The organism is Streptomyces sp. NPDC050388, from assembly GCF_040655635.1.
Taxonomy (GTDB): domain Bacteria; phylum Actinomycetota; class Actinomycetes; order Streptomycetales; family Streptomycetaceae; genus Streptomyces.
Window position 1 is genome coordinate 1 of sequence record NZ_JBFAKH010000035.1, and the last position, 83710, is coordinate 83710.

Consider the following 83710-nt stretch of genomic DNA (forward strand, 5'->3'; position numbering starts at 1 on the left):
AGGCCCGGAGACAACAGGCGAAGGCTTGAAAGACACGACACCAGACTCCCACCAACGAGCCCGCCACACCCACCGAACTAACGAAAAGATCAGTAGACGCCGTTTCTGATGGCTGGCCGCTCTCGTTGGTCAGAGCATGGCAAGCCTTGTCGAGCGTCTGGTGCCGGAAGATTTGTGGGTGCTGTTTCGGCGGGTGGTGCCGCCGACTGAGGTGGCCCGTCCGCAGGGCGGAGGCAAGCGGCGAGCGGACGACCGTGAGGTGCTGGCCGCGATCATGTTTGTCGCGACATCGGGTTGCACCTGGCGGCAGCTGCCGTCGGCGTTCGGCCCGTGCTGGCAGACGGTCTACCGGCGCTTCGCGCAGTGGAGCCGTGCGCGGGTGTGGGCCCGGCTCCACCGTGTCGTGCTCGACGAACTCGGCGCTCGTGGTGAGCTGGACTGGTCCCGTTGCGCAATCGACTCGGTCAGCGTTCGGGCCGCAAAAGGGGGGCCTCTGACGGGACCGAATCCGACCGACCGCGGCAAGCTCGGTTCGAAAATCCACTTGGTAACTGACCGGAACGGTCTGCCGCTTTCGCTCGGCATCTCCGACGCCAACCTCCACGACAGCCAGGGTCTTCAGCCCCTGATCCGCGGGATCCCACCGATCCGGTCCCGCCGCGGACCACGCCGTAGGCGGCCTGCCAAGCTTCACGGCGACAAGGGGTACGACTACGACCACCTGCGGCGATGGCTCCGAGCACGTGGCGTCACGCCCCGCATTGCCCGCAAAGGAATCGAATCCTCGCAACGGCTGGGGCGGCATCGCTGGGTTGTGGAGCGGACGGTGTCCTGGCTGGCCGGGTGCCGCCGCCTGCACCGCCGCTACGAACGCAAGCCCGACCATTTCCTCGCCTTCGTCGGTATCGCCGCCACTCTCATCTGTCACCGCCGTCTCGCCACAGCCTGATCGGCGACGGCACCGATAGCCTCGTCCGCGTGATCGATGAAGCAACCCAGTGGCGTCGGTTCGCTGCGCTGCTGCCACCCGCTGACGCCGCGGGATTTATGGACTGCTGGGCCATCGGGAAACAGGAAGCGGGACTCGACCAGCTCGTCGCCGGCCTTCTGCAGCATCAGGTGCCGATCAGCGAAACAGTGCGGGCTGAGATCGCCGTGGCGGCCGAGGTCTGGGGCGTGCGGACAGCGCTTGCTCCCGGCCTCGGCCGATGCCTCGGCGACCATCAGGGGGACCGCACGCTGAGGTTGATCGAGCATGCCGACACTGTCCCGTTGCCCGGATCCTCTGTCGCCACCGACACGGCACTGGCTGATCTCCTGGTTGTCCCGTGGATTGCCTGTACGCGTTGCGGCCGAGTGCTCGCGCGTGCGCACGACCAGGAGCCGTGGGGTGACTTGTCCTACCTGGCAAGGCACTATGTGCTGTTCGTTCCCGGGCACAGCACGTCGACGGCGCTGTTCGCTCCCGACTCAGCCTGGGATGCTCTGGCCGAGTTGCGTATGTCCTGCCTCCAGGCATAAACACCCGTCTGGACAGCCATACGACCATCAGAAATGGCGTCTTACCCGTGCTGTCGGTCCGAGACCGGTGGGTGGCCGCGGTGGTGGTCGTCGGCTGCGCGGCGGCCGGTGCCGCGCAGCGGACCGCGCGCGACCGGGCCGCCGTGCGGGGGCCGTGGGCCGGGTTCTGGGATCTGGTGCCGACGCTGTGCTTCGGCGCGGGCGCGGGCCTGGTGGTGGGACTGCCGGTGTACGCCGCAGCGGTCAGGGCGCGGCGGCGGGCCCGGATTCCGGGGCCCGCCGTACGAGGAGATCCCGACCGCTCCTACCTGCATCTCCCGCACCACGGCACGCAAGCCGGTCCGTATCGGCTCAGTTGGCCCGGGACAGGGCCAGCGCTGCCAGAGCCTCAGGAGCACCCGACTGGCCCCGGATGCCGGGGAAGGCGTTGATGTCCACGATCAGTGGGGCGCCGTGGCCGCGGTCGATGATGTCCACGCCGTAGACGTCGAGGGAGAACACCTCTCCGACGCGGTGCACCAGGGCCGACCATCCGGGCGGCAGGTCGTCGAGGCGGAGCGCTCGTGTGGGGCCGCGTCCCTCGGGGGAGAGTTCGGAGCGGCGCAGGCCGGCGAAGAGCCGGTCGCCGATCGCCCAAAGCTTGTAGTCCCAGCCGTCGTTGGGGGCGAAATCCTGGACCACGACCGGCTCGTCCGGATGGGCGGCGGCCAAGTCCCGCAGGTGCGACGGGCTGTCGACGCGGGCCACCACATCGTGCCGCCGGCTGTGGCGGCTCTTGACCACCGCGGGTCCGGACAGCGCCGGCCCGGACGCCAGCCGGGCGAGGGTGGTGAAGGTATGCGTGGCGGCGAAAGGGAGGTCAGCACTCAGGGCCAGTGCGGCCATGGACGTACGGTCCTGGCACAGCGCGGTCGCAGTGGCCGAGTTGATCACGCAGGCGCGACGTTGCTCCAGAACCCGGGCGAGTGCGAGGGCATGTGGCGTACGTGCCTTCAGCAGGTAGACGTCAGCGAGCGGTTCGGAAACGGGCAGCGGCGTACGCGGATCCAGCACATCCACGTGGTGGTCGGGCGCGAGCAGGGCCGTAGTGAGGCTCAGTAGCGGGTGGCTGGGCTCAGACGTGATCAGGCCGATTCTCATGCCGTCTTGCCTGCCGTCAGGGGGCCCGGAACGGCGCCGAGCGGCGGCTGCGCAGCCGCGGTCGCCCCGCCCGCGCCGGCCGCCAGGGCGAGGACGGCCCTTGCCAGGCGTACCGGCGCGTCGGGGACCTGACGGAAGCTGGGAAAGTCGTTCACGTCGACGACCACAGGGCCATTCGGTCCCAGGACCACGTCCACACCGTACAGATCGAGGCCGTAGACCACGCCGACCTGACCAGCAATCGCGGCGATCTCAGCCGACAGCGGAACGCGGCGCTCCCGTACAGCGTGGTCCGGGTGGAGCGGGGAACGGCGCTCGGTGGCGTACAACTCGTCGCCGATGCTGTACACCTTGATGTCAACGCCAGAGTTGGGCACGTACGGTTGGGCAATGAGCATGCCCTCCCCCGCCAGGTCGGGGAGCATCTCGGCGAGCCGGCGCGGGGAGGACACCAGGTGCACGGCTCGGCCCGAGCTGCCGTCAGCGGGCTTGACCACGATCGGATACTCCGACTCGGGTATCCCCACTAGCAGTTCGGGCAGCGCGGCCGCGTAGGTCGTAGGCAGGGGCAGCCCGAGGCGGAGGCCGATGGCGGCGGCCAGCGCCTTGTCCCTTACGCCTCGTATCGCCCGGGCGTTGTTGATCGTCGTCAGGCCGGCCGAGGCCGCCGCTTCGAGAAGGGTGAGGCCCGGGCCGCCGGAGACCGTCTTGAGTACCCATGCGTCATGGATGCTCGTCTGTACGGCCTCTGTCAGGCGCAACAGGGAGCCACCGGGGCGCAACACGTCCACTTGGTGTCCCCAGGAGGCGAGTTGGCGGATCACTTCGACGGGCATACCGTCGTGGCGATACTGCTCCTCCACCAGAAAACAGAGTTTCATCGTTCTTCCCCGTCGCCGCCGGGCGCCCGTCTTACCGCCTGTCGTCCGGCATTCCGTAATGTCTTGTGGCGTTACAGGATGTCATGACCGGGCGGTCAGGAAGTCGTCTGCTGTCACGGGGCCGGCGGGCCGCGCCGCGGCCGCTCGGCCGCTCGTGCCGGGGACAGGGCGCGGGCAGCACGCCGGCTCCGAGCCCCGGCCCACCCGCATCCGCCATCGCACCTCCTGGAGACGTCGAGCGGACCAGTTCAAACGCGTGTGCAGCCACTGCCCGCTACGTGGGCGCTGCGCCACGTCCAGGACCAGACGCGACATCAACGAGCTTGTCGTGGCTGATCCTGGTGGAGCGATGGTTCGCCGAGCTGACGCAGAAGAAGCTCAGGCGCGGTGTCCGCCGCTGCGTCCAGGCCCCCGAACTGCGACATGCGCGGCCGGCTCACCGACTTCAACGGGCACCCCAGACCCTTCGCCTGGACGAAGACCGCATACTCCTGTCCTGCACCGGTAGTCCGTCGTTAGGTTCCACCGGCTGCCCAGCAGCGGCAGCAGGTGGATGGCCAGCAGCGAGTCCAGGTGCACCACCGACGCCGGCCCCAGGTCCCGCTGTCCGGCCTTCCACCGGGCGGCGTACTCCTCGAACCGCATCGCCCCGTACCTGGCGATGCGCTCCGCCTTCGCCTGGCCCCGCGGCGCCGCTTTCTTCGCGTTGTAGACCTCTGTCAAACGCGCAATCGTCTTGTCCCGGGTCGCGAACCCGGACTCCTTCACCTGCTTCCCGGCTGCCGACCGATACCGGATCCTGTACGGGTGAGGGCACTTCGACCACCGAGACCGCGGATGCTCGCACTTTTTGAAGAACGACCCCGTCCCACGAACCAGGGCCGTGGAACGCACGGTTGCTGACTCCTCCGGGACCGATGCTGACATTTTGCTGACCGTCGACAGTCCGGAACGCCGTTGACCTGCGGAAATGCGTGCAGGGTCCGCTATGTTCTGGAACTGGATCGGCCGCACCCAGGAGGAGATCGAACAGGCCCGCCGGGACTGGATGACCGGCACCCGCTTCGGCGAGGTGAAGGGCTACGACGGCGCCCCGCTGCCCGCCCCCGAACTCCCGCCGGTGCCGCTGAAACCGCGGGGAAGGGTGCGTTGACCTGCGGGAATGCCTGAGTCCTGGTGGCTGGTGGGCGGGAGGCGGCCGGGCGCTGCCTCCCGCCTTCCAGCCGCTCGCGGGAGAACGGCTGAGCGGAGTGCGGACCGGAACGGGAGGTCATGTCCCTTGGAGTGGTGTAACGGCGTCGGGTTGATCTTCGTTGAGGTAGATCCTGTCCATGCTGCCTTCGGGAAGGCAGCGGCGGGGGAAGGCGATCCATTCGTCGTGCATCTCGACGAGGACGGCGGTGGCGATGACCACGGCCTGGGAGACGATCTGGTGGTGCATCCTCGCCTTGCAGTACGTCGCGTCGAGATGGATGCAGGGGAAGCGGATCTGGTCCAGGGGCCGGGTGCGGAACACGCTCAGCTCGGCGTCCAGGGCGCCGCAGATCCGGGAGACCTCAAACTTGGAGATCCCGGTGTCGCTGCCCAGGGCCTTGACCAGGTCATCGACCGACCGCGTGGACACGCCGTGGGCGTATGCCTCCAGGATGACGGCGTAGAGAGCCTGGTCGATGCGGCGCCGGCGCTCCAGCAGGCTGGGGAAAAAGCTGCCGGTGCGGACCTTGGGGATCGCCGGGTCCAGGTCGCCGGCCTGCGTGGTGAGCACCTTTCCCCGTGCTCGTTGCGCATCGTCGTGCGGGTCTCGGTGTGCTCGCCGGGTTCCGCGCCGATGTGCGCGGTGGCCTCGGCCTCGATGAGTTCCTGCGGGATCCGCTGGGCCAGGATCCTGATCAACTCGATTCGGTCCGCCGTACGCAGTGACTCCATCAGGCGGAGCAAGTCATGCTGGGACAAGGCCATCGTGTCACCTCTCGTTTCAACGAGCTTCTCTACTCGGAGAGTTGTGCGATGGCTGCCCCGTGACCAGGGGCTATGAAGAGATCGCTGTTACACCACTCGGCGGGACACCGTCTCAACTGTCCAGCGGCGGAGCGGGTTTTGCAGGCCCACTCGTCCCACTCCAGACCGACGTCCCGAGCACCCAGCACCGTCAGAGCGTGACTCCAGCCGCCCGGACCCGCGAAGAGGCCGGCCTGAAGTCGTCCTGCGTCGGCGCATCCGTGTCCCCGCGACATGCCCATGGCGAGCACCCATCGGTCATGCCGTGCTCCAGCCCGTACGCGTTGGTCAGCCTGCCTTGTAGGGCGGCGCGTTCGGCGGCGGTGACGTGGCCGGCCGGTGCCTCACTGTTGTTTTCTCCGCGACGGCGGCACCGTCGTTCCGTCTGCCGCCTCGGGTCGGTGCCCGCCCTCCGCCGCGAGCGGGCACGGGGAGATTTCCGCAGCGGATCCGAAGCGGCGAGGTGCCGTGTCCATCTGGGATTTCATGAGGCGCCGATGGCCAAGTAACCAAGTCTTAAAGGGAGTTGAGGGGAAATTCTTCGGTGTCGGTACGGGTGGTGCAGGACCGTTGCCCCACGGGTGCGCCCTATGCATAATGAGATTCCGCGTCCATAAAATTAGACGCTGTATCGGCGAGGGGTCCTGGTGAAGCAGACTCAACCGACCGAAAATCCCAACTGTCCTGTGGTGGATTACGTCTACAGTCCGCCGCCCACGCCGGTCGGGTGGCTGTTCGACCGGCTCGACCAGTATCAGGACATGTCCCGGCCCGCGGTGTGGACCGAGGAGGGTAAGGGCTACTGGATCTTCACTGATCACGACGCACTGCTCGAAGGCCTGCAACAGGCCGACCTGTGGTCCAGTGCGGTCGTCGATCCGACCCAGCAGGACCCGGACTACATGTGGATCCCGATCATGCTGGACCCGCCGCTCCACGCGAAGTGGCGCAGGCTGCTCGGGGCCTGGTTCACGCCGGCCCGCACGAAGTCCCTGAAGGAGGAACAGCAGCGTCTGGCCGCCCAGTTGATCGAGCGGCTGCGGGACAAGGGCGAGTGCGACTACGTCCGCGACTTCGCTCAGGTACTGCCGTCGATCGTCTTCCTCCAGATCATGGGAATGCCCCTGGAGAAGCTCGACGAATTCATGGTCTGGGAACACCAGATCCTGCACGGCAATACCGAGAGCGACCCGGACCGGTCCCTCCAGGCCGCGGCGCTGCACAAGGTGATGCAGTACTTCGGCGAACTCCTCGCCGAACGTCGGGCGAACCCTGATCCGGACGCGCAGGACATCGTCAGCGCCGCGATCACGTGGGAGATCGACGGTGCCCCGATCCCCGATACGGACCTGATCAACTGTCTGTTGCAGTTGTTCATGGCGGGCCTGGACACGGTGGCGGGCGAGGCCTCGTACTTCATGTACCACCTGGCGAAGCACCCCGAGGACCGTCGCCGCATCGCTTCCGAGCCCGAGTTGATCCCGCACGCGGTCGAGGAGTTGCTGCGGGTCTACCCGATCGTGCAGACCGCGCGCAAGGCCACCCGGGACGCCGACTTCCACGGCTGCCCGGTCAAGGCCGGACAGGTGGCGCACTTCCCCCTCTCGCTGGCGAGCAGGGACGAGAAGGCGCACCCCCGTGCGCGGACGGTCGACCTGGACCGGAAGGAGACCCGACACCTCGCCTTCGGGGCCGGCCCGCACCGTTGTCCCGGATCGCATCTGGGGCGCCAGGAGTTGGCCGTGATGATGGCGGAGTGGCACCGGCAGATCCCCGACTACGAACTGGTCGAGGAGCCGACCGAGCACGGGCTCGTCCTGGGCCTCAACTCGCTGCCGCTGCGGTGGAACGTGGACTAGTCCCGTACTTCGCGGGTCGTTGATTCGCATGACGTGACCGGTCCGGGGGTGTCCTGGGCCGGTCGTGTGGCGTTGGGTGGGGTGTGTCGATGACTTCCCGGTCTCCGCGGCCTCGGTCTCAGCGTCAGCGCCTTGATGTGGTGATGACGTCCGTGGTGGAGAAGCGTCTGGGCGCGCTGCCTGTCGCTGCCGAGTTTCTGCGACGGCTGGATGTCGCCGGGATCGTCGACGAGGTGTGTCCGGTAGGCGCGAGCGCGCATCTGACCCATGGGCAGGTGATCGAGGCGCTGGTGGTCAACCGGCTGACCTCGCCCGCGCTGCTGGTGCGGGTCGGTGACTGGGCCCGTACCTGGGTGGTGGAGGAGGTGTGCGGCATCGAGCCGGCCCTGCTCAACGACGACCGTCTGGCCCGGGCCCTGGATGCGATCGCGCCGGAGCTGGACAGAATCGCGGGGACGGTCGGTGCCCGGGCGATCGCCGAGTTCGGGGTCGACGTGTCGAGGCTGCACTGGGACATGACCAGCGTGTCTGTCCATGGGGCCTTCCCTGCCGAGGACCAGGACGAGCAGTACCCGGTCGTCAGTTACGGGCGCCCCAAGGACCGGCGGGTGGACCTGAAGCAGGTCCAGGCCGGACTCGCGGTGTCCGCCGACGGCGGCATTCCTGTCCACGCTCGTGTCTTCGACGGGGGTGCGGCCGAGGTCAGCCAGGTCGTCGGCGCGATGAAGGACCCGCAAGGCATGGCTGGTGCACGGGAGTTCTTGCTGGTCGCCGATCCCAAGCTGGTGTCCTGTACGAATGTCGCCGCCCTGCTCGCGGCCGGGGTGGATTTCATCTCCCTGCGAGCAATTCGTCGCATTCCGTGACACCGGCGGCCCCTCTTTGGCCGATCGGCCCACACGTCGACCGACCTAGGAGGGGCCGCTCCACTGTGCCCGCGTGACGCGTTGCGCTGCCGCGCGGCACGGACTTCCCCGCGACGCTTCCGCCCTTCCTTGGAGCCGGCCCTCCTGCGGCGCGTTCCGCGGCGCCTCCCGCGACCCACCCCGCGCGTGTGGTCGGCCGTGCGACCAAGGTGTCCGGCATCCGCTCCGAAGACCGTGCGTGCCGCCGGGTCACAGCACCTTGACACGGCCGCTGTGACGATGGTCATACTGAGACGGCTTGCTTCAAAAGGCCCTGTGGTGGCCCGGCCTGCGTCGACGGCGGACGAGCGACGATCCGTCGTGCGCACGCACGGAACGGTTCGGTCCGAACCGCGCGCAGCGGGACGGAGGTTCACCGACCGCCCCGGGCACGGCGTGGAGCATGCGCGTGGTCGGGACACGCCGATCGGCGCGTCCCGAAGCTCTCGGAAGGAGTCTTCATGAAGGCACTGGTGGTCGAAGCGTTCGGCGCCCCGTTCACGCTCGCGGACGTCGATCTCGCCGACCCGATCGGCCGCGAGGTGTTGGTGGAGGTGAAGGCGTCCGGCCTGTGCCACAGCGACCTCGCGGCAGCGCAGCACGACCTCGGCCTCCCGGTCCCCTCCGTCCTCGGGCACGAGGTCGCGGGAGTGGTGGTGGGGCTGGGCCCGGACGTGACGGAGTTCGCCGTCGGGGACCACGTGGTCGGCTGCCTCGTCCAGTACTGCGCCCGCTGCGACCGCTGCCTGTCCGGCCGCATCAACCAGTGCCGTCACCCCGAGGCCACGCTGCGCGGCGCCGATCAGCCGCCGCGGCTCAGCCTGAACGGCAAGCCGCTGTTCCAGGGCATGGGCCTGGGCGGGTTCGCCGAACAGTGCCTGGTCCACGAGAGCCAGTTGGTGCGGCTGCCCGACCTGATGCCGTTCCCCCAGGCCGCGCTCATGGGGTGCGGTGTCGCCACCGGCGCCGGCGCGGTCGTCAACACGGCGCGGGTGCAGGCGGGCGAGACCGTGGTCGTCATGGGCTGCGGCGGGGTGGGGCTCAACGCGATCAGCGGGGCCGTCACGGCGGGTGCCACGACGATCGTCGCCGTGGACGTCGCCGACGAGAAGTTGGAGACCGCACGCCGCTTCGGGGCCACCCACACCGTGAACTCGAGAACGACCGACCCCGTCGAGGCCGTACGGGAGATCACCGGTGACGGTGCCGACGCCGTCTTCGACTTCGTCGGGATGCCGCAAGTCACCAAGCAGGGATGGGAGATGGCGACGAAGGGGGGCGGCCTGTACCTGATCGGCTCGATCGACCCCGAGACGTCGCTGACCTTCACCAGCATCGACGCGGTCGTCTCGCAGAAGCGGGTGCAGGGGGTCTACATGGGATCGACCGTCCCCAAGCGCGACCTCCCGATGTACGCGGAGCTCTACCTGGCCGGCCGGTTCAACCTCGACGACCTGGTCTCGAAGGAGATCTCCCTGGACCAGGTGAACGAGGGTTACCAGGCCCTGCGTGACCCGAACATGACCCGGGTCGTCATCACGTCGTTCTGAGCGAGCCGACGCCCGCCCGCGATGCCCGCCCGTGTCGCGCGAGGGCACCACGGACCCGCACCCTCTTCCCCCCGGACAGGATGGGCACTGGAACATGAGCGAGCAGAACAGCGGAACCGTCACCGCCGAGCACGTCGACAAGAAGGAGCTGGAGCGCGTCCTCGCCCTCCAGCGCGAGGCGTTCCTCGCGGAGGGCACCCCGAGCGCCGAGGTGCGCCGTGACCGCATCGACCGGCTGATGCTGGCTGTCCTGGAGGCCGCCGACCCCCTCGCCGAGGCGCTCCAGGAGGACTACGGCAGGCGGCCCACCGCGCTGTCGAAGATGTTCGACGTGCTGTCCTGGCTGGAGGACGTCAAGGTCAACCGGGAGTGCCTCGAGGAGTGGATGAAGCCCGTCGTCCTCGACGGCCCCCCGCCCGCCTTCATCGAGCAGAAGCCGAAGGGCGTCGTGGGTGTCATCGGCGCCTGGAACTTCCCGGTCAGCCTGACCGTCCACCCCGCCTTCGCCGCCCTGGCCGCGGGGAACCGGGTGATCATGAAGTTCCCGGAGAACCACCCCCGCACCGGCAGGGTCCTCGCGCAGGCTGTGGCGAAGTACTTCGCCGAGGACGAGGTGGCCGTCGTCCTCGGCGACCTCGAGACGGCCAGGGACTTCTCGAGTCTGCCGCTCGACCACATCGTCCTGACCGGATCTCCCGCGGTCGGGAAGGCGGTCGCGGGTGCCGCGTCCGCGAACCTGGTCCCCGTGACCCTGGAACTCGGCGGCAAGAACCCGGTCGTGCTCGGACGGGACGCCGACCTCGACCGGGCGGCCGAACGCCTTGCGCTCGCACGGGTGATGAACAGCGGTCAGGTCTGCTCCTGCCCCGAGTACGTCTTCGTGCCCCGCGCGCACCTCGACACGTTCCGGACCAAGCTCGAGGCCGAGTTCCGGCTGCTCTTCCCCACCTTCCTGGAGAACCCCGCGGCGGTCGCCATCATCAACGACCGCAACTACGAGCGGATCACCGCGCTCATCGACGACGCGACCGCCAGAGGAGCGACCAAACTCCAGGTCGTCGCGCCCGACGAGGCGGCGCACCTGCCCTCGCCGGGCAAGCGGCTCATCCCTCCGACGATCCTGACCGACGTCCCGGCGGACGCGAAGATCAACGACGAGGAGGTCTTCGGTCCCGTCATCTCCCTCTTCCCCTACGACGACATCTCCGAGGCGATCCGCTACATCCAGGTCCGCCCGGCGGCGCTGTGCGCCTACTACTACGGGGAGGACGGCGCGGACTTCAGGGCGTTCGTGCAGGGCACCACGTCGGGAGGCGTGACCCGCAACGACTGCTTCGCGCACCAGACCGTCCCCGGTGCACCGTTCGGCGGTGTCGGTCACTCCGGCTACGGCGCCTACCACGGCAAGGCCGGCTTCGACGAGTTCACCCACCGCCGCACCGTCGCCGCACCCGAGGGAGACCGTCCGTTCGCCGCGGGCTCCACGGGAGAGGCCGTCCTCCACCCGGACGTCGAGGCCGGTCTGGACCAGTTCGTCGCGAGCGAGGTCGCGGCGCTCCGGAGCCGCCTCGGGCGCTGACCCGCGCCCCGGACCGCTTTCCGGACCGCCACTCCGCCGGACACCCCACCGCCCTTACCGTGGTGGGGTGTCCGGCGGAGTCCTGTGCGGTGCCGCACACCGCGACGCCTCTCTTTGCGACACACCGGTGCAAGCGGACCTGTCAGCCGATGTCCGCTCGGACCGGTCGCGGGCGCACTGCTCCCGCCTGTGGCACAGACTGGTCGAACTCAGCGGCCCACGTGCGCGCTTTTTCTCGCCGGCTCAAAGTGGGGAGGGAAAGGCGGAGTGACCGCGATCGCCGCACAGGAAACAGGTACGCCGTGAATGACTTCCCCGTCGAGGAGATTCCGTCTCTTCTGCTGCATACCGTCCCCGAGTCCGCGGAGTTCCTTGCGGAGAAGTACCGGATGCCCGCGGAAGCGGCCGTTCTGACCCAGGACGCCGTCCTGGACCTGTACGCGATACTGGCCGACTGCCTCACGACCCCCGTACTGGTGCCGCAGTTGGAGAGTCCGCACCCTGACACGGGACTTCTCGGGCGTTGCTGGGACTTTGTGGAGCGGATCGTGGGTCACTCCTCGCAGTACGTCAGCGGCGCCGTGTACTTCGAGGTCCTCGAACAGCTCTTGAATGCAGACGGCCTCGTGGAAGCCGCCTGGCCGTACATGAAGGACCGGACTCGGGCGCGCACCGTGAAGATGCTGAACTTCTACGGGGTCTTCGTGCCCGGCATCAACCGAGGACAGCGTGCGCAGTGAGCGTCTTCGGCGTGGCCACCGCCGCGGTGACAGCGGCGAAGGCGCGGCGCGCAGATCACCTCTGCCGTGGAGTGAGGTGTGCGAAGTCTCGACTCGTCGGTTCAGGGGCCTTGTCGGTGAGCCGAGCCGACCGGCCGTGCTCCCGTGGCGGGGCCCGGTCCGCGTGCCGGACCGGCACGCGGACCGGCACGCGGAGGCGAGGCTCGGCACGCAGCACCGCGGACCTCGGGTCAGGCGTCGGCCACGTCGAGCCGGCCACCGAAATACGCCGCCCGGATCCGGTCGTCCTGCGCGAGGGTGGCCACGTCGCCCTCCAGCGCGACGTGGCCGGTCTCCAGCGCGATGGCGCGGTCGGACACGGCCAGGCCCATCGCGACGTTCTGCTCGATCAGCACGACGGTCGTGCCTTCGGCGGAGATCTCCTCGACGATCTCCGCCACGCGGTCGACGAGCTTGGGGGCCAGTCCGAGCGAGGGCTCGTCCATCAGCAGCAGGCGCGGCCGGGCCATGAGCGCGCGGCCGATCGCCAACATCTGCTGCTGGCCGCCCGACAGGTAACCGGCCTTGTCCGCACGGCGGTCGGCGATCTCGGGGAACCGCGCGAAGACCGCGGCGAGTTCCGCGGCGACCGCCGCTCTGCCGCGACGGGTCCACGCCCCGGCGCGGAGATTGTCCTCCACGCTCAGCTCCGCGAAGACGCGCCGCCCCTCCATCGTCTGGGCCATGCCCATGCGCACCCGCTGTGCGGGTCCGGCCCGGGTGATGTCCACGCCGTCGAGAAGGACGGAGCCGGACACCACCCGTCCGCCGTGGCTGCCCAACATGCCGGTGATCGCCCGCATTACCGTCGTCTTGCCGGCCCCGTTGGCACCCAGCAGGGCGAGGGTGGAACCCGCGGCCACCCGGGCCGACAGTCCCCGCACGGCGGGGCTGCGCCGACCGTAGGCGACCGTGAGGTCGTCGATGCGCAGCTCCGCCGGTCCCTTCGGCACCGCACCCGTGCGCACCGTCAGTCTCCCGCCGGGTAGGGGTAGTCCAGGACGTCCTGCGTGACCTTCTGGTGGCACGCGGTCTCCTCGGTGCCGTCCTTCCCGGACTTCGACGGCACCAGCACGCAGTACTGCGTGTGCTGGCCACGGTCGGCCGCGGCGCCCCACGGGCGGGGGTAGTAGGTGGCCAGGTCCAGGGAGGACAGCGACGCCTGGGCCCGCATGATGCCCGCTCGGGACAGGTCGTCCTGCTCGGCCGCCTCGGTCAGCACGGCCTCGACCGCCGCCAGTTGGTTGTAGCCCCAGAGGAAGCCGACCGACGGCCGGGCGTCCGGGGCGTACTTCTTCTGGTCCGCGAGGAGCTGCCGCATCCCCGCGTCGTCCGCACCCCAGGGGAGTCCCTCGGTGATGATCACCATGTGCTCGGTGGTGTAGTCGTACAGCGGACCGTCGTTGAGGAACGGCCCCCAGGAACCGGCGTTGGCGATCCAGGTCGGCTCGAAATCCTGCTCGATGGCCGCGGTCAGCACGTCCGGGGCCTCGGGGATCTGCGCGGTGCTCATCATCACCATGTCGCAGTCGGCCTTCTTGAGTTGCTGGACCTGCGTGGTCGGCTTCACGCCGGACTGGACCGCCAGGGAGGGGCCCGTTCGCATGCCCATCTTCTTCCCGGCGTACTCCACGACCGCGGTGGCGGTCTCGAACCGGGGGCCCTCGGTGGCGAGGGAGCAGAGCTTTCGCCCCTTGCCGTCGCCCCGGGTGAGGTACTCGGCGCCGTTGAGGAACTGGCTCTGGGCGGGCATGGCGATGGACAGGGCGTGGCTCTGGTGGAAGAACTTGCCGTCCGCCGACGCGCTGAACACCAGGATGTCGTCCTTGCGGGCCTGGGGCAGCACCGCGTCGGTGGACAGCGTGCCCGTCACCAGGGCGTAGGCCGCGACCTCACGCTTCGTGGCCTCGTAGGCCTGCGCGGTCTTGGAGGGGTCGTAGGCGGTGTCGCGGGTGATCAGTTCTACGGGGTACTTCCCGGCGATGCCGCCGCGCGCGTTGAGGGCGTCCACGTAGGCCTTGGCGCCGGCCCCGATGGGGGCGAAGGACGAGGCGGCCGGGCCGGACGTCACGTTGAGCACGCCCAGGGTGAGCGTGTGTCCGTCGAAACCGGGCGCCGCGGCGGCCGTGTCGTCCGAACCCTTCGACTCGCCACGACCGCAGCCGGCGGTGGCGAGCAGCGCGCCCACGGCGAGCGCCGCGAGTGCGGTTCTGGTGCGGGAGGGCATCACTTGACTTCTCCTTCGTCGTGGACCGTGCGGTCGGCCGCGGTCCCTTTCCATCGGTCGATGACCCGGGCGGCGCCGCCCAACAGGCCTTGCGGCTCCACTAGGAGCACCACCAGGATCAGCGCGCCGAAGATCAGGAGGTTGAACGAGCCCGCGGTGAAGAATCCGCTGTCCTCCGCAGTGCTTTTGATCAACCAGCCGAGCGCGGGACTGTCCGCGAACTCGGAGACGAGGAACTCCAGGCCGGGCAGGGCCAGGGCGCCGACGACCGCACCCGCGAGCCGGGTCACGCCCCCGACGATGACCACCGCCATGAGCAGCGTGACCATCGTGAAGCCGAAGTCCTCCGGGGCGATGTACTCCCGCAGGCCGGCCAGCATCGCCCCGCTGAGTCCGCCGAAGGCGCCGGCGAGCGCGAAGACGCCGATCTTCTCCCGTCGCACGTCGATCCCGATCGCCTCGGCGGCCCGCTCGTTGTCGCGCAGCGCCACCCAGGTCCGGCCGGGGGCGCGGCGCAGGAGGAAGGCGCTGAGGGCGAGGCAGGCGGCGGTCACCGCCCAGGTGGCCCAGAAGAGGCCCTGTTCCGCGGAGAAGGAGCCGAGGTCCTCGAAGTTCACGGGCCCGACGGACACCTCGACCGAGGAGGTCGCCCTGCCCGCGGAGCCGCCCGTCAGGGAGGTGAGCTGGCGGGCGAGGTAGTCGCCGATGAGGACGACGCCGAACGAGACGATCGCCAGCTCCAGGCCCCCGAGCCGGACCGCCAACCAGCCGGTCACCGCACCCGCCGCCGCCGCTGCCGCCCCGGCCGCGACGGCGACGACCACGAAGCCGGGGTCGAAGCGGTCGGCGAGGGCGACGGCGAGGTAGGCCCCGAGACCCATGAAGAACGGCTGCGCGATCCAGACCGTGCCCGCCCGACCGACCAGCAGGACCACGCCCGCACCGGCGAGCGCGATCACCGCACAGTAGGAGAGCAGGAAGAGGATGTGGTCCTGGACCAGGAAGGGGGTCGCCAGATAGACGCAGGCGAGCCCCGCGAGGAGCAGCTGCCCGGCGGATCGCGGGACTTCGCGTGGGGGCCGATCCCGTGGCGGGACCGGCTCGGTGAGGAGGTGTTCTTGCATCACGCCCGCTCTCTCAGAAACGACGCACGGCCCGGGTTCCGAAGAAGCCCTGGGGCCGTACGACGAGCATCACGACGAGGATCAGGTAGGGGAGGACGCCGGGGAATCCCGCGCCGAGCGGCTCCAGCACCGACGACTGGAGCAGGATCGCGAACTGCTGTGCCACGCCCAGGAACAGTCCGCCCAGCAGCGCGCCCATGGGGGAGTCGATGCCGCCCAGCACCATGGCCGGCAGCGCGGCGAACGCCGCGATGCCCAAGGTGCTGTTGACGCCGGACGCACCGGCGGCGAGCAGGATGCCCGCGACGGCCCCGAGTGCGCCCCCGAGGCTCCAGGCGAAGACGGTGACCGTCCGGGTGCTGATGCCCTGGGCCACCGCGGCCTCCTCGTCGCTGACCGCGGCACGCATCGCCAGCCCGATCGGGCTGAACCGGATGAGGGCGAAGACCGCGACGAGGAGCACGGCGCCGGTCACGGCGGTCCACACGTCCGACAGCGCGAGCACGGACCCACCGACCTTGACGACGCGCAGTCCCCAGGGATCGCCCAGGTCGCGGGCCTCGTCGCCCCACAGGCCCGCGACCAGTGCCTGGACCAGGAACAGCAGGCCGACCGTCGCCATCACGGCCGGGAAGTGCGCCTTCTTGCTGAAACGTCGCAGCAGCGTCATGCCGGTCAGCATCGACAGCAGGGCCCCGAGGAGCAGGGAGGCGAGGGCCGCCACCAGGAAGGGCAGCCCCCACACCACGCCGACCTGATAGGTGGTGAAGGCGCCGATCAGGACGAATGCGCCCTGGGCGAAGTTGAGGATCCCGGTCGCGGAGTAGACCACCACGACGCCGACCGCCAACAACGCGTAACCGGCACCCAGCGCGAGGCCGGAGACCAGCGCCTGGAAGATCTCTGCCTGGGTCATTCCGCACTCCTCCGGCCGAGATAGGCATCGATGACACGGGGGTCCTGGCGGATCTCCGCCGGGGTCCCCGTCGCGACCTCACGGCCGAAGTTGAGGACGAGCACGCGGTCCGCGAGGGTCAGCACCAGCGGCATGTCGTGCTCGATGAGCAGGATCGCCAGCTCGGGACGCTCCTCGCGGAGGGCTTTCAGGTGCTCGGCGAACTCGGCGGACTCCTCGGGGTTGAGCCCGGCCACCGGCTCGTCGAGCAACAGCACCGCGGGTTCCATGGCGACCGCCCGCGCGAGTTCCACGACCTTGCCCACCCCGTGGGGGAGGGTCTCCACCGGCCGGTCGGCGACCCCCGACAGGCCGTACCGCTCGATCAGTCCGGCGACGACCGCGCGGTTGTCCGCCTCCTCGCGGCGGGCGCGCAGCGGCCTCAGCGTGGTGGCCAGGGAGCCGGTGCGCATGGCGTGCCGGCGTCCCAGGAGGAGGTTGTCCCGGACCGTCAGGGATTCGAACAGCGCCAGGTGCTGGAACGTGCGCGCGACCCCTGCCCGGACGACGGCCGACGGGCGCAGACCGGTGACGTCCGTGCCCGCGACGACCACCGAACCCGTCCGCGGCCTGGCGACACCCGTGACGCAGTTGAAGAGTGTCGTCTTGCCGGCGCCGTTCGGGCCGACCGTGGCGAGGAGTTCGCCGCGGTGCAGGGTGAAGTCGATGTCGCTGAGCACCTGGTGCGCGCCGTACCGCTGTCCCACGCCGCGCACCTCGAGCACGGGGTCGGGCCGGTCGGGGACGGCGGGCACGGTCTCGGGCACCGTCGCCGCCGGTGGAGAGGGAGCCACATGTATCTCCTCGTCGCACGGGTGGGGCACCGGCCCCGCGGGCGCCACCGTCGACGTCCGGGGGGCCGGATCCCACCGTTATGAAACATGTGGTCTCACAATATGTACGACGGGGCGCGGACGTGCAAGAGTTTTGAGATGGGCGACTTTGAAAGGGTCGCATCGCCCCGGCGGCCCGCGCTCCGGGTCCGGGGTGGCGTCGAGGGCTAGCGGAAAAGTCCGTCGCGCGACAGGGGGCAATCCGGCCGACCGCTGTTAGGGTGTGCCGCCGTCGCCCTTATTGCGACTTGCGAGTTCAAAACTCGCGCCCATCCATCGGCACAGGGAGATCACCCATGGCTCAGGACATGGTCGACGGGACGAGGGACGACAGCTCCTCCCCCGGGACGCAATCGCCGCCGACCGAGCGAGGAACGACCGCCCGCAAGCGGCGGGTGCTCGTCTCGAGCTTCCTCGGCGGACTGATCGAGTGGTACGACTTCAACCTCTACGGTATGGCCTCGGCGATCGTCTTCGCCGCGCTGTTCTTCCCGGAAGGGGACTCCTCCGTCGCCCTGATGGGGGCCTTCGCCACCTTCGCGGTGGGCTACGTCGCCCGCCCCCTGGGAGGTGTGATCGCCGGCCACCTGGGCGACCGGATCGGGCGCAAGCGCGTCCTGGTCGTGACCCTCATGGTGATGGGGCTCGCCACCACGGTCATCGGGCTGCTCCCCACGTACGCCAGCATCGGTGTGTGGGCGCCCGTCCTGCTGGTCCTCGTCCGGCTGGTCCAGGGCGTGTCGGTCGGCGGCGAGTGGGGCGGCGCGCTGCTGATGACGGTCGAGCACGCGCCCGCGCACCGCAGGGGACTGTGGAGCGCCGCGTCCCAGCTGGGACCGGCCGGCGGCGTGATCATGGCGACGCTGGTCTTCCGGCTGGTTTCCGACTTGCCCCAGGAGCAGTTTCTGGGCTGGGGGTGGCGACTGCCGTTCCTGTTCAGCCTCGTCCTCGTGGCGATCGCGGTCTGGATCCGCTCCGGCACCGACGAGACCCCGGTGTTCGAGAAGGCCGAGCCCGTGGTCCGGGAGGGACGCATCCCGCTGATGCAGGTGCTCACGCGTGACCGCCGCCCGCTGATCCTGGTCGTGATGCTGACCCTGAGCATCTCGCTGACCGGCACCGTCGTGCTCGTGTACACCCTGTCGTACGCGATCGGCTCGGGCTACAGCAGCAGCACGGCACTGTCCGCGCTCCTCATCGCCTCCCTGGTCAACCCCGTGACCACCCTGATAGGTGCGGCCGCGTCGGACCGCTTCGGGCGCAGACCGGTCTACGTCACCGGCATGGTCCTGATGCTCGCGACGTCCTTCGTGCTCTTCCCGCTGGTCGACTCGGGCTCCTCGACGCTGCTGCTGGTCGCCTTCATCCTCGGGTACGGCTTCCTGGGTCTCGCCGTCGGCGCGCACGGCGTGATGATCTCCGAGCTCTTCCCCTCCAACGCCCGCTACACCGGCGTCTCGCTGGGCTACCAGTTCACCTCCTCCGTCGCCGGACTGGGTCCGCTGATCGCGAGCGGGCTGATGGCGTGGGGCGGCGGGAACCCCGTCTACATCACCGTGTTCCTGGCCGTCATCTACGTGGTGAGCGGTGCCGTGGCGATCTTCGCGGTGCCGGAGACCAACCGGTCGGACATCGCCCGCTACAGCGAGTAGCGCCACGTGCCGCCGCACGGGCGGCGCGACCGCGAGCCTTGCCGATGAGGGACGGATCACCCGGTCGGACGGCCGCGGAAGACCGGCCTGACCCCGCACAAGGGGTCAGGCCGGTCTTCCGGCGTCGTCCGACCGGATGCCGGTTGCCGGACGGGAGCCGGAGGGTGGCGGGCGGTCAGGCGCCGAGCAGCCGATGGACCGCGGCCGTGTCGTGGTAGAAGATGTCCAACTTCCTGATCGAGCCCTCCGCCACCGTGTAGAGCTCGACGATGCGCGTACGGAGGGTCTCACCGGTGTCGCGCGCCACCAGGACGACCTCGACCCGGGCCATGACGAGATCGCCGGCGTCGCTCAGTCGGATGTCCTCGATGTCCAGCCGCACCACGGAGTTGACCGCGCGCAGCATGTCCAGGAGCCCGGCGGGCCCGTGGTAAGAGCCCCCGTAGGGAAGGGACGCCGGTTCCACGGCCACGAAGTCGTCGGCCACCAGGGACAGCGCCTGCCGCATCGTCTCCCGCGAGGCCAGCAGGCCCAGGAACGTCGAGAGGGTGGCCACGTTCTGCGAGGGCTCGGCCCGCCACCCTCCCACGGCGGGGGGAGCGGCGTCCGGCCGGGCGCCGGTGGGCGTGTCGGCGCCGGCCGGACGCTCGGGGACCGCGGGCCCGTGGCGGTGCGGGTCGTCGGCGCCGGAGTGGGTGTCGGTGTCGGTCCAAGGCGTACCGGTCATGGTTCTTCCCTCGTCGTCGTGTTCCTGCTGCCTGGTGCGAGGGGTTTTCCCCCACCCCTCGCCGATGTCTGCCGAGTTGCCCGGGGAGGGTACGCGCGGCCCGCGCCCGCCGGACGGCTGACGGCCGTGTCCTGCCGTCGGCCGGATGCCGTGAAGGCCCGCCGCATGCCGAGGCCGCCGACACCCCCCGAGGGCGTCGGCGGCGGTTCGGAGGAGGACCGCGGGGCCGCTCCCTGGTGGGGCGGTGCGGCGGTCCTCGGCCAGGGCCGTGACGGCAGTGCACGTGCTTCGCGCCGGCGTCCGGACGGCGGGCCGGAGGCCGGCGCGGTCCTCGGCCGGGTCCGGTCCGTCCGGATCCGGGGTCAGTGGTACATGGCGTCGATCGTCGACGCGTACTTCACCAGCACCGCACGGCGCTTGAGCTTGTTGGACGCGGTGATCTCGTGGCCGCCCACCTCCCACGGGCTCATGATCAGCGTCCAGGCCTTGATCTGCTCGACGGCGGAGAGGTCCTTGTTGGCGGCGTCCACCTGCTGCTGCACGGCCGCGCGGAAACCGTCGTCCCGGCCCAGCGCCTCGTCGTCGAGCGCGGCCGTCTCGGGGTGCGCGCGGCGGTAGCCGGCCACCCCCTCCGGGGACGCCACGAGCAGCGCGGACACGTACGCCCGGGAGTCGCCGGTGGCGACCGCCGTGCCGATGAGTGAGCCGGCCAGGACCACGCGGCTCTCGATGCGGACGGGCGAGATGTTCTTGCCGTTCGTGTTGATGATGAGGTCCTTCTTGCGGTCCACCATCCTGAGCTGGCCGAGTTCGTTGAGCACGCCGATGTCGCCGGTGTGCAGCCACCCGTCGGCGTCGATCGCCTCCCGCGTCGCCTCGGGCTTGTTGCGGTAGCCGCGCATCAGCCGTGGGCCGCGCAGGAGGATCTCGCCGTCCTCGGCGATCCTGAGCTCCATGCCCGTGGCGACGGGGCCGGCGTAGCCGATGCGGTACTCGTCGGAGAGCCTGCCGGGGGTGGCCAGGGCGCAGCACTCCGTCGAGCCGTAACCCTCGCGCACCGGCAGGCCCAGGCCGAGGAAGTACCGCAGCAGGTCGACGTCCACGTACGCGCCGCCGACGACCGCGTACTCCACGCCGTCCAGGCCGACGACCGCGAGCAGGTCCGCGCGTTCCGCGGCGAGCTCCTCCCACTCACGGCGGAGCTCGGCGGGCGCGGCACGGCCCGCCTGTTCGGCATCGGTCAACTGCTCGCCGAGAGCGCCGGCCCGCCGCAGACGCGTGCGACGCTCCTGGTCCGGCTGGTCGCCTATGTACGCCTCGATCAGACTGCGGAAGCGTTCGAGGGAACGCGGCACCAGGAAGATCATCGCGGGCCGGACGCGCAGGTACATGTTGTTGAGCTGTCTGATGTCCGGGCAGAAGGTCACGCAGTGCCCCTGGGTGACCGCCAGGTAGTAGGAGATGATCCGCTCGCCGATGTGGGCCATCGGCATCCCGGACAGCAGGCGTCGGCCGGCGGCCAGGGGGGCCGCCTCGTGGTACGTGTCCACGGTGTGCAGGATCGCGGAGTGCTGGAGCTCGACGCCCTTGGGCAGGTCGGTGGTGCCCGAGGTGTAGATGACGGTGGCGACGTCGTCGGGCGAGACCGCCCGCCAGGTGCGGGCGAAGTCGAAGCCCTCCGGCGCGGGCCGGAGCAGGAGTTCGCCGTAGGTGTGCGTCTGCGCGCCGTCCAGGGCCTCCACCTGTGCGTGGTCGAGGACGATCACATGGTCGACCGTCAGGCCGTGGTCCCTGATCGCTTCCCGGAGCCCCGCCTCGAGCGAGGGCTCGGTGACCACGACGCGGGAGCCCGAGTCGCCGATGTTGTAGGCGAGGTCGACCGGGGGGAGCGTCGAGTAGACCGAGGTCGTGGCCGCCCCGAGGTGGAGCGCGGCCAGGTCCATGAGCTGGTGCTCCGGGCGGTTGGTCAGGAGCAGGGCGAGCGTGTCGCCGCGTCCCATCCCCAGACCCGCGAGTGCTCCGGCCAGGATCTCCACCAGCTCGGCCGCCTCCAGCCAGCTGAGACGCAGCGAGTCGTCCTCGGTGCGCAGGGCCACCGCGTGCGGGTAGGCCTCCACCGTCAGCTGGAAGGCCTCGGGGAGCGTGGCCATGTCGAGGGTGCGGCGGAAGGGCCGCTGCTCCGGGTATCCCAGGGCCTGCAAGGACTCGTTCACGACGTGCCTCTCGTTCATCGGGGGTTCTCGCCACGGGACGCTGCCGTTCGATAATAGACGGGCAGTCTCAATAAGGGAACGGGTGTGGCGGGGGAGGAGCGGAGCGCGGGCGGGGGCTCACGGGTCACCGTGCCGTGCACGACTTCGGGCCGCACCCGCCGGTCGGCGGATGCGGCCCGAAGTTCGGTCCGAGGGTGTGCGGCGACCCTCCGGGGACGCGAGCAGCTCCTCCGGAGAGCCGGCGCGCCTCCTCGCGTGCGGTCGCGGGCGCGCGCGGCGCCGGGGCGGCCGCTCAGCGCGGAGCGGCGAGCGCCTGCACCTCGTCGACGGCCTCGCCGACGCCCGCCCGGCGGGCCAGCAGCTTGCGGGCCAGCACGGTGGCCCTGGGCCAGTTGACCGCGGCCACCCCGACCAGCGCGCCCGCGTCGTCGGCGTACAGGGCGGCCACCCGGCGTCGGGGACCGTCCGGGCCTTCCAGGACCTTGCAGTCGGCGGACGCGGCGGGACGCCCCACGACCTGCACCTTGTGGTCGTACTGGTCGCTCCACACGTAGGGGAGGGCGTCCTGACGCCCCGGCCGGTCCGGATGGACGATGTTGTGGGCGATGACGGCGGCCTGGTCGACGGCGTTGGTCCAGTGCTCGGTCCGACGGGCGTCGGGGTTCTCCGGGCCGCGCCACCGGGCGACGTCGCCGACGGCGTGGACGCCGTCGGCACCCACCGCGCGCCCGTGTTCGTCGCACGCCACCCCGTCGGCGACGTGCAGACCGGAGCCCGCGAGCCACTCGACGTTCGGTACCGCGCCGATGCCGACGACGACGGTGGCCGCCCGCAGGGCGGTGCCGTCCGCCAGGGTCACACGCAGGTCCCCGTGCCGTCCCCGCACGTCCTCGACGCCGACCCCGAAGCGGGTGACGACCCCGTGACGCACGTGGATGTCGGTCAGCAGGCCGGCGATCTCCGGTCCGACGGAACGGGCCAGCGGCATCGGGTCCGGGTCCACCACGGTGACCGGGAGCCCGAGCAGGACGGCGGTCGCGGCGGCCTCCATGCCGATGAACCCGCCGCCCACGATCACCACCGGTCCACCCGCCGAGAGGTCCCGCCGCAGGGCGACCGAGTCGGCGAGCTCACGGATCACGTGCAGGCCCGACTCGACGTGCCAGGGGGAGGGCCGGGCCCGGCACCCCGTGGCGATGACGCAGTGGTCGAAGGCGAGGCTCTGCCCGCCGTCGAGCAGCACCCGTCTGCCGTGGACGTCCAGGCCCCGGGCCGAGGTACCCGGCCACAGCTCGATCCGCGCATCGTTCGCCTCGCTCTCGGTGAGCAGCGAGAGCCGCTCGGCGTCCCACTCGCCGGAGAGGAACTGCTTGGACAGCGGGGGCCGGTCGTAGGGCAGCTGCGACTCGGCCCCCAACAGGACGATCCTGCCCCGGAAGCCCTGCTCGCGCAGGCCGAGCGCCGTGCGCACGCCTCCGACGCCGGTGCCGACGACGACCGCGGTGCCGTCCGTGTTCGGCTCGATGGTTGAGGTCATGGCGGGGCCTACGGCTCCTGGTGGTCGACGACGATCGCGCGGGCCGGGCAGGCGTGCGCGGCGGAGCGCACGGCCGCCGCGTGCGGGGCGGGGTCCACGTCCAGCAGGACGACGATCCCGTCGTCGTCCTGGTCGAAGACCTCGGACGCCTCGAGGACGCACTGGCCCGCGCCGATGCACTTGGGGTAGTCGATCTCGATCTTCATCTCGCTCACCTTTCGTCTCCCCACGTCACGGGCAGGGAGTGGACGCCGTAGACGACCATGTCGCCTCGGTAGTCGATCTCGTCGAGGGGCACCGCCAGCCGCAGGTCGGCGAAGCGCTTCAGGATCGCCGGGTAGGCGGTCTGGAGCTCGATGCGGGCGATGGGCTGCCCCAGGCACTGGTGGATTCCGTAGCCGAAGGCGACGTGGTGGTTCTGCTCCCGGTGGATGTCCATCCGGTCGGGGTCGGCGAACTGCCGGGGGTCGCGGTTGGCGGCGTCGCCGGAGGCGATGACCCCCTCGCCGGCCCGGATCAGCGCGCCGTTGACCTCGACGTCCTCGACGGCCACCCGACGGCGCCCGATGTGGGTCACCGTGAGGAGCCGGAGCAGTTCCTCGCACGCCGCGGCGACCGCCTTGTCGTCGCCCTCGCGCATGATCGCCGCGTACTGCGGGTTCTGCAGCAGGAACAGCACGCCCAGCGCGATCTGGTTCGCGGTGGTCTCGTGCCCCGCGACCAGCAGGAGGATGCCGAGGGAGGCGACCTCCCGCTCGGTCATCTCGCCCGTTTTGACCCGGCGTTCGACGACCCGACCGAGCAGGTCGTCGCTCGGCTCGGCCGTCTTCTGCGCCACGAGCGCGGTGAGGTAGTCGGTGAGTTCCTCGACCGCGCGACCGGCCCTGGCCGGGTCGCCCTTGACGTCGAGCAGGGCGTTGCTGTGTTCCTGGAAGAACGTGTGCGCTTCCTGGGGGACCCCCAGCAGTTCGCAGATGACCGTCGAGGTCAGCGGCAGGGCGAAGTCCGTCACCAGGTCGGCGGTGCCGCCCGCGGCCTCCATCGCGTCCAGCAGCTCCTCGGTGATCCGCCGGACCGTCGGGCGCAGCGCCTCGGTCCGGCGCACGGAGAACTCACCGGTGATCATCCTGCGGTGCCGGGCGTGCTCCGGGTCGTCCATGGCGATGAACGTCGGGTTCGCCTTGTGCTGCTGCTTCATCCCCGCGGAGGTGACCGGGTAGCCGTCCCGACCCGGGTCCGAGCTGAACCGCGGGTCGGACAGGATCGCCCGCACGTCGTCGTAACGGGTCACCAGCCAGGGGAGGCTGCCGTCCCAGGTACGCACCCGCGCGACGGGCTCCTCCTCCCTGAGCCGACCGATCTCCGCCGGAGGGGAGAAAGGGCATCCCCGGGCCATGGGGTAGGCCGGCGCGCTGCTCATGTCACTGCTCATCGTGTCCACCTCGTCGTGTCGAACCTGCAAGTCGGGGAGCTTCTCGCCTCAGTCGTCGAGGAGCGGGAACTCGTACGGCGGCGTCTGGACGTACCCGCCGTCCAGGTGCAGCACGGAGCCGGTGATGTAGGACGAGGCGTCCGAGCAGAGCCACAGGTGCGCGTTGGCCACCTCGTCCGGCTCACCGATGCGGTGGAGGTTGCTCATGATCCGCCGGTACGCGTCGACGTCGCGCCGGCGCGCCCGCAGGCCCTCCTGGAGCATCGGTGTGTCGATCGCCCCCGGCGCCACGCAGTTGACCCGGATGCCGTACTTCCCGTAGTCCAGCGCCGCGCTCTGGGTCAGCGACCACACCCCGGCCTTGGCCGCGTTGTAGACGGGCGAGTTCCGGTTCGGGCGGAAGCCCACGATGGAGGCCACGTTGACGATCGAGCCCCCGCTGCCCTGCGCCAGCAGCTGTCTGATCTGGTACTTGTTGCAGTGGAACGTGCCCTTGAGGTCGACCGCCATGATGCGGTCGTACGTGGCCTCGTCGAACTCGGCCACCGGCTCGTTGTCGTTGGCGACGGCGGCGTTGTTGACCGCGCAGTCGATCCGCCCGTACGTCGCGACCGTGGCCGAGACCATGGACTCCACCTGCTCCGCGCGGGAGATGTCGCAGGCGATGAAGGTGGCCCGTCCGCCCTCCGCCTCGATCTCCTCCACGACGCGACGGCCGGCCTGCTCGTTGAGGTCGACGACGGCCACCTCGGCGCCCGCTCGGGCGAAGAGCTTGGCGGTCGTCTCACCCATGCCCTGGGCCCCGCCGGTGACGATCGCTACTTTGCCCGATAGGGCCTGCTCGGTCATGTGCCGCGTCCTTCTGTGTCGAGGTGAGTGGTCGGAGGTCGGTGGGGGACCGGTCGCCGGAGGACCGGTCGGTGGGCAACGGGACGATGGGGAAAGGCCGGTGGAGCGGTCGGCGGGCAGGGGTTCACCCGGTGGCCGCGCCCTCGCCCACCTCGTCCACGAGGAAGACGCGCTTTTTGTCCCGGTCCATGAAGGTCAGTTCGTCCGCCCGTACCCGTGCCGCGTGGCCGGGGTCGCGGAACACCTCCATCGCGCGATCGAAACAGGCCCGGTCCGCGTACCACATGTCGGTGATGACGTCGAAGTCCAACAGGTCCTGTCCGGGAGCGGAGTTGACCCCGCCCGAGGCCGTCGCGTGGTCGACGTAGTTGCGGCGGTAGTCCATGAGGTGCGGTCCCACCAGGGACAGGATCAGCGGGGCGTGGACCTGCTCGTAGTGCGTGCGGAACTCCTCGACCGAGAGGCCCGGCTTCCGGGAGAGAACGGCGACGAGCTTGATCAAGGGATCCTCCCGAGGGCGTCGTCCGGCCCCGTGGCCGGACGACGGACTCGTGCGTGTGGGTGGGCAGGGGGGCGGTCGGTCGGCGGGGGTGCGCGTGGCCGGGACGGCCGCCCGTGGGTCAGAAACGTCCGCCGTCGACGGAGATGATCTGGCCGCTGACGAAAGCGGCCGCGTCCGAGGCGAGGAAGGTGGCCACACCCACCAGGTCCTCGGGTCGGCCCCAGCGTCCCAGCGAGGTGCGCTCGAGCGCGCTGGAGAGCGCCGCGTTGCGCGGGATCGTCTCGGGCGTGACGTACTGGTCGTCGATGATCAGCCCGGGGGCGATCCCGTTGGCGCGGATGTTCCAGGTGCCCCACTCCCTGGCCATGTACTTGGTGAGCATGATCAGGGCGCCCTTGGCCACGCCGTAGGCGTCGACGCCGGGCGAGGGCACGATCCCCGTCGGGGACACGATGTTGACGAAGGAGCCACCGCCGGCCGCGGCCATCTTCGGAACCAGATGCCGGCCCATGCGCACCACGCCGAGGATCACGGGGTCGAAGAAGTGCAGCCACGCCTCGTCAGGGGTGCTCAGGAGGTCGCCCTGCTGCGGGCTGCCGCTGGGCACCGCCGAGTTCACGACGGTGTCCACGCGTCCGAAGGCGGACCAGACGTCCTCGACGAGGGCGGACGTGCCGGCCGCGTCGGTCAGGTCGCCCGCGGCGTACCTGACCTCGTTGCCGGTGGCCTCCTGGATGCGACGGGCCGTGGCCTTCAGCCGTTCGACGTTGCGTCCGCCGATGACGACCCGGGCCCCGGCGGCGGACAGCGAGGAGGCGAACTGCGAACCCAGGTTGCCCGAGCCCCCGGTGACGAAGACGACCTTGCCCTCGGGGAGGAGGGGGGAGGAGGTGCTGCTCATGCTGGCCTTCCGTCGGTCAGGTCCGGTGCGGACGTGCGGCAATGGGGGCGGACCCCGTCACTTGCCCTCGGCGTGCTCCGTCACGGCCTTGGTGTCCTGGTAGAAGACCTCGACGCGCTCGATCTTCCCGTCGACGACGTACCAGAGCTCGATGACCCGCATCGGCAGCACCTTGCCGGTGCGGCGGTTCTTCATGTTGAGGTCGGCGTCCGCCAGGACGACGTCGCCGGCGTCGCGGTACTTGACGTGGAAGGTGTTCACCGTGGACTCGAACAGGTCGGTGATCTGACCGATCATGCGGTCGAAGCCGTCGGCACCCCGCCACTCTCCGCCGTACGGAAGGCCCTCGGCCTCCACGGCCACGAAGTCGTCGGCGAGCAGCTCGAAGGCGGCCGCTTTGTCCCCCTTGAAGAAGTACAGGTCGGAAAATTCCGCCACGGTACGAACATTGTCGGTCGCAGACAGGTTCTGAATGTTGTCGTTCAGGGCCATGATGTCTCCCGATGCTCGAGGTGAGGTGACCGAGCGACGCTCGGGGCGTCGCGCTCGGCTGCCGTCCGGAGGGATTGTGCGACTAAGCGTCTCAGATTAGATGGGGCAGGTCAATCGTCCTGCGAAGGTGGAATACGGAGCTCGAATGCGGAGCTCGAACGCGGAGCCGGAGCCGGTGTGGGCGCCGGCGGCCGGACCGGGTGCCGCGGTCGCACGGCGACCGCCCCCGGCCGGCGGCCCGGGGGCCGCGGTGCCGACCGGGGGCGGGGCGTGTCCGCTCAGGTCGTCCCCGACCGCGACGCGCCGCGCAGGAAGAACATCGGGACGGTGAGCAGGATCGTCCCCAGGCACATCAGCGCGGAGACCCGGAAGACGGCCATGAGGGCGTCGGGGTCGGTGTAGCTCGCCGCGCCGCTGCCCAGTACGTAGGTGGTCGTCACGGCCGCGACCACCGAGCTGGCCAACGCCGTGCCGACCGCGCGCAGCAGGGTGTTGAGTCCGTTCGCGGACGCCGTTTCGCTCTCCGGGACGGCCCGCATGATGAGGGTGGGCATGGCGGCGTAGGCGAGCGAGGCGCCGACCGCCACGGCCACCGAGCCGGCGACCACCTGCCCCAGACCGCTGCTGAACGCGGACCTGGCGAGGTAGGTCGCGCCCATGAGGAGGGCGCCCGCCAGGAGCGTCGCCCGTGGACCGGAGCGTCGGACGACCGCGGCCGTCACCGGTGCCATGAGGCCGAAGGTGACGGCGTTGGGCGCCAGCCACAGCCCCGCCTGGCGCAGGTCCAGGCCGAGGCCGACCCCGTCGTGCTCGGGCGCCTGCAGGAGCTGCGAGGTCACGAGGAGATCGGTGTACATCGCGAACCCCATGAGCAGGGCGGAGAGGTTCACCAGGAGCACCTCGGGACGCACGGCGAGACGCAGGTCGACCACCGGCCGACGGGCGCGCAACTGCTGGGGCGCCCAAGCGACCAGGGCCAGGACCGCGCAGAGCACCGAGACGAGCGTCGGCCGCGACGTCCACCCCCAGGCTCCCCCCTTCGACAGGGCGAGCAGGAGGGCGCTGAGCGCGAGGGACAGCAGGAGCGCCCCCGGAAGGTCGAACCTCCCGGGCGCCCGCACCGGGGACTCCTCGACCACCAGGGCGATGGCCAGTAGCACCACCGCGCCGAGCCCGCCGGTGATCCAGAACAACGCGTGCCAGTCCAGATGGGCCGCGACCAGCCCGGACAGGGGCATCCCGACTCCGGCCCCCACCGCCAGCGTCGCGCTCATCAGCGCGACCCCCAACGGGACGTGGCGCGGGGGGAGCATGTCGCGCATGAGCGCGATGCCCACCGGGACGAGCGCCATGCCGGTGCCCTGCAACGCCCGCGCGACGAGCATGGGCGCGAGGGAGTCGGTCAGGGCCCCGACGAGGGAGCCCACGACCATCGCGACCAGCGAGACCAGCACCATGCGCTTCTTGCCGTACATGTCGGCGAGACGCGAGATCGTCGGTGTGGCCAGGGCGCCGGCCAGCAGGGTGGCGGTGAGGAGCCACGAGGCGCCGGCCGGGCCCGTGTCGAGCAGCCGCGGCAGGTCGGGCAGCAGCGGCAGCACGATCGACTGGTTGAGGGCCACCGCGGTCCCGGCGAGGGACAGGACGACCAGCATCAGCACGACGCGCGAGTCTGTCGTGGGCGTCATGTGGTGGTGGTTCTCCTGCGTCGAAGTCCCCCGCCGGGAGGCACGGACCGGAGGGCGGGTCAGGTGTTCGTCCATACGGGCGGGCGCTTCTCGACGAAGGCCCGTGCGCCCTCGGCCGCGTCGGCCGACGACCGCACGCGGTCCACGTCCTCGCGCTGGCGGTCGAACATCTCGGCCGCGGACCAGTCCTGGGCCGAGGTGACCAGGTGCTTGGCCGCCCGCACCGCCATGGGCGCGTTCCCGGCGATGACGCGTGCCATCTCCACCGCCCGCTCCCGGGCGGTGCCGGGCGCGACGACCCGGTTGACCAGGCCGAGCGCGTGGGCGCGCGCCGCGTCCACCGGCTCGCCGGTCAGGACCATCTCCAGGGCGACCGCGGGAGGCACCACCCGCGGCAGGCGCAGGACGCCGCCCGCGGCGGCCACCAGTCCGCGCTTGACCTCGGGAAGGCCGAACCAGGACTCCTCGGAGGCGACGATGAGATCGCAGGCGAGGGCGATCTCCATGCCGCCCCCGAGCGCCTTGCCCTCGACCGCGGCGATCAGCGGCTTCTCGGTGGCCCGCTCACAGATCCCGAAGGCTCCCCGGCCCTCCACGAGGGGGCGTTCCCCCGTGGCGCTGAAGGCCTTGAGGTCCATCCCGGCGCTGAAGACGGGCCCCGACCCGGTGAGCACGGCCGCCAGGACGTCCTCACGGGCGTCGACCTCGTCGAGGGCCGCGGCGATCTGCCGCGCGGTGGCCAGATCGATGGCGTTGCGGACGTCCGGCCGGTCGAGGGTGACGACCGCGACGCCCCGGTCCACCTCGAAGGTGACGGTGCGGCTCATCGCGGCGCCATCCGGATGGCACCGTCCAGACGGATGGTCTCGCCGTTGAGCATCCCGTTGTCGATGATGGACAGGGCGAGCTTCGCGTACTCGTCGGGGTCGCCGAGGCGGCTGGGGTGGGGCACGGTGGCCGCGAGCGAGCCCCGGACCTCCTCGGGCAGACGCGCCAGCAGCGGGGTGTCGAAGGTGCCCGGCGCGATGGTGCACACACGGATGTTCTTCGAGGCCAGGTCCCGCGCGGCCACGATGGTCATGCCCACGATGCCGGCCTTGGAGGAGGCGTAGGGGATCTGTCCGATCTGGCCCTCGAAGGCCGCGACCGAGGCGGTCAGCACGACCACCCCGCGGTCGCCGTCCAGCGGCTCGTTGCGCGCCATCCGGGCCGCGGCCAGGCGGAGCACGTTGAAGGAACCGACGAGGTTGATCTGCACGATCTCGGAGTAGGTCTCCAGCGAGCCCGGACTGCCGTCCCTGTTGACCAGGCGCACCGGACCGCCGCGACCGGCGCAGTGCACGACGGCGCGCAGCGGGGCCGCCGCCTCGGCCGCGTCGAGCACCTTCTCCAGGGCGTCGGCGTCGCGCACGTCGGCCGGCACGAACCGCACGCGCTCTCCGAGTTCGTCGGCGACCTCCTTGCCCCGCGACGCCTCCAGGTCCGCGATGACGACCGTCGCGGCGCCCGCGTCGAGCAGGCGGCGCACGGTGGCCAGCCCCAGCCCGGACGCGCCGCCCGTGACGACGGCGGAGCTTCCTGTGATGTTCATCAGTGGTGTCTTCTTCCTGTCAGAGGCGTTCGATGAGGGTGGCGTTGGCCATGCCGCCGGCTTCGCACATGGTGACCAGGCCGTAGCGGCCGCCGGTGGCTTCGAGGCCGTGCAGCGCCGTGGTGAGCAGGCGTCCGCCCGAACCGCCCAGCGGGTGCCCCAGGGCGATGGCACCGCCGCGCGGGTTGAGGCGTGCGGGGTCGGCGTCGAAGTGCTGGGCCCACGCCAGTGGTACGGGGGCGAAGGCCTCGTTGACCTCGTAGTGGTCGATCCGGTCGATCGTCAGGCCCGTGCGCGCGAGCAGCTTCTCGGTGGCCGGGATCGGCCCCGTCAGCATCGTGATCGGGTCGTCCCCGGCCAGCGCGAAGGCGTGGAACCGCGCCCGCGGGCGGAGTCCCAGCTCCCGCGCCTTCGTCTCGGACATGATGAGCAGCGCGGACGCCCCGTCGGCCAGCTGGGAGGAGTTGCCCGGGGTGACCTTCCACTCCCCGATCTCGGGGAAGCGCGCGCTCATCTCGGGAGTCTCGAAGGACGGCTTGAGGCCGGCCAGGCCGTCGACGGTCGTCTGCGGACGGACCGTCTCGTCGGCGCTCACGACCGTGCCGTCGGCGAGGGTCACCGGCACGATCTCGCCGCTGAGGTCCGTGGCCGTGGCGTTGGCGTGGGAACGGGCCGAGAAGACGTCCAGGTCGTGCCTGCTGAAGCCCCGGCGGGCGGCGATGAGTTCCGCCGAGACGCCCTGCGGCACGAGCCCGGGTGCGTAGCGCTCGGCGACGGACGGGCCCCAGGGGTCCTGTCCGATCCGGGCGGTGAGCATCGGGATGCGGCTCATCGACTCCACGCCCGAGGCGATGACGATGTCGTGCGCCCCGGCGATCACGGCCTGGGCGGCGAAGTCGGCGGCCTGCTGGCTGGACCCGCAGGCCCGGTGCACCGTCACGGACGGCACGCTCTCCGGCAGCCCCGCCGCCAGCCAGGCCCAGCGGCCGACGGGCCCGGACTGCTCTCCCACCTGGCTCACGCAGCCCGTGATGACGTCGTCCACGATCGCCGGGTCGATGCCGTTGCGGTCGATGAGCTGACGCAGGACCTGGCCCAGCAACTCGACCGGGTGCAGTGAGGACAGGGCGCCGCCGGGCCTCCCGTCGCGGGGAGCCTTCCCCTTCGCGACGGGCGAGCGGATCGCGTCGACGATCACGGCGGTGTTGGTCATGTCTGACTCCCCAAGAAGCTGTTCGGCTCGGTGGATGTGCTTCGGGTCCGGTGCGCGTACGTCCCGTCGGGTGCGGGGCGGGGTGCGTTTCCACGGCCGGGTGCCGCCGCCCCGCGGTGGCCCGGGCCGTCCGGGCGGACGGTGTCGCCGCGGCGACGGTGGGGCGGGGTGCGGCCGGCATCCGCACCCCGTGCGAGGCGGGGTGCGGATGCCGGCCGCGGGGTGGGAGCGGCCGGTCCGACGTGCTCGTGGCGGCGTGGCGCTCGGGGTGTGTGCCCGGACGCGCCTTGCGCGATCACGTGTTCATGGCGGTGTTCGAGGGCATGACCCGGGACGTGCGTCGCACTCGACTCCCGCTGCCGTGCGGTCGGTTCGCGTCTGCCCTCGAGCCATAGTTTTGAACTATAGTGTCTCATAAGAGGTGCGGCAAGGTCCGTCCCGCGGAAGGGTGTGGACCGGGTCCGCCCGGTCTCGACGGAAGGAATGACGTGAGCGTTGACGCGAACCCCGGGGACGCCCCGGCGGCCATGAACGTCTCCGAGCCCCCGCGGCCCGAGGCGTCCGACGAGGACTGGATGGACTGGGCGAACCGGATGCCGAGCGTGGTCGCGCTCGGATTGGAGTGCTCGGCCATGGATGAGGAGCGGGCGGAGTTCGTCCTCGACTCGCGCTTCTTCCCGCTCAACGCCAACGGCGCGGTGAACGGGGGGTTGCTCGCCAGTGCCGCGGACCAGGTCATGGGCGTCATGGCCGTGCGGGGGGCGCGTTCGCACGCGTACGCGTTCACCATCAGCATGGCGACGCAGTTCCATCGTTCGGCGATGCCGCCGGTCCTCGTGCGCGCGGAGTTCGTGCCGGGGGGTAGGCGCGTGGCCTTCGTCAACGTCGAGATGGAGGGCGCGGACGGCGTGCGCTGCGCGTCGACCCAGGGGGCCCTGAGGATGAGCGCGGGCTGAGTCCGTGACGAGGCAGGGGGTGCCCCGGCTCGCCGGCGGGGATGTGTGCCGCCCGGTCGCGGCCTGTGGTGGGTCGATGCTCCTCCTTGACGCCCTTTCCGGGTTGTGAGTCAATGCATCTCATAATGTCTGGTCGGGAGCGTCCGCCACCCGGCGCGTGACCGCCGGTCACGGCCGTACGGAGGTCGGGTTCGTGCCCGGCGGAGAGGTTCGGGTCGGTGGTGCCCCGAGGGTCGCCGACCGCCGCCCCCGCCTCCTGTGTCGCGTCGGCCCGAGGTGTCGCCGACCGGGCGGGCGCACCTCCCCTCCTCCGCGGTGCTGCCGCGTGCCGGTGCGGCGCGCGGACCGGCCGGAATCGCTGCGGCCGGCCGACGCCGACGCGTCGGTCGACCCGGGACGAAGGGAACGGACCACATGGCCACGGAAGGCAGCGCGATGGACCCCGTGTCGATCGAGACGGAGTTCCTCTTCGACTACCTCGTCGAGCTCAAGTCCCACAGTCGTCCGTCCTACGCCTTCGGGGAGACCCCCTACGGGCAGCGCATCGTGGGTGGGGTGGAGGGGGGTTGGGTCGAAGGCCCCCGCCTCAAGGCCACCATCCTGGAGGGCATGGACTACGGGATCCTGCGGACGGACGGCTACGTCGCCCCCGACGTGCGGCTGGTGCTGCGGACGGACGACGGCGAGCTGATCCTCATGACCTACACCGCAGGCCGTCTGGGGCCCTGGCCCAAGGTCATGGAGGCCAGGGGCGGTGCGGGCGTCGATCCGAGCGAGATCGACTGGATCCTGACCTACTCCTTCGAGGCGGCTTCGAAGAAGTACGACTGGCTCAACCGCACGCTTGCCGTGGGACGCGGGGCGATCACCGAGGCGGGCTTCCGTTACCGGGTGGACGCCCTTCGATGACCTGCCGGGCCCCGTCCGACGCGGGGCCCGGCTCGGGATGGGGGCGGGCGCGTGCGGGTGCCCGCCCCCTCGGTGTGCGGCGACGGTCCTGTTCCGCCCCGGAGCGGAGCAGGACCGTCGGATGCCCGGCACGCCGAGTATTGTGAGATCTTAAATATCAGAAAAATGGATCGCGGCCCGAGCGGAGATCGGGTGCGCCCCTGCCGGACCGGGAAGGGGTGCCCTGGTGCCACGGAGGCGTCGAGTGTGATGCGGACGGAGCGTGACTGCGGGATGAGCAAGGTTGATCTACGGAACGACGACGGGCGCTGGACCCTGACGTTGACCGACCCGGATCGGCGCAACTGCCTGGACGAGGCGATGATCCAGGAGCTCGGCGACGCCGTGTCGACCGTGGCCGCCGACGCGGGGGCGAGGACCCTCGTCGTGACCGGTGAGGGAACGGCGTTCTGTGCGGGCGCGGATCTGCCCGCCCTGTTCGGGGAGGCCTCGGAGCGCTCGGTCGCCGACCTGCGCCGCCACCTGCACACCGTCTACGACAGCTTCCTGAGGCTGCGGGCGCTCGAGATCCCGACCATCGCGGCGGTGCAGGGGGCCGCCGTCGGTGCCGGGCTGAACCTCGCCATGGCGTGCGACGTCCGCATCGCCGGTCCGCGCGCGTCGTTCGCGGCGACGTTCTCGAAGATCGGCCTGCACCCGGGCGGCGGCTGCACGTGGTTCCTGGTCGACGCCCTCGGCCCGCAGAAGGCGCTCGCGCTGCTGCTCGACGGCGGCGCCCTGCGCGGCGAGGAGGCGGTCGGCCAGGGGCTCGCCCTTCGGGTCGCCGACGACCCGTTGGCCGCCGCCCACGAGACGGCCGCGCGCTGGGCGGCGATCGACCCGGCGCTCGCACGCGACATCAAGTCGGCGGTCGGCGTGGCGCGGACCGGTGACTTCGGCGCGACCCTCGAGTTCGAGTCGTGGGCGCAGGCGTCCTCGGCGACCGGGCCGGCGATCCAGGAGGTCGTCGCGAGCTTCCGCAAGCAGTGAATCGGGACAGGGGGCTGCCGACGGGCAGCCCCCTGGGCCGGCCGCCGCCCCGGCGACCGCGCTCGCTCCGACAGCGACGCCCCGGGTCCGCCCGCGGGCACGAGGGTGCTCTCCCGCACCCCGTTTCATGTGGAACACGCATCCTGGCGGCGCTCGATCCTCACGAGGCGCCGCTCATCTGTCTGGAGGGCTGACATGCGCGTAGTGGTCGATCAGAGCTTGTGTTCCGGGCACGCGCAGTGTGCCGTCGCCGCGCCCGATCTGTTCCGGCTGGACGAGGACGGCTACGTGCTGCCCTTCGACGGTGAGGTTCCCTCGGGCCGGGAATCGAGCGCGCGGGCCGGGGCGAGGGCGTGCCCGGAGCGTGCGCTGACGGTCCTCGCGGCGGATCCGGGAGCCGCGGCGGGTTAGTCGCCTCCGGCGCGGTGGTGCGCGGCCCGCGGGGACCGATCGAGGTCGGTTTCGGCGGTGCCGCGCTTCTGTGCTGCCGCGGCGGACGGCTTTCCGGTCGCGCGTCGATCGTTCCCCTGTGCCTGTGCCTGTGCCTGTGCCTGTGCCTGTGCCTGGGCTGACGGCCGTGGCGATGGCGCTCCGGTCGCGGGCCGCGGCGCTCCCGGACGGGGCGTCATCGCGGAGGCGGGTCCGGCATCTCGTGCGCGGTACGACCGCGGCTCGGGCCCGGTCGGTGGGGAGGGTCGCTCCGCCCCGGAGGCGGTTCCCGCGGTTCCCACGGGCGCCGCGAGGGGCAAGGCCGGCGTGAGTCTCCTCGTGCGCGTCACGCCAGCCCGGTGACCTGCGATTTCAGTCTGCGGTACGCGGCGTCGACCTCCTCGGGGTGAGTGCGTAGTCATCGAGATCCACATGACGGGTGCGGGCCCAGTACTCGGCGTTCGTCCAGGGGAGGTTCGTGACGATCCGGCCCTTGTCGTTCCGGTAGTAGCTGGTCATGCCCGGGTGGCTCCACACCGCGCCCTCGAGGGCCTGGTCCAGCTCGGCCATGAAACGCTCGAAGGGCTCCGTGCGGACCTCGGCGCTGCCGATCCCGTTCTCGCTCATGTGGGTCAGCAGCTCGATCACGTAGCGGACCTGCATCTCGACCGTCATCACCAGGCTTCCGCCGTGCCCGGCGTTGGTGTTCGGACCGAAGAGCATGAAGAAGTTGGGGAAGTCGGGCACCGTCATGCCCAGGAACGCGCGGGCGTCGTCGGCCCCCCAGGCGTCGCGCAGCGTGGTGCCACCGCGCCCGCGCAGTTCCATCGGGCCGAGCATGTTGATGGCGTCGAACCCGGTGGCCAGGATGATCGCGTCGGCCTCGACGCGATGCCCCGATGTCGTGGTCACACCGGCCCGGTCCACCTCCACGACGCTCTCCGCGATGAGGTCGACGTTGTCGCTGGTCAGCGATTCGAACCAGCCGTGGTCGAGCAGCGGACGCTTGCCGTACGGGGGGTAGCTGGGGGTGCTGGCCTCGATCAGGTCGGGGCGGTCGGCCAACTGGCGCGCGATGTACCCGGTGAGGAAGCGGCGGTGCCGTTCGTTGGCGGCGTTGACCGAACGCTCGGGGTGCTCCCACGCGGGGTCGACGCGCAGGATGGGGTACATCCGGTCGCCGAAGTTCCACACCTGGCGGAGCCGGTACCAGCCCAGGTACCAGGGCACGTGCTCCATCAGGAACTTCTTCTGTTCGCTGACGTCGGCGCCCGCGTTGGGGTTGGGCAGGATCCACTGGGGCGAGCGCTGGAAGACGGAGACGTGGGCAGCCGTGTCGCGGATGGCCGGCACGAGCTGCATGGCCGAGGCCCCGCTGCCCACGACCGCCACGCGCATGCCGGTCAGGTCGAGGTCGGGGTCCCACTCCGCGGTGTGCACCACGGGCCCGGTGAAGGAGTCCAGCCCCGGCAGCTTCGGGCGCGAGGGCCGGTTGAACTGTCCGACGGCGCTGATGACGACCCCGAAGTCGGCCTCCTGGGGCGTGCCGTCCGAGCGGCGCAGGGTGACGTGCCAGTGCTGGGCTTCCTCGTCCCAGGTGGCGGACTCCAGTTCGGTGCCGTACCGGACCTTGTCCCGTATGCCGTGCTGCTCGGCGACGTCGACGAGGTAGCGGTGCACCTCGCCCTGGCCGGCGAAGTACCGCGGCCAGTCGGAGCGCTGGGCGAAGGCGAAGGAGTACAGGTGGACCGGGGTGTCCACGCCGCACCCGGGGTAGGTGTTCTCGTGCCAGGTCCCGCCGACCGCCTCGTTCTTGTCGATGATGGTGAAGGGGAGTCCGGCCTGCTCGAGCCGGATGGCGGCGGCCAGGCCGGAGAAGCCCGTGCCGACGATCAGCGTGTGGGGGGCGTCGCGGCGGGAGCGCTCCGGGAGGGGCGCGGGCTGCCGATCGGCCGTGCCGAGCTCTTCGGCGAGCAGGCCGGCGGTGTCCGCGGGCACGGCGTCCCCGACCACGACACCGAGGATCTCGGCGAGCTTCTCGGGCGCCGGGGCGGGTGCGTGGGGCAGGTTCCCGCGCAGGTGGTCGAGGATCACCCGGTGGGCGACCGCGCGCAGCTTCTCCTGGGACTCCTCCGGCAGTCCGGCGTCGTCGTGATCACCCGGACCTCGCATGGGGCCGGGTGCGAACTGGTCTTGCAGGTATGACCAGTTGCCCGTGATGTGGGTGAGGACGGCAAGGATCGTGGGGAGGTTGGCGTCCTTCAGTGCCCAGGCGAGTCTTTCCCCGAAAGCGGCGCTGTCGACGTCGTCGGTTCCGATGTCGGATGTCAAAAGTGTCACACTTTGTCCTTTGTCGGTGGGGAGTGCGCCCCGTGGTGGCCCGCTGAGCCGCCACTGGCCACGCGGCTGTTGAGATAATAGACTGTCGGTCTCAATAAGGCACCAAGGTGTCGATACGAGAGGTCTCAGAATGGATGAATCCAAGCTCGTGTGCCTGCGGCTGAGTCGACCGTCCGAGGGCGTCCTGCAGATCACCCTCGACCGCCCCGACCTGATGAACCGGGTCGACGAGGACTTCCACCGCGAGATGGTCGAGGTCCTCGGCGCGGTCGCCGACGACCGTTCGGTCCGGGCGATCGTGCTGGCCGCGACGGGCAAGGTCTTCTCGGCGGGCGGCGACTTCGACTTCATGCGCCTCGCACACGCGGACGTCGACGTGCGACAGCGGACCGTGGACGACGGACGGCGTCTCGCGGACGCGTTCATGACGATCCCGCAGCCGGTCGTCGCCGCGGTGCACGGAGCGGCGATCGGGGTGGGCGCGACGATCGTCCTGCTCTGCGACGCGGTCGTCGCGGCACGCGCCGCGAAGATCGCCGACACGCACGTGGCGGTGGGCCTCGTGGCCGGCGACGGAGGCTGTGTCGCCTGGCCCCACTCGGCCGGAATGCTGCGCGCCCGCCGCTACCTCCTCACCGGAGACCCCCTCGACGCGGCCACGGCCCACACGTTCGGGCTGGTCACGGACCTCGTGGACACCCCGGAGGAGACGCTCACGGTCGCGCTGGACATCGCCGGGCGGATGGCCGCCCGCGCACCGCTCGCCGTTCAGGGAACCAAGAGGGCCCTGAACCGGCTCACGGCGCAACGAGCCGGAGAGGTGCTCGACCTCTCGTTCGCACTGGAGCAGCAGACCCTCGCGTCCGAGGACCTGCTGGAAGGGATCACTGCCTTCCAGGAGCGTCGGCCGCCGGAGTTCCGCGGGCGCTGAGCACCGCGGGAGCGCGCGCACCACTCCGCGGACAGGTCCGCGGCCGACCAGCCAGTCAGGGAGACAGAATGACCCATCGAAGGATCTCGACCCGCTTCACCGAACTCTTCGGGGTGACACACCCCCTGGTGCAAGGGGGGATGCAGTGGGTCGGGCGTGCCGAACTCGTGGCGGCGGTGGCGAACGCCGGCGCCCTCGGGTTCATCACCGCGCTCACCCAGCCGACCCCCGGTGACCTCGCCCGGGAGATCGAGCGCTGCCGGACCATGACCGATCGACCGTTCGGCGTCAACCTCACGATCCTGCCGTCGATCAACCCGCCGCCGTACGCCGAGTACTGCCGCGCCATCATCGACTCGGGCGTCACCATCGTGGAGACCGCGGGCAACCTGCCGACCGAGTTCGTCGAGATGCTCAAGCCCGCGGGCGTCCGCATCCTCCACAAGTGCACCAGCATCCGGCACGCGCTCAAGGCCCAGTCCGTGGGCGTCGACGCGCTGAGCATCGACGGGTTCGAATGCGCCGGCCACCCGGGGGAGGACGACATCCCCGGACTGGTCCTGCTCCCGCGTGCGGCGAGCACCCTGTCCATCCCGTTCATCGCCTCCGGGGGAATCGCCGACGCGCGGGGCCTGGTGGCCGCGCTCGCCCTGGGTGCGGACGGGGTCAACATGGGCACCCGCTTCATGTGCACGGTGGAGTCGCCGATCGCCACGCCCGTCAAGGAGGCGATCGTGGCGGCCACCGAGCGGGACACCGAGCTCATCTTCCGCCCGCTGCGCAACACCGCCCGGGTGGCGAGCAACAGCGTCAGCCGCGAGGTCGTGCGCAGGCTCGCGGAGGACCCCCGCTTCGAGACCGTGCGCGAACTCGTGGCCGGGGCCCGGGGGCGGCGGGTCTACGAGGAGGGGGACCCCGAACTCGGCATCTGGACGGCGGGAATGGTCCAGGGGCTGATCGACGACATCCCCACCGTCTCCGCGCTCGTCGACCGGGTGGTCGAGGAGGCGTGCGGACTCATCGAGAACCGGCTGACGACGATGTCCTCCCGGGTCGAGGAGGTGGCGGCGTGAACGACGCGGTCATCGTGAGCGCGGTCCGCACCCCCGTCGGCACGGCGTTCAAGGGGACGCTGCGGGAGACCGGCGCCGACGAACTCGCCCGGCAGGTGCTCCTCGCGTGCGTCGAGCGCTCCGGCGTCGAGCCCGGAGCCGTCGACGACGTGATCCTCGCCGAGTCGCTCGCCGGAGGCGGGGTCCTCGCCCGCCACGCCGCGGTGGCGGCGGGCATGCTCGACGTCCCCGGCCAGGCGGTGAACCGGCACTGCGCGGGCAGCCTCACCGCGTTGGGGAACGCGGCCGGAGCCGTGCGCGGCGGCGCCGCGCACGCCGTCGTCGCCGGCGGGACGGAGTCCGCCTCGACGGCGCCCGCCCTGGAGTGGCGGGAGCCCGGCTCGGAGCGGACCCGCACCGGGATGGGCCCCACCTTCCCCCACTACGACGGCGCGACGGACGACGTCACGCTGACCGTAGGCTGGAGCGCCGCCCGGGAGGCGGGCCTGTCCCGGCGGGAACTGGACGCGTGGGCGCTGCGCTCGCACCGCAGGGCGGTCGCCGCGATCGACGAGGGCCTCTTCGCCGACGAGCTGGTGCCGCTGTCCGTCACGCTCGGCGGCGAGCAGGTCACCTTCGACCAGGACGAGCATCCCCGACGCGGCACGTCGATGGAGAAGCTCTCCGCGCTGTCGCCGGTGCACCCCGAGATCGAGGGTTTCTCCATCACGGCGGGCAACGCGAGCGGCATCAACGACGCGGCGGCCGCGCTCATGGTCGTGAGCGAGGCGTACGCCCGCGAGCACGGACTCGACCCGCTGGCCCGGATCCGCGGCTGGGGCGCCGTGGGCGTCGAGCCGCACCGCACCGGCATGGCCGCCGCCGCGGTGATCACCAAGCTCCTGGCACGCTCCTCGCTGTCCGCCGGGGACATCGCGCTCTGGGAGATCAACGAGGCATTCGCCTCGGTGCCGCTCGCCGCCGCGCGCGTGCACGGCATCGACGAGGAGAAGATCAACATCCACGGCTCGGGGTGCAGCCTCGGCCATCCGATCGCCGCCTCGGGGGCGCGCATGGTGACGACGCTCGTGCACGCCCTGCGGCGCCGGGGCGGCGGCCTCGGCATGGCGGCCATGTGCGCCGGCGGCGGCATGGGCGGGGCGGTGGTCGTGGAGGTGTAGGCGGCCGGGTGCGCGGGGGTTCCCGCGGCGGGTGCCGGGGCCGGACCCGCGGTGCCGCCCGACCCGGCGGGTCCGGCGGGGCCCTGCCGGTCGCACGGTGGTGCGGATCGGCGACGGAACACGGATCGGAGCGGTGTCATCGTGTGACGCCGGTTCCAACGCCGCGATCGAGACCGGCTGGCGCGGGCCCCGGCGAGGGGGAATGTGTCGAGGAAGGTGGAGAAGCCATGTCCGAGTTCACGACCGCAGTTCGCCACCTCATCTATCCGGAATGCCCGCGCCAGCGCGGCGGCCGGTCGTGTTTCTCGGACTTCCTCACGGACCAGGTCCTGTCGGCGTCCGCCGCCGCGGAGGTTCCGAGAAACATCCAGCAGGTCGAAAGAGAGGTGTGCGACGTGACGAGCACGGAGCCCCAGAAGATCAGTGTCGTCCTCTTCCTCAAGCGCAAGCAGGGGACGACGAAGGAGGAGTTCGCCGCCCATTACAACGAGGTCCACGCCAAGATGGCGCAGGGCTGCTTCGGCCACCTCTACGACAGCTACACGAGGAACCTGGTCCGTTCCTCCGGGGAGCACGCCAGCACCTCCGACGCGAACGCGTCCGTCGGCGACGACCCGTACGACGCCATCACCGTGATCACGTTCCGGGACCGTCAGGCGCTCGCCGAGATGCAGCGTCTGGTCCAGGAGCCGGACCAGCTCGCGGCGTTCCTCGACGACGAGGACGAGTTCCTCGACCGTTCGTCGAAGATGGCGTTCATGTGCGACCAGTACGTCTCGGAGCCGGTGAGCGGCTGAACCTCCGACCGCCGGCCCCGGCAGAACCGTTCCTTCCGGTCCTGCCGGGGCCGATGCGGTCCGTGCGTGCGCGCACGGGTCGTGGTGGTGGACGAGGGCAGGACTTGCCCGGGGCGCCCTGAACCCTCCGGCGCGTGGCTGCCCTCGAAGCGTGCCGGCTCTTGCCGGCTCAGCCGACCGTGCCCTGCTCGGCAGGCCGCGGGTCCGTGCGCGACAGGAAGGCGTGCAGGGCGTCGAAGAAGACGGTGGGCTGTTCGAGCATCGGGTAGTGGCCGCATCGCTCCAGCGGAATCAGCGTCGCATCGGTGAGGCGCTCGTTGAGCCACCGTGCGCCCTTCAAGGAGAAGATCTTGTCGTCGGCTCCGATGAGTTGCAGCACCGGCTGCCGCACGTGCGGGATCTGGGCCACCAGATCGGTCTCCATCAGCGCCACGCAGACCGCGGCGCCGGCCCACGACGGCATGCGCAGGGAGAGCGTGGTGAGCCATTCGAGCAGATGCGGGTCGGGCGGGGAGGCGAACGCGTTGGCGATCCCCGCCCGTCGCGAGGTCATGCGGTCGTTCAGCTCGCCCTCGAGCAGGGTGGGCAACAGGGTCGAGGCCGGCAGTCCGAAGGGGAACTCCTCGCTGCGCGTCGTGCGCACCGCGTTGGAGCACACGAGGACCAGTTGGCTCACCCGCTCGGGCGCGGTCGCGGCGAGCTGGAAGCCGACCTGACCGCTGAAGGACCAGCCGACGATCGTGGCCGAGTCGATCCCGAGCGCGTCCAGCACGGCCACGACGTCCTTCGCCAGCCTCGGGACCTCGTACCCGTGCAGCGGCCGGTCCGAGAGGCCGTGACCGCGCGGGTCCACGCACACCGCGCGGTAACCGGATTCGGTCAGCCGTCGGACGACGCCGTCCCACGTCTCGTGCGCCATGCCGAAACCGGGCAGCAGTACGACGGGCTCGCCCTCGCCCAGGTCCTGGACGTGGAGCCGGACCCCGGGCTCCACCTCGATGTGGCCGATGTGCATCAGTGCCGCTCCTGCCTGGTCGTGTGCTCTGCCGTCGCGTTCCTGCCGTGGGCGCGTGGGACGCCCTTCTCCTGCTCCGGTGTGCCGCGGTGCTCGTCGTCGGTCACCGCTACCTCCCCATTTCGTCGGGGCCGAGACCGGCCTTCTTCGGGTGCGGGAGCGGATGGTGCAGCGCCGGGGCGTCCCACCCGGCCGCCTCCCGGACCTCCTCGACGGCCTTGCGGTAGGCGGCGACCAGGGCGTCCTCGCGGTCGTAGCTGAAGGTGTCGACGAAGGCGATCTGGGAGTCGACGTCGGGCGGCGTCTCCAGCAGCCGGGCGACCGTCTCGCGGATCTGCTCCTCGGCCGACATCACCTCCCGGTAGCCCAGGAGGGTCTTGGCCTTGGTGGTGTCGAAGAGCGTCTGCGGCGAGTAGTCGCGCAGCGGGATCAGGCTCGCCTGGACGGGGCCGGCCAGCTCCGCGGGCAGGGAGGCGATCTCGATCGTGCCCCCGGCGGCCCGGGCCACGACGTCCACCCATTGGCGCCACGAGTACTGGGTGTCGTCGGCGGCGTTGAACGCCTCGCCGTCGGCGGCCTCGGGCCGGTCGACGCAGCGCAGCAGCACCTCCGCCGCGTTGCGCGCTCCGCAGCGGCCCAGGATGCCCAGTCCGCCGTCGGGCAGGATCATGAACGGCCTGCGGTCGTTCATCCGCTTGAGGACCATCCACTCGTGGGGGTTCTGGTTGCGCGGGCCGTGGATGGCGGGATAGCGGATCACGGTGCCCCTGAAGTCGCCGTCGCGGGCGCGGCCGAGCACCTCGCGCTCGGCGGCGAGCACCTTGCCGGCGAAGGAGGACGCCTCGCCCTCCGCGTCCGCCAGGGGGCCGTCCTCACGGGTCGGGAGCACCGCGCCGGGGGGACGCTGGTCGGTCCAGCCCAGGACGTTCTTGTAGGACGGGACCCCGCCGACGGCCACGAACTGCTCGCAGCGCTTGGCGAACCACTCGGCCAAGGTCTTGACCCGCCCGTACATGCACGCCACGACGTCGAACTGCTCGTGGGCGAGCGCCTCCTCGATCGTCTCGCGGAAGTGCGGGTCGCCGTGGATGTGGCGGACCTCGGGAAGCTCCGGGGGCTCGTGGACCCCCCGGTGGAAGAGCGTGACGTCGTGCCCTCGGTCCAGCAGGCCCTGTACGACGTGCGGACCGGTGGGCCCGGTTCCTCCGACGACGAGCACCTTCATGGTGTCTGCCTCTCGTGAAGCACCCCGTGGGGTGACCTTGGTCTGTTGCTTCCGGGGCTGTGCCGGGATGCTCGTCGGCAGGTCCGTGAAGCGGGCGTGGCAGCGCGGCGGGGGGTGGGTCTCGCGGGCACCTGTCTCGGGGTCGGCAGGGCCTCGGGCCGCGTCGTCCCGGGCGCCCCGAGGACGTCGTCCACGGCGTCGCTCTCGCTCCTCGACGGGTCGTGCGACGGCGCGCAGGACTCGAAATAATAGACGCGCAATCTCATTAGGGCAATGGTGTGCGACGCTCGTCGACGCGGTGGGGGCGGGTGGGGCTCGGCGGTGGGGGTGGTCGGCCGAGGGGGCGGGTGAGGGGTGTGTATGTCGCGGGGTCGAGTGGGGGGTGGGCCGGTCGCGAGCGGGGTGATGTCGCCTTGGGGTGAGTGCGCGCGTCTTGACAGGCGACCGTGTCGCGGAGATATCTTTTGAGACTCAGAGAGTCATAAATGGTGGGAGAGTGATCCGGAATTCCATGAGTGACATCATCGTCGGCACCGAAGGAAAGACCTCGGTGCTGACCCTCAACCGCCCTGAACACCACAACTCGGTCGGAGGCGCGCTGTTCGGCGAGCTGATCGAAGCCGCGGAGGCCGCGGACGCGGACCCGGACGTCCGGGCGATCGTCGTGACGGGTGCGGGCTCCTCGTTCTGTGTGGGCCTCGACGCGAAGACGCTCATGGACAACGGCCCGTCCGGGCTGGACGTCGGCGAACTGGGGACCGACGGCGCCGCGGGGCGGACCGGGAACCCGATCCTGCCCTACGAGGCGCGCCGGGTGGACCACCTGGGCGTGGGGCGCTGGGTTGCCAGGTTCACCCAGCTGGGCACCCCGACGGTCGCGGCGATCAACGGTGCCGCCGCGGGGGGCGGGTTCGCGCTGGCCATGCTGCACGACATCAGGGTCATGTCGCGCACCGCCAAACTGGCGACGTCGTTCCCCTCCCTCGGTCTCACCGCCGAGATGGGGTTGAGCTGGATCCTGCCCCGCGTGGTCGGCCACGCGAAGGCCTTCCGGATCCTGACCAGGGGCACCACCATCGGCGCCGAGGAGGCGCTCGACCTCGGCCTGGTGGACGCCGTGGTCGAGCCCGACGAACTCCTCGACGCCGCCCATGAGTTCGCGCGGCCGTTCGCGGACGTCTACGACCGGTCGGTCCGCACCACCAAGCGGCTGCTCCTGCAGTCGGCGGAGAGCACCCTCATGGAGCAGTTGGAGCGGGAGTGGGTGGCGCAGCGGCTGCTGATGGCCGACCCGAGGATGGCGGAGGCCATGGAGGGGCTCCGCCGCCGACTGGGCAAGTAGGGGGTGCGGGGGCGGGACCACGGCGCGTGCGCCGGCCCCGCACGCGGCCGAAGGGTCCACCGAGCGGGTCGGTGGACCCTTTCGCATGTCAGGGGCGCGGGAGGCGGGAGCATGGCCCGTGAGGGCGGCCCGCGCGGGACCGGGAGCGCCCGGTGGACGTACCCCGGAGCGGCCCCCGCCGCTCTGCGCCCTCCTCGGTGACGGCGGCGAGTGGCCGCCGACACGCAGTCGGCTGACCCTCGATGTGGGCATGGGCAGGTGCTGCCGTCCTTTCTGCGGCGGTGGGACCGCCGGCGCTACGCTTCGGTCCTCCCGGTGAAGGCGGTGGGCGCACTGCCGACGAGTCCGTCCGGGCGGCCGTGGTGCTCCTCGGCGTCGCGCGCCTCCCGCTCCCGGTCTTCGGCGGACGACACGACCAGCAGCACGCTTTCCGCACGCTCGCCCCCGTGACGAGCCGGGCCGCTGTCCCGTGGTCGATGTCGGCCACAGGACAGCGGCCCGTCCTCGGACAGGAGCCGTGCGCTCGACCCGCCCGTGCCCTGTGCGGCACCCGTGGCCAGGGCGAACCCGCCGTTGCCGCACGCCCTGCTCCCTTGCGCCCTGTGCGCCGGCGTCCTGGGCGGCTGTGTTCGCGCGTGCGTGTCCGTCTCCCTGCCGGAGTTCCGGCTAGGCGCGCCGCGTCACTGTCCGTCCTCGTCGAGGAGAGCGACCAGGGCGTGGGTGTCCTGGTAGAAGACGTCGAGGGCCACGAGCTTGCCGTTCTCCACGCGGTAGAGCTCCAGCACCCGGGTGGAGAGCTTCCTGCCGGTGGTGCGCGAGGCGAGTCGGATCTGCACGTCGGCCAGGGCGCGGTCCGGTCCGGCGTCGGTGACCTGGACGTTCTCGATGGAGATCTCGAAGTGTTCGTTGATCTGACGCAGCAGTCCGCGCAGGCCGCGCGGGCCGTGGTGCTGCCCTCGGTAGGGGAGACTGTCGGGCTCGTTGGCGACGAAGTCCTCGGCGACCAGCTCGAAGGCCTGGCGGGCGGTGGCCGGATCGCCGATGCGGGTCATGAACTCGCGGAGGGTGCCCCGGGCGGTGGTGGTCACTTCTGTGTTTCCTCTCGGAGCAGGCGGCGGAGAACTTTCCCGGTGGGTGAGGTGGGGAGCGCGTCGACGAAGCGGTAGAGGCGGGGGATCTTGTAGGAGGCGAGCAGGTCGCGGCAGTGGGCGTCGAGGGCCTCCTGGTCGGCGTCGCCGACGACGACCGCGGTGACCTTCTGGCCCCAGTGGTCGTCGGGGGTCCCGACGACGGCGACCTCGCGCACTCCGGGTGCCTGGAGCAGGGCGTTCTCGACCTCGGCGGGGTAGACGTTCATCCCGCCGGTGAGGATGAGGTCGGAGCGGCGGTCCGCGAGGTAGAGATAACCGTCCTCGTCCAGGTGGCCCATGTCCCCGGAGGTGACCCACCCGTTCCTGGTGGAGTTCTCGGGCGCGGGCACCGAGCCGTTGAAGCCGCTGGTCATGATGAGGCCCTGGAGATAGATGATGCCTATCTCGCCCGCGGGGAGCTGGTTGCCCTCGTCGTCGAGGATGCGGATCCGGGAGGCGAAGTGCGGCAGCCCGACGGAGCCCTCGCGGCCGGCGCTCTCGTCGCCGCGCAGCAGCGCGAGCATGCCGAGTTCGGAGGTCCCGTACAGCTCGGTGAAGTCGACGTGCGGGAACCGCTCGACGGCCGCCTTCTTGAGGGTGGGGGGCAGTGTCGCCCCGGTGACGAAGACGGTGCGCAGGTCGGGGGCCTCGCCGGGGTGCCGCAGCGCCGCGGCCAGCATCGTGGGGACCATGAACATCTGGGTGATGCCCTGGCGCGCGCAGTCCTGCCAGAGGTTCTCCGGGTCGAACTTCTCGTGCAGGACCACCTTCGCCCCGGCCTGCACGGCGGCGAGCGCGAAGTTGAAGGAGGCGTGCGCGAGGGGGGCGTTGACGAGGAAGGTGTCGTCCGAGCGGTACCGGAGGTCCAGCGCCATGTGGAGGGCCTGGAGGCTGATGTTGCGCTGGCTGTTGGGGAACATGCGGGGCAGGCCGGTGGTGCCGGAGGTGAAGCGGACCCAGTAGGGCGAGGTCTCCTCGACGTCGGCCTCGTGGACGACGTCCGGTCGGCCCCGGTCGATGACGTCCAGGACGGTGGGACCCGCCGCGGAGATCGTCAGGTCCGCCTTGGCCTCGGAGATCTGGAACTCGATCTCCTTGGGCGAGTTCATCGGGTTGAGGGGGAGCACGACCATGCCTGCCCGGGCGATGCCGAACAGCATGGCGAAGGTCTCCGGGAGGTTCGTGGCGCTGAGCGCCACGACGGAGCCCGGTCGGAGTCCGCTGCGCAGGAGTCCGTCGGCGGCGCGGTCGGCGAGACGGTCGAACTCGAGCCAGGTGAGCGTCCGGTCCCCGCAGACCACGGCCGTCTCGTGCGGACGGCGGCGTGCGCTCAGCCGCAGGATCCGCTCGACCAGGAGACGGCGCCAGGGCGGGGGGCGGTCGCCGTACTCGGGCACGTAGTCCCACGAGGACGGCTTCCAGTCACCGTCGAATTGCGCGTCGTGGCCCATTCCCACTCCCCACTTCCGTGTGCCCCGGCAGCCGACCGCTCGCGCGGTGGTCATGTCCGCCCCGTCCGTCACGGCGCCTGCCCAGGCGTCGGAGCGGTGCGGACGAGAGGTTTCCCGACGCACCACAATTTTGACGTTGCGTGTCTCACTATAGGGATCGCGGGTGCGGGGTCAACGGGTGCGACGATCAACCTTTAGACATTACCCGTCTCGAAATAGTAGTGTGTCCCCGAGGCGGGGCACGGCAGTGGACGGGAAGTCCCGGACCTCCGCGGTGCACCCGGCCGACGCCCCTGCGGGGCCGAGGCGACGCGCGCGGACCCCGGCACCCCGCGGGGGTGGCCGCAAGTGCCGCACCGAACCACGAGCCGGAGGGGAAGCATGCCCGTTGCAGCGTCCGAGGAGTACCCCCTGGTGCCCGTCGAGGCGTCGGACGAGGAGTGGTGCGCGTGGGCGAACACGCTGCCCTTCGCGACCGGTTTCGACGTGCGTTGCCTGCGACTCGCCTACGGTGAGGGGGAGTTCGTCGCCAGGAGCAGTCCCATCCCGGTCAACCCCAACGGCGCCGTGCACGGCGGAGTGGTCGCCGCGGCCGTCGACCACGCGCTCGGCGTCACGTGCGTGCGGGCGGTGGACGCGGGTGACGGCATCGCGACGGCCTCGCTCACCGTCGACTACTACCAACCCTGCGACCTGCCCATGGGATTGTCCGTCTCGGTCCGGCGCTCCGGGCGCACCGTGGTCTTCGCGCAGGTGCGGGTGACCGGCTCCGACGGGGAGCTCCGGGCGGAAGCCAGTGGCGTGATGTCGGTGCGCCGCAGCCGGGAGGCCCGCCGCGCGCTGGAATACTCACGGGGGCCGAACCGGTGACCGGCGGGGGCGCGATGTGCGAGTGCGGCGAGCGGACCGGGGTGGATGCGCTGGAGCGGGCCGGCCGGCCGCGAGGCGCGCGCACCGCGCACGTGCCGCCGACGACGGTGTGACCGGGTGCACGGCGGGAGTCATCGGCGAGACTCGCCGTATCATGGCCGCACCACCCCTTCCAGAAACGGAGAGTCTCCAAAGTGACAGGGTCACGACATCAGGACGCCAACGGCGAGGGAAAGCGGCCGCTCGGGCGACCGCGTCGGGTGATCGACCCGGATGCGCTGGCCACCACTGTCGCCAAGCTCTATGCGGAGGAGGGGCACGACGGAGTCAGCGTCACCGCGGCAGCGGACCGACTGAACGTCTCACGCGCCACGCTGTACCGCACCTACCCCACCAAGGAACACATCATCGCGGTGCTCTTCGAGCGGAGCACCAAGGAACTCACCGAGGCGGCCGAGAAGATCGTCGCCAGTGAGGACACGGCGAGGGAGAAGCTCGAAGCCCTGATCACGCTCCAGGTCGACGCCGCCGTGCGCATGCGGGGCTACCTGCCCGTCTTCTTCGGCGGCGGTGGGCTGCCCCAGGACTCCTACGAGCGCTGGCGCTCCTTCAGCCGGCACTACGAGAGCCTGTGGGTCAAGGTCCTCAAGGACGCCATGAAGGACGGCCTGCTGGCCGAGGCCGACCCGGTGGTCACCGCCCGGCTGCTGCTCGGCCAGTGCCTGTGGGTCTCCCGCTGGTACCGCCCCGGCAGCAAGTACACGCGCAAGGTGATCACGGAAGCCGCGCTCGCCCTGCTGCCGCAGGCCCCGCCCCGGGGGCCCGAGGGGGCCGGACCTCAGGAGTCCTGAGGCCGACCCGTCTCGAGCGCCTTCAGGCCGGCCCGCGCCATCCGCAGCATCAGCTCGTGCGACCCGGCCGGCCGCCGGGTCTCCGGCGGACGCAGGGCCTCCGCCAGCAGCATCGTCTGGACGGCCCTGGAGGCGATCAGCAGTTCCTCGCGGGAGCGGCCGGGATAGCTGCGGTCGAGGCAGTCCACCCACCGGTCCGAGAAGCGGCGCAGGCGTCGCACGTGCTCCCCCCGGTAGGGGTCGGCCAGCGAACGCTGCTCCCTGACCCAGATCGCCGCCAGCATCTCGTGACTCGTCGCCAGCTCGATGAAGCCGCGCAGCAGGGACTCGAGCTCCTCGTGCGGATCGTCGCCGGGCCTGCCGGAGCGGACGAGGAGCTCGTCCAGCACCCGGCTGAAGAGCGCGGCCAGGATCTCGTCCTTGCCGGAGAAGTAGCGGTAGATCGCCGAACCGCTGGTCCCGGCCGCCCTGCCGATGTCGTCGACCCCGACGCCGTCGAAGCTGCGCTCGAAGAACAGGCGTTCGGCTGCCAGCAGGATCTCTTGATGACGGGGCATGGCGGAGATTCTACGAGACGCCCGTGCCGGACCGCCCGCCGCGCTCACAGGCCGAGCGACTTGGCAATGATGGACTTCATGACCTCCGAGGTACCGCCGAAGATGCGGGTGACGCGCGCGTCCGCGTACAGGCCGGCGATCGGGTACTCGTTGATGTAGCCGTAACCGCCGTGCACCTGGAGGCACTTGTCGACGACACGCTGCTGCATCTCCGAGACGAACAGCTTCGCCCGCGCGGCGTCCGCGGGGGTGAGCGTGCCGCGGTCGAGCGCCTCGATCGACTGGTCCACCAGCGCCTGCCCCGCCGCGATCTCGGTGGCGCACTCGGCCAGGACGAACTTGGTGTTCTGGAAATCCTGGAGACGCCTGCCGAACACGCTCCGCTCCTGGGCGTACGAGGTGGCCAGTTCCAGCGCCCGCACGGCCGAAGCCATTCCCGCGACGGCGATGGTCAGCCGTTCCTGGGCCAGGTTGTGGGCCAGGTACCCGAAGGCGTTCCCCTCTTCCCCCAGTAGGTCCTCCACCGGGACCCGGACGTCGGCGAAGGAGAGCTCCATGGTGTCCTGCGCGCGCAGACCGATCTTGTCCAGCTTGCGGCCCACCTCGAAGCCGGGGCTGCGGGTGTCCACGACCAGGATCGAGAGCCCCGCGCGCCTGTCGTCCTCGGTGGCCGGCGCGGTCCGGCACACCACCAGCACCCGGTCCGCGTTGGCGCCCCCGGTGATGAACGTCTTCGCCCCGTTGAGGACGTAGTGGTCGCCGTCGCGGCGCGCCGTGGTCCGGACACCGGCGACGTCCGAACCCGTACCGGGCTCCGTGATCGCCAGGGCCAGCACCAGCTCGCCGCGGGCGACCGCCGGCAACCACCGGCTCCGCTGCTCCGGCGTGCAGTAGCGGAGCAGGTAGGGCAGGCAGACCTCCGAGTGCACCCGCAGGGAGCCGAGGTTGGCGTCGCCGAGGATCGTCTCCTCGATGAACACCGCGTTGAACTTGTAGCTGGTCGCCCCGGCCCCGCCGTACTCCTCCGGCACCTGGAGCCCCACCAGGCCCTGGCGGGCCGCCTTGGTGTACAGCTCCCGGTCCACCAGCCCGCGCTCGGCCCACTCCTGGTAGTACGGCTGGATCTCACGCTCCACGAAGGTGCGCACCGAGGCGCGGAAGGCGTCGTGGTCCTCGTCGAAGAGTGTGCGTCTCACAAGTGTGCTCCTCGTGTTCTCGCCGGTCGTCCGGCATTGCGTACGGGGTCCTGGGGCGTGCGGGGACGCGCGCGTCCGCGTCGGCGCGCCGTCATGACAGGGGGGCGACGCGCTCCCACAGACCGGCGCCGCCGGCCCGCACCGCGGACTCGGTCAGCCGGACGTCCCACTCGCGCATCGAGCCGAAGTCGCCGCGCCAGGCCAGCACCGGCTTGGTCAACCGGTGCAGCGGGTGCTCCGCGGTCGTCCCGATCGCACCCAGCACCTGGTGGGCCGAGCGGACCACCAGCGAGGAGGCGTGCCCGACACCCGAGCGGGCGACGGCGACCAGGAACCGGGTGTGCTCGTCGTCCCATCCGCGCACCATCACCGACTGCGCGGCGGCGTCCGTCGCGGCCCGCGCCAGGGACACCTCGGCGGCGATCCCGACGACCAGGTGCTGTACGGCCTGGAAGCGGCCGACGGGCCGCCCGAACTGCACCCGCTCGTTCGCGTACGCGACCACCAGGTCGAGCGCGGCCTCCATGGCCCCGGTCATCTGCGCACAGCGCGCGAGGCTCCCGCGCAGCGTGTACCGCTCCGCCACCTCGGGGCCCACCACGGCACCCGCCCGCAGCGCCCGCAAGGCGAACCGGACGTGCGCGCGCGGCAGCCCCGACAGGTCGTCCTGCGCGGTCACCGCCAGGTCTTCGCCCGCCAGGTCCGCGACCCGCCACACCCGATCGGTCGGGTCGTGCCACAGGGCGACGACACCGTCCGTCCGCCCCGCCCAGGGCACGGAGCGGCGGAACCCGTCGGCGTCCGGATCGGCCGCGGTGCGGATGCCGGCGGGGGCGGGCAGCCCGGCCTCGGCGAGGAGCCAGGCGGCGAGCAGATCGTGCTCGGCCAGGGGGACCGCGGCACCCGCTCCCGCGGCGAGTCCGAGCAGCGCCGTCGAGTCGAGGAGGGTCCCTCCACTGCCGCCGTGCTCCTCGCTCGTCGACAGCAGGGTGAACCCGAGCCGGTCGAGCTGCTCCCACAGCGCGCGGTCGAGATCGCTCCGCGCCGCGGGCACGGTCGCGGACCGGTGCTTGTCCATGAGCTCGGTGAAGATCTCGACGAGGTCGGGATCGGCCGTGAGCTCCGTCGTCAGTCTGCCTTCGGGTCCAGTCATCAGCGCAGCCCCAGTCCGCGGGCGACGACGCCCGTGAGAATCTCGTTCGTGCCGCCCCGCAGCGTGTACCCGGGACGTTGCAGGAGCGCCGCGTCCAGCAGCACGCGCACCCCCTCGTCCAACCCGCCGTTGGCGGCGAGCGTGGCCACGTACTCGGCGATGTCGCCCTCGGTGGTCGTGCCCAGCAGCTTCACCACGGCCGCCGCGGTGTCCGCGTCCTGCCGTGCCTCCAGCGCGTTCGAGACCGCCAACGACATCTGCCGCAGCGCGGCGACGCGACCGACCAGACGGCCGAGCTGCGGGTCCTGCGGCAGCGCGCCGCTCTCGACGCACCCGGTCGCGGCGGCCAGCAGCGCCCAGGTGGACAGGATCCGCTCGGGACCGCTGCGCTCGTAACCGAGTTCGGAGGTCACCTGCAGCCAGCCGTCGCCCGCCTGCCCCAGCACGAGGTCGTCGGGGACGAAGACGTCGTCGAGGTGCACCTCGTTGAAATGGTGCTCGCCGCTCATGGAGACGATCGGCGCGACGGTGACCCCGTCCGAGCCGAGGTCGACGAGGAACTGGCTGAGCCCCGCATGCCTGGCCCGCTCGTCGAGCGGGGCACTGCGTGCGAGCACGATGAACCAGTCGGCCCGGTGCGCGCCCGAGGTCCACACCTTGGTGCCGGTGAGGCGCCAGCCCCCCTCGCACCGGGTCGCCCGGGTCTGGACGCTGGCCAGGTCCGACCCGGACTCCGGCTCGGACATGCCGATGCCGAAGAGCACCTCGCCCCGACTGATCCGGGGCAGGAACGTCTGCTTGACCTGCTCGCTCCCGAACCGCAGGAGCGACGGGCCGACCTGACGTTCGGCGATCCAGTGCGCGGCCACGGGCGCGCCCGAGGCCAGGAGTTCCTCCGTCACGACGAAGCGTTCCAGGAACGTCCGGCCCTGCCCGCCGTACTCCTTCGGGACGACCATCCCGAGCCATCCCCGCCGGCCCAGCTCGCGGGTGAACTCGCGGTCCCAGCTCGTGAGCCACGTGTCCACGCGGGGAACGAACGTTCCCGCGGCGGCCTGCTCGGCCGTGAACGCACGTACCTCGGCGCGCAGGGACCGCAGTCGCGGGCCCTCGCCCACGACCGGGGGAACGAGTGGATTTCGCATGTCGACCTCCCGTCACATGTGTTGTAGGGAGCGGTGCGCGCCGCTGTTCGGCGAGCGGCGTCGCGCACCGCGTTTTCCGAGCGTTCCGGGTACCGGCGCCGGGCGCGGGAAGGGTCAGAGCCTTCCGGCCTCGGGCAGTACCCGCTCGGTGAGTGTGTCGATGATCCGCCTGCGGTCCGCGGCGTCGGAGGCCGCGACCTGGAACAGGACGTGCTCGACACCGGCCCGCGCGTACTGCGCCAGGCGCTCCAGCACCCGGTCGGGTGAGCCGAGCAGGAGGTAGCGGTCCGCCAGACCCGAGAAGTCCTGGGCGTAGGTGGCGCTCACCGCCGCCGTGCCGGTGGCGCGCGCCCAGGCGTCGTCCTCGTCGACGGCCGTCCAGGCCAGGAGCGCCCCGCTCAGCGGGCGGGGGTCGCGGCCCTGTGCCGCCGCGTGGTCGCGCACCTTCGCCAGCCCGTCGCGCACCCGGGCCGGATCGAGCAGGTACGGCATCCACACGTCGGCCCACCGCCCGGCGCGGCGCAGCGCGCCCTCGCCCCGGCCGCCCATCCAGACGGGTGGGCCTTCGTGCTGTGTGGGCGCCGGCCGGAGGGCGACGCCGTCGAGTGCGGTGAACTCGCCGTCGAAGGTGACGGGACCGCCGGGGCCGAGCCGCCGGAGGAGTTCGAGCGTCTCGTCCAGTCGACGGAAACGCTCGTTCACGTCCACCCCGACCGCCGTGAACTCGGCCGGGTACTCCCCGCCGGCGCCGACCCCGAGGTCGAGCCGGCCCCCGCTGACCACGTCGAGCGCCGCGGTCAGCTTCGCGAACAGCGCGCCCGGGTAGACGGGGGCGAGGGCGATCGAGGTGACCAGCCGGACCCGGCTCGTCGCCCCTGCCGCGGCGGCCAGGGCGACGAACGCGTTGGGCGTGGGGCCGTGGAAGAAGACGTGCTCGCCGCAGCCGACGAAGTCGAAGCCCGCCTCCTCGGCGCGCCTGGCTTCGTCGGCCGTGTCGGCCAGTCCGCTGATGCTCAGTCCGATCCGCATGGCCTCGGGTCCCTGCTTCCGTAGATCACTCGAGTGTGGCCATGGCGTCCCGGCACACCCATCGCATGTCGTCCTGGGCGAGGGTGGACTCGATCCGCGCGACCTCGGCCGTCATCTCGCGGGCCCGGGGTTCGTCCTGCCCGGCCACCGCCCGGACCACGGCGTCGCGGGCGTGCCGGTTGGCGACCCGGGGGTCGCCGTCGTCACCGGCGGGGCGGGGTTCGCCCCAGGAGTCGAGCAGTGCCTCGAGGGCCGCGTTGTCGCGGACCACGGGATCGCCGTCCACGATCCGCTGCCGTAGCTCGGCCATGACGTGCGCGGCGGCGATCACCTGCACCTTCGCGTACGGGTCCGTGACGGCGGGGGCGATGTTCTCCAGGAGGGACCTGTGCACCGCGTCGACGAGTTCCTCGGTCCTCATCCAGATCATCGGGTGCCTCCCTCGGCTCCGGAAGCCAGTGCGTCGGTGAGTCTGACCATCGCGGGCTCCACGGCCGTGGAGGCGTTGGCGACGGAGAGCAGCCGCAGGTCCGAGGTGGTCCCCCGGGCCAGCGCGGCGGCCGAGGCCATGCCCACGTACACCACCTTGACGAGTTCGACGAGCTGCCAGAAGAGAATGCGCCGGGGGTCAATCTCGTAGCCGGTCAGCTCGGTGTACCGCTCGGCTGCCGGGCCGTTGATCCGGCACCAGCCGGCGAGGGCCTTGTTGCGGGTGAAGGCGACATCGGCGAGGGGATCGCCGATGAACGAACGTTCCCAGTCCAGGACGCCGGTGATCTCGCCGTCCTTCCAGAGCAGGTTCGACAGCCGGTAGTCACCGTGCACGAGGGCCCGGGGGTACTCGGTCGGCGCGTGCTCCTCCAGGACGTCGAGCACCCGGCGGAGGATGGGCCGAGGGGACAGCTCCACTTCGGCGAATCGTTTCCGCCAGTGCCGGACCTCGTCGCCGGCCCCGGTGCCCACCCCGCCCGGCCCGCAGGGCAGGCCTTCGACGGGCAGGGTGTGGACCCGGACCAGCATCTCCGTGAACCGGTCCAGGACCGTCTCACGGGTTCCCGCCTCCTCGAACCGCGCCGAGGAGTGCACGAAGGCCTCCCCGGTGACGAACTCCGCGACGACGAACGGACGGTCGAGGACGTCCGGGTCGGATTCGTGCAGGTGCACCCGCGGGACGGGGACGTTCGAGTCGGCCAGGGACCGGTAGACGTCGGCCTCGAAGCCGATGTCGTAGGGAGCCAGCGGACCACCCGTCGGCTCACGGCGCAGGATGAGCCGGCCCGGCCCGTCCGCCGTCCTCGTGGTGACGGTGTACGTCTCGAAGGAGAGTCCGCCGGAAAGGCGGTCCACGGAGACGACTTCGCGCACCTCGAGTTCGGGCAGACGGGTCAGGACGACCTCCCGCACGCGCTCGGTGAAGCGGGACTCGCTCATGGGATCATGCCTGCCAGCGCGGGCGGGGCGGGATGACGCTGTACTCGCACACACCGACGCCGCGCTCGCCGGTCTCCTCGACCTCGAAGGCCACGAAGGGCTCGTAGCAGTCGAAGCGGTTCTCGAGGTCGTTCTCGCCGCGGTCCCACAGCTTGATCGTGCCGAAGTGGTCGGTCGTGCGGACGTTGAGGACCTCGCCGTCGGCCAGCTCGATCCGGTACCCGAAGGACGACTGGGTCCGCAGGTCGCCCACGACGGGGACCATCTCGGCGGACTTGACCTCGCGGGAGCCGTCCTTGTCGGAGACGAAGCCGGCCACGACCGCTTCCTGGTCGCCCGTGGTCTTGGTGGCGGTGATGCCCATGAGGCTGATGTGGCGCTCGGGCAGTGAGATCGAGGGCCAGAAGTGGGCCTGGCGGTCGGGGCGCTGGGAGTCGGCCCAGGGGGACTCCTCGGAGAACCGGGTGGACCAGCTGCGGTCGCGGAAGCCGAAGGAGTCGATCTGGCGCACGTCGCCGCTGTTGGGGCCGTGCCGGAGCTCGACGGTGCCGGTGACGGCCAGCGCCTGCTCCCAGTGGCCGCCGTGCACGACGGCGGTCTTGCCGACGTTCTTCATCGGGTCGCGCTCGAAGTTGTCGTAGTTGAACGCCTGGAAGCGACCGTTGAAGGTCAGGTCGAAGGCGAACCGGCTGCCGTCGAAGCGGATGCGGATCTCCTCGAAGGGCCGCACGACCTCGTAGGAGATGCGCTCGTCACCGAAGGACGTGATGCCGCCCTGGCCGGCGTCGAAGGGGATCTTGTTGCCGTACCACTGGTGCTCGCCGTCGATGATGTAGAAGGCGGTCAGGCGGGCGTACCCCTTGTTGGTGAGGTGGAAGTGGTTGACGCCGTGGACGTTCGCCTCGGGGTCGACCACGCTGACCCAGAACGTGTCCCCCCACAGTCCGTCGAATCCGGGGGGGCAGAGGTGGGTGCCTTCGTCCGCGGGGGTCAGGCCTTCAGGGATCAACGCCGACATGATCTGTCCCATCTTTGTGAGTCACTGAATCTCAATAGTATGTGCTGGTTGCCCCGGGGTCAACGGTCTGTGTGGACTCGGGGGCCTCTCGGTGACGAGCACCGGGGGAGCGCTGGGGCGGCCCGTCGGACGGGCCCGCGGAGGGGCCGTCGGGGCGCCGGGCGGTACGCGGCGGTAGGCGCCGGTCCGGGTCGATCCTGGCCGCGTCGAGGGGCGGTCGGGGTTCCGCGGCGCGTTCGCCGCCGGGGCGAGGCGGGTGCCGGAGGAGGGTCGGGGCCGCGCTGCGGCCGCGTCCGAGGCCGGGGGCGTGCCGCCGGTCGCCTCGCGGCCGGCCGGACGCACTCGGGGTTGCGTCAGCGGAAGTCGGACCAGTGGCCGTGCGGGGTCCAGCCGAGGGCAAAGGGCAGGTCGATGGTGCAGACCGGGCCCTTGGTGATGTCGTCGGTGTCGAAGATGAGGTACTGGCCGCGCTTGTCGGCCCACCAGGAGACGGGGACGATGATGTAGCCGTCGCCCTCCGGGGAGTCCGGACGCCTCGGCGCGAACGTGGCCTCGAGCACCGCGGCCGGCTCACCCTCGCGGATCTGGTAGACCTGCTCGCTCATGGTGCGCATGTTCGTCACCACGAGGCTGTTCATCGACATGCCCTTGCGCTTGACGACGCCGCCGACCTGGAAGCCGAACTGGTAGCCCTTGCCGTAGAACCGCTCGTCCACCTTGGGCAGTTCGCTCGGGCGGTCCGAGAGCTGCTCGCTCGAGGTCGCGCCGGTGGCGAGGTCGATGGTCCAGCGCCCCAGGAAGCTCTTGGCGACGGAGAAGAACAGTGCGACCTCCTCGCCCACCTTGAGGTCCTGCTCGAAGGGGAAGGGCGGCCGGTTGAAGACGGGGGCGTCCAGCGTGAGCTTGCCGTTCTCCACGTTGGCCGACATCGTGTGCATGACGTACTGCGGGGGCAGGTCCGTCTTGATCCATCTGATCTTGCCCTGGATGTCGTTCCTCGGGATGAGCGCGATGACGATCGGAAGCGTCTCGTCCCACCCCCAGATGCCCACCTGCCGCTCGCGGACCTGCTCCTGCGAGATGGTGAAGGGCTGGAAGGGCATCACGATCCATTCCGGGGTGAGCCAGATGTCGTGCGCCACCGTGTTGTACGGGGCGTCGTGCAGGTCGCGGGTCTCGACCCGGCCGTCCGGGCTGATGACGTGGATCGTCACGTAGGGGGCGACGTCCCGGTAGTTCCAGCCGTACAGGGTGCCCGTCTCGTGGTCCCACTTGGGGTGGGCGGCGAGGTCGGCGTCGCCGAACGCGGTGGGCAGGTGCACGCCCGCGCTGAGCTTCGAGGACCAGGGCACGATGCCCTTGGTGTCGAGCGTGATCGGGTCCAGGGCGATCGGGGGGCCGCCCTGTTCGCTGAGCGCGACGACCTCGCCCGCGAAGGGGAAGATGTTGATGTTGTTCGTGCCCTGCGGGACTCCGCAGGTGAGCGCGTCCCGGGTCACGTCCCCGTAGGCGAAGTCGCGCCAGTCGCCGAAACCGCTGTCGAGCCACTCGAAGACGCCGTGCTGCCGGCCCTCCTCGAGCACGTACTTGGGGGTGCGGATCCAGCGGTTGCGGAAGTCGGCCCGGCCGTTGTCCAGGATCAGTCCCTGGACCATGCCGTCCATGCTGAGCAGCGGGTTGGTGCCCTGCTTGGTCGGGCGCTTCCAGGTGGGACCGGTGCGGTAGAACCCCCCGGACAGTTCCTTGGGAATCTCACCCTGGCTGACGATGCATTCCTCGACTGTCGCTTCGAAGCGCATGGGCGCGAAGGGCCCTTTGAACGCGACCTCGTCCGGAAGCGGGTACCCCATGGCGTACCTCCAGGCTGTGACGGCGGCGCCGCGGACGGGCACCACCGTCCATGTGGACTGTGGTGCGGCGAGGCTAACACCGTGTTTTGCGAGACGTAAACGATCGTTCCGAAAATTCCTCCGACCTGTAGGCCGGGACGGCCTTGGCTGGTAGCTTCGAGAGATCAAGCCGACCCACCATCAGGTGAATGGTCGTTCTCATCCCGAGATTTGTGTCGCGATCGGTCATGCCGCGGCAACAGGAGGTGCCTTGACTACCTATGCGTTCACCGGCGAGCAGCAGGACTTCGTGGAAGCCGTGCGGGACTTCTGCCGGCGCGAGTGCGGAACCCGTGAGCAGCGCGATGCCCTCACCGACGGAGGCGAGGAGCAGCACAACGCGGAGCTGTACGCCAAACTCGCCGCGGTCGGCTACGTGGGCGTCTCCGTGCCCGAGGAGTACGGCGGCAGCGGCGGGGGCCTGATCGATCAGGTCCTGGCCTTCGAGGAGTTGTGGCGAGGCCTGGCGCCGGTCCACGGCATGGGCCCCTCGCACACCGTCGCCGGGGTCTACAAGCGGTTCGGCACCGAGGCCCAGAAGGCGGCCGCGCTCGGCGCGATCTGCGAAGGCAAGGTCTACTCCATCAGCATCTCCGAGCCGGAGGCCGGCTCGGACGCGGCGGCCATCACCTGCCAGGCCGACCGGGTGGAGGGCGGCTACCGCATCACCGGGCAGAAGACCTGGTGCTCCGACGCCCAGCACGCCACCGCGTTGCTGCTGGTCGCCCGCACCTCCCGCGAGGAGCGGCGGCACGACGGGCTGACCATGTTCGAAGTCCCGGCCGACGCGCCGGGAGTGGTTGTCCGCCCCATCCCGACCCTGGGCGGCAGCGAGGTCAACGACGTCTTCTTCGACGACGTGTTCGTGCCCGACGAAGCGGTCGTCGGCACCGTGGGCGGGGCCTGGCGTCAGCTGATGGCCTGCCTGAACGGCGAGCGCATCGTCTGCGCCGCCCAGCAACTGGGCCTGGCCCGACGTACGTTGGACGATCTCCTCGCCTACGTCCGGGAGCGCCGCCAGTTCGGGGCCCCGGTGGGCAGCTTCCAGGCGGTGAGCCACCGCATCGCCGATCTGGCGATCGAGGTGGAGGCCACCCGGACACTGGTGCACGACGTGACGCGGCGGGTCGCCGAGGGGATCGGCACGGAGGAGGAGCGGGTGCGCGCCACCTCCATGGCCAAGGTCAAGTCGACCGAGACCGCCAAGCGGGTGGCGCTCGAGGGGGTGCAGCTCATGGGGGGCTACGGCTACAGCATGGAGTTCGAGATGCAGCGGCACCTGCGGCTGAGCATCGCCCCGACCATCTACGCCGGGACGAACGAGATCCAGCGGGACATCATCGCGGGCACGCTCGGACTGCGGAACCGCTGACCGCACCGGGCGCATCCCGCCGACGGCACCGGCCGGAGACGGCCGGCCGTGCCGCGCGGTGGCCACCGCCCATCCACACCTGGACAGGCAAGAGAGGAAGGCTGACGTGATGCCAGAGGAAATCGACGAGGAAGAGAACGTCCGGCCGACCGGTCCGCTCGCCGGGATCACCGTGGTCGAACTCGCCGGGATCGGGCCGATCCCCCACGCGGGCATGCTGCTCGCGGACATGGGGGCGGACGTCATCTGCGTGGAGCGGGCGGGGCCGCCGATCAGCTGGGTGACCCCCACCAAGGACGTCCTCAGACGCAACCGGCGCTCGATCATGGTCGACCTGCGTACCCCCGAGGGCCTCGGTGTGGTCGAGAAGCTGGTCGCCCGTGCCGACGTCCTCCTCGAGGGCCACCGACCCGGGGTCACCGAGCGCCTGGGCATCGGGCCCGAGCGGTGCCACGATCTGAACCCGGCGCTCGTCTACGGCCGGATGACCGGGTGGGGCCAGTCCGGTCCGCTGGCCGCGCGGGCCGGCCACGACATCGGGTACGTCGCCGTGACGGGGGCGCTCACCCCGGGCCCCGAGGGGACCCGCCCCTTCCCGCCCGCCAACCTGCTCGGCGACTTCGGCGGGGGAGCCACCTACCTCGTCATGGGTGTCCTGGCCGCCCTGCTGGAGGCGGGTCGATCGGGCCGGGGGCAGGTGGTCGACGCGTCGATCGTCGACGGCGCGGCTTCGCTCACCTCCATCCTGCACGGTCTGATGGCCTCCGATCTGTGGACCGACAGGCGGGGCGCCAACCGGCTGGACGGCGCGGCCCCGTGGTACGACACGTACGGCACCAGCGACGGGAAGTTCGTCGCCGTGGGCGCCCTGGAGCCGAAGTTCTACGCGGAACTCCTCCAGGTGCTCGGCCTGGAGGGGAAGGTGCCCGACCGCGCCGACGTCTCCGCCTGGCCGAAGATCCGCTCGGCCTTCACCGAGGTGTTCGGGTCGGAGCCCCAGAGCCACTGGACCGAGCTCTTCATGGACAGCGACGCGTGCGTCGCTCCGGTGCTGTCGCTCACGGAGGCACGCGAACACCCGCACCTGCGGGAGCGTGAGGTGTTCATCGAGGTGGGCGGCGTCTCCCAACCGGCCCCCGCCCCGCGCTTCTCCCGGACGCCGTCCGGCACGCCCCGCGCGCCCCGGGAGAGAGGTGCCCACACGCGGGAGATCCTGAAGTCGTTCGGGATCGCGGAGGTCGACGAGCTGCTGCGGGACGGGATCGTCTTCGAGTCGTCGACCGAGGCCACGAACCCCGAGGGCTGAGGCCGCCAGGCCCGGCGCGGGACGTGCCGGGCAGAAGGGCAGAAGGGGTCCTGCGGGTCCGGTGCCGCCGGACCCGCGAGACCGCCGGGCGGCCGGACCGACGCGTACGACGGGGTACCGGGCGCCCGGCCCGCCCAAGGCGAATCGATCACGGCGCGCGCCGTTCGGGCACGTGCCGACCACTTCGGAAGGGGCACGCCCGATGCGAGCCGTAGTCGCCCGAACCCGGGATCCGCACACCTTCGCCGTCGAGGAGGTGGACGAGCGCGAGCCGGGCCCGCACGAGGTGGCGGTCTCGGTCACGCTGGCCGGCGTCAGCTTCGGGGACGTCCTCATCGCCACCGGCCGGTACCAGATCGTCCCGGAGCCGCCGTTCGTCCCGGGCTCGGAGGGGATCGGCGTCGTCACCTCGGTCGGGCCGGGGGTCACCTCGGTGGCCCCGGGCGACAAGGTGATGTTCTACGGGTTCGTGCCCGGCCCGCTCCGTCGGCGCTCCACCGTCGGCACGTTCGCCGAACGGGCGATCGTTCCCTGCGCCAACCTCGTCCGTCAGCCGGCGGGGATGTCCGACGCGGCCGCGGTCCTGTTCCGCACCAGCTTCGAGACCGCCTTCCATGCCCTGACCCTGGGCCGTGTCGAGCCCGGTGAAACGGTGCTGGTGCTCGGGGCGGGCGGCGCGATCGGGGGTGCGGCCGTGCGACTCGGCAAAGCGCTCGGCGCGAAGGTCATCGCCTCCGCCTCGACCGCGGCCAAGCGCGAGGCGGCGCTCGCCGCGGGGGCCGACCACGTCGTCGACAGCCGGTCCCCCCGGTGGCGCGAGGAGGTCGAGGCGCTCGCCGGGGGCGGGTTGGACGTCGTCGTGGACCCCGTCGGGGGCGAAGCCACGGAACTGGCGGTGCGGAGCCTGCGTTTCGGCGGCCGCTGCCTCGTCGTGGGGTTCGCGGCCGGGACCGTTCCCCGGGTCCCGGCCAATCTGCTGATCATGAAGGCGGCGTCGCTGGTCGGCGTCAACCTCCTGCGCTTCAATGAGGAGTTCCCCGACCGGGCCCGTGCCATGGTCGAGGAACTCCTCGTGCTCGTCGAGCAGGGCAGGGTGAGTCCGCCCACCGCGTACGAGGAGTTCGGGCTCGGGGACGTGGCCGAGGTGCTGACACGAGTCGGCGAACGCGGGGCGAACACCCGGCTCGTGATCAACCCCTCCCTGCCGTGACCGTGGCCGGGCCCGTGACCGCGGGCCCGGCGCCGTAGCGGTCAGGAGGGCAGCGTCGGCATGACGTTGCTCATCCCGCCGTCGACCGGCAGCATGGCGCCGGTGATGTAGGAACTGGCCTCCGAGGCGAGCAGCACCAGCGCGCCCGCCGCGTCCTCGGCGGTGCCGGCGCGCTTGACCGGCAGTCCGGCGGCGAGCGCGTCGACGGCGGCCGGGGAGTACTCGCCGACGAACGAGTCCGTCGCGACGACCCCCATGAGCAGCGCGTTCACCGTGATCCCACGGCGGCCGAACTCGGCGGCGCTCGACTTCGTGAACGAGTTGAGCGCGGCCTTCGAGGCGGCGTACGCGCTCTGCCCCAGGGCACCGAGCAGGGACGACGGGGAGGTGACGTTGATGATCCGCCCGTATCCGTTCTCGCTCATCAGCCGGGCGGCGTGCCGGCTGCACCGGAAGACGCCGGTGAGGTTGGTGTCGATCGTTCTCACCCAGGTCTCCTCGGGCATCTTCGCGATCGATCCGGACGGGTAGATGCCCGCGTTGTTGACGAGGATGTCCAGGCGTCCGCCCCACTCCTTGACCGCTGCCATGACGCGCTGCACGTCCTCCTCGGACGTCACGTCCCCGGGGACCGCGAGGGCGCGTCCACCCTTGTCCGTGATGGCCGTCACGGTCTCGGCGAGCTGCTCGGCACGGCGGCCCATGACCGCGACCGACGCACCGCTCTCGGCGAGGATGCGGGCGAAGTCCCGCCCGATGCCGCTGCCGGCACCGGTGACGAGGGCGACGCGTGAACTGAGGTTGATCTCCACTAATACTCCTGCACTCGGGCGGCCATGGCTGTCCTCCGGCCATGGTGTCTTATGAGACGGGGTGTGTCTATAGTGGGCCGGGACGATCGCCCGCACCGTATGAGGTCGCGCACCGAGGCGGGGGCTGAACATACCGACAGCGCGGCAGCCCAGGAGGAAACCGTGTCCGACGAGCCGGCAGTCCTGACCACGAAGCGAGGGCGCACGGCGGTTCTCGAACTCAACCGCCCCCGGCGGCGCAACGCCCTGGACCTCCAGGACCGCCGCGACCTCATCGCCGCGCTCGACGCCGCCGCGCAGGACCCCGACGTCGTCGCCGTCGTGCTCACCGGTGCGGGGCCGATGTTCTCCGCGGGCGGTGACATCAGGAGCATGCCGACCGATCCGGAGGTCGCCCGGGTGCGCCTGCGTGTGCTGACCGAACTCGTCAACAGGCTGGTCGGGGGGCCCAAGCCGATCATCAGCGCGGTCGAGGGAGGGGCGTTCGGCCTCGGTCTCTCGCTGGTCGCGGCCACCGACTTCGTCGTATCGAGTCGGGACGCGCGGTTCGCCGCCTCGTTCGGCAGGCTCGGTCTCGTCCCCGACACCGGTCTCTTCTGGACGCTGCCGCGGCGCATCGGCGCGGCGCGCGCCAAGGAACTGATGCTGCTGGCGAACGACTTCACCGCCGAGGAAGCCGACGCGATGGGGCTCGTCACCGAACTCGTCGATCCGGGCAGCGCGGTGGACCGCGCGCTCGACCTGGCCGAACGTCTGGGGCAGGGGTCGCCGGCGATGTATGCCGAGACCAAGGGGATCTTCGCTCAGCCGGAGCAGGACCTGGCGTCCGTGCTGGAGAGCGAGGCGGAGGCACAGGTGCGGATGCTGGCCACGGACTACTTCAGCGAGGCGCAGGAGAGGTTCCTCAAGCGCTGAGGTCCGTCGGTACGGATGCAGGGCCCGCGGACCTGGAACGGCGCCGGCGTGATCGCCCCGGAGGCGATCGCGCGAGAGGTGCGCAGGTTCGCGCAACCCCCGGATTCACGCGGTGCGCACCGCTCCGGGGACACAACGGATGGTCGGTTGCCGCACGCGTGTACCGGCCCGGACGGGCGGCACGCGTCGAACGTGGGAGAGGGAACGTGAGCTTGAGGATCGTTGTCACCGTGAAGTATGTGCCCGACGCCACGGGCGACCGGCGCTTCGCCGATGACCTGACCGTCGACCGCGACGACGTGGACGGTCTGCTCTCCGAGCTGGACGAGTACGCGGTCGAGCAGGCGCTGCAGATCTCGGAGGACCGTCGGGACAAGGGCGACGACGACGTCGAGGTCACCGTGCTGACGGTGGGTCCGGAGGACGCCAAGGACGCGCTGCGCAAGGCGCTGTCCATGGGCGCCGACAAGGCGATCCACGTCGAGGACGACGACCTGCACGGCACCGACGCGATCGGTACGTCGCTGGTGTTGGCGAAGGCGGTGGAGAAGGCCGGTTTCGACCTGGTCGTCTCCGGTATGGCCTCGACCGACGGTGTGATGGGCGTGGTGCCGGCGCTGCTGGCGGAGCGTCTGAGGGTGCCCCAGGTGACGCTGCTGTCGGAGGTGTCGGTGGAGGGTGGCACCGTGACGGGCCGCCGTGACGGGGACGCCGCCTCGGAGCAGTTGGAGGCGTCGCTGCCGGCGGTGGTGTCGGTGACCGACCAGTCCGGTGAGGCCCGTTACCCCTCGTTCAAGGGGATCATGGCGGCGAAGAAGAAGCCGGTGGAGTCCTGGGACCTGTCCGACCTGGGCCTGGAGGCCGAGGAGGTCGGTCTGGAGGGCGCGTACACGGTGGTCGACTCCGCGACGGAGCGTGCGGCGCGTACCGCGGGCACCGTCGTCAAGGACGAGGGCGAGGGCGGCAAGCAGCTCGCCGAGTTCCTCGCGGGTCAGAAGTTCATCTGAGTCCGCGGCTCGTCTCGCTCCCATCCCCTGAACCCTCGCTAGCTGGAGAGAAGAAGTCCCATGGCTGAAGTTGTCGTCTTCGTCGACCACGCGGACGGTGCGGTCCGCAAGCCCACGTTGGAGCTGTTGACGCTGGCGCGTCGTCTCGGTGACCCGGTGGCGGTCGCGGTGGGTGCCGGTGCGGCGGCCACCGCGGGTGTGCTGGCCGAGCACGGTGCGGTGAAGGTCCTCACGCACGAGGCGGCCGAGTACGCCGACTACCTGGTGGTGCCGAAGGTCGACGCGCTGCAGGCCGCGGTGGCGGCGGTGTCGCCGGTGGTGGTCCTGGTGTCCTCGTCGGCGGAGGGCAAGGAGGTCGCGGCGCGGCTGGCGCTGCGGATCGGTTCGGGTGTCATCACCGACGCGGTCGACGTGGAGGCCGGTGAGCAGGGTCCGGTGGCCACGCAGTCGGTGTTCGCGGCCGGGTTCACCACCGAGTCCCGCGTGTCCAAGGGCGTCGCGGTGATCACCGTCAAGCCCAACAGTGCCGCAGTGGAGGCGGCCGCGGCCGCCTCCACCGTGGAGGAGCTGGCGGTGACGTTCTCGGAGCAGGCCACCGGTACCAAGGTGACCGCGCGTACGCCGCGTGAGTCGACGGGTCGTCCGGAGCTGACCGAGGCAGCCGTGGTGGTCTCGGGCGGTCGTGGTGTGGGCGGGGCGGAGAGCTTCGCGGTGATCGAGGCGCTGGCGGACTCGCTGGGTGCCGCGGTGGGAGCCTCGCGTGCCGCGGTCGACGCCGGTTGGTACCCGCACACCGCTCAGGTCGGTCAGACCGGTAAGAGCGTCTCGCCGCAGCTGTACATCGCCTCGGGCATCTCGGGCGCGATCCAGCACCGGGCGGGCATGCAGACCTCCAAGACGATCGTGGCGGTCAACAAGGACGCCGAGGCCCCGATCTTCGACCTGGTCGACTACGGCGTCGTCGGCGACCTCTTCGACGTCGTGCCCCAGCTCACCGAGGAGATCAAGACCCGCAAGGGCTGACCTCGGAAGTGCGTGTGCGGGCGTCTCCGGTCACCGGCCGGCGGCGCCCACACGCATGACACGGCCCGTGCCCGCGCCGGGCGCGTTCCCGAGGCGCGGGGCGGATCCCCGCGCGCCGCCGGGCAGGGTCCCGTCGTACGACAGCCCCTTGCCCGAGGTCGGGGGCACGGCGCATGATGCCCGACAGGAGCGGCGCGAGCGACGTGCGGGGCATGCCGCCGTGGGTGGCCGGGGGAGGAGCGCTCCCCCCCCGTCCTGGCACGCCCCCGCTCCCGAGGCCGTCGACGGGAGCGGACGCATGGACCGGGGGGCCGGCGCCACGGAACGGGCCGAGGTGCCGCGCACGCGCGTGTCGGCGCCGTGGCCCCGGCATCTCGCCGCAATGCGTCTGAGCGGACTCCTGCTGCTGTGCACGTTCCTCGTTCCCCCGGCCTGGCTGCTGGACGCCGCGTACGCGACCGCGCCCGAGGACGCGACGGCCGACGCACCCTTCACCCTCCTGTTCGCGGTGCCCTTGTTCTGCGTGGCGCTCCATCTGCTGGCGCAGATCCCGGCGGGCCTCGCGGGGGCCCGACCGGGACGGAACCGTTCCTCGCGGGTGCGGTACGGGTACGCGCTCCTGGTGGTCGTGCCCGCGAGCCTGCTGTTCTGCCTCGTCCTCTTCGGGGACTCTCCCGGCGGCGTCCTGCCCGCCTGGGGCGACGCCGTCGCACGCCTCGCGATCGGCCTGCTCGGACACATGTGGATCGTACGCTCCTCCGGCGGTCGACCGCGCGACACGCGCACCGCCGGGACGGGGTTCTTCCGACGCGGGTGAAGCCCGCCGATCATCCGGCGGCCCTGCCCCCAACCGCCGTCGCCGCGCCGGGGCGGCTGAGGCTTCTCGCAGCCGAACCCCGGATTCGCCCCTACGCCCTTCAGGAAATCCTGCTGCCGTGAGGCTGCGCCCGCTGGCGGGCAGGTGCCGCACGTCTCCGTCGTGCTGTCATCCCTTTCTCCCGCACCCCTGCTGAGCTGTGACTCCCTCGTCCCCGGCTGCTCCGGAGGCGTGCGTGGACCTTCTTCGAAAAAGAGGGGTGGCGGTGGATCGAGGATGGAGTTAATCTACAGCCATAAGATTATTTGGTTGCGGCGGACGGAAGGTCCGCGATTGCTTGAGAGGTGAGAGCGGTGCCGGCGAACGAGAGTGTGCACGAACTGGTCGTCCGACGGCGTGACCAGGTGGCCCAGGACGTGGTGCGTCTGACCCTGGCGCGGCCCGACGGCGGCGACGTGCCGACGTGGGAGCCGGGCGCGCACCTCGACCTGCTGCTCGACGACGACCTGATCCGTCAGTACTCCTTGTGCGGCGACGAGTCGGACCGGTCGCAACTCCAGGTGGCGGTCCTGCGTGAGCCGGCCGGTCGCGGCGGCTCGGCGCACGTGCACGACCGGCTGGCCGAAGGGGACGTGGTGCGGGTGCGCGGCCCCCGCAACAACTTCGCCCTCGTGGACAGCCCGGAGTACCTCTTCGTCGCCGGCGGCATCGGGATCACCCCGCTGCTGCCCATGATCCGCCGCGCGGAGGCGGCCGAAGCCCGCTGGACCCTGCTGTACGGCGGGCGGACGCGCTCCAGCATGGCCTTCCTCGACGTGCTCGCCGAGCAGCCCGGCGACCGGGTGCGCGTCCAGCCGCAGGACGAGTGCGGACTGCTGGACCTGGAGTCGGTGCTGGGGGAGCCGCGGGACGACGTCGCGGTGTACTGCTGCGGACCGGAACCGCTGCTGGCGGCGGTGGAGAAGCTCACCGCGTCCTGGCCGGAGGGGAGCCTGCACCTGGAGCGCTTCGCCCCCAAGGAGTTCGAGGACGCCCCCGAGCCGGGGAGCTTCGTGGTGAAGTTGGCCCGCTCCGGCACCACGCTGACCGTGCCCGCCGACCGCTCCCTCGCCGACGTGCTGGACGACGCGGGGGCCGGGCTGACCACCTCCTGCCGCGAGGGCACCTGCGGCACCTGCGAGACCCCGGTGCTGGAGGGGCGTCCCGACCACCGTGACTCCCTGCTCTCCGAGAAGGAGCGGCAGGAGGGCAGGACGATGATGCCGTGCGTCTCCCGCTGCCTCTCCGCGACCCTGGTGCTCGACCTGTGAGCGGCGGGGTGGTCCGGCGCCCGGCGACCCCCGCGGGCGCCGAGGGACCCACCGGCCGCCCGACGCCGTCCCCACGTCCGGGACCTTCCGCCCGGACGGCCCGTCCCCTTCCGCCGCGACACCGAGGTCGCCCCTCCCCGCCCCCGCGGACCGAGGCCGCTCGGTCGATCCGCGGGGTGCCCACCCCGCCCCGAACGAGGAGAACCGATGGACACTGACCTTTTCGAGCCCGACCACGAGGCGTACCGCGAGACCGCGCGGTCCTTCGTCCATCGGGAGGTCGTGCCGAACATGCAGCGCTGGGACGAGGAGCGCTGCGTCGACCGGGACACCTGGAAGAAGGCGGGCCGCGCCGGACTGGTGGGCCTCTCGGTGCCGGAGCGCTTCGGCGGCGCGGGCGAGCCCGACTTCCGCTACCGCGTCGTCCTGTGCGAGGAGATCGCCCGCGTCGGCGCGTCCTCGCTGCAGTCCTCGTTCAGCACCAACGACGACATCGTCCTCGGGTACCTGCTGAACCTGGCGACGGAGGAGCAGCAGGAGCGGTGGCTGCCCGGCTTCGTCACCGGCGAGACCGTCGGGGCGATCGCGATGAGCGAACCCGCCGCCGGGAGCGACCTGCGGGGCATCACCACCACCGCCGTCCGGGACGGCGACCACTGGGTGCTGAACGGCTCCAAGACCTTCATCACCAATGGCATCCTGGCGGATCTGATCGTGCTCGTGGCGCGGACCGACCCGGACGCCGGCAGCAAGGGGTACAGCCTCTTCGTGGTGGAGCGGGACACCCCCGGCTTCACCCGCGGGCGCAAGCTCGACAAGGTCGGACTGCAGGCGCAGGACACCGCGGAACTGTTCTTCGAGGACGCCCGCGTCCCGGCCGCCAACCTGCTCGGCCCGGTCGGCAGCGGCCTGGCCTCCCTGATGCAGAACCTGCCCCGCGAGCGCCTGGGCATCGCGGTGGCCGCGCAGAGCTCGGCGGAGGCGGCGTTCCGCTGGACCCTCGACTACGTCCGTGAGCGGCAGGCGTTCGGCAAGGCGATCGCGGAGTTCCAGAGCGTCGGCTTCACCCTGGCCGAGCTGCGCACCAGCATCGAGGTGAGCCGCGCCTACCTGGACCGCTGCGTCAGGGCCGTCAACGCCGGAACGCTGAGCGCGGTGGACGCCGCCAAGGCCAAGTGGTGGGCCACCGACATGCAGTGGAAGGTCATCGACGCCGGTGTCCAACTGCACGGCGGCTACGGCTACATGAAGGAGTACCCGATCGCCCAGGCGTTCATGGACGCCCGCATTCAGCGGATCTACGGCGGCACGAACGAGATCATGAAGGAGATCATCAGCCGCGATCTGGTGCGCAACTCCTGACCATCGGCGCGACCGCGGGCCACAACCCCTCGCCGTCCGCGCGCGATCGACCCGATCGCGTGCGGACGGGGGCCCGCGGTACGGCGTCGAGGAATCTCCGGCGGGCACGTGCGGGTGCCCGCCGGAGCCGGACCGGGCGGGACGGCGCAAGGGGCGCCGTCCGCCGGACGGACGACACGCGGCGGCAAGGCGACGGCCGGGCGCGGTGACGGGCGAAGGCCCGCACCGACGGCCGGGGCGACGACACACGACGGAGCGGGCATGACGAAGCGTTGGGGCATCACACTCCCGGTGGCGGGACTCTCGATCGCGGACCAGAAGGAGTTGGTCGCCTTCCTGCCCGACCTGGGCTACACCGACGTCTGGTCGGCGGAGGCGGACGAGACCGACGCCTTCACCCCGTTGGCGCTGGCCTCCGCCTGGGCGCCCCGGCTCCGGCTGGGCACCGCGATCGTGCCGGTCTTCACCCGGGGGCCCGCCACGCTGGCGATGAGCGCCGCGACCCTGGCCGCGGCCGCGCCGGGACGGTTCGCCCTGGGCGTGGGCACCTCCTCCGACGTCATCGTCGAACACTGGAACGACATCCCCTTCGAGGAGCCCTACAAGCGGGTCCGGGACACCGTGCGCTTCCTGCGCGCCGCCCTGCGCGGAGAGCGGGTGGACGAGACCTACGAGACCTTCGCGGTCCGGGGCTTCACCGCCCGGCTCGTCCCCGAGGAGCCGCCGCCGGTGCTGATCGCCGCGCTGCGCCCCGGCATGCTGCGGCTGGCCGGCCGGGAGGGGGACGGGGCGATCGTCAACTGGCTCTCCGCGCGCGACGTGCGCACGATCGCGCCTCACGTGCGCGAGCGCGACCCGGCCAAGGAGATCGTCGCGCGGATCTTCGTGATGCCCGGCGCGGACCCCGAGACAGCCCGCGCCCTGGGCCGAAGGATGATCACCGCCTACCTCAACGTCCCGGTCTACCGGGCCTTCCACGAGTGGCTGGGCCGCGATGATGTCCTGGGACCGATGTGGCGGGCCTGGGGTGAGGGGGACCGCCGGGCGGCGCTGCGCGCGGTGCCCGACGAGGTGGTGGACGAACTGGTGATCCACGGCCCCGCCGAGCACTGCCGGGAGCGGATCGGTGAGTACGTCGACAACGGGGTCACCACGCCCGTGATCCACCTCGTGGGGGACCCGCAGGACCCCGTGCGCGCCGTGCGTGACCTGGCCCCCGACGGCTGAGCGGGTGCGGGTGCCGGGACGGGCCTCGCGGGCGACGGATCCACGCAGGGGCTGGCACCGGAACCCCCGCGCCCCTATGATTATCTATAACCATTAGTTTAATGAAGGCAGGCTGCCCTCGCGCTTCGGCGCCCGTCGCCGTTCTCGCGAGCCTGCCGCGCACCCGCGCCGCCGCGCGCCCCTGGAGCCTGTCACCCCTGCCCGTCAGGGAGCCGGCACGTCCCGGCGGAACGGCCCACCCAACGAGGCGGAAGAAACGAGGGAACTCCATGGAACTGGACCGACGGCAACTCTTCATCGGCGGACGGTGGACCGAGCCGGCCGACGGGAGCGGCCAGGACGTCATCGAGGCCGCCACCGGCAAGGTGCTCGGCCGGACCGCGATGGCCTCCGCCGCGGACGTGGACGCCGCCGCGGCGGCCGCCCGCACCGCACTCGCCGGCCCGTGGGGGAGCATGCCCGCCCAGGAGCGGGCGGACCTGCTGGACCGCTTCGCCGCCGCGCTGAAGGCCCGCGGACGCGAGATCGCCCCGCTGGTCAGCCGCGAGAACGGGATGCCCCTGTCGCTCTCGATCCCGGTCAACGGGTTCAGCGCCTCGATGACCGTCGCCTACTACGCGCGACTGCTGCGCGAACTGCCCGAGACGGACGTGCGGCCGAGCCTCATCGGGGAGACCGTCGTGCGCCGCGAGCCGGTGGGCGTCGTCGGCGCCATCACGCCCTGGAACTACCCGCAGTCACTGGCCGCCATGAAGATCGGACCCGCGCTGGCGGCCGGCTGCACGGTGGTCCTCAAGCCGGCTCCCGAGACCGCGCTGGACGCCTTCTACTTCGCCGACGCCGCACAGGAGGCCGGACTCCCGCCCGGCGTCCTGAACGTGCTGCCGGGCGGCCGCGAGGCCGGGGAACAGCTCGTCTCCCACCCGGGCGTCGACAAGATCGCCTTCACCGGTTCCACGGCGGCGGGCCGCGCCATCGGCGAACAGTGCGGACGACTGCTGCGCCCGGTCACCCTCGAACTGGGCGGCAAGTCCGCCGCGATCGTCACCGAGGACGCCGACTTGGCCGCGTTCACCGGGGCGCTCCTGGACGTCAGCCTCACCAACAACGGCCAGACCTGCCACGCCAGCACCCGCATCCTGGCCCCCGCCGCCCGCTACGAAGAGGTCGTCGACGCGGTCACCGACACCGTCCGCGCCCTGCGGATCGGCGACCCGCTCGACAGGTCGACCGAGGTCGGCCCGCTCGTCAGCGCCGCCCAGCGGGACCGCGTGCGCGGCTACGTCGACCTCGGCGTGCGCGAGGGCGCCCGGCTCACCACGGGCGGCTCGGCACCCGTCGACGGCCTGACGGACGGCTGGTTCGTACGGCCGACGGTCCTGGCCGACGTGGACAACGGCTGGCGGGTGGCGCGCGAGGAGATCTTCGGCCCGGTGCTGTGCGTGATCCGCTACGAGGACGAGGACGAGGCCGTCGCCCTCGCCAACGACTCCGACTACGGACTCGGCGGCACGGTCTGGACGGCCGACCTGGACCACGGCATGGACCTCGCGGCCCGCATCCGCACCGGCACCATCGGCGTCAACCAGTACGGCGTCGACCTCCAGGCCCCCTTCGGCGGCGTGAAGGCCAGCGGTCTGGGACGCGAGATGGGCCCGGAGGGGCTGGCCCCCTACCACTCCCTGAAGTCGGTCTACCGACCCGCGCAGGCCGCGACCGCCTGAGCCCGGCGCACGGGCCGCACCGGCGACAGCCGACCGGCCCCACCCGTACACCACAGGAGACAGGACACCCATGAGTAACTCGAAGGAGACGGCCGCGGTGGCCGCGACGCTGGAGCGGCGCGGCCACGTGGGCATCATCACCCTGAACCGGCCGCAGGCCATGAACGCGGTGAACGCCGCCCTCTCCGCCGCCGTCGGCGCGGCACTGGAGGAGATCGCCGCCGACCCCGAACTGCGCGTCGGCGTGATCACGGGCGCGGGCCGGGCGTTCTGCGCGGGCGCCGACCTGAAGGAACTCGCCGCCGGACGGCCGGTGTCGGCCGAGGGCCACGAGGAGTGGGGCTTCGCCGGACTGGTGCAGCACCCCATCGACAAGCCCCTGATCGCCGCCGTCAACGGATTCGCGCTCGGCGGCGGCACCGAGATCGTCCTCGCCTGCGACCTCGTGGTCGCCGCCGAGGAGGCCCGCCTGGGCCTGCCGGAGGTCAAGCGCGGCCTCATGGCGGCCGCCGGCGGCGTGTTCCGCATGCCCCGGCAGGTCCCCGTCAAGGTGGCCGCCGAACTCCTCTACACCGGCGAGCCGATGACCGCCCAGACCGCTCTGGAATGGGGACTGGTCAACCGCGTCGTGCCCGGCGAGCACGTGCTGGCGAGCGCGCTGGAACTGGCCGAGTCCATCGCCGCCAACGCGCCCCTGTCCGTGCAGAGCACCAAGCGGCTCCTGCGCGAGAGCCACGCCTACGGCTCGGACCTGGACCCGCAGCTGTGGACGCTCAACAACAAGGAGATGGGCGCCCTCATGGCCAGCGAGGACGCCAAGGAAGGCCCGCGCGCCTTCGCCGAGAAGCGCGCACCCCGTTGGACCGGCCGCTGACCTACGGCCCTTGGCCACCCCGGACGCCCGCACAGCGACCCCGCGGGCGTCCGCACCCCACCCCCGTCCGCACGTCTCCCAGGAAAAGGAAGTCCCATGAACGACGCCGTGATCGTGGATGTGATCCGTACCCCCTCGGGCAAGGGCAAGCCCGGCGGGCAGCTGTCGGGCATCCACCCGGCCGACCTCCTCTCCCGGGTGCTGCGCGCCCTGGTGGAGCGCAACGACCTCGACCCCGCACTGATCGACGACGTCATCGCCGGCTGCGTCTCCCAGTCGGGCCAGCAGACGATGAACATCGCCCGCAACGCGATCCTCGGCGCGGGCCTGCCCGAGTCCGTCCCCGGCACCACCATCGACCGCCAGTGCGGCTCCAGCCAGCAGGCCGCGCACTTCGCCGCGCAGGGCGTCATGTCGGGCGCCTACGACATCGCCATCGCCTGCGGCGTGGAGTCGATGAGCCGGGTGCCGATGTTCAGCAGCTCGCAGGGCCAGGACCCGGCCGGCCCCGCGGTCGCCGCCCGCTACCCCGAGGGCCTGGTCAACCAGGGCATCTCCGCGGAGCTCATCGCCGCCCGCTGGAAGCTGGACCGCGACGCCCTGGACTCCTTCTCCGCCCGCTCGCACGCCCGGGCCGCCGCCGCTGCCGCCTCCGGCGCCTTCGACAGCGAGATCCTGCCGATCACCGTCACCGACGCCGACGGCACCGAGCGCACCCTGACCACCGACGAGACCGTGCGCGCCACGACCACCGTCGAGGGACTGGGCGGCCTCAAGCCCTCGTTCCGCGACGAGGCCATGGGCGCGCGCTTCCCGGAGATCGACTGGTCCATCACCCCGGGCAACTCCTCCCCGCTGACCGACGGCGCCTCCGCCGCCCTGATCATGAGCGCGGCCAAGGCCGAGGCGCTGGGGCTGCGTCCCCGGGCCCGCTTCCACTCCTTCTCGGTGACCGGCTCCGACCCGCTGCTCATGCTCACCGGCGTCATCCCCGCCACCGAGAAGGTCCTGGCCCGCGCCGGCCTCGGTATCGACGACATCGACGCCTACGAGGTCAACGAGGCGTTCGCCCCGGTCCCCATGGTCTGGCAGCAGGAACTGGGCGCCGACCCCGAGCGCCTGAACCCGCGCGGCGGCGCCATCGCCCTGGGCCACCCGCTGGGCGGCTCCGGCACCCGCCTGCTGACCACCCTGCTCAACCACCTCGAGGCCACCGGCGGCCGCTACGGCCTGCAGACCATGTGCGAGGGCGGCGGCATGGCCAACGCCACCGTCATCGAGCGCCTCTGACCCTCCCCCTTTCACCCACCTCGTAAGAAGAAGGGAACAGCCGTGGACATCAACGGCAGCGTCGCCCTGGTCACCGGCGGAGCCTCGGGCCTGGGCCTGGCCACCGTCGAGAAGCTGGCCGCCTCCGGAGCCAAGGTCGTCATCGTCGACCTGCCCTCCTCGCCCGGCAAGGAAGTCGCGGAAAGGCTCGGCGACGGCGTCGCCTTCGCCCCCGCCGACGTCACCAGCGAGCAGGACATCACCGCCGCGCTGGACGTCGCCCAGGAACTGGGCACCCTGCGGGTGGCCGTCAACTGCGCCGGCATCGGCAACGCGATCAGGACCGTCGGCAAGCAGGGGGCCTTCCCGCTGGCCGACTTCACCAAGGTCCTCCAGGTCAACCTGATCGGCACGTTCAACGTGATCCGCCTGGCCGCCGAGCGCATCAGCCGCGCCGAGGAGATCGACGGCGAGCGCGGCGTCATCGTCAACACCGCCTCCGTAGCCGCCTTCGACGGCCAGATCGGCCAGGCCGCCTACTCCGCCTCCAAGGGCGGCGTCGTCGGGCTCACCCTGCCCGTCGCCCGCGACCTCGCCTCGCTGAAGATCCGCGTGGTCACCATCGCGCCCGGCCTGTTCGAGACGCCGATCCTGTCCGGACTGAGCGACGACGCCAAGGCCTCGCTCGGCGCGCAGATCCCGCACCCCGCCCGCCTCGGCAACCCCGTCGAGTACGCGGCGCTGGCCGCGCACATCGTGGAGAACCCGATGCTCAACGGCGAGACCATCCGCCTGGACGGCGCCATCCGGATGGGTCCGCGCTGACCTCCCGTCCCCCTGGCGTCCACGGGTCCGCACCTGCGTCGCGGACCCGTGGGCGCCGTCCCCGCCCGGCACCGCCGGTGCACCCACCCGGCTCCCCACGGAAGGGAACCCCGTCATGCGCATCGGCATGAAACTGGACTACAGCGGCGGCTTCGTCGAGGCCGTCGAGGAACTGCGCGACCTGGAGCGCGTGGGGCTGGACGTCGTCTACGTCGCGGAGGCGTACAGCTTCGACGCCGTCAGCCAGCTCGGCTACATCGCCGCCAAGACCGAACGGCTGCGGATCGCCTCCGGCATCCTGCCGATCTACTCCCGCACCCCCACGCTGATGGCCATGACGGCCGCCGGACTCGACTACGTCTCCGGCGGGCGCTTCACCCTCGGCCTGGGCGCCTCCGGCCCGCAGGTCATCGAGGGCTTCCACGGCCTGCCCTACCAGGCACCGCTCGGCCGCACCCGCGAACTGGTCGAGATCTGCCGCAAGGTCTGGCGCCGCGAGGCCGTCGTCCACGAGGGCAAGCACTACCGCATCCCGCTGCCCGCGGAGCAGGGCACCGGTCTCGGCAAGCCGCTCAAGCTGATCAACCACCCGCTGCGCGCCCGCATCCCGGTGATGCTCGCCGCCATCGGCCCCAAGAACGTGTCGCTGGCCGCAGAGATCGCCGAGGAGTGGGAGCCGATCTTCTTCCACCCCGGCAAGGCGGCCGAGGTCTTCGGCCCCGCGCTGGACGAGGGCCGGGCCCGACGCGACCCGGAACTGGGCGAGTTGGGGATCAGCATCGGCGTCCCCGCCGCCGTCGGCACCGACACCGAACAGGCGCTGCACGCGGTCCGCGCCCAACTCGCCCTCTACATCGGCGGGATGGGTGCCAAGGGCAAGAACTTCTACAACGACCTGGCCTGCCGCTACGGCTACGAGGAGGAGGCCGGGCGTACCCAGGACCTCTACCTGGCCGGGCGCAAGGAGGAGGCAGCCGCGGTGCTGCCCGAGGAACTGGTGCGCGCCCTGTGCCTGGTGGGCACGGAGGACGAGGTCGCCGAGCGGCTCGCCGCCTACGCCGCGGCCGGCGTCACCACCCTGTCCCTGCAGCCGGTGGGCCCCGACGCGGGTGACCGGGCCGCGCGCATCGCGCTCGTCGAGCGGGTCGCCGCACTCGCCGCCGGCTGACCGGCTCCCCCGCACGTAACGTCGACAAGCCCGCCCCGCACGCCGCGGGGCTCGAGGAGGACATGATGCCCGGACCTTTGGACGGCCTGCGGGTGGTGGAGTTGGGGGGTATCGGGCCGGGTCCGCACGCGGCGATGCTGCTCGCGGACCTGGGCGCGGACGTGGTGCGGGTGGAGCGCCCGAGCGGGGGTCTGCGCACGGTGCCCGAGGGCGCGGCGGACTGGCTGCTGCGGGGCAGGCGTTCGGTGGCGGCCGACCTGAAGGACCCGGCGGGTCTGGAGGTGGTGCGGGCGCTGGTGGAGCGGGCCGACGTGCTGGTGGAGTGTTTCCGTCCGCAGGTGGCCGAGCGTCTCGGGATCGGGCCGGAGGCGTTCGTGGAGCGCAATCCCGGTCTGATCTACGCCCGGATGACCGGGTGGGGGCAGGACGGGCCGTGGGCGCAGCGGGCCGGGCACGACATCAACTACCTGTCGGTGACCGGTGTCCTGCACGCCATCGGCACCTCCGGCGCCCGCCCCACCGTCCCCCTCAACCTGTTGGGCGACTTCGGTGGCGGTTCCCTCTACCTGGTGATGGGCATCCTGGCGGCCCTGCACGAGCGGCATCGTTCGGGCACCGGCCAGGTCGTGGACGCCGCGATCGTGGACGGCACCACCTCGCTGGCCCAGATGATCTGGGCGTTCCGCGGCACCGGCGTGTGGGACGACACCCCCGCCCACAACCTCCTCGACTCCGGCGCCCCCTTCTACGACACCTACGCCTGCGCCGACGGCCGGCACGTCGCCGTCGGCGCCCTGGAACCCCAGTTCTACGCCCGTCTGCTGCAAGGGCTGGGCCTGGAGGCGGCCGACCTGCCCGACCCCCAGGACCGGGCGGGCTGGCCCCGACTGCGCGAGACGTTCACCCGTGTCTTCGCCACCCGCACCCGCGACCAGTGGGCCGAGGCCTTCGCCGACACCGACGCCTGCGTCACCCCCGTGCTGACCTTCGCCGAAGCCACCACCCACCCCCACCTCACCGCCCGCACCACCCACATCACCCCCGACGGCATCCCCCAGGCCGCCCCCGCACCCCGCTTCTCCCGCACCACCCCCACCCCACCCACCACCCCACCCACCCCCGGCGCCGACACCCACGCCGTACTCACCGACTGGGGCATCACCCCATGACGCCGGACGCACCCGCACCACGCCCCGAGGAGCCACGATGAGACGAGGCCTGTACACCGCTGACCACGAGGAGTTCCGCGAGGTCGTCGCCGAGTTCGTCCGAAGGGAGGTCGCCCCGAACCTGGAGCGCTGGGACGAGCAGCGTCTCATCGACCGGGACGTCTGGCTCGCCGCGGGCGAACAGGGCCTGCTCGGCCTCGCCGCACCCGAGGAGCACGGCGGGGCCGCCCTGAGCGACTACCGCTACCGCAACGTCGTCCAGGAGGAACTGGCCAAGGTCTTCGCCTCCTCGCTGGCGTCCGGCTTCTCCCTCCAGGACGACATCGCCATCCCGTACCTCACCTCGCTCGGCACCGAGGAGCAGAAGAAGCGCTGGCTGCCCGGGATGGCCGCCGGCAAGCTCATCGGCGCCATCGCGATGACCGAGCCGGGCACCGGCAGCGACCTGCGCGGCATCAAGACCTCCGGCACCCGCGTGGACGGCGGCTGGCTGGTCAACGGCAGCAAGACCTTCATCACCAACGGCATCCAGTCCGACGTGGTCATCGTCGTGGTGCGCACCGACCCGGAGGGCGGCTCGCAGGGCTTCAGCCTGCTGGTGGTCGAGCGCGACATGCCCGGCTTCACCCGCGGCCGCAAGCTCGCCAAGGTCGGCCTGCACGCACAGGACACCGCCGAGCTGTTCTTCGACGACGTGTTCGTCCCGGACTCCCACGTGCTGGGCACCGTCGGCGGCGGCTTCGGCCAGCTGGTCTCGCACCTGCCGCTGGAGCGCCTGTCGATCGCCGCGCACGCCCTCGCGCTCGCCGACGCGGTCCTCGCCGACACCATCGAATACACCCAGCAGCGCGTCGCCTTCGGACAGCCCATCGCGGACTTCCAGAACACCCGCTTCGAACTGGCCGAGCTGAGCACCGAACTCGACGTCACCCGGGCCTTCGTGGACCGGGCCGTCCTGGCCCACGGCGAGGACGACCTCACCGTGGTCGACGCCGCCAAGGCCAAGTGGTGGGCCACCGAGGTGCAGAACCGGGTCGTCGACCGCTGTCTGCAACTGCACGGCGGCTACGGCTACATGCTGGAGTACCCGGTGGCGCGCGCCTTCCAGGACTCCCGCATCCAGAAGATCTTCGGTGGGACCAACGAGATCATGAAGCAGATCATCGGTCGGGACCTCATCGGCCGCAAGTGACCCGCCCGAACCCCCGGTGCCCGCGCCACGCCCCTCGGGCGGCGCGGGCACCGGTGCGTGACGACGGCGTGCGACGACGACGCGTCCCGTCCCGGTGCGGGGTCGGTTCCGCACCGGGACGGGACGTCGTCGCACACGTACGACCGGGCCCTCGCGCACGCGCGACCGCGGGAACGGACGACGCCCCGGTCGGTTCCGCCCTCTCCTCTTGCCTTGGAGGGGTGCGGAACCGACTGGGGCGTCCTGCACGCGGACCGGCTCAGGGACCGGCTGCGTCCTCGGCGTCCGCCAGCCGGGCGGTGCCGTCCAGGGCCACCCGCACCGGGACGCCGGCCAGCTCCCGTCCGGTCATCTCGGCCAGGTCGTCCGCCTCCTGGCACACCGCCAGGGTCCGTCCGCCCTGCGGGGTGCGCACGCTCAGGAACGCCCGCTCGGGGCGGCCCTCCCGGTCGTGGAGCACCGTCCACGCCTCCAGCGCACCGGTGCCCTCCCACTGCACCAGCGCCCGGGTGCGAGGCTCGCGGTCCACCTCCGCCTGCACGTTCTGCGCCCGGAAACCGGCCTGCGGCGGCCGCGTCCCGTACACGCCCATCGCGTGCTTGGTCAGGTAGCCGCCGTTCGCGGTCACCAGTCCCACCGCCCCCGGCGCGTCCCGCAGCCGGGCGGCCATGGTGGCGATGGAGTGGCTGACGTAGTTGTTCCAGGGGCCGCCCGCGAAGGTCAGTCCCCCGGTCACGGTCAGCGGGCGGGAGGCGTCGTCCAGCGCCAGCCCCAGTTCCCGGGCCGCGATCTGCACCGCGGAGGGGAAACACGAGTAGACGTCGACCAGATCCACGGAGCCGGCGTCCGTGCCCGCCAGTTCCAGCGCCCGTCGCCCGGAGATCCGGATCGCCGGGGAGCGGTGCAGCTCCCCGCGCGCGCCCAGTTCGAGGGTGTCGTTCGCCTCCGCGCCGGACTGCGGGAAGATCCAGCGGTCGGACGGCACCCCGTGACGGCGGGCGGCCTCCACGGAGCACAGCAGCAGCGCCGCCCCCTGCTCCACCATGTTGTTGGAGTTCATCAGCTTCGGGTAGGGCCAGGCGATCCAGCGGTTGTCCGGCGAGGGCGTCAGGATCTCCTCCGCCGTGTGCGCCCGCCGGATCCAGGCGTGCGGGTTGTCCGCGGCCACCCGGCTGAAGTCCGCCCACAGCCGTGCGCCGACCCGCAGTTGCTCCTCGACGGTGCGGCCCGCGTCGATCCGGTGCGCCTGCTCGAACAGCGGGTACACCCAGGACGGCGGCTCCAGCCCGATCCGCTTCTCGCCCCGGCCCAGCAGCGGACCGGAGCCGCCCAGCAGCGGTGCGGCCGGCACCGTCTCGTCCTGCACGGTCCAGGCGGGGCGCTCGCCCCGGGCCCGCAGCCGCATCCGGGTCCGCCACGTCTCCGCCCCGCCGATCAGCACGACGTCGGCGCGTCCGGCGGCGATGTCCGACGCGGCACCGTTCAGCAGCGCCTGCGGGTTGTTGCCGCCGTCGGCGGTGTACGCGGTGTCCCGGGGGGAGGCACCGACCCGCTCCGCGAGCAGGGCGCCGGGGTCGCGGTAGCGCCAGGACAGCATGCGCACCAGGCGGACGGCGTCCAGCGACTTCAGCAGCGAGGTGCCGCCCGAGTCGCGCTCGGCCTCGCGGGCCGCCGCGGCCAGCAGGTCGACCGGTTCGAGGGCGTCGTCCCGCTGGTTGAGCTGCCCGGTGCCGACCAGGACGGGGGTACGGGGGTCGAGGTTCATCCGCGCACCGCCTCCAGGATGCGCCCGCGCGCCTCTGACCGGGGCCAGCCGGCCAGGATCATCGTGGTGACACAGGTGGGACGCCACGCGCGGGCGATCTCCTCGCAGATCTTGTCGACCGGTCCCACCAGTGCCACGTCCTCCACCATCGCCGTCGGTACGGCCTCCACCGCTGCCTCCTTGCGTCCCGCCAGATACAGGTCCTGAATCTCCGCGCACACCTCGCCCCAGCCCATCCGGGCGAAGACCTCGGTGTGGAAGTTGGCGCCCTTGGCGCCCATCCCGCCCGCGTACAGCGCGATCATCGGTTTGATCTTCCGGGCGGCGACCTCGACGTCGTCGTGCTCGACGATCGGACAGACCGCGGCGACCTCGAAGTCCTCCGGTCCGCGCCGGGCACCGGGGCGGGTGAACCCCTCGTGCAACGCGTCCCGGTAGAACGCGTCGCTCCGGGGCGAGAACCACAGCGGGATCCAGCCGTCGGCGATCTCCGCCGCCAGCGCCACGTTCTTGGGACCCTCCGCTCCCAGCAGCACCGGGATGTCGGGCCGCAGCGGGTGGACCGTGGACCGCAGCGGCTTGCCCAGCCCGGTGCCGCCCGGATGCGGCAGCCGGTAGTGGCGGCCCTCGTAGGTCACGGGCTCACGGCGCTCCCAGACGCTGCGCAGGATCTCCACGTACTCCCGGGTGCGCTCCAACGGCCGCGGGTAGGGCTGCCCGTACCAGCCCTCGACGACCTGGGGTCCGGAGGCGCCCAGGCCGAGCATCACCCGGCCCCCGCTGAGGTGGTCCAGGGTCAGTGCCGCCATCGCCGTCGCGGTCGGGGTGCGGGCCGAGATCTGGGCCACCGAGGTGCCCAGCCGGATCCGCGAGGTCCGCGCCCCCCACCAGGCCAGGGGGGTGAAGGCGTCGGAGCCGTAGGCCTCGGCGGTCCAGAAGCTGTCCACGCCCAGCGCCTCGGCCTCGTGCAGGCGCTGCTCGACCTTCGCCGGTGGGCCGGAGCCCCAGTAGCCGGCCTGGAATCCGACCTTCATGCGCGTGCCTCCGCGGTGTGCGGGAGCGACCGGGGGCGGCCGGCGCGCTCCGTGTCGGGTGCGTCCATGCGGGCCTCAGCGGTTGCGGTAGACGGGCGGGCGCTTCTCCAGGAACGCCTCGACCGCCTCCCGGTGGTCCTCGGTCATCGTGCTCAGGATCTGGGTGCGGTTCTCCAGCTGGACGGCCGAACGGAAGCTCGGGTTCTCCAGGTTGGCCCACAGCACGCTCTTGGTCATCCACACCCCGAACGGGCTGTTCTCGGCGATCGCCGACGCCCGGTCCAGCGCCGCCTCCAGCAGTTCCTCGTCCGGGACCACGGTCGACACCAGGCCGATGCGCTCGGCCTCGGCGGCGTCCAGGGTGCCGCCGGTGAGCAGCAGTTCGGAGGCGCGCGAGAAGCCGATCAGACGCGGCAGCAGCCAGCTGACCCCGATGTCGCCGCCGCCCAGGCCGCGCTTGATGAACGAGGCGTGGAAGGCGGCCGAGGAGGCCATCACCCGGATGTCGCAGAACAGGGACAGGGCCATGCCGCCTCCGGCCGCGGCCCCGTTGACGGCGGCGATGATCGGCGCGCGCACCCGGCGGAAGGCCTCGCCCAGGTCGACGATGTGCTCCTGCACCCGCAGACCGGCCTGCGGGCGTCCCTCGTCCGGCACCGCGCCGGGCGCGTCGCCGTAGCCGCGGAAGTCGAAGCCGGCGCAGAACGCCCGGCCCGCCCCGGTGAGCACCACGGCCCGCACCCGCGAGTCGTCCCGGACACGGTCGAGCACCTCGTGCAGCCCCTGGATGAGCTCGGAGGTCATGGCGTTGAGTTTGTCCGGCCGGTTCAGCCGCACGAGCAGGATGCCCGGACGGGGCTCCTCCGTCTCGATCACTGTGCTGGTCATCGGTGCTCCTTGTCCCGTCACGATGAGATCGGCCCGGCCCGCCGAGGCTGCCGCGGTCGTCGGCACGGCGGCAGGAAGGGCCGTCGAATTAACCTAATAGCATAAGATTCAACAGGCAAGAGTTGCGCTGGTGTCGCGGTTCAGTGCATGCGCTTGTCGTGGGTAACCAGAAGGCTTTAGGTTGGTGTGGGGGAGTGGGCCGCCGGGCCCGCCGGACCCGCGCGGACTCCGTGCCGCACGTACCCCCCCGGCATGCACCCGGGCCCCGGACCCGCCGACGACCACCCCGGACCGGACCGGCGCCGCCAGCCCGCGTCACTTGCGGTTGTAGAGCCGCATCGTGATCGGTCCGAAGACCAGGACGAAC

Annotated in this window: 76 protein-coding genes and 2 pseudogenes; 38 read left to right on the top strand and 40 right to left on the bottom strand. The window is 71.4% G+C overall.

The features are described from left to right. Positions 1-136: 136 nt before the first annotated feature. Both AB0I73_RS20985 and AB0I73_RS20990 read left to right on the top strand, forming a co-directional pair. On the top strand, positions 137-949 hold the full coding sequence (locus tag AB0I73_RS20985) for an IS5 family transposase (RefSeq protein WP_363039460.1): 813 nt from the start codon (positions 137-139) through the stop codon (positions 947-949). A 29-nt stretch (positions 950-978) separates the two neighbouring features. Beyond that, the gene (locus AB0I73_RS20990; RefSeq protein WP_363039462.1) at positions 979-1521 is read left to right on the top strand and encodes a hypothetical protein; all 543 of its coding nucleotides are present in this window, start codon (positions 979-981) and stop codon (positions 1519-1521) included. Between the two features lie 351 nt (positions 1522-1872). Here AB0I73_RS20990 and AB0I73_RS20995 read toward each other — a convergent pair whose 3' ends face one another. Together AB0I73_RS20995 and AB0I73_RS21000 are read right to left on the bottom strand one after the other, a co-directional pair. After that, positions 1873-2661, bottom strand: a complete 789-nt coding sequence (locus tag AB0I73_RS20995; RefSeq protein WP_363039464.1) for an alpha-L-glutamate ligase — start codon at positions 2659-2661, stop codon at positions 1873-1875. Then, on the bottom strand, positions 2658-3542 hold the full coding sequence (locus tag AB0I73_RS21000; protein ID WP_363039466.1) for a hypothetical protein: 885 nt from the start codon (positions 3540-3542) through the stop codon (positions 2658-2660). Before AB0I73_RS21000 ends, AB0I73_RS20995 begins: the two co-directional genes overlap by 4 nt. 553 nt (positions 3543-4095) lie before the next feature. On the opposite strand from AB0I73_RS21000, the gene AB0I73_RS21005 reads away from it, so the two are divergent. Together AB0I73_RS21005 and AB0I73_RS21010 are read left to right on the top strand one after the other, a co-directional pair. After that, positions 4096-4254, top strand: coding sequence for a hypothetical protein (locus tag AB0I73_RS21005; protein WP_363039468.1), 159 nt, complete (start codon positions 4096-4098; stop codon positions 4252-4254). 276 nt (positions 4255-4530) lie between these two features. Then, positions 4531-4695: pseudogene (locus AB0I73_RS21010) on the top strand (pirin family protein); the annotation flags it as partial. Positions 4696-4812: 117 nt separating this feature from the next. Here AB0I73_RS21010 and AB0I73_RS21015 read toward each other — a convergent pair. Both AB0I73_RS21015 and AB0I73_RS21020 read right to left on the bottom strand, forming a co-directional pair. Next, positions 4813-5307, bottom strand: a complete 495-nt coding sequence (locus AB0I73_RS21015) for a transposase (protein WP_363039470.1) — start codon at positions 5305-5307, stop codon at positions 4813-4815. Continuing rightward, positions 5295-5501, bottom strand: a pseudogene (locus AB0I73_RS21020) (transposase); the annotation flags it as partial. The gene AB0I73_RS21015 and the pseudogene AB0I73_RS21020, both read right to left, overlap by 13 nt. Positions 5502-6229: 728 nt before the next feature. On the opposite strand from AB0I73_RS21020, the gene AB0I73_RS21025 reads away from it, so the two are divergent. The 5 genes from AB0I73_RS21025 (at position 6230) to AB0I73_RS21045 (ending at position 12173) form a co-directional block, all read left to right on the top strand. Further along, positions 6230-7399 carry a cytochrome P450 gene (locus AB0I73_RS21025; protein ID WP_363039472.1) on the top strand — a complete coding sequence of 390 codons (1170 nt, stop codon included), beginning with the start codon at positions 6230-6232 and terminating at the stop codon, positions 7397-7399. A 143-nt stretch (positions 7400-7542) separates the two neighbouring features. Further along, a complete protein-coding gene (locus AB0I73_RS21030) occupies positions 7543-8265 on the top strand; it encodes an IS1634 family transposase (RefSeq protein WP_363039473.1) in 723 nt (240 codons plus the stop codon). Positions 8266-8765: 500 nt separating this feature from the next. After that, positions 8766-9854, top strand: coding sequence for a Zn-dependent alcohol dehydrogenase (locus tag AB0I73_RS21035; RefSeq protein ID WP_363039475.1), 1089 nt, complete (start codon positions 8766-8768; stop codon positions 9852-9854). Between the two features lie 94 nt (positions 9855-9948). Next, positions 9949-11433: an aldehyde dehydrogenase family protein gene (locus AB0I73_RS21040; RefSeq protein WP_363039477.1), complete on the top strand. Its 1485-nt coding sequence runs from the start codon at positions 9949-9951 to the stop codon at positions 11431-11433. 302 nt (positions 11434-11735) lie between these two features. After that, the gene (locus tag AB0I73_RS21045; RefSeq protein ID WP_363039479.1) at positions 11736-12173 is read left to right on the top strand and encodes a hypothetical protein; all 438 of its coding nucleotides are present in this window, start codon (positions 11736-11738) and stop codon (positions 12171-12173) included. Between the two features lie 230 nt (positions 12174-12403). On the opposite strand, the gene AB0I73_RS21050 is transcribed toward AB0I73_RS21045, so the two are convergent. Genes AB0I73_RS21050 through AB0I73_RS21070 form a run of 5 tightly spaced genes read right to left on the bottom strand, consistent with a single transcriptional unit; the run spans position 12404 to position 17312 of the window. Continuing rightward, complete coding sequence (locus AB0I73_RS21050; protein WP_363039481.1) at positions 12404-13165, bottom strand: ABC transporter ATP-binding protein; 762 nt, start codon at positions 13163-13165, stop codon at positions 12404-12406. 17 nt (positions 13166-13182) lie between these two features. Beyond that, the gene (locus AB0I73_RS21055) at positions 13183-14439 is read right to left on the bottom strand and encodes an ABC transporter substrate-binding protein (protein ID WP_363039483.1); all 1257 of its coding nucleotides are present in this window, start codon (positions 14437-14439) and stop codon (positions 13183-13185) included. Further along, positions 14439-15563 (bottom strand): branched-chain amino acid ABC transporter permease, encoded by a 1125-nt coding sequence (locus tag AB0I73_RS21060; protein ID WP_363039485.1) that lies wholly within the window; start codon positions 15561-15563, stop codon positions 14439-14441. Before AB0I73_RS21060 ends, AB0I73_RS21055 begins: the two co-directional genes overlap by 1 nt. Before the next feature lie 13 nt (positions 15564-15576). After that, complete coding sequence (locus AB0I73_RS21065; protein WP_363039487.1) at positions 15577-16479, bottom strand: branched-chain amino acid ABC transporter permease; 903 nt, start codon at positions 16477-16479, stop codon at positions 15577-15579. Continuing rightward, complete coding sequence (locus tag AB0I73_RS21070; RefSeq protein ID WP_363039489.1) at positions 16476-17312, bottom strand: ABC transporter ATP-binding protein; 837 nt, start codon at positions 17310-17312, stop codon at positions 16476-16478. The genes AB0I73_RS21065 and AB0I73_RS21070 overlap by 4 nt, the downstream gene beginning before the upstream one ends. Positions 17313-17647: 335 nt before the next feature. Between AB0I73_RS21070 and AB0I73_RS21075 the strand changes: the two genes are divergently transcribed. Next, positions 17648-19003, top strand: coding sequence for an MFS transporter (locus tag AB0I73_RS21075; protein WP_363039491.1), 1356 nt, complete (start codon positions 17648-17650; stop codon positions 19001-19003). Between the two features lie 175 nt (positions 19004-19178). Here the strand turns inward: AB0I73_RS21075 and AB0I73_RS21080 are convergent, their stop codons facing one another. The 13 genes from AB0I73_RS21080 to AB0I73_RS21140 all read right to left on the bottom strand — a co-directional run bounded on the left by AB0I73_RS21080 (position 19179) and on the right by AB0I73_RS21140 (position 32148). Continuing rightward, the gene (locus tag AB0I73_RS21080) at positions 19179-19730 is read right to left on the bottom strand and encodes a nuclear transport factor 2 family protein (protein ID WP_363039493.1); all 552 of its coding nucleotides are present in this window, start codon (positions 19728-19730) and stop codon (positions 19179-19181) included. Positions 19731-20092: 362 nt separating this feature from the next. Continuing rightward, entirely contained in the window at positions 20093-21961 is a 1869-nt protein-coding gene (locus AB0I73_RS21085) for an AMP-binding protein (RefSeq protein WP_363039495.1), read from the bottom strand. A gap of 274 nt (positions 21962-22235) precedes the next feature. After that, the gene (locus tag AB0I73_RS21090; RefSeq protein WP_363039497.1) at positions 22236-23480 is read right to left on the bottom strand and encodes an FAD-dependent oxidoreductase; all 1245 of its coding nucleotides are present in this window, start codon (positions 23478-23480) and stop codon (positions 22236-22238) included. An 8-nt stretch (positions 23481-23488) separates the two neighbouring features. Next, positions 23489-23686, bottom strand: a complete 198-nt coding sequence (locus AB0I73_RS21095; protein ID WP_202279040.1) for a ferredoxin — start codon at positions 23684-23686, stop codon at positions 23489-23491. 5 nt (positions 23687-23691) lie between these two features. Beyond that, positions 23692-24912, bottom strand: a complete 1221-nt coding sequence (locus tag AB0I73_RS21100; RefSeq protein WP_363039499.1) for a cytochrome P450 — start codon at positions 24910-24912, stop codon at positions 23692-23694. Between the two features lie 48 nt (positions 24913-24960). Then, the gene (locus tag AB0I73_RS21105; RefSeq protein ID WP_363039501.1) at positions 24961-25761 is read right to left on the bottom strand and encodes a glucose 1-dehydrogenase; all 801 of its coding nucleotides are present in this window, start codon (positions 25759-25761) and stop codon (positions 24961-24963) included. Between the two features lie 124 nt (positions 25762-25885). After that, a complete protein-coding gene (locus AB0I73_RS21110; protein ID WP_363039503.1) occupies positions 25886-26263 on the bottom strand; it encodes an EthD domain-containing protein in 378 nt (125 codons plus the stop codon). Between the two features lie 118 nt (positions 26264-26381). After that, on the bottom strand, positions 26382-27164 hold the full coding sequence (locus tag AB0I73_RS21115) for an SDR family oxidoreductase (protein WP_363039505.1): 783 nt from the start codon (positions 27162-27164) through the stop codon (positions 26382-26384). Between the two features lie 57 nt (positions 27165-27221). Then, entirely contained in the window at positions 27222-27602 is a 381-nt protein-coding gene (locus AB0I73_RS21120; protein ID WP_363039507.1) for a nuclear transport factor 2 family protein, read from the bottom strand. 332 nt (positions 27603-27934) lie between these two features. Then, the gene (locus tag AB0I73_RS21125) at positions 27935-29344 is read right to left on the bottom strand and encodes an MFS transporter (RefSeq protein WP_363039509.1); all 1410 of its coding nucleotides are present in this window, start codon (positions 29342-29344) and stop codon (positions 27935-27937) included. 59 nt (positions 29345-29403) lie between these two features. Further along, positions 29404-30171 (bottom strand): crotonase/enoyl-CoA hydratase family protein, encoded by a 768-nt coding sequence (locus AB0I73_RS21130; RefSeq protein ID WP_363039511.1) that lies wholly within the window; start codon positions 30169-30171, stop codon positions 29404-29406. Then, entirely contained in the window at positions 30168-30935 is a 768-nt protein-coding gene (locus tag AB0I73_RS21135) for an SDR family NAD(P)-dependent oxidoreductase (protein ID WP_363039513.1), read from the bottom strand. Before AB0I73_RS21135 ends, AB0I73_RS21130 begins: the two co-directional genes overlap by 4 nt. Before the next feature lie 19 nt (positions 30936-30954). After that, positions 30955-32148: a thiolase family protein gene (locus AB0I73_RS21140; RefSeq protein WP_202278957.1), complete on the bottom strand. Its 1194-nt coding sequence runs from the start codon at positions 32146-32148 to the stop codon at positions 30955-30957. A gap of 488 nt (positions 32149-32636) precedes the next feature. Here AB0I73_RS21140 and AB0I73_RS21145 point away from each other — a divergent pair, with 488 nt between their 5' ends. The 4 genes from AB0I73_RS21145 to AB0I73_RS21160 all read left to right on the top strand — a co-directional run bounded on the left by AB0I73_RS21145 (position 32637) and on the right by AB0I73_RS21160 (position 35453). Then, the gene (locus AB0I73_RS21145; protein ID WP_363039515.1) at positions 32637-33104 is read left to right on the top strand and encodes a PaaI family thioesterase; all 468 of its coding nucleotides are present in this window, start codon (positions 32637-32639) and stop codon (positions 33102-33104) included. 414 nt (positions 33105-33518) lie between these two features. Continuing rightward, positions 33519-34013 (top strand): DUF3237 domain-containing protein, encoded by a 495-nt coding sequence (locus tag AB0I73_RS21150; RefSeq protein ID WP_363039517.1) that lies wholly within the window; start codon positions 33519-33521, stop codon positions 34011-34013. Between the two features lie 273 nt (positions 34014-34286). Next, complete coding sequence (locus tag AB0I73_RS21155; protein ID WP_363039519.1) at positions 34287-35042, top strand: enoyl-CoA hydratase; 756 nt, start codon at positions 34287-34289, stop codon at positions 35040-35042. Between the two features lie 195 nt (positions 35043-35237). After that, positions 35238-35453 carry a ferredoxin gene (locus AB0I73_RS21160; protein ID WP_363039521.1) on the top strand — a complete coding sequence of 72 codons (216 nt, stop codon included), beginning with the start codon at positions 35238-35240 and terminating at the stop codon, positions 35451-35453. Positions 35454-35843: 390 nt separating this feature from the next. Here AB0I73_RS21160 and AB0I73_RS21165 read toward each other — a convergent pair whose 3' ends face one another. Beyond that, positions 35844-37811 carry an NAD(P)/FAD-dependent oxidoreductase gene (locus tag AB0I73_RS21165; RefSeq protein ID WP_363039523.1) on the bottom strand — a complete coding sequence of 656 codons (1968 nt, stop codon included), beginning with the start codon at positions 37809-37811 and terminating at the stop codon, positions 35844-35846. A gap of 130 nt (positions 37812-37941) precedes the next feature. On the opposite strand from AB0I73_RS21165, the gene AB0I73_RS21170 reads away from it, so the two are divergent. The 4 genes from AB0I73_RS21170 to AB0I73_RS21185 all read left to right on the top strand — a co-directional run bounded on the left by AB0I73_RS21170 (position 37942) and on the right by AB0I73_RS21185 (position 41772). Continuing rightward, positions 37942-38742, top strand: a complete 801-nt coding sequence (locus AB0I73_RS21170) for an enoyl-CoA hydratase-related protein (protein ID WP_363039525.1) — start codon at positions 37942-37944, stop codon at positions 38740-38742. A gap of 68 nt (positions 38743-38810) precedes the next feature. After that, positions 38811-39815 carry a nitronate monooxygenase gene (locus AB0I73_RS21175; RefSeq protein ID WP_363039527.1) on the top strand — a complete coding sequence of 335 codons (1005 nt, stop codon included), beginning with the start codon at positions 38811-38813 and terminating at the stop codon, positions 39813-39815. After that, positions 39812-40975 (top strand): thiolase family protein, encoded by a 1164-nt coding sequence (locus AB0I73_RS21180; RefSeq protein WP_363039529.1) that lies wholly within the window; start codon positions 39812-39814, stop codon positions 40973-40975. Before AB0I73_RS21175 ends, AB0I73_RS21180 begins: the two co-directional genes overlap by 4 nt. 227 nt (positions 40976-41202) lie before the next feature. Beyond that, entirely contained in the window at positions 41203-41772 is a 570-nt protein-coding gene (locus AB0I73_RS21185) for an EthD domain-containing protein (RefSeq protein ID WP_363039531.1), read from the top strand. A gap of 169 nt (positions 41773-41941) precedes the next feature. On the opposite strand, the gene AB0I73_RS21190 is transcribed toward AB0I73_RS21185, so the two are convergent. Both AB0I73_RS21190 and AB0I73_RS21195 read right to left on the bottom strand, forming a co-directional pair. Beyond that, complete coding sequence (locus AB0I73_RS21190) at positions 41942-42787, bottom strand: alpha/beta hydrolase (RefSeq protein WP_363039533.1); 846 nt, start codon at positions 42785-42787, stop codon at positions 41942-41944. A 109-nt stretch (positions 42788-42896) separates the two neighbouring features. Beyond that, the gene (locus tag AB0I73_RS21195) at positions 42897-44012 is read right to left on the bottom strand and encodes an NAD-dependent epimerase/dehydratase family protein (protein WP_363039535.1); all 1116 of its coding nucleotides are present in this window, start codon (positions 44010-44012) and stop codon (positions 42897-42899) included. Positions 44013-44523: 511 nt separating this feature from the next. Here AB0I73_RS21195 and AB0I73_RS21200 point away from each other — a divergent pair. Continuing rightward, positions 44524-45354, top strand: coding sequence for an enoyl-CoA hydratase-related protein (locus AB0I73_RS21200; protein WP_363039537.1), 831 nt, complete (start codon positions 44524-44526; stop codon positions 45352-45354). A gap of 680 nt (positions 45355-46034) precedes the next feature. Here AB0I73_RS21200 and AB0I73_RS21205 read toward each other — a convergent pair. Continuing rightward, entirely contained in the window at positions 46035-46442 is a 408-nt protein-coding gene (locus AB0I73_RS21205; RefSeq protein ID WP_363039539.1) for a nuclear transport factor 2 family protein, read from the bottom strand. Beyond that, positions 46439-47989 carry an AMP-binding protein gene (locus AB0I73_RS21210; protein WP_363039541.1) on the bottom strand — a complete coding sequence of 517 codons (1551 nt, stop codon included), beginning with the start codon at positions 47987-47989 and terminating at the stop codon, positions 46439-46441. Before AB0I73_RS21210 ends, AB0I73_RS21205 begins: the two co-directional genes overlap by 4 nt. A 327-nt stretch (positions 47990-48316) precedes the next feature. Here AB0I73_RS21210 and AB0I73_RS21215 point away from each other — a divergent pair, with 327 nt between their 5' ends. Beyond that, complete coding sequence (locus tag AB0I73_RS21215; protein WP_363039543.1) at positions 48317-48805, top strand: PaaI family thioesterase; 489 nt, start codon at positions 48317-48319, stop codon at positions 48803-48805. A gap of 194 nt (positions 48806-48999) precedes the next feature. Further along, complete coding sequence (locus AB0I73_RS21220) at positions 49000-49656, top strand: TetR/AcrR family transcriptional regulator (RefSeq protein ID WP_363039545.1); 657 nt, start codon at positions 49000-49002, stop codon at positions 49654-49656. On the opposite strand, the gene AB0I73_RS21225 is transcribed toward AB0I73_RS21220, so the two are convergent. The 9 genes from AB0I73_RS21225 to AB0I73_RS21265 form a co-directional block, all read right to left on the bottom strand. Then, positions 49644-50213 (bottom strand): TetR/AcrR family transcriptional regulator, encoded by a 570-nt coding sequence (locus AB0I73_RS21225; protein ID WP_363039547.1) that lies wholly within the window; start codon positions 50211-50213, stop codon positions 49644-49646. The two genes, AB0I73_RS21220 and AB0I73_RS21225, sit on opposite strands and share 13 nt — an antisense overlap. A gap of 44 nt (positions 50214-50257) precedes the next feature. Next, positions 50258-51409, bottom strand: a complete 1152-nt coding sequence (locus AB0I73_RS21230) for an acyl-CoA dehydrogenase family protein (protein WP_363039549.1) — start codon at positions 51407-51409, stop codon at positions 50258-50260. 91 nt (positions 51410-51500) lie between these two features. Next, positions 51501-52562 (bottom strand): acyl-CoA dehydrogenase family protein, encoded by a 1062-nt coding sequence (locus AB0I73_RS21235; protein ID WP_363039551.1) that lies wholly within the window; start codon positions 52560-52562, stop codon positions 51501-51503. Further along, entirely contained in the window at positions 52562-53707 is a 1146-nt protein-coding gene (locus AB0I73_RS21240) for an acyl-CoA dehydrogenase family protein (RefSeq protein WP_363039553.1), read from the bottom strand. The genes AB0I73_RS21235 and AB0I73_RS21240 overlap by 1 nt, the downstream gene beginning before the upstream one ends. Before the next feature lie 114 nt (positions 53708-53821). Beyond that, complete coding sequence (locus AB0I73_RS21245; RefSeq protein WP_363039555.1) at positions 53822-54736, bottom strand: LLM class flavin-dependent oxidoreductase; 915 nt, start codon at positions 54734-54736, stop codon at positions 53822-53824. Between the two features lie 25 nt (positions 54737-54761). Then, positions 54762-55166, bottom strand: a complete 405-nt coding sequence (locus tag AB0I73_RS21250) for a hypothetical protein (protein WP_363039557.1) — start codon at positions 55164-55166, stop codon at positions 54762-54764. Continuing rightward, the gene (locus tag AB0I73_RS21255; RefSeq protein ID WP_363039559.1) at positions 55163-56167 is read right to left on the bottom strand and encodes a phosphotransferase family protein; all 1005 of its coding nucleotides are present in this window, start codon (positions 56165-56167) and stop codon (positions 55163-55165) included. The genes AB0I73_RS21250 and AB0I73_RS21255 overlap by 4 nt, the downstream gene beginning before the upstream one ends. Before the next feature lie 4 nt (positions 56168-56171). Beyond that, positions 56172-57176 carry a hypothetical protein gene (locus tag AB0I73_RS21260; protein WP_363039561.1) on the bottom strand — a complete coding sequence of 335 codons (1005 nt, stop codon included), beginning with the start codon at positions 57174-57176 and terminating at the stop codon, positions 56172-56174. Between the two features lie 362 nt (positions 57177-57538). Continuing rightward, positions 57539-59035, bottom strand: a complete 1497-nt coding sequence (locus AB0I73_RS21265; protein ID WP_363039563.1) for a carotenoid oxygenase family protein — start codon at positions 59033-59035, stop codon at positions 57539-57541. 250 nt (positions 59036-59285) lie between these two features. Between AB0I73_RS21265 and AB0I73_RS21270 the strand changes: the two genes are divergently transcribed. The 3 genes from AB0I73_RS21270 (at position 59286) to AB0I73_RS21280 (ending at position 62962) form a co-directional block, all read left to right on the top strand. Further along, the gene (locus AB0I73_RS21270; RefSeq protein ID WP_363039565.1) at positions 59286-60446 is read left to right on the top strand and encodes an acyl-CoA dehydrogenase family protein; all 1161 of its coding nucleotides are present in this window, start codon (positions 59286-59288) and stop codon (positions 60444-60446) included. Between the two features lie 109 nt (positions 60447-60555). Next, complete coding sequence (locus AB0I73_RS21275) at positions 60556-61752, top strand: CaiB/BaiF CoA-transferase family protein (protein ID WP_363039567.1); 1197 nt, start codon at positions 60556-60558, stop codon at positions 61750-61752. Positions 61753-61954: 202 nt separating this feature from the next. Beyond that, the gene (locus AB0I73_RS21280; RefSeq protein ID WP_363039569.1) at positions 61955-62962 is read left to right on the top strand and encodes an NADPH:quinone oxidoreductase family protein; all 1008 of its coding nucleotides are present in this window, start codon (positions 61955-61957) and stop codon (positions 62960-62962) included. A 41-nt stretch (positions 62963-63003) separates the two neighbouring features. Here AB0I73_RS21280 and AB0I73_RS21285 read toward each other — a convergent pair whose 3' ends face one another. Further along, positions 63004-63774, bottom strand: a complete 771-nt coding sequence (locus AB0I73_RS21285; RefSeq protein WP_202279005.1) for a 3-oxoacyl-ACP reductase family protein — start codon at positions 63772-63774, stop codon at positions 63004-63006. A 162-nt stretch (positions 63775-63936) separates the two neighbouring features. On the opposite strand from AB0I73_RS21285, the gene AB0I73_RS21290 reads away from it, so the two are divergent. The 14 genes from AB0I73_RS21290 (at position 63937) to AB0I73_RS21355 (ending at position 79656) form a co-directional block, all read left to right on the top strand. After that, entirely contained in the window at positions 63937-64689 is a 753-nt protein-coding gene (locus AB0I73_RS21290; protein WP_363039571.1) for an enoyl-CoA hydratase/isomerase family protein, read from the top strand. Positions 64690-64895: 206 nt separating this feature from the next. Further along, entirely contained in the window at positions 64896-65696 is an 801-nt protein-coding gene (locus AB0I73_RS21295) for an electron transfer flavoprotein subunit beta/FixA family protein (RefSeq protein WP_363039573.1), read from the top strand. A 60-nt stretch (positions 65697-65756) separates the two neighbouring features. After that, on the top strand, positions 65757-66719 hold the full coding sequence (locus AB0I73_RS21300; protein ID WP_363039575.1) for an electron transfer flavoprotein subunit alpha/FixB family protein: 963 nt from the start codon (positions 65757-65759) through the stop codon (positions 66717-66719). Between the two features lie 298 nt (positions 66720-67017). Continuing rightward, a complete protein-coding gene (locus tag AB0I73_RS21305) occupies positions 67018-67536 on the top strand; it encodes a hypothetical protein (RefSeq protein WP_363039577.1) in 519 nt (172 codons plus the stop codon). Positions 67537-67889: 353 nt separating this feature from the next. Continuing rightward, a complete protein-coding gene (locus AB0I73_RS21310) occupies positions 67890-68846 on the top strand; it encodes a PDR/VanB family oxidoreductase (protein WP_363039579.1) in 957 nt (318 codons plus the stop codon). Positions 68847-69053: 207 nt separating this feature from the next. Beyond that, positions 69054-70208 (top strand): acyl-CoA dehydrogenase family protein, encoded by a 1155-nt coding sequence (locus AB0I73_RS21315; protein ID WP_363039581.1) that lies wholly within the window; start codon positions 69054-69056, stop codon positions 70206-70208. Positions 70209-70469: 261 nt separating this feature from the next. After that, complete coding sequence (locus tag AB0I73_RS21320) at positions 70470-71435, top strand: LLM class F420-dependent oxidoreductase (RefSeq protein WP_363039583.1); 966 nt, start codon at positions 70470-70472, stop codon at positions 71433-71435. A gap of 269 nt (positions 71436-71704) precedes the next feature. Beyond that, on the top strand, positions 71705-73159 hold the full coding sequence (locus AB0I73_RS21325; protein WP_363039585.1) for an aldehyde dehydrogenase: 1455 nt from the start codon (positions 71705-71707) through the stop codon (positions 73157-73159). A gap of 70 nt (positions 73160-73229) precedes the next feature. Continuing rightward, positions 73230-74033, top strand: coding sequence for a crotonase/enoyl-CoA hydratase family protein (locus AB0I73_RS21330; RefSeq protein ID WP_363039587.1), 804 nt, complete (start codon positions 73230-73232; stop codon positions 74031-74033). A 96-nt stretch (positions 74034-74129) separates the two neighbouring features. Further along, positions 74130-75323 (top strand): acetyl-CoA C-acyltransferase, encoded by a 1194-nt coding sequence (locus tag AB0I73_RS21335; protein WP_016828288.1) that lies wholly within the window; start codon positions 74130-74132, stop codon positions 75321-75323. 42 nt (positions 75324-75365) lie between these two features. After that, entirely contained in the window at positions 75366-76127 is a 762-nt protein-coding gene (locus AB0I73_RS21340) for a 3-hydroxyacyl-CoA dehydrogenase (RefSeq protein WP_363039589.1), read from the top strand. A 115-nt stretch (positions 76128-76242) separates the two neighbouring features. Beyond that, a complete protein-coding gene (locus tag AB0I73_RS21345) occupies positions 76243-77295 on the top strand; it encodes an LLM class F420-dependent oxidoreductase (protein ID WP_016828290.1) in 1053 nt (350 codons plus the stop codon). Between the two features lie 65 nt (positions 77296-77360). Further along, positions 77361-78464 carry a CaiB/BaiF CoA-transferase family protein gene (locus AB0I73_RS21350; protein WP_026085554.1) on the top strand — a complete coding sequence of 368 codons (1104 nt, stop codon included), beginning with the start codon at positions 77361-77363 and terminating at the stop codon, positions 78462-78464. Between the two features lie 37 nt (positions 78465-78501). Next, positions 78502-79656, top strand: a complete 1155-nt coding sequence (locus AB0I73_RS21355; RefSeq protein ID WP_202279027.1) for an acyl-CoA dehydrogenase family protein — start codon at positions 78502-78504, stop codon at positions 79654-79656. Between the two features lie 259 nt (positions 79657-79915). Here the strand turns inward: AB0I73_RS21355 and AB0I73_RS21360 are convergent, their stop codons facing one another. The 3 genes from AB0I73_RS21360 to AB0I73_RS21370 form a co-directional block, all read right to left on the bottom strand. Next, a complete protein-coding gene (locus tag AB0I73_RS21360; RefSeq protein ID WP_363039591.1) occupies positions 79916-81421 on the bottom strand; it encodes an acetyl-CoA acetyltransferase in 1506 nt (501 codons plus the stop codon). Beyond that, entirely contained in the window at positions 81418-82455 is a 1038-nt protein-coding gene (locus AB0I73_RS21365; protein ID WP_363039593.1) for an LLM class F420-dependent oxidoreductase, read from the bottom strand. Before AB0I73_RS21365 ends, AB0I73_RS21360 begins: the two co-directional genes overlap by 4 nt. A 75-nt stretch (positions 82456-82530) precedes the next feature. Further along, positions 82531-83343 carry an enoyl-CoA hydratase-related protein gene (locus AB0I73_RS21370; RefSeq protein ID WP_363039595.1) on the bottom strand — a complete coding sequence of 271 codons (813 nt, stop codon included), beginning with the start codon at positions 83341-83343 and terminating at the stop codon, positions 82531-82533. Positions 83344-83710 lie beyond the last annotated feature (367 nt).

Bases quoted from the DNA above. Each gene is read 5' to 3' on its own strand.
- AB0I73_RS20985 (WP_363039460.1), top strand. From the start codon at position 137: ATGGCAAGCCTTGTCGAGCGTCTGGTGCCGGAAGATTTGTGGGTGCTG.
- AB0I73_RS20995 (WP_363039464.1), bottom strand. From the start codon at position 2,661: ATGAGAATCGGCCTGATCACGTCTGAGCCCAGCCACCCGCTACTGAGC.
- AB0I73_RS21000 (WP_363039466.1), bottom strand. From the start codon at position 3,542: ATGAAACTCTGTTTTCTGGTGGAGGAGCAGTATCGCCACGACGGTATG.
- AB0I73_RS21005 (WP_363039468.1), top strand. From the start codon at position 4,096: ATGGCCAGCAGCGAGTCCAGGTGCACCACCGACGCCGGCCCCAGGTCC.
- AB0I73_RS21030 (WP_363039473.1), top strand. From the start codon at position 7,543: ATGACGTCCGTGGTGGAGAAGCGTCTGGGCGCGCTGCCTGTCGCTGCC.
- AB0I73_RS21035 (WP_363039475.1), top strand. From the start codon at position 8,766: ATGAAGGCACTGGTGGTCGAAGCGTTCGGCGCCCCGTTCACGCTCGCG.
- AB0I73_RS21040 (WP_363039477.1), top strand. From the start codon at position 9,949: ATGAGCGAGCAGAACAGCGGAACCGTCACCGCCGAGCACGTCGACAAG.
- AB0I73_RS21055 (WP_363039483.1), bottom strand. From the start codon at position 14,439: ATGCCCTCCCGCACCAGAACCGCACTCGCGGCGCTCGCCGTGGGCGCG.
- AB0I73_RS21060 (WP_363039485.1), bottom strand. From the start codon at position 15,563: ATGCAAGAACACCTCCTCACCGAGCCGGTCCCGCCACGGGATCGGCCC.
- AB0I73_RS21065 (WP_363039487.1), bottom strand. From the start codon at position 16,479: ATGACCCAGGCAGAGATCTTCCAGGCGCTGGTCTCCGGCCTCGCGCTG.
- AB0I73_RS21075 (WP_363039491.1), top strand. From the start codon at position 17,648: ATGGCTCAGGACATGGTCGACGGGACGAGGGACGACAGCTCCTCCCCC.
- AB0I73_RS21080 (WP_363039493.1), bottom strand. From the start codon at position 19,730: ATGACCGGTACGCCTTGGACCGACACCGACACCCACTCCGGCGCCGAC.
- AB0I73_RS21085 (WP_363039495.1), bottom strand. From the start codon at position 21,961: ATGAACGAGAGGCACGTCGTGAACGAGTCCTTGCAGGCCCTGGGATAC.
- AB0I73_RS21090 (WP_363039497.1), bottom strand. From the start codon at position 23,480: ATGACCTCAACCATCGAGCCGAACACGGACGGCACCGCGGTCGTCGTC.
- AB0I73_RS21095 (WP_202279040.1), bottom strand. From the start codon at position 23,686: ATGAAGATCGAGATCGACTACCCCAAGTGCATCGGCGCGGGCCAGTGC.
- AB0I73_RS21100 (WP_363039499.1), bottom strand. From the start codon at position 24,912: ATGAGCAGTGACATGAGCAGCGCGCCGGCCTACCCCATGGCCCGGGGA.
- AB0I73_RS21105 (WP_363039501.1), bottom strand. From the start codon at position 25,761: ATGACCGAGCAGGCCCTATCGGGCAAAGTAGCGATCGTCACCGGCGGG.
- AB0I73_RS21115 (WP_363039505.1), bottom strand. From the start codon at position 27,164: ATGAGCAGCACCTCCTCCCCCCTCCTCCCCGAGGGCAAGGTCGTCTTC.
- AB0I73_RS21125 (WP_363039509.1), bottom strand. From the start codon at position 29,344: ATGACGCCCACGACAGACTCGCGCGTCGTGCTGATGCTGGTCGTCCTG.
- AB0I73_RS21130 (WP_363039511.1), bottom strand. From the start codon at position 30,171: ATGAGCCGCACCGTCACCTTCGAGGTGGACCGGGGCGTCGCGGTCGTC.
- AB0I73_RS21135 (WP_363039513.1), bottom strand. From the start codon at position 30,935: ATGAACATCACAGGAAGCTCCGCCGTCGTCACGGGCGGCGCGTCCGGG.
- AB0I73_RS21140 (WP_202278957.1), bottom strand. From the start codon at position 32,148: ATGACCAACACCGCCGTGATCGTCGACGCGATCCGCTCGCCCGTCGCG.
- AB0I73_RS21150 (WP_363039517.1), top strand. From the start codon at position 33,519: ATGGCCACGGAAGGCAGCGCGATGGACCCCGTGTCGATCGAGACGGAG.
- AB0I73_RS21155 (WP_363039519.1), top strand. From the start codon at position 34,287: ATGAGCAAGGTTGATCTACGGAACGACGACGGGCGCTGGACCCTGACG.
- AB0I73_RS21160 (WP_363039521.1), top strand. From the start codon at position 35,238: ATGCGCGTAGTGGTCGATCAGAGCTTGTGTTCCGGGCACGCGCAGTGT.
- AB0I73_RS21170 (WP_363039525.1), top strand. From the start codon at position 37,942: ATGGATGAATCCAAGCTCGTGTGCCTGCGGCTGAGTCGACCGTCCGAG.
- AB0I73_RS21175 (WP_363039527.1), top strand. From the start codon at position 38,811: ATGACCCATCGAAGGATCTCGACCCGCTTCACCGAACTCTTCGGGGTG.
- AB0I73_RS21185 (WP_363039531.1), top strand. From the start codon at position 41,203: ATGTCCGAGTTCACGACCGCAGTTCGCCACCTCATCTATCCGGAATGC.
- AB0I73_RS21190 (WP_363039533.1), bottom strand. From the start codon at position 42,787: ATGCACATCGGCCACATCGAGGTGGAGCCCGGGGTCCGGCTCCACGTC.
- AB0I73_RS21195 (WP_363039535.1), bottom strand. From the start codon at position 44,012: ATGAAGGTGCTCGTCGTCGGAGGAACCGGGCCCACCGGTCCGCACGTC.
- AB0I73_RS21200 (WP_363039537.1), top strand. From the start codon at position 44,524: ATGAGTGACATCATCGTCGGCACCGAAGGAAAGACCTCGGTGCTGACC.
- AB0I73_RS21210 (WP_363039541.1), bottom strand. From the start codon at position 47,989: ATGACCACCGCGCGAGCGGTCGGCTGCCGGGGCACACGGAAGTGGGGA.
- AB0I73_RS21215 (WP_363039543.1), top strand. From the start codon at position 48,317: ATGCCCGTTGCAGCGTCCGAGGAGTACCCCCTGGTGCCCGTCGAGGCG.
- AB0I73_RS21225 (WP_363039547.1), bottom strand. From the start codon at position 50,213: ATGCCCCGTCATCAAGAGATCCTGCTGGCAGCCGAACGCCTGTTCTTC.
- AB0I73_RS21235 (WP_363039551.1), bottom strand. From the start codon at position 52,562: ATGACTGGACCCGAAGGCAGACTGACGACGGAGCTCACGGCCGATCCC.
- AB0I73_RS21240 (WP_363039553.1), bottom strand. From the start codon at position 53,707: ATGCGAAATCCACTCGTTCCCCCGGTCGTGGGCGAGGGCCCGCGACTG.
- AB0I73_RS21245 (WP_363039555.1), bottom strand. From the start codon at position 54,736: ATGCGGATCGGACTGAGCATCAGCGGACTGGCCGACACGGCCGACGAA.
- AB0I73_RS21250 (WP_363039557.1), bottom strand. From the start codon at position 55,166: ATGATCTGGATGAGGACCGAGGAACTCGTCGACGCGGTGCACAGGTCC.
- AB0I73_RS21255 (WP_363039559.1), bottom strand. From the start codon at position 56,167: ATGAGCGAGTCCCGCTTCACCGAGCGCGTGCGGGAGGTCGTCCTGACC.
- AB0I73_RS21265 (WP_363039563.1), bottom strand. From the start codon at position 59,035: ATGGGGTACCCGCTTCCGGACGAGGTCGCGTTCAAAGGGCCCTTCGCG.
- AB0I73_RS21275 (WP_363039567.1), top strand. From the start codon at position 60,556: ATGCCAGAGGAAATCGACGAGGAAGAGAACGTCCGGCCGACCGGTCCG.
- AB0I73_RS21280 (WP_363039569.1), top strand. From the start codon at position 61,955: ATGCGAGCCGTAGTCGCCCGAACCCGGGATCCGCACACCTTCGCCGTC.
- AB0I73_RS21300 (WP_363039575.1), top strand. From the start codon at position 65,757: ATGGCTGAAGTTGTCGTCTTCGTCGACCACGCGGACGGTGCGGTCCGC.
- AB0I73_RS21305 (WP_363039577.1), top strand. From the start codon at position 67,018: ATGGACCGGGGGGCCGGCGCCACGGAACGGGCCGAGGTGCCGCGCACG.
- AB0I73_RS21315 (WP_363039581.1), top strand. From the start codon at position 69,054: ATGGACACTGACCTTTTCGAGCCCGACCACGAGGCGTACCGCGAGACC.
- AB0I73_RS21320 (WP_363039583.1), top strand. From the start codon at position 70,470: ATGACGAAGCGTTGGGGCATCACACTCCCGGTGGCGGGACTCTCGATC.
- AB0I73_RS21325 (WP_363039585.1), top strand. From the start codon at position 71,705: ATGGAACTGGACCGACGGCAACTCTTCATCGGCGGACGGTGGACCGAG.
- AB0I73_RS21330 (WP_363039587.1), top strand. From the start codon at position 73,230: ATGAGTAACTCGAAGGAGACGGCCGCGGTGGCCGCGACGCTGGAGCGG.
- AB0I73_RS21335 (WP_016828288.1), top strand. From the start codon at position 74,130: ATGAACGACGCCGTGATCGTGGATGTGATCCGTACCCCCTCGGGCAAG.
- AB0I73_RS21345 (WP_016828290.1), top strand. From the start codon at position 76,243: ATGCGCATCGGCATGAAACTGGACTACAGCGGCGGCTTCGTCGAGGCC.
- AB0I73_RS21350 (WP_026085554.1), top strand. From the start codon at position 77,361: ATGCCCGGACCTTTGGACGGCCTGCGGGTGGTGGAGTTGGGGGGTATC.
- AB0I73_RS21355 (WP_202279027.1), top strand. From the start codon at position 78,502: ATGAGACGAGGCCTGTACACCGCTGACCACGAGGAGTTCCGCGAGGTC.
- AB0I73_RS21360 (WP_363039591.1), bottom strand. From the start codon at position 81,421: ATGAACCTCGACCCCCGTACCCCCGTCCTGGTCGGCACCGGGCAGCTC.
- AB0I73_RS21365 (WP_363039593.1), bottom strand. From the start codon at position 82,455: ATGAAGGTCGGATTCCAGGCCGGCTACTGGGGCTCCGGCCCACCGGCG.
- AB0I73_RS21370 (WP_363039595.1), bottom strand. From the start codon at position 83,343: ATGACCAGCACAGTGATCGAGACGGAGGAGCCCCGTCCGGGCATCCTG.